The sequence below is a fragment of the Pseudomonas sp. NFACC41-3 genome (genome assembly GCF_900109505.1).
GTDB classification, from domain to species: domain Bacteria; phylum Pseudomonadota; class Gammaproteobacteria; order Pseudomonadales; family Pseudomonadaceae; genus Aquipseudomonas; species Aquipseudomonas chlororaphis.
Window position 1 is genome coordinate 898,953 of record NZ_FOAE01000001.1, and the last position, 114,274, is coordinate 1,013,226.

The window sequence follows — 114,274 nt, forward strand, 5'->3', positions numbered from 1 at the left end:
CGCCTGGGCCTGGGCCGCCTTTTGGGCGAGTCGCCAGCCGCTGGTGAAGCGCAGCCACAGGACTCGACGCCACAGCGGGTGCGCCTGGCCCTGGAAAAGCTCGGGCCGACCTTTATCAAGCTCGGGCAGATCCTCGCCAGCCGCAGCGACATCCTGCCGCCGCACTGGATCAGCGAGCTGGAGGCGTTGCACAGCGGCGCCGCGACCCTGCCCTGGAGCGAGCTGGAAGATCAGGTACGCGACGACCTGGGCTGCGAGCTGGACCAGGTGTTCGCCGAGTTCGACAGCGAGCCCCTGGCCGCGGCCTCCATCGCCCAGGTTTATCGCGCGCGCCTGCTCAGTGGCGAGGCGGTGGTGGTCAAGGTCCAGCGCCCCGGCCTGCGGCGTAAGATGAGCGCCGACCTGCAATTGCTGGAAGGCGTGGCGATGCTGGTGGAAGAGAACGCGGCCCTGGCCCATTACCAGCCGAGGCAGATGGTCCGGCAACTGGCCCGGGCGATGCTCGAAGAACTGGACTTCACCCAGGAGGGGCAGCACTGTGACGCAGTGGCGGCGAATTTCGCCGAGCATCCGCAGATCGCCATTGCGCGTATCCACTGGCTGCACAGCAGCGAGCGCCTGCTGGTCCAGGAGTTTTTGCCCAGTCACACGCCGCTGGAACGCCAGGCCCTGATCGAGCAGGGCCTGGACCCGAGCCTGCTGGCGCAGCGCGGGGCCCAGGCGTTCATCAAGATGCTGCTGGAGGACGGCCTGTTCCACGGCGACCCGCACCCCGGCAACCTGCGGGCCATGGACGACAATCGGGTCGGCTTTATCGACTTCGGCATGGTCGGTCGCCTCGACGAACGCCGGCGCCTGGAGGTCATGAGCTTCATGCGGGCCATGACCGAGGGCAGTACCGAAGCGCTGGTGGCGGTGCTGATCGACTGGAGCGGCGAGCAGGTGCGCGACCTGTCCGCCATCGAACAGGCCGCCCGGGAATTCATGGGCCGGCACGGCGGCAAGGCGCTGAACATGAGTGCGATGATCGAGGACTTCCTCGGCCTGATGCGCGAATACCAACTGTTGTTGCCGGCCGACCTGCTGGTGCTGTTCAAGGCGCTGATCACTGCCGATGGCGTGCTCACCCGGCTCGACCCGCAACTGGACCTGATAGCCACCGCGCGCCCGGCCATCAGCAAGATGCTCAAGCAGCAGTTCAGCTGGAAACTCGCCCGCCGCCTGGGCCTCGACGGCCTGGAACTGGGCCGTGGCGTCGCCGTCGAACTGCCGCAACTGACCCGCCTGCTGATCAACCGCCTGAAACACGGCGTGGTCGACCTGCGCCTCGACATGCCGGGCATCGAGCGCCTGGAAAAATCCCTGCGCCTGGCCTCCACCCGCTTGTCCCTGGCCCTGCTGATCAGCGCGCTGCTGATCGCCTTCGGCCCGCAGATCGCCGCGGCCGGCCCGGCCTGGCAGGGGTTGTCGGTGGTGGGGTGGCTGGCGGGAGTGGCGACTGTGGGTGGGGTGGTGGCGTTTGTCTGGAGTTTGTTCAAGCGGTCTTGAGGGGGGAGTGGGGGATCAGGGCTTTGCCAGATCCCATTGGCACTCTTTCAACCGATTGACATTGGTGTCGCTGTCTTTCATTTGGGCGTGGCCCTTGTTCACATGTTGCGTATTTTTTCATCCGCTTTAAGGATGAACTCTAGCCCGATACCAACGTCTTTCAGCACCTCGGTAACGCGGTCAATGAAGAGTTCGCCTTGTTCTGGTAGTTCGTACAGACCGTTGATACGAATGATGGGGGCTTTGTCTTTGGATGGTGGATAGCTCTCTAGGATTTCACCGCTTTCGATGAATGCGATGTAAGTGTTGATCTTCTCTTGCAGCAATAATAGGTGTTCACCTTGTTGGGTTTTATCACCCCATTCAAGGTGGTCCGTGATAACCAGAATCACGTTATCGGGTTCCCACTCTGGCACTGCAATAATATCTACGACTTTCGTGTCTACGATGGACATGTCTGTTCCCTCAGAGGGCCGGGTCAGGTCGGATGATTTCGACTCTGGTGGGTGGAATAGTGGTGCCTCCGGGGAAGCCGGGTTTACCTTTGCCTACAACGGTCGCACCGGTTTTCTCAATTTCCGGGAAAGCCTTTTTCTGGTTTTTGGTCAATGGTGCGATTTCAGAAGATTTGCATTCAACACATGAGATTTCGCCATCAGCATTCCTGCCCATCATATCAATACGTGTGCGCACTCCACTGTCGGTTTTCACTGTGACTTCACGGGCACTTTCGGGCTTGGTCTTGCTGTACTCGTCATAAGACATGTCCTCAAAAGCCTTACCCTGTTTCCTGTTCTTCTCTAGCTGGACATTGAACACGATGTACAGGGGCTGGATTCCAGACCCTGGCGGGAAGACCAGAATGAAGTCTTTGTAATCAGGCGGGTAGAGCGGGTTGACGATGATGCTATCCGCCTGCTCGGTGGGCGGATAAATCCAGATGTGGGGAGCCTGTGGTGCTGCCTCTAATGGAGGGATCCCCGAAGCACTGGACGGGTCAATGGCTGGTGTCCAGGTCAGGGTGATCCCGTCTCCGAAATCGGCCACCTGCTGAGAGCCCTGAGCCTCGAACCGGGCAACAGGGATCATTTCCCAGTCGCTGCGCTTCTCAGTGTTGTATCCGTAGCCTTTCAGCGTGCCGTCAGCTTGCTGTTCTATGTGCAACCGGACACGTGTGCGGCCTTCCTTGAGCGCTTTGAGCTGTTCGGGTGTGTACAGGCTGCTGTCGCCCAAGCTCGATGGCCAGAGCAATGCGGCTATGCCCGCCAATCCACCTGCAATAACACCCGTGGTAAAAAACGTGGTACCCGCACTCGCGCCTGTTGCCGCAGTACCCGTGCTGACTCCAGCACCGGCCCCAGTGCCAACCCCTGTAGCAGCACCAGCAGTAGCAGCCACTCCACCTAATAGAAGTGTTCCAAGTGCAGCAGGTAACGCGTGACCACTGATTTGCTGGAGAGGGATTTTCCCTGTTGCATCCGCTTCGCGTCCGCCCAGCAAAACGAGCTGCCCGTATTCGCTAATGGCATTGGTGGGGATGACACGAGTTGCGTAGTTGATGACCCCATCAGGGAGCTTGCAGGGTTTGGTAAAGGTGCACCCAGCTGTCTGGGGTTTGGCTTCTGCCTTCGGTGGCAGGTCCGGGTATTGCGCCCAGCGTTGGGCGCCCAGATCGACGGGCTCTACCCCCTTGTTGCGATAGCCCTTCGGGGCGTTCGGTACGTAGCCACTCATCCGTGTTTGCGTCCACATTGTCCATAAAGAAGCCCCCGTCAGAGGGGGAGCAAAGAGCATTTGCAGTTGGCTTAGGGACGCTATTGGATTTGGCTATGGAGGGTCTGTAGGGACAATCTGAAAGATGGTGGCTGGGCCAGGAGGCATCGGTAATGTGCCCTGCCTCAGCCCCCTCCAGGAGCATGCCTTACAGGTCGAGAGGGCGAAAATTTGTTATTTTCCGCACCCTCGGTGGCCACTGCCGGCTGCTGTCAATAGAGAGTGAGTGGATGAGCGATTCGTTGCAGGTGATCGATATCGAAGTGGGCGAGGGCAAGGCGGTGGTCAAGGGCGCCTTGATCACCACCCAGTACCGCGGTTTCCTGGAAGACGGCACGCCCTTCGATTCTTCCTGGGAGCGCGGTAAGCCTTTTCAGTGTGTGATCGGCACCGGGCGGGTAATTAAAGGCTGGGACCAGGGCCTGATGGGCATGCAGGTCGGCGGCAAGCGCAAGCTCTTGGTGCCGGCGCACCTGGGTTATGGCGAGCGGTCGATGGGCAAGATCCCGCCGAACTCCAATCTGGTGTTCGAGATCGAGTTGCTGGAAGTCCTGACCCGCGACGATTGATCCCGCGTACTGGCCAGGTCGGGACGCTGTCTGATCTGGCCGCCTTCACGGTCTTCCTCGGTAAATCCCTCTTTGAAATCGTGTCTCCGTGCTTCGCCAGGCGGGGCTGGGCCGTGGGTGATCGATAGGCAGTGGCGGACGACCGGCGTCATCAAGCCCTTGCGTGGGCCCGTGGCATCGGCCAGGATAAGCGCCATATAGGTATAGGGGGTATGGGTATGTCGCACACGCACGCACAGAAAGACGATCTGCTCAAACGGGTCCGGCGCATCCAGGGCCAGATGCAGGCGGTGGAGCGGGCCCTGGAGTCCGGCGCGGAGTGCGCCAAGACCCTGCACCTGGTGGCGGCCACCCGGGGCGCGATCAACGGCCTGATGGGGGAAATCATCGAGGCCCATGCCCTGGAACATGTGGCCCATCCTGAGCTCAGCGATGCCGAACGGGCCAAGGGCGTGAACGAACTGCTCGAAGCCATTCGCCGTTATTCCTGACTGGAGGCCACACCATGCGCCCGACCTTGCCCTCTGCAGGCTTGACCCACGACCACCACTTCCTCGGTGCCGCCCACGATGAAAACGCCCGTCGCACCCTGTGGGTGGTGGCGCTGACCTTCGTCATGATGATTGGCGAAATCGCCGCCGGTTATCTCACCGGTTCCATGGCCTTGCTCGCCGATGGTTTCCATATGGCGACCCACGCCGGGGCCCTGGGCATCGCGGCGGCGGCCTACGGTTTTGCCCGACGCAATGCCGACAATGCGCGTTTCAGCTTCGGCACCGGCAAGGTCGGCGACCTGGCGGGGTTCGCTTCGGCGCTGATCCTCGGCCTGGTGGCCATCGGCATTGCCGGCGAGTCGTTGCTGCGGCTGTTGCAGCCGACCCAGGTGGCCTTCACCGAGGCGACCGTGATCGCCGTGGCCGGGCTGCTGGTGAACATCGTCAGTGCCTTGCTGCTCTCCGGCGGCCATGTCCATCACGGCCACGTTCATCAGCAGGTTCATGAGCATCCGCACGAGCATTCACACGGGCACGGCCATCACCACGACAACAACCTGCGCTCGGCCTACGTCCATGTGCTGGCCGATGCCCTGACCTCGGTCCTGGCCATCGCCGCGTTGCTGGCGGGGCGTTACCTGGGATGGGTCTGGCTCGACCCGGTGATGGGCATCGTTGGCGCGGTGGTGATCGCCCGTTGGGCCTATAGCCTGATGAAGTCCAGCGCGGCGGTGCTGCTCGACACCACGGACGAACAACTGGCCGGCGAGATTCGCCAGTCGGTGGAAGCCGCCGGCGATGCGCGCATCACTGACCTGCATGTGTGGCAGGTCGGCCCGCAGGCGCGGGCGGCGATTGTCAGCGTGGTGGCGGCCGCCGGTGTCAGCGCCGAGACCATCCGCCAGCGCCTGGCGCCGGTCCACGAACTGTCGCACCTCACCCTCGAATATCGCAGCCTGTAACGCTAGGCCCCTGTCTGCACCACAGGCGGGCAGGGGTAATGCCGGCGCAGAAAATCCAGCAGCCGCAGATTGACCTCCTCGGCCTGTTCGCTCTGGATCCAGTGCCCGCAATCCGCCAGCCGATGCTGTTCCAGGCGCGGTACCTTGCCGGGCATGCGCTCCAGCGTGCGGGCTTCCAGCTGGCCCACCGGGTCGCGGTCGCCGATCATGAACAGGGTGGGCTGGCTCACCTGGCACTCGCCCAGGTGTTCGGTCCGTTGCCAGTTGCGCTCGAAGTTGCGGTACCAGTTCAAGGCGCCGCGAAAACCTCGCCCTGTAAAGGTGCGCCGGTACACCGCAAAATCCTCCGGCGTGCACCAGGCGGGCGGTGTGTGGCGCGCAGGCATGCCCTCGAACAGCAGGGCCGACGGGCTTTTTTCATCCAGCAGGTGTTCGCAGTCGTGCATGAAATGCAGCAGGCTGCGGTCGATGTCGGCGTCCAGTTCCCGCTCGGCGACGCCGGGTTCCTGGAAGTACAGGATGTAGTTGAAACGCTCGGCGAACAGCTCGCGCATGATCTCCACGGCCGGGCGTTTCGGGCGGCCGGCGAACGGCACCGACAGGGTCGCCAGGGCCTTGACCCGCTGCGGCTCCAGCAGCGCCAGGTGCCAGGCCACCACCGCGCCCCAGTCGTGACCGACGATGCAGGCCTGCTCCTGGCCCAGGGCATCCATCGCTTGTTGAATATCGGCGCACAGGGTCAACACGTCATAGGCCGCCACTTCCTCGGGGGCGCTGCTGTCGCCGTAGCCGCGCATCTGCGGGATCAGCACGCGGTAGCCGGCGGCCGTCAGCGGCGCGACCTGCCGGCGCCACGAATACCAGCACTCGGGAAACCCATGCAGCAGCCACACCGGCGGGCCGTCCAGCGGGCCGGCGGCATGCAGGTGCAGTTCGATGCCATTGAGCTTCAGGGCATGTTGGGTGATCTGGCTCATGAGCTTGTCCTCCCGGGTCCAGGCATGACCCTAGCAGAAGCCCGCTGACCCTCTGAGCACCATTCATTGGTCGAATAGGCGCCCAGCAGTGTTACCCGGCATGGGCCCGGCGGCTGTCCGCCGGCGCCTGCTCGCGCCGGCTCAGCCCGTAGTCGCGCGCCACCTCGGCGACCCGCAGCCGGTAGTCGGCGAACACCTGGGTCCGCCCCAGGGCCTGGGCCGTGCGATGGCGTTCCAGGGTGCGCCAGGCTTCGACCGCTTGCTCGTCGCGCCAGAACGACAGGGACAGCAGCTTGTCCGGCTCGCTCAGGCTCTGGAAACGTTCGATGGAAATGAAGCCGTCGATCTCCAGCAGCAGCGGTTTCAACGTGGCGGCGATGTCCAGGTAACGCTGGCGATGTTCCGGGCGGGGCAGGGCTTCGAATATCACGGCGATCATCAGTGCGACTCCGGCAGGCTAGTGAACAAGGGGATACGCCCGTTGAGCGAGGGCTTGTAGGTCCAGGCGATGGGCTGGTCGAGGGTCGATTGCCGCAGCAGCGCACCGACCACCGCGCTGGCGATGGCCAGGGCCAACTCTTGGCCGGGGCATTGGTGGCGTCCGCTGCCAAAGCTGAAACTGCGCCGCGCCTCGCGTTCCAGCAGCAGGCGATCCGGCTGCGGGTTCAACTGCGGGTCGCGATTGGCCGAGGCCAGCAGCACCAGCACCACTGCGCCGGGCTCCAGCGTCACCCCGGCGACGCTGCAAGGCGCGGCGACGAAGCGCCGGGTGTTCTGCACCGGCGGATCGTGGCGCTGCACTTCGGCCAGCAGGTCGGCGACCCGGGTGGGCGTCGCTCGCAGGTCCGCGAGCAACCGGCGATCGCCCAGCAGGGCGCAGAGGGTATTGCCGATCAGCCCGGCGCTGGCTTCGAAGGTCTGGGACAACAGGCCGATCAGGTTGGCGATCAGGCTGTCGCGATCTTGAGCGTCGAAGCCTGCGACGATCCGTTGCAACAGCGGGCTGACGGGCGGCTGATCGAGCAGAACCTCAAAGCGTCGAGTCAGTTGTCCGGCTGCCCGGTGGGCGGCATCCCGTTGTGCCCGGTCGCTGGCCGGCGACAGGCAGGCGACAAAGTCCGCTGTCAGCCCGGCAATCGCCGGCAACGTGTGCGCGGCAAAGCCCAGCAGCCCGGCGACCACCGCCACCGGCAGGTGGAACTGGCAGTCATGCAGCCTGGCCGTGGTATCCCTTGGCAGGCCCAGCAGCAGGGCGGCGACCCGCTGGCTGACTTCCTCGGCATGCACCTGTTGCAGGCCCGGCTCGATGGCGGCCCGGGGGCAACGCTGGCGTTCGCCGTCGTTCATCCGCATCAGCAGGCCGAACACTTGGCCGGCGGCACCGCCGACTATGCCCTGGGGCACCGGCTCGTGCGCAGGACGTACCCGACACTCGGGCTGGGCCAGCACCGCGGCCACCGCTGCGGCGCTGCTGGCCAGCCACATTCCCAGTCCGGGGTCGAAGGCCAGCCCGCCCCGGGCCCGCAGGCTGGCGTAGTAAGGGTAGGGATCGGCGTGGGTGACGGCGGTGATCGGGTCCATGGCGTGCGGCCTTATTCGCGGGGGAGAAGTGTTGCTACTATCGGCAACCTGCGAGGGGCACGATTCGTTCGGGAGCGAAATATGAATGCACAGCAGCACGACAACGCCGTATCCCAGGTCGCCGCGGCCATTGCCGAGCCGGCGCGGACGAAAATGCTCTGCGCGCTGATGGACGGCCACGCGCGCACCAGCACCGAACTGGCGGCGATCGCCGATGTCAGCGCCTCCACCGCCAGCGCGCACCTGGGCAAGCTCAAGGAACTGGCCCTGGTGCGCCTGCATGTGCAGGGCCGCCACCGTTACTACAGCCTCGCCGACAAACGCGTGGCCCAGGCCCTGGAAGCGCTGATGGTGATCGGCCGCAACGCCGCGCCCGCGTTCAGCCCACGCACTCCGGACCGCCTGCAGTTCGCCCGTACCTGCTACGACCATATGGCCGGCACCCTGGCGGTGCAGCTGCATGACCGCCTGCTCGAGGCCGGCTGGTTGCAGGAGCCGCAGGAGGGCGCCCAGGAGTACGTCCTGAGCCCGGCCGGCGAAGAGTTTTTTGTTGGGCTGGGCATCGATGTGCAAGCTCTGGCCAGCCTGCGTCGGCGCTTTGCCTGCCCGTGCCTGGACTGGAGCATGCGCCGCCCGCACCTGGGCGGGGCGCTGGGGGCGGCGTTGTTGCAGGAGGCGATCCGGCGCAAATGGCTGACCCAGGACCTGGACAGCCGGGCGCTGGGCTTGACCGCCCTGGGGCGCAAGGAGCTTGCCAGTCGGTTCGCCGTCCGGATCGAAGAGCCGGGCAGCCCGGCCCTGCGTGTCAGGAACGTTGCCAAACCGGGTCGCCCGGCCGTTACCCAGGCTTCATAGGCCGGTCCACAATCCCATGGCTGGCGTTGCCGTCAGCCTCCGAATGCAGTCCTGGCTTGGAGTCTTCAGCATGCTTATCGTCTTCAGTGGCCTGCCCGGCAGCGGCAAGACCACCATCGCCCGGGCCCTGGCCAGCCATCTGCGGGCTACCTACCTGCGCATCGACAACATCGAGCAGGCACTGCGCAACGGCGGGCTGGCGGAAGTCGGCAAGGCCGGGTACGACATCGCCAATGCCCTGGCCCGCAGCAACCTGGCCCTGGGCAACCGGGTGGTGGCCGATTGCGTCAATCCGGTCGCCGAGAGCCGCCAGGCCTGGCAGGGCATAGCCGAAGCCGAGCAGAGCCCGCTGCTCAACATCGAGGTGGTCTGCACCGACATCGCCGAGCATCGGCGCCGGGTGGAAAACCGTGAGGCGGATGTGCCCGGCCTGCGTCCGCCGAGCTGGCAGTCGGTGCTCGATCACGATTACCAGGCCTGGAGCGGCGAGCGCTTGACGCTGGACAGTTCGCTGTTGTCGCCGGCGGAGGCGGTGCGGATCATCGTCGGGCATCTGGAAACCTTGTAGTACCTGACCCACCGCGGCGCCTGGATCGCCAGCAAGCTGGCTCCTACACATTTTACGCTGTGTGCGAGTAGCTATTTATCCGCGAATCCCTGTAGGAGCGAGCTTGCTCGCGATGGCGGCGTGCCTGATTCACCGTGGTGCCTGCATCGCGAGCAAGCTGCGCTCCTACAGGTTCGGTGGTGGGGGTAGGGCGGCGATAAATCCTGGCTGATTGCACTGAATCAATAAAAAGTGGAATGAAGACTTCGGTGGATAACGTCGGCGAACGTTATTCCTTCGGGCGCGAACCGTGCGCAGTCGGAAATGCCCGGTTCAATTATGTCCGACACTTTTACAAACTAGCGCTGGCGAAAAGCTGAAATTGCGCCAATAGTTGGCGCTATTGGGTGTTTCGTTCGCCGTTGGTGCGTTTTCCGGACCGCTAATGGTGCGCTGTTCTTTCTCTCGGCAGGCCGCGTCAACTCTTGCTTTGTGCAAAGCGATAACAGCTGCTTTGCCAAAAATCCCCGTGTCAGGGCAAAAAAACCTTCCTCGACAGTTTCTGCACTTTTTTCGTTCGCGCCAGTGTTGTGCAAAGCCGTTCAGGCGGCTTTCTGGATAAAACGTTTCAGCGTCAACCGGGGACGGGGCCCCGTGGTTGAGTGAAAAATGCCGTCAAGCGGGCGTTTTTTCCCCCTTGGGGACTTTATTCGCAAGGAGGCGGGGTTTGGGCACAGCGATTGCTACAGCAGATAAACAGCCTTCGAATTCCAGTGAAGTGTGCTGTCGAAGTTTCGGAAAACTTTCAGATTGAAAGTTCACATTAAAACGAAAAAGGAGGTGACGAGTTCCACAACCAATGGACGTCATCGCGGGCGATCCATTGCCGAAAATCCATACGGGAAGTTTCGCCAGGCGACTGGCGTCAATAAGTGGGGGTATTTCCGCCAGCATCGAGCGGAATATTCAAGCCGCACAATGAGGTGCTCAACAGAACAGTTTCTATCGCACAGCGTAAGGCCCGATTTATTGAAACAGAGAGTTTAAATAAAAAAGCCGTTTAAACCACGGCGAGGAGTTGGGGTATGTCCCGTGCTTTTTTTAACGAAATGTATGATGCGAGTGGTGGCTGCCGCCCACATTACCAGGAGTTCGCCCGCTGGCTGGCGGACACTCCCGTGGAGCTGCTGGACCAGCGTCGGCGCGAAGCCGACCTGCTGTTCCACCGCGCTGGCATCACCTTCACGTTGTACGGTGACGAGCAAGGCACTGAACGGCTGATTCCCTTCGACATCATCCCGCGCAGCATCAAGGCCAGCGAATGGCGGAACGTCGAGCGCGGCTGCATCCAGCGGGTCCAGGCATTGAACATGTTCCTGGCCGATATCTACCACGGGCAACGCATTCTCAAGGAGGGCATCATCCCGGCCGAGCAGGTGCTGGCCAACGAGGGTTACCAGGTGGCGATGCGCGGCCTGGATTTGCACCGCAATATCTATTCGCACATCTCCGGCGTCGACCTGGTGCGTGACGGCGACGGCAGCTACTACGTGCTGGAAGACAACCTGCGCACCCCCAGCGGCGTGAGCTACATGCTCGAAGACCGCAAGATGATGATGCGCCTGTTCCCCGAACTCTTCGCCGCGCAACGGGTGGCGCCCATCGACCACTACCCGAACCTGTTGCTCGATACCCTGAAAAGCTCCAGCCCGCTGGACAACCCGACGGTGGTGGTGCTGACCCCGGGGCGCTTCAACAGTGCCTATTTCGAGCATGCGTTCCTGGCTCGGGAGATGGGCGTGGAACTGGTGGAAGGCGCCGACCTGTTCGTGCGCGACGACCGCGTATTCATGCGCACCACCTCCGGTGCCCAGGCGGTGGATGTGATCTACCGCCGCCTCGATGACGCCTTCCTCGACCCCTTGTCGTTCAACCCCGACTCCATGCTCGGCGTGCCCGGGCTGATCGCCGCCTACCGTTCCGGCAACGTGGTGCTGGCCAACGCGGTGGGCACCGGGGTGGCGGACGACAAGTCGATCTACCCCTATGTCGACGAGATGATCCGCTTCTACCTGAGCGAGGAACCGATCCTGAAGAACGTGCCGACCTGGCAATGTCGCAAACCCGAGGAACTGTCCCACGTACTGGCCAACCTGCCGGACCTGGTGGTCAAGGAAACCCAGGGCTCCGGCGGCTACGGCATGCTGGTGGGGCCGGCGGCCACCGCGGCGGAGATCGAAGACTTCCGCGCCCGGCTCAAGGCCCGCCCGGAGGCCTATATCGCCCAACCCACCCTGTGCCTGTCGACGTGCCCGACCTTTGTCGAGAACGGCATCGCCCCGCGGCATATCGACCTGCGTCCGTTCGTCCTGTCGGGCAGCGAAACCCGCCTGGTGCCGGGCGGCCTGACCCGCGTGGCCTTGCGCGAAGGCTCGTTGGTGGTGAACTCGTCGCAGGGCGGCGGCACCAAAGACACCTGGGTCGTGGAGGATTGACCGATGCTTTCAAGAACTGCTGCAGACCTCTACTGGATGTCCCGTTACCTGGAGCGCGCCGAGAACCTGGCGCGCATGCTCGAAGTCAGTTACTCGCTGTCGCTGATGCCCCAGGCGGGGCGTAGCGACGGGCATGCCGAGCTGGCGATGTCGCTGCTGGCCGCCGGCACCCTGGACGACTACAACCAGCGTTACGGCGAACTGAACACCGAACGCATGCTGCACTTCTTCGCCCTCGACGAGACCAACCCCGGCAGCATCTATTGCTGCCTGCGGGCGGCGCGGACCAACGCCCACGCGGTGCGCGGGCGCATCACCGCCGACATGTGGGAAAACATCAATGCCACCTGGCTGGAGATGCGCAACATCGCCAAGAGCGGCCTGGGGCGCTACGGCATCAGCCATTTCTGCGAATGGGTCAAGGAGCGTTCGCACCTGTTCCGTGGCGCGACCTCGGGCACCATCATGCGCAACGACGCCTATTGCTTCATTCGCCTGGGCACCTTTATCGAGCGGGCCGACAACACCCTGCGCCTGCTGGACGCGCGCTACGAAATGTTCGGCGAGGAGTCGGAGGAGGTCAGCGACAACTCGGCCCGCGGCTACTACCAGTGGAGCGCCTTGCTCCGCGCCCTGTCCTCGTTCGAGGCGTTCAACGAGATCTACCGCAACGCGCCGGGGGCCGAGCAGGTGTCCGAGATGCTGCTGTTGCGCGCCGACGTACCACGCTCGCTGCATGCCTGCGTCGAGGAGCTGGACCAGATCCTCGCCAGCCTGCCGGGCAACAACGGCCGTCCGGCCCAGCGCCTGGCCGCCGAGCTGAACGCGCGCCTGCGCTACACCGGGATCGACGAGATCCTCGCGTCGGGCTTGCACCTGTGGCTGAGCGATTTCATCGCCCAGATCCGTCACCTGGGGCAGACCGTCCACGAATCCTATCTGGAGGTTGTATGAAACTTTCCATACGCCACGACACCACCTACAGCTACGCCGACGAAGTCTGCACCAGCATCCAGTTCCTGCGCCTGACCCCGCAGAACAGCGAGCGCCAGCACATCCTCGAATGGCACCTGGAACTGCCGCGCCTGGTGCGCAGCCAGCTCGATCCCTACGGCAATATCCTGCACGTGCTGACCATGGACGAACCCCATGGCGCCCTGGTCCTGAGCGCCTATGGCCAGGTGGAAATCGACCAGGCCCGGGAGGTGGAACACGACAGCCAATCGCCGCTGCCGTTCCTGCGCAGCAGCCCGCTGACCAAGGCCGACGCGGCCCTCGGCGCCTTTGCCGCGCAGCACTGCGGTACCCGGCGCGACCGCGCGGCGCTGATCGAGCTGATGCATGCCCTGGCCACGCACATGGTCTACAGCCCGGGCGCGACCACGGTGGACACCACCGCGGCCGAGGCTTTCGCCGGCCGGGTCGGGGTCTGCCAGGACCACACCCATGCGTTCCTGGCCTGCGCCCGCGGCCTGGGGATTCCCGCGCGTTATGTCTCCGGCTACCTGTGCACCGAAGACGAAAGCCACCTGGCCAGCCACGCCTGGGCGGAGGCCTGGATCGACGGCGGCTGGTACAGCTTCGACGTGACCAACCGCCTGGCGCGGCCCGAGCGGCACCTGAAGCTGGCGGTCGGCCTCGACTACCTCGACGCCTGCCCGGTGCGCGGCATGCGTCGCGGCGGTGGCGCCGAGCACATGCTGGCACAGGTCCAGGTGAACTCGATGTTCCAGGTCCAGCACCAGTAACCGCGACCTTTTCCGCACCATCGGGCATGCCGGCCCCGGCATGCCCACCCCTTGGGGCGTAGTAGCCCTGCGTGGCCCATCATCCGCGCTCTCTGTCGTCGGACTTTCTCAGCGACTTTCGGACTTTTCCTAAAGACAGTCTTTCCTCCCGGTCCCTAGCATGCCCCACTCCGCAGGCCTGCAACGCAGCAAGCCGGGCGGGGAAAGGAAAGTAACGTTCAAGGGCAAGTCATGAAGAAATACACCACGGTCTTAAGCCTCTTGCTGGCGATGACCGGTTGTACCAGCAGCCACCAAGACACCTCCGAGGCAAGGCTTACGGAGAAAGAGGGCTACGTCCTTTCGAAAGGCGAAAGGGCGGTGGCGCAGAACCATCGGATCCGTTTCCTGGTCCTGCACTACACCGCGCTCGATCAGGCGCAGTCCTTCGAAACGCTGACGCGATCGGAACACGTCAGCGCCAACTACCTGATTCCCGACCGGCCGAAGACCTACAAGGGCTTGCCGGTGGCCGACCAGTTGGTCGATGACCACGACCGCTCCTGGCACGCGGGAGTGAGCCAGTGGAAGAACCGCAGCAACCTGAATGACACCTCGCTCGGGATCGAGATCGTCAACGCTGGCTGGGACAAGGACACCGGCCAGTTGCTGGGCGAGCCCTACAACGAGCGCCAGATAGAACTGCTGATCAGCCTGACCCGGGACCTGGTCAGGAAGTACGACATACAGCCGACGGACATCGTCGGGCACTCGGATATCGCCCCCGGGCGCAAGATCGATCCGGGGCCGTTCTTTCCCTGGAAACGGCTTGCCGAAGCCGGCATTGGCGCCTGGCCCGACGAGCGCACCATCGACGACTACCTGGCTCGCTTCAGCGTGTCGCCGCCGAGCATGGTCCAGGTCACGAAGGCGCTGCAAACCTATGGTTATGGCTATCTGGACCAACAACCGGAAAGGGTGGTGGAAGCCTTCCAGATGCGCTTTAACCAGGAGAATGTCAGCGGGATCGTGGATATCCGCACGGCTGCCATCCTGTTTTCCCTGATCGACAAATATCACGGCAAGGACAAGGCAAGCGCCATTCTGCTGCCGCCGGAAGTGGCGGCTCTCGGCTAGGGGCACAGGTTTCGGCGCCCATGAAAAAAGCCCGCCGTTCGCGGTGGCGAAGGGCGGGCTTTTCAGCACCTGGCGGTTGGGGTCAGACCTTGACGATCCAGCCGGCTGGCGCTTCGACGTCGCCGGTCTGTACGCCGGTCAGCTCTTTGTAGAGCTTCTGGGTGATCGGGCCGACTTCTTTTTCGCTGTAGAACACGTGCAGCTTGTCCTGGTACTCGATGCCGCCGATCGGCGTGATCACCGCGGCGGTACCGCAGGCGCCGGCTTCCTTGAAGTCCGACAGCTTGTCGATCAGCACGTCGCCTTCGATCACTTCCAGGCCCAGGCGGGTCTTGGCCAGTTCGATCAGCGACAGGCGGGTGATGCCCGGCAGTACCGACGGCGACTTCGGCGTGACGAATTTGTTATCAAAGGTGATGCCGAAGAAGTTGGCCGAACCGACTTCCTCGATCTTCGAGTGGGTCAGCGGGTCCAGGTAGATGCAGTCGGCGAAGTGCTTCTTCTTGGCTTCCGAACCTGGCATCAGGCTGGCGGCGTAGTTGCCACCGACCTTGGCCGCGCCGGTGCCCTGGGGCGCCGCGCGATCGTAGGTGGAGATCAGGAAGTTGTGCGGGGTCAGGCCGCCCTTGAAGTAGGCGCCGACCGGAATGGCGAAGATCGAGAAGATGAACTCGGGGGCGGTGCGCACGCCGATGTTATCACCCACACCGATCACGAACGGGCGCAGGTACAGCGCGCCGCCGGTGCCGTAAGGCGGGATGAAGCGTTCGTTGGCGCGTACCACTTGCTTGCACGCTTCGACAAACTGCTCGGTGGACACCTGCGGCATCAGCAGGCGCGCGCAGCTGCGCTGCATGCGGGCGGCGTTCTGGTCCGGGCGGAACAGGTTGATCGAACCGTCCTTGCAGCGGTAGGCCTTCAGGCCTTCGAAGCACTGCTGGCCATAGTGAAGGGCGGTGGAGCCTTCGCTGATGTGCAGCACGTTATCTTCGGTCAGGGTGCCTGTGTCCCACTCGCCGTTCCGCCAGTGCGACAGATAGCGCTTGTCTGTCTTGATGTAGTCAAAACCCAGCTTGTCCCAATTGATGCTTTCGTTACCCATGACACCCTCTATCGCTTAACAACCGTCGCAACGGCTCAAGGCTTCTGACGTTTTTTGGATGGGCACAACAATACTGCATTCCGGGGGGGCACCGCATCCCGGACGATGGGAGGGGCAGCAAAAAAACCTGGCCTGCTCATGAACCCTCCTGTCGTCCCGTGGAGCGCCCTGTAGCCGCTGCCGAAGGCTGCGATCGGCCTCGAAGAGGACGTGCTCTTGAGATCCTTGAAGGCCCTGCGGGCCTTATCGCAGCCTGCGGCAGCGGCTACAGGGTGTTGCCTCCCGGTGTGGCGTTTACAGATGCAACGCGTGGCCCAGGGCCCGCAATGCCGCTTCCTGCACCGCCTCGCCCAGGGTTGGGTGGGCGTGGATGGTGCCGGCGATATCTTCCAGGCGCGCGCCCATTTCCAGGGACTGGCCGAAGGCCGTGGACAGCTCGGACACGCCGACGCCCACCGCCTGCCAGCCGACAATCAGGTGATTGTCACGGCGTGCCACCACCCGCACGAAACCGCTTTTCGATTCCAGGGTCATGGCGCGGCCGTTGGCGGCGAACGGGAAGCTCGACACGATGCAGTCCAGGCCGGCGGCCTTGGCCTCGTCCGGGGTCTTGCCGACCACCACCAGTTCCGGGTCGGTGAAGCACACCGCGGCAATGGCCGTCGGGTTGAATTCCCGGTGCTGGCCGGCGATCAGCTCGGCGACCATCTCGCCCTGGGCCATGGCCCGGTGCGCGAGCATCGGTTCGCCGGCGAGGTCGCCGATCGCCCACACATTACGCATGCTGGTCTGGCAGCGCTGGTCGATGCGCAGGGCCGAGCCGTTCATCTCCAGGTTCAGCGCCTCGAGGTTCCAGCCCTGGGTGTTCGGCTTGCGCCCGACCGCCACCAGCACCTGGTCGGTTTCCAGCAGCAGGCTGTCACCGTTCGGGTCACGCACCTGCAAGGTGTTGGTCCCGGCATCGAAGCCTTCGACGCTGTGCTTGAGGTAGAGCTTGATCCCCAGTTGCTTCACCGATTCGAGCACCGGTTGGGTCAGCTCGCTGTCATAGGCCGGCAGGATGCGCTCCTGGGCCTCGACCACGCTGACCTCGGCGCCGAGCTTGCGGTAGGCGATGCCCAGCTCCAGGCCGATATAGCCGCCGCCGACCACGATCAAACGCTTGGGCAGGGCCTTGGGCGCCAGGGCTTCGGTGGAGGAGATGATCGGCCCGCCAAGCGGCAGCATCGGCAGGTTGACGCTTTTCGAACCGGTGGCCAGCAGCAGGTGCTCGCACTGGATGCGGGTGTCGGCGCCTTCGATGTCCACGGTCTTGCCGTCGACGACCTTGGCCCAGCCATGGATCACCTGGACCTTGTGCTTTTTCAGCAGGGCGGCGACACCAGTGGTCAGGCGGTCGACGATGCCGTCTTTCCATTCCACGCTCTTGCCGATGTCCAGGGTCGGTGCGGCAACGTTGATGCCCAGGGCCGAGCCTTGGCTGTGATGGCGGGTCTGCTGGAACTGTTCGGCGACATGGATCAGTGCCTTGGACGGGATGCAGCCGATGTTCAGGCAGGTGCCGCCCAGCGCCTGGCCTTCCACCAGGATGGTCGAAATGCCCAGCTGGCCGGCGCGGATCGCCGCCACATAACCGCCAGGACCGCCGCCGATGATCAGCAAGGTAGTGTTTAGAGTTTGTTGCATGGGTTACTCCAGAAACAGACTGGCGGGTTGTTCGAGCAGGCCGCGAATGGCCTGGATGAAGAGCGCCGCGTCCATGCCGTCGACCACCCGGTGATCGAAGGAACTGGAGAGGTTCATCATCTTGCGGACCACGATCTGGCCTTTGATCACCATCGGCCGTTCGACGATCTTGTTCACCCCGACGATCGCCACTTCCGGCAGGTTCAGCACCGGCGTACTGACAATGCCGCCCAGGGCGCCGAGGCTGGTCAGGGTGATGGTCGAGCCGGACAGTTCGTCGCGGGCCGCCTTGCCGCTGCGCGCGGCTGTAGCCAGGCGCGCGATTTCCGCGGCGCTGTCCCACAGGCTGCGGGCTTCGGCATGGCGCACCACCGGCACCATCAGGCCGACGTCGCTTTGCGTGGCCACCCCGACATGCACCGCGCCGTGGCGGGTGATGACCTGGGCTTCGTCGTCGTAGCGCGCGTTGATCTGCGGGAAGTCGCGCAGGGCCACGACCAGGGCCCGCACCAGGAATGGCAACAGGGTCAGCTTGCCGCGGGTGGCGCCGTGTTTTTCATTGAGGTGCGCGCGCAGTTCTTCCACGGCGGTGACGTCGATTTCCTCGACATAACTGAAGTGGGCGGCGCGCTGGGTGGCTTCCTGCATGCGCTGGGCGATCTTGCGGCGCATGCCGATCACCGGGATCTGCTCCTCGTCATGACGCTGGGTATAACCGGACGGCGCCGAGCCGCTCTGGGCGCGCTGATTGCCCTGGGCCAGGTAGGCGTCCAGGTCTTCATGGAGGATGCGGCCGGCCGGGCCGCTGCCCTGCACCAGGCGCAGCTGGATGCCCAGGTCCAGCGCATGCTTGCGCACGGCCGGGGAGGCCAGCGGGCGCTCGTCGGCATCGCGGGCTACCGGCGCCTGTGGCACGGGGCGGCAAGCGGCGGCGGGTTTGCTTTCGACCACTGGCGCGGCCTCGACCTTGGGCGCTGCTACTGCGGGTGCTGCTTCTTTAATAGCCGCGGGTTCCTTGAGCAGCTGATCGGACGCCTTGAGGTTGCCGGCGCCTTCGACCTCGATGCTGATCAACACACTGCCCACCGCCATCACTTCACCGGGCTGGCCGCCCAGGGATAGAACCTTGCCGTGCACCGGGGAGGGGATATCGACCATGGCCTTGTCGGTCATGACGTCGGCCAGCACCTGGTCCTCGACCACCAGGTCGCCGACCTTGACGTGCCACTGCGCCAGTTCTACTTCTGCGATGCCTTCGCCGATGTCCGGCATCTTGATTACGTGCGTGCCCATTCAGACCTCCATGACCCGTTGCAAAGCCGCGCCCACTCGGGACGGGCCAGGGAAATACGCCCATTCCTGCGCGTGCGGGTAGGGGGTGTCCCAACCGGTCACGCGCTCGATAGGCGCTTCCAGGTGGTGGAAGCAGTGTTCTTGCACCAGCGACACCAGCTCGGCGCCGAACCCGCAGGTGCGGGTGGCTTCGTGGACCACCACGCAGCGGCCGGTCTTTTTCACCGACTTGACGATGGTTTCCAGGTCCAGCGGCCACAGGCTGCGCAGGTCGATGACTTCGGCGTCGATCCCGGTTTCCTCGGCGGCCACTTGCGAGACATACACCGTGGTGCCGTAGGTCAGCACGGTGACGTCCTTGCCCGGCCGGGCGATGGCAGCGACGTCCAGCGGCACCTTGTAGTAGCCGTCCGGCACCTGGGCCGAGGGGTGTTTCGACCAGGGGGTTACCGGGCGGTCGTGGTGGCCATCGAACGGGCCGTTGTACAGGCGCTTGGGCTCGAGGAAGATCACCGGGTCATCGTTTTCGATGGAGGCGATCAGCAGGCCCTTGGCGTCGTAGGGGTTGGATGGCATCACGGTGCGCAGGCCGCAAACCTGGGTGAACATCGCCTCGATGCTCTGGCTATGGGTCTGGCCGCCGTAGATGCCGCCGCCGCAGGGCATGCGCAGGGTCATGGGGGCGGTGAACTGGCCGGCGGAGCGATACCGCAGGCGCGCGGCTTCGGAAATGATCTGGTCCGAGGCCGGGTAGACGTAGTCGGCGAACTGGATTTCCGCCACCGGGCGCAGGCCGTAGGCGCCCATGCCGACGGCGACGCCGACGATGCCGCTTTCCGAGATCGGTGCGTCGAACACCCGCGAGGTGCCGTACTTGGTCTGCAGGCCCTCGGTGCAACGGAACACTCCGCCGAAATAACCGACGTCCTGGCCGAACACCACCACGTTGTCGTCACGCTCTAGCATCACATCCATGGCCGAGCGCAGGGCCTGGATCATGGTCATGGTGGTCGTGGTCATGGCGGTGTCCAACTGGATATTGTTGTTGTGGTCGTTCATGTCAGATTCCCAGTTGCTGGCGTTGGCGCTTGAGGTGCTCGGGCATTTCCTTGTAGACGTCCTCGAACATGGTCGCGGCGCTGGGGATCTGCCCGCCGGCGAGGGTGCCGTACTGCTCGGCCTGTTTCTGCGCGGCGATGACTTCGGCTTCCAGTTCGGTGCTGACCGCGGCGTGTTCCTCTTCGGACCATTGGCCGATCTTGATCAGGTGCTGCTTGAGGCGGGCGATCGGGTCGCCGAGGGGGAAGTGGCTCCAGTCGTCGGCCGGGCGGTACTTGGACGGGTCGTCGGAAGTGGAGTGCGGGCCGGCGCGATAGGTGACCCATTCGATCAGGGTCGGGCCGAGGTTGCGCCGGGCGCGTTCGGCGGCCCAGCGGGACGCGGCATAGACCGCGATGAAATCGTTGCCGTCCACCCGCAGCGAGGCGATGCCGCAACCGACGCCGCGTCCGGCGAAGGTGGTGGCTTCACCGCCGGCGATGGCCTGGAAGGTGGAGATCGCCCACTGGTTGTTGACCACGTTGAGGATCACCGGCGCGCGGTACACGTGGGCGAAGGTCAGGGCGGTGTGGAAGTCCGACTCGGCGGTGGCGCCGTCGCCGATCCAGGCCGAGGCGATCTTGGTATCGCCCTTGATCGCCGAGGCCATGCCCCAGCCCACGCCTTGCACGAACTGGGTGGCCAGGTTGCCGGAGATGGTGAAGAAACCGGCTTCTTTCACCGAGTACATGATCGGCAGCTGGCGGCCCTTGAGCGGATCGCGCTCGTTGGACAACAGCTGGCAGATCATGTCCACCAGCGGCACGTCGCGGGCCATCAGGATGCTTTGCTGGCGGTAGGTGGGGAAGCACATGTCGTCGATGTTCAGTGCCAGGGCCTGGGCGCTGCCAATGGCTTCCTCGCCGAGGCTCTGCATGTAGAACGACATCTTCTTCTGGCGCTGGGCGACCACCATGCGGTTGTCGAAGGTCCGGGTCTTGAGCATGGCGCGCATGCCCTGGCGCAGGACCTCGGCCGGCACGCCTTCGGCCCATTCGCCCAGGGCATTGCCCTGGTCGTCGAGCACGCGAATCAAGCCACGGGCCAGGTCGGCGGTGTCGGCGGGTTCCACATCGATTGGGGGTTTGCGCACCGTGCCAGCGTCGGTCAGACGCAGGTAGGAGAAGTCGGTTTTGCAACCGGGACGGCCTGAGGGTTCGGGCACGTGCAGGCGCAGCGGTTCGTACGCTTGGGTCATGGCTTGTCTACGCTCGATCTTGTGAATTTCTTGTAGTGGGCGCGCTTAGCTGACAGTCATTCTTTGGGTAAAAGAAATCTTGTCCTACAACAATCATAGGCCGGGCCAAGGAGAATATTTATCTCTGTTTCGTTGCGCTCAGGATGATTTGCAGATAAAAAATCTGCATAAACATAAAAATCAGGTTGATTTGTCTCATGCGCAAACTGGACCGTACCGACATCGGCATTCTCAACAGCCTCCAGGAGAACGCCCGCATCACCAACGCCGACCTCGCCCGTTCGGTGAACCTTTCGCCCACCCCGTGCTTCAACCGCGTGCGCGCCATGGAGGAGCTGGGGCTGATCCGCGAGCAGGTGACCCTGCTGGATGCCGACCTGCTGGGGCTGCACGTCAACGTGTTCATTCACGTCAGCCTGGAGAAGCAGGTGGAAGAGGCGCTGCAGCATTTCGAAGAGGCCATTGCCGACCGCCCGGAAGTCATGGAGTGCTACCTGATGGCCGGCGATCCGGACTACCTGATCCGCGTGCTGGTGCCGACCATCCAGGCCCTGGAGCGCTTCATGATGGACTTCCTGACCAAGGTCCCCGGCGTGGCCAATATCCGTTCCAGCTTCGCCCTCAAGCAGGTGCGCTACAAGACCGCGCTGCCGCTGCCGGCCAATGGCTTGACGCTGGGCAGTTGATGGGGGAATGGCAGGCCCGGCCTCTCGCGAGCAAGCTCGCTCCTACAAGGGGTGTGTAGGAGCGAGCTTGCTCGCGATGACAATCGACGGGGCGCCATCGAACCTGGCCTTGCCCCCCCGTCTTTGAGCCCAGCCATAAGGCTTCAGTCGTTGTACGCCGCCTCGCTGTTATCGATCAGCGGGTTCTTCTCCGTCAGCACGATCTGCGCGATCCGGTCCTTGCGCATAAAGCTGACCTTCGGATGGGACTGGGCGTAGCGGATAAAACGCTCCACCGCTTCGACCATCGCCGGCGTGCCGCCGATCCGGTCGTGCAGGCTCACCGACATCATCCGCCGCCGGCTCGCGCCTTCGGCGTACAGGCGATCGAACTCCAGCACCAACTGCTGATAGAACTGTTCGGCGGAGAAGTGCCGGCCCTCGATCAGCACGATGTCGTTGTTGCGCAGGGTGTAAGGCACCACGGCGAATTTCTTGCCACGTACCAGGGTAACGAAAGGTTCGTCACGGCTGACGTCGTCGATGTGGTAGGTGAAATTCAGATCCTGCAACACTTTCAGGGTGTTGGGGCTGCGCCGCAGCCAGTTGGCGTTGTAGCCGACCGAGCGCTGGCCGGTGAGCTTTTGCACCGCGTCCACGCCATCGCCGATGAACTGTTTTTCCTGGGCGTAGCTCATGTTGTAAGAGTCGGCCCAACGCATGCCATGGGCCGCCACCTCGTGGCCACGCTCGGCGATGGCCTTGACCAGCTCCGGGTGTTTCAGCGCGGCTTCGCCGACCACATGGGAGGTGACCTTGATGCCGGTGCGGTCCCACAGGTCGAGCAGGCGCCACAGGCCTTCCTTGTGGCCGTAGTCGAACCAGGTGTTGGCCGGCAGGTCGGGGTAGCCCTTGGGCAGCGGACTCCCGGAAAACGGGCTTTCGGCGCCCTCCGGCTGGCCACCGGTCTCGAACTGCATGGAAAACGACAGCACCAGCTGCGAGCCGTCCGGCCAAGGACGCTCCTGGGCGAATGCCAGGGCCGGCGCCAGCAGGCTGAAGGCGAGCAGGCGCTTGAGCCAGCGCAAGTGTTTGTGGGGGGACATGGTGGCACTCCTTAAGGAAAAAGTGCCGATAGGCTGGCATCAGGCTTTTTCCTGAAACATCCCCTCGAAGCCAGATCACCTTTAAAGAAAATTTACCAATCGAGCCGGGATGGGTCTTGCTGTGCGTGTTCATGCTCAAGCGCGATGAGCTTGCCCGTTGAGTCGCACACCGAGCCATAGCCGAGGTTTGGTTCTCCGTTCACAATGGTCCGCGTATTGGCGGACTGGGCGTTTGAGAACGCTCCGATTCTTCTGCTGCTACCGACCAGGAAAAACAGGTCCCGTAAAATACAGGCGCTTGCCTCTTTCTCGAGCGAATCATTCAAAGCCCAAGGCACTGATAAAAGCCATGCATAGGCTGTTATTGTCTTCTCATTGAAATCTTCTACTTTGCTGGACATCTTCGCTATGAAGAAAAACACGACCCCCGAGCAACAGGCGCTGATCAGTCAGCTGGAGCAAATTGCAGAAGGCTTGAGCCAGACCTTCAGCCCATTTTGCGAAGTGGTACTGCACGACCTGCGAGATCCCGAGCACGCCATATTGGCTATTCACAATAATCTTTCCGGCAGGATGGTTGGACACCCCGCTACCGAGTTGGGACTTGCTCGAATTGCCGACCCCGCTTACCCCCAGGTAATTGCCAATTATCCCAATCATTTCAAAGATGGCCGCCAGGCCAAAAGCACATCGATTGGCATCAAGGATTCCACAGGGCGTTATGTGGCCGCGCTCTGTATGAATATCGACCTGACCCTGTTCAGAAGCCTGCAAGGCATGCTCGATCAGTTCGGGGCCTTCAGCGGCGAACGTCCCCATGAGTCGCTCGAGTCGAGCGGTGCAGAGTCGATTCGAGCGCGCATCGATCAGTTTGCCGCACGCATGGCCACCACTCCCCGTGCCCTGAAGGCAGGCGATCGAAGGGCTCTGCTCCAGGAACTGAAGGAGTGCGGTCTGCTGGACATCAGAAAAGCCATGGAGACGGTGGCTTCACACCTCGGCGTATCGCGCGCAACGGTGTATAGCGATACGAAGTGATTGACACCTTGTACGCTCCTGGCCACACGGGGCAGCGTTGACCCGATCGGTAGATTGAAACGATCGGCGTCAGACGTATCGTCCTCAATTCTTTGGGAAGTCGATGCTTCCCGATCCAGCGATTGGCGCCAGGCATCGAGGTGCCTTCGCACCTCGACCCCGGTGGGTTACATGCGGGCCACAGCCTCAATCTCGACCAGATAGCCATGGTGCAGTTCTGGTACCGGCACTACGGCGCGCGCCGGACGATGGCTGCCCAGCATTTCGCAATAGATCTCGTCGAAGGCTGGCCAATGCTTTATGCCCGCCACATACACAGTGACCTTGACCAAGTCAGAGGCAGTGCGGCCTGCGGCATTGAGAATCGCCAACAGATTGCTGAGGGCTATGTGTGCTTGTTCGGTGAACGAGGCTTCGATGTTGTGAGTGCCATCGGGACTGACGGGAAGCTGACCCGAAATGTACAGCGAGTCTTGGTGAATGACCGCTTGCGAGTAATGGCCGGCGGGAGGGGAAGCGGTATCGGTGCTTACAATTTTCATGAGTAACCTTATATAGAGGGGAGCCGATGCGGTAGGCCATGCAACCCATCCGCTCCCGGTGTTCGATTGAATGGCGGTGCCATGGGTTTTTGTAAGGGGCGGTTAAACGGCTTGCAGGCTTTTCTCGGTATCGTTTGCTGTCTCGATCGGGTCCTCATTACCGTGTCGCCCGATGACAGCGGTAGCGACGCCGCAGCCAAAGACGTTGGTGGCGGTGCGCCCCATGTCCAGGACTGGATCAACGGCGAGGATGAGCAGCAGGCCCGCTTCTGGAAGGCCGATCATCGGCAGGCCCGCAGCCAGGACGACCAGCGAGCCACGCGCGACCCCCGCAGTTCCTTTACTGATAACCAGCAGCGTCAACAGCACCATGATCTGGTGGGAGAACGTCATTTCGATGTTGTACGCCTGGGCGATGAACATCACGATGAAGGATTGGTACATCATCGAGCCGTCCAGGTTGAATGAGTAACCTAGCGGCAGGACGAAGCTGCTCACGCGCTTGTTGGCGCCGAACGTGTCCAGGGCGGCAATGGTTTTCGGGTACGCGGCCTCGCTGCTAGCCGTGGAGAACGCGATCAGCAGCGGTTCACGCAGGTGCTTGAACAGGTCCTTGATACGGGGCCCGAGGGCCAGATAGCCGGCAAGCGTGATCAGCGTCCAGAGTAGCGCCAAGCCGAGGAAATACTGTCCCACCATCTTGCCAAAGGTCACGACCATACCCAGGCCATGCACGGTGATAGTGGCGGCGATGGCTGCAAAAACGGCCAGGGGAGCCACATACATCACGTAGTCAGTGACCCTGAACATGACATTGGCCAGCTCTTCGAGGATATCCACGATGAACTGACCTTTGCCCTTGACGAACGCCAGTGCGGATCCGAAGAACAGGGAAAACACAACGATCTGCAGCACTTCGTTGCTACCCATTGCCTCAATGATGCTTCGAGGGAATACATGGGTGAGAAAGAGCGGCAGGCTAAAGGCGGAAGTGTTCAGGCCGCTATTCACTGCGTCACCGCTAACCGCCAGGTTCAGACCCGTTCCAGGCTGGAAAAAGTTGGCAAGGAGCAAGCCAATGGACAGTGATACCAGGGAAGCGATCATGAACCAGGTAATGGCTTTGAAGCCAACGCGGCCCATCGAACCGTTTCCCGACATGCTGGCCACGCCGGTAACCAGCGTGGCCAGCACCAGGGGTGCGATGACCATTTTGATCAGGCGTAAAAACACATCAGTGACCAGGTTCAGGTATCCGGCAACTTCTTTGGCGGCCGCCGTATCGAGTTGACTATGAAGCATGCCCCCCAGGACCACGCCGGAAATCATTGCAATGACAATTGCTTTAACGAGAAGACGGCTTTTCATGTGCACCTCTTTTTTATTGTGGCTATATCTATAGCCATGTTATCGGGCTGAATATGTTCATCGAATTTCGGCAAGACGATGCCGTCAGGCGCTGTTGAACGCCTGATGTTCTTCAATGGATAAAGCGCGCTGTCTTAAAGCTGGAGAAACTTTCCAAACTTGTCGATATCAATGTTGCCGCCGGTAATGATGATGCCGACGCGTTTGCCTTGAAGTTCATTCCTTAACTTTCTTGCGGCGGCAAGCCCCAGGCATCCGGTGGGTTCAACCACAGTTTTCATGCTCTGGGCAAAGAACTTCATTGCACAAATAAGCTCTTCGTCGGTAACGGTGACAATCCGGTCAACGCCATTCAGGATAATTGGGAAAGTGTAATTTCCAAGGTGCTGGGTTTGCGCCCCATCAGCGATGGTGTCGGGGGTGTCGATGTGAACAATTTCACCTGAATTGAACGATTGTTGGCCGTCATTACCGGCTTCAGGCTCGACCCCGATCAAGGTACAGCCGGGTGACAGTGCGCGTGTTGCAAGGGTTGTTCCAGACAGCATTCCTCCACCCCCCAGGCCCACAAACAACGCATCCAGTTGGCCCACGCTGTCGAACAGTTCCTTGGCGGCGGTTCCCTGGCCGCAAAGCACGTCCGGATGATCGTAGGAGGGGATCAACGTCATACCGTGCCTGGCGGCCAGGGCTTTGCCGATAGCCTCGCGGTCTTCGGTGTAACGGTCATAGAAGACCACCTCGGCGCCATAGCCTTTGGTCGCCGCGACCTTGGCGGCAGGCGCATCAGTGGGCATGACAATAGTGGCCGGAATTTTCAACAGCGATGCTGCTAATGCAATGCCTTGCGCGTGATTTCCAGAGGAGAACGCCACAACACCGCCTCGGCGTTGCGCTTCGCTGAATTTCGCGAGGGAGTTGTATGCCCCCCTGAATTTGAAAGAGCCGGTACGTTGGTAGTTTTCACATTTGAAAAAAACCTTGGCACCGATTTCATCATCGATCGTGCGCGAGGTCAGAACTGGCGTAGCGTTCGCTACTCCCTCAAGTCGCGTCGAGGCATCGACTACATCTTGATAAGTGGGCAGAGTGATTTGCATAACAAAATGTCCTCAAAGAATTACCACGGCCAAGAAATATCCTGGTCAATACCTTCGATATTGGCTTGCTTGAACAGCAGTTGAGCACCTGTCAGGTCTAGTAGCGCTAACCCCGTCATAACGACAAGAGTGATGTCATTCGCCCTGCGGATGAGTTCGACTTGCCCGTCAGCAGGTCACCCATTTCCGCTTGCGTGGCTGGCACTCTAAAGGGTTAAGACAAATTATCCAGTTCTGGACTATTTGTAAAGTTTTGCTGCAAACCGTCTGTCATCGCGACAGGTCCGCCCAGGCACCTTCAGCCGCAGAGCGTCCCGCTGAACACCTGCACCACATTGCCGGCCAGCCGCACCTTGCCCTGGCCATCCCAGCTGACGGTGACGGGGCCGCCGTCGCACAGCACCCGGACCGGGCTGTCCAGCAGGCCGCGGCGGATGCCGTTGACCGCCGCGCCACAGGAGCATGAGCCGGAGCCCAGAGGGATGGCGCCGTTGCGTTCCCAGATGCGCAGGCGAATGGTCTGGCGGTCGATGACCTGGACGAAATGCACATTGGTCTTCTGCGGGAACAGCGGGTGCGCCTCGATCCGCGGGCCGAGTGTGGCCACATCGATGGCTTGCACATCCTCGACGAAAAACGTGCAGTGCGGGTTGCCCATGCTGCACGCCGCCGGCTCGCCGGGCAGGGGCAGGGCCAGGCTGTCGAGGGCCGTCGCCAGCGGAATGTCCTGCCAGGCAAATTGCGCCACGCCCATCTCCACCGCCACCGACTGATCGTCCAGGCGCGTGCAGTGCTGGATGCCGCGCACGGTTTTCACCCATACCGAGTCTGCGCCGCTTTCGCGCATCAGCAGGTCGGCCGCACCGCGGGTGGCGCTGCCGCAGGTGCTCAGGCTGGAACCATCGGCATTCCAGAAAGTCAGTTGCGCCGCCGTCTCGGGGCAATCGCCGAGCACCACCAGTTGATTGAAACCCACGCCGCGATGGCGATCGCCCAGGGCCCTGGCCAGCTCGCTGGTGATCGGGTTGTCGCGCCCGCGGGCATCGACCAGCATGAAGTCGTCGCCATTGGCATGCAGCTTCTGAAAAGGCAGGGGCATGGAGGTCTCCGCGGCTGGAGCGCAAGGGGAGGTTGATTCTAGAGGGGCAGAGGCGGCAATGGTAAGCGCGACGTCGCAAGAAATGATCTGTAGGAGCCAGCTTGCTGGCGATACGGGTACAGCGGCCAGCCAGGCACACCGCTATCGCGAGCACGCTCGCTCCTACAAAGACGCCTCAGGTTCCGGCAAACTGCCGGGCAACCCGGAATAACTCTGGATCGTCCGCCACTCGGGCGGACATGGGACAAGCTCACGCAATGGCAAGGTCACTGAATGGATAGTTACGCCCCGCGCAACTGGCAACCCCACGAAAAGCCCAGCTTGCCCGGCTCCCCCTCGACGCCGCTGCACCCCACCCACAAGCGCCTGGCCTATGCCCTGGTCGGTTTGCTGGTGGCGATCACCGGCGGCCTCGGCAACTCGCTGGTGATCGCCAACCTGCCTTACTTGCAAGGGGCGCTGGGCGCGACCACCGCGGAAATGGCCTGGCTGCCGGCCGCCTACGTGATGACCAACGTGTCGATGAACCTGCTGCTGGTGAAGTTTCGCCAGCAGTTCGGCCTGCGCGCCTTTACCGAGGTGTTCCTGGTGCTCTATGCGCTGGTGACCTTCGGCCACCTGTTCGTCAACGACCTGAGTTCGGCCATCGCCGTGCGCGCGGCCCACGGCATGGTCGGCGCGGCCCTGAGTTCCCTGGGCCTGTACTACATGGTCCAGGCGTTCCCGGCCAAGTGGCGGATGAAAGCCCTGGTGCTCGGGCTGGGCGCCTCGCAACTGGCCTTGCCCCTGGCCCGGCTGTTTTCCGAAGACCTGCTGCAGATCGCCGAATGGCGCGGCCTGTATCTGTTCGAACTGGGCCTGGCGCTGGCGTCCCTGGGCTGCGTGTTCCTGCTCAAGCTGCCGCCCGGCGACCGTTTTCGCACCTTCGAGAAACTCGACTTCCTGACCTTCGCCATCCTCGCCAGCGGCGTCGCGCTGCTCTGCGCGGTGCTGTCCCTGGGGCGCATCGACTGGTGGCTGGAGGCGCCATGGATCGGCTACGCCTCGGCCGGTTCGATCGTGCTGATTCTCGCCGGCCTGGCCATTGAACATAACCGCAGCAACCCGATGCTGATGACCCGCTGGCTGGGCAGCGGGGCGGCGATCCGCCTGGCCCTGGCGGTGATCCTGATCCGCATGGTGCTGTCCGAGCAGTCCACCGGCGCCGTGGGTTTTCTCCAGGCGCTGAACATGAGCAGCCAGCAAATGCGCCTGCTGTACGGGGTGATGCTGCTGGGCAGCATCGCGGGCCTGGCCACCAGTGCCCTGACCATCAACCCGGCGCACCTGCTGATGCCGCTGGTCATCTCCCTGGCGCTGATGGCCGTGGGCTCGGTGATGGACAGCTTCTCCAGTAACCTCACGCGCCCGGCCAACATGTATGTCAGCCAGTTCCTGCTGGCCTTCGGCGGCACCTTCTTTCTTGGTCCGACCATGGTCCTGGGCACGCGCAACGTGCTGACCAACCCGCGCAACCTGGTGAGTTTCTCGGTGCTGTTCGGCATCTGCCAGAACCTCGGCGGGCTGATCGGCTCGGCGCTGCTGGGGACCTTCCAGATCGTCCGCGAGAAATACCATTCCAGCCATATCGTCGAGCAACTGGTGCTGATGGACCCGCGGGTGCTGGGCCGGGTGCAGAGCGGCGGGGCGGCCGTCGGCCGGGTCATCGCCGACCCGCAGGCGCGCGAGCTGCAAGGCATCCGCAGCCTGGCCAGCGCCGCCACCCGCGAAGCCAACGTACTGGCCTACAACGATGTGTTCATGCTGATCGCGGTGATTGCCGTGCTGACCATGATCTGGATCTTCATTCGCAGCCTGTGGCTGATGAGCACGACCAAGGCGGTCGCGCCAGCCACCCCAGCCCCGACTCCCGTCCAACCCAGCGGTGCCATTTCTTCATGACCGAACCGACCATCACCACCACCAACGCCATTGCCTCGACCCCGGAAGGCAGCACGCCGCCCTCGATGCCGATCACCGAGCCGCGTTCGCTGCGGGTGCGGATCATCTCGTCCCTGGGGTTCGCCGCGATCGCCATCACCGGGGTATTGATCGTGCTCTATGCCTGGCAGCTGCCGCCGTTCAGCAGCCCCATCGAAAGCACCGAGAACGCCCTGGTGCGCGGCCAGGTGACGATCATCGGGCCGCAGCTCAGCGGTTATGTGTTCGAGGTGCCGGTGCAGGACTTCCAGTTCGTCAAGGCCGGCGACCTGCTGGTGCGCCTCGACGACCGCATCTACAAGCAGCGCCTGGAGCAGTCCCTGGCCCAGCTGGCGGCGCAGAAGGCGGCGCTGGCCAATGTGGTGCAGCAACGCAACAGCGCCGAAGCCACCATCAAGCTGCGCCAGGCGGCGCTGGCCGACAGCCAGGCCCAGGCGCGCAAGAGCGCCGCCGACCTGCGCCGTAACCAGGAACTGATCGCCGACGGTTCGGTGTCCCAGCGGGACCTCGACGTGACCCGCGCCGCCAACGCCCAGACCCTCGCCGCGGTGGCCCAGGCCCAGGCGCAGCTGGACATCGCCCGCCAGGACCTGCAGACGGTGATCGTCAATCGCGGCTCGCTGGAGGCCGCGGTGGCCAATGCCGAGGCGGCGGTGCAACTGGCGCGGATCGACCTGTCCAACACTCGGGTCACCGCGCCGCGCGATGGCCAGCTGGGGCAGATCGGCGTGCGCCTGGGGGCCTACGTCAATTCCGGTGCGCAGCTGATGGCGCTGGTGCCGAACCAGCTCTGGGTGATCGCCAACATGAAGGAAACCCAGATGGACAACATCCGCGTCGGCCAGCCCGCGAGCTTCACCGTCGACGCGCTCAACCACCGCAAATTCCACGGCCATGTGCAGCGCATCTCGCCGGCCACCGGTTCGGAGTTCGCCTTGTTGCAGGCCGACAACGCCACCGGCAACTTCGTCAAGATCGCCCAGCGGATACCGGTGCGCATCACCGTCGATCCCGACCAGGCAGAAAGCGAACGCCTGCGTCCGGGGATGTCGGTGGTGGTGAGTATCGATACGGCGGCGAAGGGCGACGCCCACATCGAGTGATGTGCATCCCTTGTAGGAGCGAGCTTGCTCGCGAAAAAAACTCTACGGCGACACGTTCACACAGGGCAATCGCCGCTTCGCGGCTATCGCGAGCAAGCTCGCTCCTACAAGGGGGCGGGGTGTCAGGCGGTGAGAGTCGGCAGGGTGCCGAGCAGGGACACGGCGGCCACCGCGGCGATGCCCAGCAGCCATTCCAGCAGCACGCTGCGGCGCAGGGTGCCCAGGTGCTGCTGGCAGTCCTCGATGCGCAGGCGGTTGAACAGGGCCAGGGCGAACATGCCGCACACCAGCAGCACCTTGATCAGCAGGATCAGGGCAAAGCCGGACAGCAGCGGTGTCGGCCACAACTGGCCGGTCAGCACCCGCACATTGATCAGCCCGCTGAGGCTCAACCCGGCCACCAGCCCGTAACCGACCCCACTGAAACGCCGCAGCAGCGGGCCCAGCGGCAGGCCGTCGGGCTGGCGCAAAACCATCAGCAGCACCAGCAAACCGCCCAGCCACAGGCTGACGCAGCCCAGGTGGACGATCTGGTTGAGAATCAGCAACTGGCCGCTGAGGCCGTCGAGCATGGCGCCGTGGCCCACGGGGGCGAGGGTGGCCAGCAGCAGGGCGGCGAGGATCAGCCGTAGCGCCAGCCGCTCACCCAGGCGGGTCAGCAGCAGAACCAGCAGCGCGCCATTGAGCAGCAGATGCCAGCTCCATACCTGGCCGAAAAAAGTCTTGCCCAATACCAGTCGCAAGGTCGCCGGGTCCAGGGCCGCGGCGCCGCTGCCAGCCATGCTGGCGGTGATCAGCAGCAACCAGCAGATGCCGGTGGCCAGGGCGATTCCGGCCAGCCAGCGGCCGAGTCGCGTCAGGCGGCGATCCAAGGCGGCAACGGGCTCGCGCCCCAACAGCAGGGGCCTGAATACCCAGGCCCCGAACAGCAGCAGGACTGCCGCGAAATGCACGAAGCGGCAGAGCACCAACAGGGTCGACATCGGTTACTGGCCGACCTTGAAGCTGTAGCTGCCTTCGCTCTTGTGGGTGTCCACCGACACCGCGTGCCACTCGACCTTGTAGGCGCCCGCCGCCAGCGGCGCCGACGGGGTCACGACCAGGGTCTTCTTGTCCGCGCCTTCGGTGGCCAGGGCCTTGACGGCGACCGCCGCGCCATCCTTGCTCAGGCTGACTTTAGTGAAGGCCGCCTCGACGCCTTCGGAGAACACCAGGCGCAACTCGCTCGGCGCGCTCACCGTGCTGTCGGCGGCCGGGACCTGGCTTTGCAGGTGGGCGTGGGCGAAGGCCGAGGAGGCGGCGACGAGAGAGGCCAGCAGGGCGCTGGTGGTCAGCAGTTTTTTCAGCATGGGAAATACCTGTTCAATGAGTGGCGGGTAGTCGATGCGCCGATGAGTATAAGGACCGCGGCAGGGTCGCTGGATGAAACATCGGCGCGGTTTTCAAGCGCTTTTCAGGCGCATATGGATGATCGGGAACGGCCGGCCCTGGCCGTCGGTTGCCGAACGGCCGATGTCTTCGAAACCGTAGTGCCGATAAAAACCATGGGCCTGGGGGTTCTGTTCGTTGACGTCGACGCTGAGCCGCGGATGCCGGCTGCGTACATGGTCCAGCAGTTGCCGGCCGACGCCCTGGCCACGGCGGGCCGGTTCGATAAACAGCATTTCCACCTTGTCGCCGGCGGTGGCGATAAAGCCGGCCGGGGTGCCGTCGGCATCCTCCAGCAACCAGGCTTCGAGGGCCGGCAGGTAGGTGTCGCGCACCAGGGGGTAGAGCAGCTGGATGTCGTCTTCGGCGATAAAGTCGTGGGTGGCCCGTACCGAGCGTTCCCACAGGGCGGCGAGCCGCGGATCGTCCGTGGCCCGGCGTTTGCGAATGTTCATGGATAAGCTCCATAGCGGCGTTGCAGGATGGCCGAAACGCTTTGGGTTCGGCGGCGAAAGTCCTGCCTGCATGTCCGTGTCGCGAATCAACGCCTGGACGGAACACTTCAGGTGCCCGGAAATAAGGCGGGAGGGATCCTAACCAATCGGTTTTGCCGGGGAAAGCCGGGCGCAGGAAGTTTCGTTTTTGTACGAAGGCCGATGGTAGTCTTGCAGCAGACTGTTTTCAGGGAGCCCTTATGGGCAATCACAAGATCGAGATCCGTCGCAGCAACGTCGAAAAAATCCTCCTGGCGGCGGAAAAGGTGTTCGCCGAAAAAGGCTTCAGCGGCACGGCCATGGCCGATATCGCCGCCGAGGTGCAATTGCCGCGCTCCAACCTGCATTACTACTTCAGCACCAAGAGCGAGCTGTACAGTGCGGTGCTGCTGGAGCTGCTGGAACTGTGGAAGCAGGACGCGCTGTGCTTTGAGATGTTCGACGACCCGCGGGTGGTGCTCAGCAGTTATATCCGCGCCAAGATGAACCATTCGCGCAGCCGGCCTTATGGCTCGAAAGTCTGGGCCAACGAAATCATCCACGGCGCGCCGACCCTGGGCGAGGCGCTGGACGCCAGCCTGTACGACTGGGCGAAGATGAAGGAAGCGAAGATCCGCCAGTGGGTCGAAGACCAGCGCATCCTGCCGGTGGAACCGTCGAGCCTGCTGTACATGATCTGGGCCTCGACCCAGCACTACGCCGACTTCGACCACCAGATCATGATCATCAACGAACACCAGCCGCTGTCGGACATGCAGTTCGAAAAGGCCGTGCAGACGGTGACCAGCGTGATCCTGCGCGGGATCGGGCTGGAGCCCTGAGCGCCGGCGTGTAGCCGCTGCCGAGCGCAGCGAGGCTGCGAACGGCAACGCAGTTGCCGCAAAACCTGAATTCGCGGTTTGTCAGGTCTTGCGCGTTATCCGGGTTGCGGCCGCTTCGCGCCCGATCGCAGCCTCGCGGGCTCGGCAGCGGCTACAGGCAGGCGTCAACGTTTACGTCCATCGCGGGCAAGCCTCGCTGCTACAGGACCAGGCCAACCCTGTAGGAGCGAGCTTGCTCGCGATGGACGTCAGTCCAGGCAATGCTATTTACCCGGCGAACCTCACACCGCCTCGCGATACGGATTGCGCGGATCGTGCTGCCAGTCGAGGAACGGCTTGCCGGTGTCCTGGGGCACCATCTCGATGCAGTCCTGCACCGGGCAGGTGATCTGGCACAGGTTGCAGCCCACGCATTCGGCGTCGATCACTTGGTATTTATGCGTGCCGTCGGCCTGCTTGAGGCTGGCAATGGCCTGGTGCGAGGTGTCTTCGCAGGCGATATGGCAGCGGCCGCAGCCGATGCAGGCGTCCTGGTCGATCTTGGCGATCACCTGGTAGTTGATATCCAGGTACTTCCAGTCGGTGGTGTTGCCCACCGCGCGCCCGGAGAAGTCCTGCAGGCTGTGATAACCCTGGCTGTCCATCCACCGCGACAGGCCGTCCTTCATCTCCTCGACAATGCGGAAACCATGCAGCATCGCCGCCGTGCACACCTGCACCGCGCCGCAGCCCAGGGCAACGAATTCCGCGGCGTCGCGCCAGGTGCCGATGCCACCGATACCGCAGATCGGCAGGCCGTGGGTCTGCGGGTCACGGGCGATCTCGGCGACCATGTTCAGGGCAATCGGCTTGACCGCCGAACCGCAGTAGCCGCCGTGGGTGCTCTGGCTGCCGACCATCGGGTTGGCGACCATGCGCTCAAGGTCCACGCTGGTGATCGAGTTGATGGTGTTGATCAGCGACACTGCGTCGGCGCCGCCGCGATGGGCCGCGCGGGCGGCCATGCGGATGTCGGTGATGTTCGGCGTCAGCTTGACGATCACCGGCAGCGAGCAATAAGTCTTGCACCAGCGGGTGACCTGTTCCACGTACTCCGGCACCTGGCCGACCGCCGCGCCCATGCCGCGTTCCGGCATGCCGTGGGGGCAGCCGAAGTTCAGTTCGATGCCGTCGGCGCCGGTGGCTTCCACCAGCGGCAGGATGTTTTTCCATGACTCCTCGACGCAGGGCACCATCAGCGACACGATCAGCGCACGGTCCGGCCAGTCCTTCTTGACCTGGGTGATTTCCCTGAGGTTGATCTCCAGGGAGCGGTCGGTGATCAGTTCGATATTGTTGATGCCCAGCACTTCGCGGTTGGCGCCGAAGTGCGCCGAGTAGCGTGACGACACGTTGACCGCCGCCGGGTCCTCGCCCAGGGTTTTCCAGACCACGCCACCCCAGCCGGCCTCGAAGGCGCGGACCACGTTGTAGGCCTTGTCGGTCGGCGGCGCGGAGGCCAGCCAGAACGGGTTGGGGGCTTTGATACCGGCGAACACAATCGACAGATCGGCCATTTACGCAGCCTCCACGTTGAGCATGAGTTGGGCATGCATGGCTTCGGCGGCCCGCTTGCCGTGTTGCACCGCCTGGACCGTGAGGTCCTGGCCGAGGCTGACGCAGTCGCCGCCGGCATACACCCCGGGGATGCTGGTGCGCAGCTGTTCGTCGACTTCGATGCGTTCGCCGGCGCGCTTGAGTTCCTGAGCCAGTGGGTCGCTCAGGGCTGCGCTGTCGAACGCCTGGCCGATGGCCTTGAAGATCGCGTCGGCGGCCAGTTCGAAGGTCTCCCCGGTGGTTTGCAGGCGGCCCTCCACCAGCCGGGTGCGGGCGAAGCGCATGCCGCGCACCTGGCCCTGGGCGTCGAGCAGCACCTCTTCGGGCGCGGCCCAGGTCAGCAGGCGCACCTGATTGGCCTTGGCGATGTCCTGTTCATGGCGAGTCGCGCCCATGTCCTCGATGCCGCGGCGGTACACCAGGTTGACATCGTGGGCGCCGAGGCGGGCCATCTGCACCGCCATGTCGATCGCGGTATTGCCGGCGCCGAGGACGATGCAGCGGTCGGCCAGGGGCAGTCGGGTGAGGTCGTCGGCCTGGCGCAGTTCGCGGATGTAGTCGGTGGCGGCCAGCAGGCCGGGGGCGTCCTCATGGGGCAGGCCCAGCTGTTTGCTGGCGGCCAGGCCGAGGCCGAGGAACACCGCATCGAATTGCTGGTGCAGCTCGGTGAGGCTCAGGTTGTCGCCGAGTCTGTGTCCGTGGCGGATTTCGATGCCGCCGATCTGCAGCAGGAAATCCAGCTCCTTCTGGGCGAAGTCGTCCACCAGCTTGTACTTGGCGATCCCGTATTCGTTGAGGCCGCCGGCTTTTTCCCGGGCCTCGAAAATCACCACTTCATGGCCGTGCATGGCGCAGCGGTGGGCGCACGACAGCCCCGCCGGCCCGGCGCCGACCACGGCGATGCGCTTGCCGCTGGCGGCGGCGCGCTGGAACGGGTGCTGGCTGAAGTGTGCATTGTCCACCGCGTAACGCTGCAACAGGCCGATCAGCACCGGCGCGCATTCCTGGGCGTTGTTACGCACGCAGGCCTGCTGGCACAGGATCTCCGTCGGACACACCCGGGCGCAGCTGCCGCCGAGGATATTGGCCGAGAGAATCTTCTGCGCCGCGCCCTGGACGTTGTCGGTGTGGATATGGCGGATGAACGAGGGAATGTCGATCTCGCTGGGGCAGGCGTTGACGCACGGCGCGTCGTAGCAATACAGGCAGCGCGAGGCTTCCAGGTGCGCCTGGCGGGCGTTGAGCGGCGGCGCCAGGTCGCTGAAGTGGCCGGCGAGGGTGGCGCCATCCTCCTGGGGATGGGGCAAATGGTTCAGGGTCTTGATCACGGTTCAGGCCTCACGGTTTTTTGTCGATTGCCTCTGACGGGCATTGTTTTTCTACCGGGCGCGAGCGCCCGGATCGCGAGCAAGCTCGCTCCTACAGGAGATGCGTTTTCATGTAGGAGCGAGCTTGCTCGCGATAGGGGGCAAAGCCCCCGATCTCAGCGTTTGACGGCGGTCGGCTTGTGCGCCTCGGCGCGCTTGCTCAGCAGGTCGAACACCGCCGGGTAGGCCGGGCGCTCGATGTAGCGGCCGGCACCGCGCTCGGCGCGCAGGTCGCCGTCGGCCCAGACCAGCTTGCCCTGGCTGATGGTGTGGCTGGGCACGCCGCGCACGGTCTTGCCTTCGAAGATGTTGAAGTCCACCTGCTGGTGGTGGGTCGCAGCGGAGATGGTGCGGCTGCCTTGCGGATCCCAGAGCACCAGGTCGGCATCGGCGCCGACGCGGATCGCGCCCTTGCGCGGGTAGAGGTTGAAGATCTTCGCCGCGTTGGTGGAGGTCAGGGCGACGAAGTCCTGCATCGACAGGCGCCCGCTGTTCACCCCTTCGTCCCAGAGCACGGCCATGCGGTCTTCGATGCCGGCGGTGCCGTTGGGGATCTTGCTGAAATCGTCGCGGCCGGCGGCTTTTTGTTCGGCGCAGAAACAGCAGTGGTCGGTGGCGGTGGTGTGCAGGTTGCCCGATTGCAGGCCGTGCCACAGCGCGTCCTGATGGCCGCGAGGGCGGAAGGGCGGGCTCATCACATAGCCGGCGGCGGTCTGCCAGTCCGGGTGGCGGTACACGCTGTCGTCCAGCAGCAGGTGACCGGCCAGCACTTCGCCGTACACCGGCTGGCCCTTGCCGCGGGCGTAGGTGATTTCGTCCAGCGCCTCCTGGGTCGAGACATGCACCAAGTACAGCGGCGTGCCCAGGGTTTCGGCGATGCGGATCGCCCGGCTGGCGGCTTCGCCTTCGACCTGGGAAGGGCGCGACAGCGGGTGGGCTTCCGGCCCGGTGATGCCCTGGGCCAGCAGCTTGCGTTGCAGGTGATAGACCAGCTCGCCGTTCTCCGCGTGCACCGTTGGCACCGCGCCGAGTTCCAGGCAGCGCTCGAAGCTCGCCACCAGGGTGTCGTCGGCGGCCATGATCGCGTTCTTGTAGGCCATGAAATGCTTGAAGCTGTTGACCCCGTGCTGGTTCACCAGCTCGGCCATTTCCTCGCGCACCTGCTCGCTCCACCAGGTGATGGCGACGTGGAAGCCATAGTCCGAAGCCGACTTCTCGGCCCAGCCGCGCCACTGATGAAAGGCTTCCAGCAGGGACTGCTGCGGGTTGGGAATCACGAAATCGATGATCGAGGTGGTGCCGCCGGCCAGGCCCGCCGCGGTGCCGCTGAAGAAGTCTTCGCTGGCCACGGTGCCCATGAAGGGCAGTTGCATATGGGTGTGGGGATCGATGCCGCCGGGCATCAGGTATTGGCCACTGCCATCGAGTACTTCGCAGCCGGTATCCAGATGGTTATCCAGATTCTGGCCGATGGCCTTGATCACGCCGTCGGCGCACAACACATCGGCTTTATAACTTTCATCATGGGTAATAACGGTGGCGCCACGGATCAACAGAGACATTCCGAGTTCCTCGCAGGCATGACCGGCTTATGCCGGTTCTAGTGTTTTTGTAATACGCAGGCTGCGGAATGTTTATTCCTGTCAGCGGTGTCAGGAATAAAAACTAGCTGGTGTTCAATCAATCGGCAAGATTATTTTTTATAAGCATATATCTAAGTTAAGTAATTGAAATATAACGATTTAAATCGTAAATCCGCAAAATGGTGCAGCCTTTCACCATTTTGACGCACTTGACAGGATCGAAATATGAGCAAGATTTCCTATGTGAAATCAGCCGCTTGAAGGAGGCCTGTGGCCCATACAAAAGTTTGAAAAAAGTTTGCGTGCACCAGATTGAGTCCTGACCCGATGGGCAACTTGCCCGGCATTCGGCCTGAGTGAACCGGCAAGTTATCTCGGGCAGGAAGTTGTTCAGAATAAAACTGAAGAAACATCAGTTGTTTACATGGATTTTACCGACTGTGGAGCACCGTCGACGGGCAAGCCGGCACGCTTATTGAGTGCCGCCGTCGACAGGATGGCCGGTCGGTAAAAGTCGTCAGTTCTCCGGCCATCGCCGGGCTGGCAGCACGTCTGCCAACCCGTTTGATGAGCAAAAATAATCAGAAAAAAGTGGAGCGGCCATGCAACAGAACAGATCCCAAGTGACCGAGCGTGCCGGCCTGTACGAGCTGGACGCCGGCAGCGACGTGCTCGACAGCCCCCGTTACAACCACGATATCGCGCCGACCAAGGTCCATGAGCGCACCTGGAACAAATGGCACATCACCGCGCTGTGGGTCGGCATGTCGATCTGCGTGCCGACCTACACCCTGGGCGGTGTGCTCACCGCCTATTTCGGGCTGACGGTGGGCGAGGCGCTGCTGGCGATCCTGCTGGCCAATATCGTGGTGCTGGTCCCCCTGACCCTCAACGCCTTTGCCGGCACCAAGTACGGCATTCCGTTCCCGGTACTGCTGCGTTCGTCCTTCGGCGTCATCGGCTCCAACGTGCCGTGCCTGATCCGCGCCCTGGTGGCCTGCGGCTGGTTCGGCATCCAGACGATGTTCGGCGGCCTGGCGATCCACCTGTTCCTCGGCTCGATCTTCGAGGGCTGGAAGGCCCTGGGCGGCACCGGCGAGGTAATCGGCTTCATGCTCTTCTGGACCCTCAACCTGTGGGTGGTGCTGCGCGGCGCCGAGTCGATCAAGTGGCTGGAAACCCTGTCGGCGCCGCTGCTGGTGGCGGTGGGTGTCGGGCTGCTGGTGTGGGCCTTGCCCAATGTGTCCCTGAGTGAGTTGTTGGCGCAGCCGCCCAAGCGTCCGGAAGGCGCCAGCGTCTACAGCTACTTCTTCGCCGGGCTCACGGCGATGGTCGGGTTCTGGGCCACCCTGTCGCTGAATATCCCGGACTTCAGCCGCTACGCGAAAAGCCAGAAGGACCAGATCCTCGGGCAGATCTTCGGCCTGCCGCTGACCATGTTCCTGTTCGCAGCCCTGGGGGTGGTGATGACCGCCGCCTCGGTGAAACTGGTGGGCGTCACCGTCTCCGACCCGGTGAGCCTGATCGGCCATATCCAGAGCCCCGGCTGGGTGGCCCTGGCCATGGCGCTGATCATCATCGCCACGCTCTCGACCAACACCGCGGCGAACATCGTCTCGCCGACCAACGACTTCCAGAACATCGCACCGAAGCTGATCGGCCGCACCAAGGCGGTGATCCTCACCGGGCTCGTCGGCCTGGCGCTGATGGCTCATGAGCTGCTGAAAAAACTCGGCCTGCTGGTCTCGGACGTCAGCCTGGAGACCGTGTATTCCAACTGGCTGCTGGGTTACTCCAGCCTGCTGGGGCCCATCGCCGGGATCATGGTGGTGGATTATTTCATCATCAAGAAACAGCGCCTGGACCTGGCCGGGCTGTACCGCGATGACGTGTACCCGGCGTGGAACGGCTACGGCTTTATCGCCTTTGGCGTGCCGGTGGCGCTGACTCTGCTGTCCCTGGGCAGCGATGCGTTCAGCTGGTTCTACAGCTACGGCTGGTTCACCGGCTCGGCCCTGGGCGGCTTGCTCTACTACGGGCTGTGCAGCATGGGCCGTCCGCAGAGCGTGACCGTCAAGACGCCGGTATGACCTTTGAATGGCGTTATGGCGGCCGGCCTGTTCCCCTGTAGGAGCGAGCTTGCTCGCGAAAAACGTGCAAACAACGCGGTCTATCTGGCGAATCGCGTTATGGCTACTGGCCAATCGCGAGCAAGCTCGCTCCTACAGGGGGGGCGATCCATCGAACACCGTAAGACTCCAGACGAGCGCGCAACCTCGTCAACGACAACCAGAAAAGCCTGAGGAGATCACCATGAACGCTGCCGTCGACGTTCTGCAATCCAGCCACCGGCACATCAACCGCGACCGCCTGTGGCAGTCGCTCATGGAGCTGGCGCGGCTCGGGGCCACGGTCAAGGGCGGGGTCTGTCGCCTGGCCCTGACCGACCTCGACCGCCAGGCCCGCGATCTGTTCGTGCAGTGGTGCGAGGCGGCCGGCTGCACGGTCACGGTGGATGGCATCGGCAATATCTTCGCCCGCCGTCCCGGGCGTAACCCGCAGCTGCCGCCGGTGATGACCGGCAGCCATATCGACACCCAGCCCACCGGCGGCAAGTTCGACGGCTGCTTCGGCGTGCTGGCCGGGCTCGAAGTGCTGCGTACCCTCAACGACCTCGGGGTGGAAACCGAGGCGCCCCTGGAAGTGGTGGTGTGGACCAACGAAGAAGGCTCGCGCTTCCCGCCGTGCATGATGGGCTCCGGGGTGTTCGCCGAGAAATTCACCCTCGAGGAAACCCTGGCCAAGACCGATGCCGAAGGCGTGAGCGTCGGCGATGCGCTGAACGCCATCGGCTATGCCGGCAGCCGCCAGGTCAGCGGGCACGCGGTGGGGGCCTACTTCGAAGCCCATATCGAGCAGGGGCCGATCCTCGAGGACGAAAAGAAAACCATAGGCGTGGTACTTGGCGCCCTCGGCCAGAAATGGTTCGACCTGAAATTGCGCGGCGTCGAAGCCCACGCCGGCCCGACTCCGATGCACCTGCGCAAGGACGCCCTGGTCGGCGCGGCGGCGGTGGTGGCCGCGGTCAACCGTGCCGCCCTCGGCCATCAACCCCATGCCTGCGGCACCGTGGGTTGCCTGCAGGCCTATCCCGGTTCGCGCAACGTGATCCCCGGTGAGGTGCGCATGACCCTGGACTTCCGGCACCTGGAACCGGCGCGCCTGGACTCGATGATCGCCGAGGTGCGCCAGGTGATCGACAGTACCTGCCAAGAACATGGCCTGAGCTTCGAAATGCTGCCGACCGCGGACTTTCCGCCGCTGTATTTCGACAAGATTTGCGTCGACGCGGTGCGCGAGGCGGCGCAGGGGCTGGGCCTGTCCCATATGGACATCGTCAGCGGCGCCGGGCACGACGCGATCTTCGTCGCCGAGCTGGGCCCGGCGGGGATGATCTTCGTGCCTTGCGAGGGCGGCATCAGCCACAACGAAATCGAAAACGCCGACCCCGACGACCTCGCCGCCGGCTGCGCGGTGTTGCTGCGGGCGATGCTGGCGGCATCCCAGGCCGTCGCCAAAGGACAGCGGGTGGCCTGAGGACATGCGCCTGTAGCCGCTGCCGAGCCTGCGAGGCTGCGATCGACCCCGCAGGGGGCGCGGGGGATCTCAAGACCGCTGAAGGCCTTCGGCCTTATCGCAGCCTCGCGGGCTCGGCAGCGGCTACAGGGCGATGGTGTGATCGGCCATTGCATGCAGCTTAGGATCGTCCAGCTGAACCTAAGCTAATGCTTAAAAAGTATTTATATTTGAATTCTTAGATCGATTAGCTTTTAGCGACTTTCCTGGCTCCCAGAAGGTCCGCCCCCATGCGCCTGCCCTTTGCTTTGCGTCGTAGCTTGTCGATCACCGCCCTGGCCGGTCTGGCGCTGGGCATGGCCTTCGGTGCCCAGGCCGCTAGCGACCTGCGCATCGGCTACCAGAAATCCTCGACCCTGCTGGCGGTGCTCAAGGCCCAGGGCACCCTGGAAAAACAGCTGGCGGGGCAGGGCGTGAAGATCTCCTGGCATGAATTCACCAGCGGCCTGCCCCTGGCGGAATCGCTGAACGTGGGCAACGTCGATATCAGCGCCGACGTCGCCGACACCGTGCCGGTGTTCGCCCAGGCCGCCGGCGCCAAACTGACCTACTTCGCCACGGAAACCCCGTCGCCCGCCGCCCAGTCCATCGTCATTCCCAAGGACTCCACGCTCAAATCCCTGGCCGACCTCAAGGGCAAGCGTATCGCCGTGACCAAGGCCGCCGGCAGCCATTACCTGCTGATCGCCGCACTGCGCGAAGCCGGCCTGAGTTTCGCCGATATCCAGCCGGTGTACCTGACCCCGGCCGACGGCCGCGCCGCCCTGGAAACCGCCAAGGTCGATGCCTGGGTCACCTGGGAACCCTTCGTCGCCAGCGCGCAGCGCCAGCAGGGCGCGCGGGTGCTGCACGACGGCCAGGGCCTGGCCAGCTACCGGCGTTATTACCTGGCCTCCAACGATTACGCCAAGGCCCACCCCGAGGTGCTGAACCAAGTGTTCGCCGAGCTGCAGAAGACCGGCACCTGGGTCAAGGCACACCCGACGGAGGCGGCAAAACTGCTCGGCCCGCTGTGGGGCAACCTGGACGTGAGCACAGTGGAGCTGGCCAACAGTCGTCGTACCTACAAGGTGGAAGCGGTGCAGCCGGACGCCCTGGGCGAGCAACAGAAAATCGCCGATGCCTTCTACCAGGAAAAACTCCTGCCCAAGCCGGTGGATGCCCGCGCGGTGCAGCTGTGGAGCCCCAAGCATTTGTAACTGAGCCTTGGCTCGCCTGTGTCGGCGAGCCCATTTCCCTGGGGTAGCCGGCTGGCCGGCCCCAGCCATTTTTCTTCTTTATCACTGCCGGTGACGCGGTTGCGCGTCCGGCATCAGGAGTGCCCGTGTCTGCCGTTTATCCCCAAGAGGCGTTTGCCGTCCCAGCCGCGTCCGCCCCGCAACCGGCCAGCGCCGAGGTGGTGCTCCAGCTGCGCAACCTGACCAAGCGCTACGGCCGCGGCTCGTCCGCGCCGGCGGTGGAGCAGGTCAGCCTCAGCGTGCGCCGTGGCGAAGTGCTGTGCCTGATGGGCACCTCCGGCAGCGGCAAGTCCACCTTGCTGCGGCACATCAACCGGCTGATCGAGCCCAGCGGCGGCGAGGTGCTGATCGATGGCGCGGCCATCAGCCAGCTTTCGGCCAAGGACCTGCGCACCCTGCGTTCGCGGCGCATCGGCATGGTCTTCCAGCACTTCGGCCTGTTGCCCCATCGCAGCGTGCGCGACAACGTCGCCTTGCCCCTGGAACTGCGCGGCGAACCCGAGGCCCAGCGCCAGGCCGCGGCCGATGTGCAGCTGCGGGCCATGGGCCTGGAGGGCTGGGGCGAGCATTATCCCCATGAGCTGTCCGGCGGCATGCAGCAGCGGGTCGGCCTGGCCCGGGCGCTGGTCAGCGAGCCGGACATCCTGCTGATGGACGAACCCTTCAGCGCCCTGGACCCGACCATCCGCCGCGACCTGCAACGCCACTTCCTGCGCCTGGTGCGCGAGCGCGGCATCACCACCTTGCTGGTGACCCACGACCCGGCGGAAGCCCTGCGCCTGGCCGACCGCATCGCGGTGCTGCGCCAGGGCCAGCTGATCCAGCTCGGCAGCCCCGGCGAGTTGCTGGAGCAGCCGGCGGACGCCGAGGTGGCGGACTTCTTTCAGGAGCACGGCGCGCGCAGCGACACGCTGGCCGCGGCGCCCGTCGCTTCGGCTAAAACAACAACCGCTCCGGCGCCCGTGGCCCCGGGGTTTTCCTTCTGGCAGGCGCTGTTGCTGGGGCCGACGGCCTTGGCCGCCAGCGGCCGTGGCGCGCTGTATTGGCTGGGGTTCGCACTGGAGTTGGCGGCGGCCAGTGCCCTGGGCCAATGGTTGGCCAGCGCCAGCCTCGGTTGGGCTGGGTTGGCGGTGCTCGGCTTGTTGCTCAGCCGCCTGCTCAGCGTGACCCTGGCCCGCCGTCCGAGCCGCCAGGGCCGTTCCGACTGGCGCCTGCCGTGGCTGGTGTTGCTGCTGTGCCAGGGCCTGGTGTTGTGGCGGGTGCTGGCGGTGGATGCCAGCGGCCCCTGGCTGCAGTTTCCCGCCGACCGCCAGGCGCTGCTGAGCACCGCGGCGGCCATCGACCAGTTGATCGGTTGGTCCCAGGTCACCTTCGAAAGCACCTTCGTCGGGGTGATAGTCGCCGTGCGCACGGTGATCGAGAGCATCGAAAGCCTGCTGGGCTGGCTGCCCTGGCCAGTCCCGGCGCTGGCCCTGGTGCTGCTGGCCTGGCGCAGTGCCGGAGCGGCCCTGGCCCTGACCAGCGCGGCGGCCTTGCTCTATATCGGCCTGTTCGGTTTCTGGGAGCGGACCATCGCCACCCTGGCGCTGGTGGGTTCCTCGGTGCTGCTGTCGCTGCTGATCGGCGTGCCCGCCGGCATCCTCCTGGCCAAGCGTGCCCTGGCGCGGCGCCTGATCACGCCCTTGCTGGACGTGATGCAGACCCTGCCGACCTTCGTGTACCTGATCCCGGCGGTGGCGTTCTTCTCGGTGGGCAAGACCCCGGCGGTGATCGCCACGGTGATCTTCGCCCTGGCACCGATGATCCGCCTCACCGCCCTGGGGATTCGGGAAGTGCCCAAAACCGCCGTCGAAGCGGCCCTGGCCCACGGCGCCACGCCGTGGCAGATCCTGACCAAGGTCGAGCTGCCCCTGGCCGCCGGCTCGCTGCTGCTGGGGATCAACCAGACCCTGGTGATGAGCCTGTCGATGGTGGTGGTTGCGGCGCTGATCGGCGCCGGCGGCCTGGGCTACGACGTGATGACCGCGCTGCGCAATATCAAGGGCGGCGAGGGCATGTTGGCCGGCGCGGCGATCGTGTTCTGCGCGTTGATTCCCGATCGCATCATTCAAGCGACCCTGCGCCAGCGGGATCGCGCTTTTCATCAGCAATGAGGTGTCTCTTGAACAAGTCGTTTTCCCGCACCCTGGGCGCTGCCGCGCTGCTCCTGGGGCTGGCTCTGCCAGCCCTGGCCAAGGACAAGATTGTCATCGGCGAACAGAACTGGACCGGCGCCATCGCCATCCAGAACATCCTCGGCGAGGTGATCAAAAGCCGCCTCGACGGCGACGTGTCTTACCTGGCCGGTGACATACCGGTGCTGTTCGCCGCCGCGGCCAAGGGCGACGGCTCGGTGGATGTGCTGACCGATATCTGGTTGCCTAATCAATCCGCCGCCTGGGCCAAATACGTCACCGGCGGCACCCGCTCCCTGGTGCCGAACAAGCAACCCTACCTGGGGGTGCAGGGCTTCTACATCCCCGGTTACCTGCAAGACCAATACGGCGTGAAGTCGGTCTACGACCTGCAAAAGCCTGAAGTGGCCAAGCTCTTCGAACCCCTGGGCGGCGGCAAGGCGCAACTGCTGGTGGGCCCGGCGGGTTGGGAGTCGACCTATATCGGCCAGATCAAGGCCAAGGACTTCGGCTTTGCCGACAAATTCGAATCGGTGTCCACCGAAGCCTCGGTGACCTACGCCAAGCTGGCCGCGGCCTACAAGGCACAGCGCGGCGTGGTGTTCTACGCCTACACCCCGGACTGGATCTTCTCCGCCTTCGACCTGCGCCGCCTGGACGAGCCGGCGTTCGACGGCTACGCCCAGGACAACAAGAAGGGCGACCCGCTGTACAAGGCCGACGGCTGCTGGAAATTCATCAGCCCGACGGTAGACGCCGACTGGCTGAACAAGAGCAAGATCACCTGCGCCTATCCGGACGCCCGGGTCTATGTCCTGGCCTCCAGCGCCTTGCAGAAACGCGCGCCACGGATCGCCGCCTTCCTGGAAAACTTCAGCATCGACCCGCAGGTGCTGAACGACCTGATCCTCAGGATCGAGAAGGAACAACAACCGGCGGCGGAAGCGGCCAAAGCCTGGGTCCAGGCCAACCCGGCGATCGTCGATCAATGGCTGGGCGCCAGCGGCGAGAAAGTCGGAGCGGTGCAGTGAGCGAGGCGCGTGGGAACATGAGCGGGATCAAACAGGCCACCTTCGGCGCGGGTTGTTTCTGGGGCGCGGAAGCCGCGTTCCGGGCGTTGCCGGGGGTGGTGGAGACACGGGTGGGTTACGCCGTGGAGGCGGGCGATGAGTCGTTGCGGATCGAGGTGGTGCAGGTGGATTTCGATCCGCAGGTAGTGGCTTATCCGAGCCTGATCGAGCACTTCTGGGGGTTGCATGATCCGACTTCGGTGGATCGGCAGGGGGAGCATGGTGGGGGGAAATATCGTTCGGCGATTTTTCACCATGACGATGGGCAGGCGCAGGAGGCGCGGTTGGCCAAGGTGGCGTTGCAGGAGTCGGGACATCTGGGTAGACCCGTGGCGACGGTGGTTGTGCCGTTGGGGCGGTTTGAACTGGCGGATGAAGCGCACCAGCGCTATCTGGAAAAGAATGGCTTGAGCAGTTGCCATATCTGAGGGGTTGGCCGCTGGTGGTTTGCTCTCGCTGCAGGTCGGCTTCTGTAGGAGCAGCCGGTCGACGTTCGATTGCTTGCGATGGCGTTGGCTTTGGCACTGCACTTTTTGGATGGGGTACATATCCGTTCCTGCGGTCACGGCGGCTTATGGTTTCGCCCTTACGGCGAGTCCCTTTTTTTCAAACGCCAAAAAAAGGAACCAAAAAACGCTTGCCCCACCACTCGGTGCCTCGCCTAGGCTCGGCATACCCTCACTCCGGCATTGATCCGTGGGCCGCCGCAATGGGCCATCCATGGCCCAGTGCGGCTAACCCGGCGTCCTGCCGGGTTACCCACGGCTCAATGCCTGCGTTCGGCCAGCGTGGTTAACGGGGCCAATAGATCAAAAGCCAAACCAAACCAAAGCTTGCTGCCTTCGCCACGCTGCAACTCTTCTGTCTGACACGCTTTGTGTAGCCGCTGCCGAGCGTAGCGAGGCTGCGATCGAGGCCGAAGGACTCGCCAAGCGGGCACCGCGTTTCCCCAGATCCTGCGAGGCGTCAGGTTTAGCGGCCCTGCGGGCCGATCGCAGCCTCGCTACGCTCGGCAGCGGCTACAGAGACCGCATTCCCAGCCAGGCCGGCCGGTAGGCCGCCTCGCGTTGCTTTTGATGGTTTGCCCCATCGGGAGGCCGAGTGGAGGTTCTGCGCAGTGGGCAACTCGGCAGGGATGCCGAGTTAGCCGCCCCAGGCCATGGATGGCCTGTGGCGGCGGCCCACGGAGCAGGACCGGAGCGAGGGAATCCGAGCCTTAGCGAGGACCGGACGCCAGGGGCAGGGCCCTTTGGTTACTTTGGGGCCCTTCCAAAGTGACCCGCCGTAAGGGCGGAACCCTAAGTAGCCGTTACCGTAGGAACGGATATGTACCCAATATCCAATCCCCCCAACGCTTCAGATGTACAGAGAAATCAGGTTTGCGACTGCTGCACGACCGAGCGGAAACCAGCTTCCTCGCCACAGTTGAACGGATTCCATACCCGCTCAAATCAAACCCCACTTTTCCACCCCCCACCCAACGCCACCACCAACCCCACACTCGCCTGCAACCGCCGCGTCTGCAGCGCCTGCAACCCCCGCTGCGCCTGCAACGCCGCGGTCTGCGCCGTCACCACCTCCAGATAACTCACCGCCCCCGCCTGATAACTGTTCATCGCCAGGGCCTGCGTATGCTCGGCGGCATTCACCGCCGCTTGCTGGTCCAGCGCCTCCTGCTGCAAATCCCGCAGTTGCCCCAGGTTGTCCTCCACCTCACGCACCGCCCGCAGCACCTGGCCGCGGTAATGGGCGGCGGCTTCCTCGAATTCGGCGTGGGCCTGGCGTTCGTTGGCGCTCAGGCGGCCGCCGTCGAAGATCGGCAGGTTGACCAGAGGCCCCAGCGCCCAGTAGCGATTGCCCGCCGCCAGCAGGTTGCCGCTGCCCTGGGTCTGCCCGCCGAGCAGGCCGGTGAGGCTGAAGTCCGGGTACCAGGCGGCCCGGGCCACGCCGATGTTGGCGTTGGCGGCGAACACCCGGCGTTCGGCGGCGGCGATGTCCGGGCGGCGTTGCAGCAGGGCGCTGGGCAGTTGTTGCGGCACGCTGGGCACGGCCAGGGTCTGCTGGGTGGCGGGCAGCTGGAACTGGCTGGCCGGTTCGCCCACTAGTTCGCCGATCGCGTGTTCGGTGAGGTTGCGTTGCCCGCGCACTTCGTCCAGTTCGGCCTCGGCGCTGGCCAGCTGGTTTTGCGCGCGGGTCAGGTCCAACTCCGAGGCGATCTGCCCCTGGTAGCGGCTGCGGGTCAGTTGCAGGGCCTGGGCGTAATCGTCCAGGGACTGGCTGAGGATCGCGCGCTGCGCATCCAGGCCATTGAGCTGCACATAGAGCGTCGCCAACTGCTGTTGCAGGCTCAGGCGCGCCACCGCCAGGTCGTCGGCCGAGGCCTCGGCCTGGGCATCGCCGGCGGCCACCTGGTTACGAATCCGCCCCCACAGGTCCGGGTCGAAGCTCAGCGAGAAACCGGCGCTGTTGCTGTTGTACAGCGAAGGCTGGCTGCCGCCGCGCAAGGGCCGGTGGTCCGACTGGCGCTGGCGTAGGGACTGGCCGCTGGCGCTGATCTGCGGGAACAGCCCGGCATGCAGCTGGCTGGCATAGGCCTGGGCCGCGTCGAAGTGCGCCAGCGCCGCCGCCAGGTCCGGGTTGGCCTTGAGCAGGCGCTGTTGCAGGTCATCCAGGCGCGGGTCCTGGTACAGCCGCCACCACTGGCTGGCCAGCTGATCCGCCGGTCGGGCCGGATGCCAGGGGCCGTCGCTGGTCTGTTCGCGGTAGTGGGCCGGCAGTTCCACGGTTGGCACTTGGTAGCCGGGCGCCAGGGAGCAGCCTTGCAGGGCCAGCACCAGCAACACCGCAAGCGGTTCAAGCCTTGGGCGCATGTTCACCTCCGGCGTCGGCCAGTTGCACCAGGTCGCCTTCGCGCAGGGCATCGGGCGGGTTGTCGATCACCCGGTCGGCGGCTTGCAGGCCCTGGTCGATCACCAGCCGCGCGCCGAGGTCGAGGCCGATATGGATGTCCCGCAGGTGCACGTGGTTGTGCTCGTCCAGCAGCGCCACCTGGGTGCCCTGGGCGCGGAAGATCAAGGCGCTGGCCGGGATGCTCACGCCCCGGGTGTCGGCGGGCAGGGCCAGGGCGGCCTCGGCATAGTCGCCGGGCAGCAGCGCGCCGTCGGGGTTGTCGGCGACGAACTGGGCGAGTAGGGTGCCGGAGCGCTGATCGATGGCGGTGGAGTCGCCGATCAGCCGCGCGCTGAAGTGCTGGCCGGGGTGCTCCGGCACCGTCAGCTCGGCGCTGAGGCCGGGGCGGATCACGCTGGCGTAGTTCTGCGGCACCGGCACGTAGAGCCGCAGCTTGCGGGTGTCGGCCAGATCAAAGAGCTGCGGATCGCTGTCGTTGTCGGCCTTGATCAGCTGGCCGATATCGGTGTGGCGCGCGGTGATGGTGCCGGCGAAGGGCGCGCGGATGGTCTTGTAGTCCTCCAGGGCCGAGAGTCGCGCGTAATCGGCGGCGGCTGCTTCGGCATTGGCCTTGGCGGCCGCGGCGTTGGAGGTTTTTTCATCGGCCTCCTGGCGCGACACCGAGTGGCTGGCCAGCAGGTTCTGCCAGCGCACGGCGGTGGTTTGCGCCAGCCGCGCATTGGCCTGTTCCTGCACCAACCGGGCATGGGCCTGGGCTAGTTGCTGGTCGAGGTCGGGGCTGTCGATTTCGGCGAGGACTTGCCCGGCCTCGACCTTGGCACCGATGTCGCTGTTCCAGCTTTTCAGGTAGCCGCTGACCCGGGCATGGATCGGCGCCTTGCTCCAGGCTTCCAGGTGCGCCGGCAGGCGCAGGGTGTCGCCCTGGCGGTTCTGCTGCGGCTGGAACACCAGCACCTGGGGCACGGCGGCGGTTTCGGTCCAGGCGGCCACCGCGCGTTCATGGCGGGTACGCGCGGCCAGGCCGTTGGCCACCAGCAGGGCGGCCAGGGTCAGGCCGCCGATGCCGAGCCACTGCAGGCGTTTGCGCGAAGGGGTGTGTTCAGGCGACATGGGTACTTTCTCCAGCGACAGCGCGAGTGGGGTGACGCCCGTGGACCAGGCTGAACACCACGGGAACGAACAACAGGGTGGCGGTGGTGGCGAGGATCAGGCCGCCGATCACGGCGCGGCCCAGGGGCGCGTTCTGCTCCTCGGACAGGGCCAGGGGCAGCATGCCGATGATCATCGCCAGGGCGGTCATGCACACCGGGCGAAAACGCGTGTAGCCGGCCTCCAGCGCGGCCTTCAGGGCATCGCCGTGTTCCGCCAGGCGTTCGCGGCAGAAGCTCACCACCAGGATCGAGTTGGCCGTGGCCACGCCCATGCAGAGGATGGCCCCGGTCAGCGCCGGCACCGACAGCGAGGTGCCACTCAAGAACAGCATCCAGACGATGCCGGCCAGGGCCGCCGGTAGCGCGGTGATGATCACGAACGGGTCGAGCCAGGACTGGAAGTTGACCACGATCAGCAGGTAGATCAGCACCACCGCGCCCAGCAGGCCCAGGCTCAGGCCGCTGAAGGCTTCGTGCAGGGCATCGATCTGCCCGTGCAGGCTGATGGTCGCGCCCTTGGGCCGCAGCGCTTGGCTGTCGTCGAGGACTTTTTGGATATCCCGGGCCACGCCGCCCAGGTCGCGGCCCTGGACGTTGGCGTAGAGGTCCAGGGTCGGCTGGATGTTGTAGTGGGTGACCACCGCCGGGCTGTCGACCCGCGAGATGCTGGCCAGGCCGCCGAGGATCTGTGACTGGCCGTTGCTGCCGGTCACCGGCAGGGCCTCCAGGGACGGCAGGCTGTCCAGGCGGTACTGCGGGGTGGCGGCGACGATGGAATAGGACACGCCGTTCTGCGGGTTGAGCCAGAAGGTCGGCGCCACCTGGGAGCTACCGGCCAAGGAGGCCACCATGCTGTTGGTCACGTCACGCTCGGTGATCCCCAGGCCATTGGCCCGCAGGCGGTCGACCTTGACCGCCAGCGACGGGTAGCCGGTGGACTGCTGGATGCGCAGGTCGGCGATGCCCGGCACATGTTGCAGGCGCCGTTGCAGTTCCAGGGCATAGGCGCGGTTGGCGGCGCTGTCGGGCCCGGAGATTTTCACGTCCAGCGGCGCCGGCGCGCCGAAGTTGAGGATCTGGCTGCTGATGTCCGCCGGCAGGAAGGCGAACTGGCTGCCGGGGAAACTCTCCGGCAGGGCTTCGCGCAATCGCTTCACGTAGTCGGCGGTCGGCGCGTGGCCGGGCTTGAGGGTGACCTGGATGTCGCCATCCTGCGGGCCGATGGTGCCGCTGCTGCTGTAGGCCATGTCGATGCCGCTCAGCGGAATGCCGATATTGTCGATCACGCTGTCCAGCTGCTCCGGCGGAATCACCTCGCGAATCCGCGCCTCGATGCGGTCGAAGGCCGCCGCGCTTTCCTCGATCCGCGTGCCCAGGGGCAGGCGCACATGCAGGGCCAGGGCGCCGGCATCGGTGGCCGGGAAGAAGTCCTGGCCGAGGCTCGGCAGCAGGGCGAAGGAGGCCAGCACGCAGGCGAGAAACCCCAGCAGGAAGCGCTTGCGGTTGGCCAGGGCCAGGGTCAGCAGGCCGTGGTAGGTGTCGCGCACGTTGGAGAAGCGGCGCTCGAATGCCTGCTGGAAGCCCAGCAGCCCGCGCACCAGGGCATGCCGTGGCCGGGCGTGCTGTTCGCCCTCGTGGTGGTTGATGAATGCGTCTTCCGGGTGATGCCCCGGACCCGGCTCCGGCACATGGGGCTTGAGCAGGTACATGGCCAGGGTTGGCACCAGGGTGCGCGAGAGGATGAACGAGCTGGCCATGGCGAAGATCACCGCCAGGGCCATGGGGCGGAACAGGTAGCCGGCGATGCCCTGCAACAGGAACATCGGCACGAAGACAATGCAGATGCACAGCAGCGAGACGAAGGCCGGGCCAACGATTTGTTTGGCGCCATCGAGGATCGCGTCCTTCACCGCCTTGCCTTGTTCCAGGTGCCAGTTGATGTTCTCGATGGTCACCGTGGCGTCGTCCACCAAAATCCCCACCGCCAGCGCCAGCCCGCCGAGGGTCATGACATTCAGGGTCTGGCCGCTGGCGGCGAGCAGGGCGATGGCCGCAAGCACCGCCAGGGGGATCGAGGCGGCGATGATCAGGGTCGAGCGCCAGCTGCCGAGAAACAGCAGGATCATCGCGCTGGTCAGTAGCGCGGCGATGATGCCTTCCCGGGCCACGCTGCCCACCGACTGCTTGACGAACACCGAGGCGTCGCCCAGCAGCGAAGTCTTCAGCGCCGGCGGCAGGGTTTCGTCGATGCGCGGCAGCATCTGGCGGATGCCGTCGACGATCGACAGGGTGGAGATATTGCCGTTCTTCAGCGCCGGCATCAGTACCGCGCGGTGGCCGTCGACCCGCACGATATTGCTCTGCGGCGGCGAGCCGTCGCGCACATGGGCCACCTGGCCGATGGTGATCAGCGCGCCGTCGACGGTCTTGATCGGCAGGTCGTTGAGCTCGTCGATGGCCGTCGGGCTGTTGTTCAGCAGCACCGTGTACTCACTGGCGCCGAGCTTGGCGGTGCCCACCGGGATGATCTGGTTCTGCGCCGCCAGGGCGTTGCCCACGTCCTGCGCTGACAGGCCCTTGGCGGCCAGCGCCTGCGGGTCCAGATCCAGGGTGATCTGCCGCTGCTTGCCGCCCATGGGCGTCGGCATCGCCAGCCCCGGCACCGAGCTCAGGGGCAGGCGGATATTGTTCTGCACCAGGTCGCGGATCCTGGCTTCCGACAGGGTCGGGCTGGAAAAGGCCATCTGCAGGATCGGCACCGTCGAGGCGCTGTAGTTGAGGATCAGCGGCGGGGTGATGCCCGGCGGCATCTGCTTGAGCACGGTTTGCGACACCGCCGTGACCTGGGCGTTGGCGGTGCGGATATCCACCCCCGGCTGGAAGAAGATCTTGACGATGCCCATGCCCGGCAAGGATTGCGACTCGATGTGCTCGATGTCGTTGACCGTGGTGCTCAGGGAGCGCTCGTAGGTGTAGATCACCCGACCGGCCATGGCGTCCGGCGACAGGCCGGTGTACTGCCAGACCACCGCCACCACCGGAATGCCGATATCGGGGAATACATCGGTGGGGGTACGCAGGGCCGCCAGCGGCCCGATGATGCAGATAAAAATCGCCAGCACGATAAACGTGTAGGGCTTGAGCAGAGCGGTCTTGACCAGCCCGAGCATGCGGTGGACCTCCGAGGGAAAACGAACCTCGGCAGCCTGCCGCGACCCACCTAACACGCGGCTTTCAGCCAGGTGAAGGAAGTTTTAGGTTGGGCCTGAATTTCCTTTCACGGGGATTCATTTGTCCTGTGGCGGGGGCCTCGACAAGCTGGATGGCAATCGGCGCGAGCGCTTTTTTCGCTTCGCCCTGTGTCGTTTTTTTACTGCCGAGGTACCTGCCATGAATGCCAAACCCCTGTTGCTGATTCCCGCCCTGAGCCTGGTGCTGCTGCTCTCCGCCTGCGCCGGCCCGATGCCCAAGGCCGATCCCAACGAAGCCTGGATCAGCCTGGAGGAAGAGGGCTCCAGCGACCTGCTGGCCGAACGCGTCGACGGCAAGAACGTCGACGACGGACGCTACTTCGAAGTCCAGCCCGGCGCCCACCGCCTGGACGTGACCCTGTTCGAAGAAGTCGGCGGCGACTCCAACCAGGTCGACTGCCGCGGGCAGGTGAGTTACCCGAGCTTCAAGGCGGGGGAGCATTACAAGCTGGTGGAGTCGACGTTGGGGACTGAGGTGCGGGCGCGGTTGTATGACGGGGAGGGGAAGCAGGTGGCGAGCGTGCGGGATTTTGAGTGTATGCCGGGGTGACAGCGCTTCTCGCGCTGCCCAAACCAAGATATTTCGCTCAATGGAAAGAGAACCGCCTGACAGCAAATTTATGGTGGGGCGCTCGATGATAAGGATTTGAATCTTCAAGCGGAGCCTTCTTTATGAGCCAACCTGCCGGAGCACTACCGACGTCCACCGATGCGGCCTTCAACGAAGTGGCGCAAATGATCGCCGCCGCGCGCCAACGGGCGATGCGGGCGGTGAACACCGAACTGGTGGAGTTGTATTGGCAGATCGGCGCCTATATCAGCCGCAAGATCGAGGCGGCGGAGTGGGGCGATGGAGTGGTTCAGCAACTGGCGGATTATCTTGCGCGGCAGCAGCCGGGGTTGCGGGGTTTTACCCGGCGTAACCTGTTCCGCATGCGGCAGTTCTATGAGGTTTATCGAGGCGAGGAGAAAGTGTCAGCACTGCTGACACAATTACCCTGGACCCAGAACCTGATCATTCTTGCGCAAGGCAAGCGGCCAGAAGAGCGCGAGTTCTACCTACGCATGACGATCCAGGAACAATGGTCAACCCGAGAACTGGAGCGCCAGATCAAATCGGCCCTCTTCGAGCGCTCACTGACCCAACCGGCAAAAGTCTCGACAGTGTTGAGACAAATTCATCCCGAGGCGTTGGAGGTGTTCAAGGATGCCTATGTGGTGGAGTTTCTCGACCTGGCCCCGGGGCATAACGAAGCGGATTTGCATCAGGGGCTGGTGCGGCAACTCAAAGACTTTCTGATCGAAATGGGCCGCGACTTCTGCTTTGTCGCTTCGCGCTATCCCTTGCAGGTTGGCGGGCGTGATTTCGTGCTGGATCTACTGCTGTTCCATCGCGGCTTGAATTGTCTGGTGGCCATCGAGCTCAAGGTCGGGCGCTTCGAGCCGGAATACCTGGGCAAGCTGGATTTCTACCTGGAAGCGCTGGACCGCCAGGTGCGCAAACCCCATGAGAACCCGGCCCTGGGCGTGCTGCTCTGTGCCAGCAAGGACGACGAGGTGGTCGAGTACGCCCTTAGCCGCTCACTGTCGCCCGCCTTGATCGCCGAGTATCAGACCCAACTGCCGGACAAGAAGCTGCTGCAGGCCAAGCTGCATGAGTTTTATGCGCTGAATCCTCAGGCGGTTTGAGCCGCCTTATCGGAGCCCGAATTATTTTTCCGCCACCCCGTCACAAACCGCCAGGCTGGCCCGTCATGTCGGTGTATCCCTCAATTAACGGAGCCACCCCATGTCATCCAGCCACCCGACCCAAGCCGTCAACCTGCTGCAAACCATCCCCGAAATCTTTGAAAGCCTGGGCCAGGTCCACGGCCTGATCGACGCCCATGGCCTTGCGCGCAAGCTGCATCACCTGGTGGTGTTGCGCGCCTCGCAGATCAACCAGTGCGGCTTCTGCGTGAAGATGCACACCCGCGAAGCCCGTGAAGACGGCGAAAGCAACGAGCGCCTGGACCGTCTGGTGGTCTGGCGCCATGTCAGCGATTTCAACGCCGCCGAACGCGCCGCGCTGGCCTGGACCGAAGCCCTCACCGTGCTGCGCGAAGACACCGACTTCGGCCCGTTGCGCGCCGCCCTGCGCGAACATTTCAGCGAAGCGCAGATCGCCGCCTTGACGGCCGATATCGGCATGATCAACCTGTGGAATCGCTTGCAGGTGTCGAGGCACTGAGGATGGATCGAATCGATGACACGACGGTGTTCGAAAGCCGTCGCAGCTTCCTGCTGGGCCTGGCCTACCGCCTCCTTGGCTCGCGCGCCGAAGCCGAGGACGTGGTGCAGGACCTGTTCATCAAATGGCTGGAGGCCGACAAGGCCTCCATCGCCACCCCGGCCGCCTGGCTGACCACCGCCTGCACCCGGCACTGCATCGATCTGCTGCGCTCGGCCCAGCGCTCGCGCCTGCAATACATCGGCACCTGGCTGCCAGAGCCGATCCACAGCCTGCACCACGACTCCCCCGAACAGAGCCATGAACTGGCCTCGTCGCTGTCCACCGCCTTCCTGCTCCTGCTCGAACGCCTGACCCCCAAGGAACGCGCCGCCTACCTGCTGTACGATATCTTCGACCTGGACTACCCCCAAGTCGCACAAACCCTCGGCGTCCAGGAAGCCACCTGCCGCAAACTGGTCTCCCGCGCCAAAGCCAGCCTGGGCAACACCCAGGCGCGCTACCAGCCGGAACCTTCACGCCAGCAACAACTGCTGAGCGCCTTCCACAGCGCCATCACCAGCGGCTCGACCCAAGGCTTGGCCGCCATGCTCTCCGAAGACGTCGAGCTGTGCGCCGACGGCGGCGGCAAAGCCAGCGCCATTCGCGAGACCTTGTATGGGGTGGAGGCGGTGCTGGGGTTTGTGGGGGAGTCGTTGAGCCGGTACTGGCGGGAGTATCAGTGGCAGGAGGTGGAGATCAATGGTGGGCGTGGGGTGGTGTTAAGAGGAGAGGGGGAGGTGGTGGCGGTGGTGAGTTTTGGGTATGACGAAGGGGGGCGGGTGAACCGCGTCTTTATCATGCGTAATCCGGATAAGTTGGTGGGGTTGGGGGAGGGGAGTGAGGGATTGGTTTGAGGGGCGGAGACTCGGAAGGGGCCGACGCTGTAGCGCATCCTAGCCGACGCTAACGATCTCTCAAATGCTCTGAGCTCCCTCTTTCGTTCCTTAATGAAGGGACACGGAATTGGGGGGGTAGAAGTTGAAAATGAGAATCAGCCTGCGCTGCTCATTAAATATGTCACGAGATTTGCTGACCAGTCGTCGAGGAAACGAGGAATTCTGCGGTGTAGAGGCACTTTGCCTTTACCTAGCTTCGTGTGCTGGATATTGTGACGGCCATCAAATTCCAAGCAGACCGTTGTTTTCCAAGGATGGCATCCCGAACGCTCTGAGATATCGGTAGCGTCCTCCCAAAGCCTCTCTTGTTATCGCGGCCAGCTGAAGCTGAGCATCGGTTTACCGTGCCCAGAAAAACCTCATAAGGCAGTTGCCCCAACACATTAGCGGTGATCGACGTGAACTCAGGCCCTGAATCTTTGGCTATCCAACGCCATGAACTTGTTCGTCAATGGATATTGGAGCTAGTCCCGGCGGACGGCACGGCTGTTGGCAATAAGTCACTGAGAGACCGGATTGATCGACGGGCAGAACTGCAGAATTTCTCCGTCTCCGAGGAGGAGTACTGGAGCCTCCGTGATGAGCTCATTGCAAAGGGGGTGCTCAATAAGGGGGCCGGTCGCGGGGGCTCGGTTTATCGGTTCGATGCTGAGGCCAAAGAGCATGCCAAGCCCGTTGAATCTGAGCCACTTGCCGACTGGGATGACCTTGGTACTCCTCCAAGCGAGATACCCGATAGTTTGGAGAAACTACGTAGCAGGCTTCTTGATCTCAGCGCCCGTAATCGACTGCTGAACTTCTCACATGCCCGCTCCAAGCGCTTCGTAAGGATTATTGATGAGCTGCCGGATCATCTGTTTGAGTCCTTGGCAGACGAAAAATCTATGCGCTTTGCTGCAGTCCCCGAGCCCACAGAGAGACAGCTCCTCACCCATGGTTTTTTAAAGTTAGACGAGAAGACAGGGGCTGTTGTTGAGCTGAAGAAACAGCCAACAGCGGAAGCTTGGGCACAGATCCTGGGGATGGCCACAAGTTATGAGCTTCCGCAGCCTTCAGAGGGCAGCGGCTCAGGAAAGCATTCTGATGATGCAATTCAGACGCTTTATTACCCAGTAGAGATGGAGTCACGATTACAGATTTTGCACGCCCAATCACGATCGGCTCTGGAGGAAACGGGGGCGAACATCCTTTATCTGGCACTCGGTTTTCTGGAGTGGGATGAGTCGATAGCAGGTAAAGACAGCAGCCGTTTGGCACCATTGATGCTGGTGCCAGTGAATTTGGAGAAGGGCAAACTCAACCCCCAAACTGCAACATTCGAGTACCGCGTTCAGCCAACGGGTGAGGACATTCTGACCAACCTGTCATTGCGTGAAAAACTTCGCGTCGACTTTGGTATCGCGTTGCCACGAATCACCGATGACAGCACGCCTGAGGAGTACTTCGAGCGTATCGTTGAAACCGTATTGAAGGTTAAGCCTGATTGGAAGGTGCATCGTTATGCATCTCTTGGCTTGTTCGAGTTTGGCAAGTTGATGATGTATCTCGATCTTGATCCTGGTCGTTGGAAAGACCAGTCATTGTTGGATCATGGTTTGGTTCAGCGGCTAACAGGAATGGATGGCTTACCGGCCGACTCGTCAGGAAAGCAAGGGGCGTTTTGCGTTGAGCACTCAATTGACGAGATTGAGCAGGTCCACCAACAGTTCCCTCTAATTGATGATGCTGACAGCTCTCAGCATAGCGCCTTGATAGATGTGATTCGCGGCGATGACTTAGTGATTGAGGGGCCGCCGGGCACGGGTAAATCCCAAACCATCACCAACATGATTGCGGCGGCGCTGGCTCAAGGCAAAAAGGTGTTATTTGTTGCCGAGAAGCGTGCAGCACTCGAAGTAGTAAAGAGCCGCCTGACCAGGGCTGGTCTGGGCGATTTTTGTTTAGAACTGCACAGTCATAAGAGTCAAAAGAGCTCCGTCATCGATAGCATCCGGCAGCGAATCCAGAACAGTAATGGCTTTCGCTCACCCAAGCAGCTGGCGGATCTGATTGCCAACTATGAGCGATTGAAGCAGCAGCTGAATAAACACGTACATCACTTGCATGCCTCTTTTGAAGAGTCAGGTATGACGGTTCATGAAGTGCTGATGCAGGCGACTCGTTTGCGTGAAGCGCTATCGATCAAACCTTCTGATCTACATCCGCAGTCGGAGGCGAAAATCGACAAAGCGCACTTGCGAGAGCAAGCCGGCTTTTATGCGCATATTTATCGCAAGACAGCTGAAGAGGCTGGTCAAGCAGGCAGGCTGGAAACCCATCCGTGGTTTGGCAGTACAAAGACTCGATTGGCAGGTGCTGAGCGTTCTGCACTTCTAGAGCACCTGTCTCATGCCCAGCAGGCACTCAGCCGTTTGGCTGCTCTTCGTTCTCAATTGTCACAGCAGCTACAGGTAGCTGTTCTGGAAACCTACAGCCCAGATCAGTTAGACGCTTTGGCCGCTTCAATTCCGGTACTTGCATTGCCTAAAGGTGATGAGGATTGGGATCTGTTAGGGCGGTTGGATATAGAGTCATGCGAGGCGTTGAAGCTTTGGCTTCAGGGAATGGATTCGTTGTTGGATCAGCAGACTACGTTGGCTCGCTCTCTGCGAGCTGACGTCATCAGTTCTGGGGCAGCGATAGCGGCTGTAAAACAGGCCAGTGCAGCCATACGTTTGCACAATGCTGATGAAGCACTATCCCTCAACGCCTTGCTGGATGTAATCGAAGAAGCAGAGGACCTACTGGAGTTAGCGCCGCGGGTTCAGCGGCTGATTCAGTTGTTGGAAGAGGGGGCTACGGTTGAGGGTTTACGAAGCGACTTCACTGGTATCGAACAGTTGGTCCTGTTTCTGCAAATGCTCTCGGCAATGCCGGCGGATCTGGTTTCTCTTCGGCATAAGCGCTTTGAAGATGAAGCTTTGGATGAGGTCATTGCAGAGCTGGATATCGAAGTTCCAGCTATCAAGCAATTGCAGGAGCAAACTGCGGATCACTTCACTCTAGATCGCTTGCCTGGCCATACGCGGCTTGAGGACTTGAGTCGGATTTTAGCTGATAAATCACTTTTTCGTTGGTTCAAAGGGCAATGGCGCTCAGCAAAAAGTGAAGTTATGGCCATGGCACGGCCAGGCCTCAAATTAAAGCAACTACAGCGGGTTTTACCTGATGCAATTGCCTACCTGAAAAAACACACTCAACTGAATGACAACAAAGTTCTCAGTGACAAGTTGGGCGAGCATTTTCAAGGGTTGGATACGCCGGTCGATTCACTCAAGCGCTTGCGAGGCTGGTACAAAACGCTGCGGGCTGAGTGCGGGCGTGGGTTCGGTGCAAAGGTCTGGATTGCAGAGTATCTGCTTAAAACTGATGAGGAATTACTGGCTGGGGTTTCCGGCGATAGTGCTGAGCTTGAGTCCTATTTGCTCGATGTACTGGAGCATCGCCTGGATCTGGAAGAGCTGTTGCCTTTCGACAGTCATGACTTACGTTCAGAGGACCTACTTGCGCCGCAGGGCCTGTATGTTCGCCTTATCAAGGACGTTGGAACCCCACTGCGTTCGCTGTTACCTGTGATTAGCGAAGAGGCACCCACTATGGGGCAGTTGCTTCAGTTGATTCAGGCCGTGGAAAGTTGGCAGTCCCGTTCGACAGCACTGCAAAGTGATGCTGTTTTGCAAACCTGCCTGCTAGGTGAGGAACTCCCCCGGATAGACAATCTTTCGGCCGCGCGACCTCGCTTGACCACCTGGCGGCACACTGTTGCCTTCGTCCAGCCGATTTTGGCTTTACCGATTCGAGACATCCTCATTCCGCAGCTAACCGCCTGCACCCCCAAGGAAGCTGAGGAGCTAATACTTCATTGGCATCAACAAGGCGCAGTGCTCTCCAAGGCAGTGGAGTCTTGGCAGCTAGCACAGGAAGCGTTTTTCCAAAGTGCTGCCGTTGTGGGAAGTCAGTGGTGGCAGTCCATTGAAACAGCCGACTTTGAGCCTATGGCTGATCGTTTAGCCTGGGCCGCGCAAAACCCTGACTTGCTCGACCATTGGTTCGAATACCGCCGTTTGCGTTCGCATTTGGTTGAGCTGGGTTTTGAGACTGTAGTCGAAGCAATCGAAACGCAACGATTGGAGTCTGAACGCTGTATCGATGCCTGTTTGCTTGGTCTTCTTGATAGCTGGGCGTTGAAAATCCTTGAGCTTGATCCTGCATTAGGACAGTTTTCGGGCAAGGAGCAGGAGGCCATTCGTACGCGCTTTGCTGAGATTGATGAGCAACTCAAGCGTCTGCAGCGTGAGCAGGTTTCGTCACGTATCAGTCAGAACAACGTTCCTGTTGGCAATAGCCATGGCGCAGTTAGGGATTTTACGCAATTGGCGTTGCTACAGCGTGAGGCCGAGAAAAAGACTCGGCACGTACCAATTCGTAGCCTGATGAACCGTGCAGCAGAAGCGCTGCAGGGCCTCAAACCCTGCTTCATGATGTCGCCAATGGCTGTCGCTCAATACTTGCCGGCTGGGCATATCGAGTTTGATTTGGTCGTAATGGACGAAGCCTCTCAAATGCGTCCAGAGGAGGCGTTGGGCAGTATTGCGCGTGGCAAACAGTTGGTGGTTGTGGGAGATCCGAAACAGCTGCCACCGACTAACTTTTTCTCCCGTAATGCGGGGGACTCGGATGCCGACGAAACGGATGTTTCATTGGCCGAAGACTCGGAAAGTATTTTGGAAGCGGCGATGCCGTTGTTCAAACTACGTCGTCTACGTTGGCACTATCGCTCACGTCACGAGAGCCTGATTGCCTTCTCCAACAAAGCTTTCTATGAAAGTAACTTGGTGGTCTACCCATCGCCCCATCGTGAGTCAGCAGAGTTCGGAGTTAAGTTTGTCAGGGTTCCCCGTGGGCGCTTTGTTGAACAGCGCAACATCGAAGAGGCGGAAGTGGTCGCCAAGGCTATCGAGCACCATGTGATTCATCGCCCTGATGAATCTCTGGGTGTGGTGGCAATGAACGTCAAGCAGGCTGAGCAGATCGAGCGAATGCTTGAGCTATTTGCCAAGCAAAGTCCACAGCTACAAGTTGCGCTGGATCGCAATCAAAGCCTGGGTGAGCCGCTGTTCATCAAGAACTTGGAAAACGTTCAAGGTGACGAGCGTGATGTGATTTACATCTCTGGCACTTATGGCCCTATGGAAGTAGGCGGTACCGTTCCACAGCGTTTCGGTCCGATTAACGGTGCCAGCGGATGGCGGCGTTTGAACGTGCTGTATACCCGCTCCAAGAAGCGTATGCAGGTGTTTTCCTCGTTTGGGTCGAGCGATGTACTGGTGACCGGTACCTCCAGTCGCGGCGTGCAGGCACTGCGAGATTTTCTGCACTTTGCCGAATCTGGCCGTATGCCGCATATCAAGGAAACTGAGCGAGCTCCGGATAGTGATTTTGAGGTCGCTGTTATTGAGATGCTGGCGCACCACGGCTACCAATGTGAGCCCCAGGTGGGGGTAGCCGGCTTCTTCATCGATCTGGCGGTACGTGATCCTGGGCAACCAGGCCGCTATTTGATGGGGATTGAGTGCGATGGTGCGGCCTATCATTCGGCGAAGTCGGCGCGAGACCGTGATCGCTTGCGCCAAAGTGTATTGGAGCAGTTGGGCTGGAACATTCGTCGTATTTGGTCAGTGGATTGGTTCCGCAATGCCCGGGTGCAGATTGAACCCATTCTTCAGGAACTGGCGCGGTTACGAACCGAGCCGGTGGAAAAAGTAGAAGAGGCCAGGGAAGAGTCTGAAGAGCTTTCGAGCCAACAAGTGGCCGATGAGCAACGAGAACACGCCGAGAGTATTACCCTTGAAGGTAACTACAGCTTGCGAGAGAAGCTGGTATGGCTGGAAGAAAATGTTATTCGGCCGAACTTGCCAGATGTGCCGGCCAATCAACGATTGCTGAGACCTGCGATGTTGGAAGCTTTGCTTGAGTTCCTTCCGGCCGACCGTATTGAGTTTCAGCAGATGATTCCTGGGTATTTGCGTAATGGCACCCATGGTGCTGAAGGGCAGTATATCGACGATGTGTTGCTTGTGATCGGCGAGCAGTAATTGGGCGGGTAGAGCTGTGATGGAAAACGGGGTAAATCACGCCTTACCCCGTTTTTCTTCTCTTAGATCTGCGGGGCGTTTAACCCGTTACCGAGGCTTTGGTCGGTTTGTTTGCATCCAGCAACGAATCCACCACTGTTCTAGCCATCTCCACCGAATGGATCATTGACCAAATCAACCCACGCTCCACACTGCTGGCGCGCTCGGTGATTTCATCGCTGATCTGTACCGCACGGTCCAGCAGTAACGACACATGAACCAACGCTTCTTCGGCATTGATGCCGGGGTGGACACTAAACATGGATTGATGACCAATGGACGTAGGCACGGTGTCTTTCAGGTTCTTGAGGATCGAGGTTTCAGCGCTATGCGCGGCCAGCGCCAGGCTAATGCGCTGAGTGTCGATATCGTGTTCGGGATTTCTGAACTGCCCGGGCAAAGGCATGAGGGGATCGGGAGCGGTTTTTTTATGGTGCATCTCCAATATTAGTGGGTGCCCCAATGTGCTATTTCGAGCGGCTAAACCCGATCACTGATATGCGGTGATGTACCGAGCCTGGGCGGCACTTTCTGTATGTGCAAGGCGTTTGAACTCTCTAGGACGGGGCGCTCAAGAGAAAGGGACAAGCCCTACATTGGGTGCCGAAGTGCAGTGGTTTTTGCGACGCCTGGTAATTTTTCGCCGACCTAACCTAGGGGTCTGACGAAAAGCCGTCAGCCCGGTATCATGCAGCCCATCTTTGACCGGCCCTAGGGGTTGGTTTTTCATTTTTTATTGCGCAATTCATCTGCGTTGAAGGTAGGAATTTGTCCATGACGGATCAAAAGGCTGGCAAACAAGCCGCTAGCAGTCTCGCCGAGCAAGTATTGAACGAAGCCCGAGCACGTTATACGCCAAACGAATCTCCCGAAGGCCTGGAGGCTGAACCGGCCAAAAAAAAGCCAGGACGTAAAGCTAAAGCTGCGGTCAAGACCACCAACAACACGCTGCAAGACCTACAAAAAACTCTGTGGGCTACCGCCGACAAAATGCGCGCCAATATGGACGCCGCCGAGTACAAGCACATCGTTCTCGGTTTGATCTTTCTCAAGTACATCTCCGACAGCTTCGCTGGCCGTAGTGCCGAGCTGAAGCGTCGTTTTACCGATGCCAACGATGATTACTACCTGGGCAGTGACAGCCCCGAGCTGCTGGCCCAAGAGCTGGAAGAGCGTGACTACTACACCGAAGTCAACGTGTTTTGGGTGCCGGAAGTGGCGCGTTGGGAGTCACTGCGTGCCGCTGCTAAACAGGTAGATATTGGCAAACGCATCGACGAAGCTTTGGCCGCCATCGAAGCTGAAAACGCCAGCCTGAAAAACATTCTCGACAAGCGTTATGCCCGTGCCCAATTGCCGGACGGCAAGCTTGGTGAGTTAGTCGATTTGATCTCGACCATCGGCTTCGGTGGTGATGCCAACCAGGCCCGGGATCTGCTGGGCCAGGTATATGAGTACTTTCTTGGTCAATTCGCCAGTGCCGAAGGTAAGAAGGGCGGGCAGTTCTACACGCCGGCCAGCATCGTTAAAACCCTGGTTGCTGTACTGAACCCACACCATGGCAAGGTTTACGATCCTTGCTGCGGCTCGGGCGGGATGTTCGTGCAGTCAGAAAAATTCATTGAAGCCCATGGCGGCAAGCTGGGTGACGTATCCATTTATGGCCAGGAGTCCAACCCGACTACTTGGCGTCTGGCGGCAATGAACCTGGCTATTCGTGGTATTGACTTCAACCTTGGTAAAGAGCCAGCCGATACCTTTATCCGTAACCAACACAGCGATCTGCGCGCTGACTTTGTGCTGGCCAACCCGCCATTCAATATCAGCGACTGGTGGCATGGCAGCCTCGAAGGCGACCCGCGTTGGGTGTATGGCACACCGCCGCAAGGCAACGCTAACTACGCTTGGCTGCAACATATGCTGTTTCACCTCAAGTCCAATGGGCGCGCTGGTATTGTTTTGGCCAATGGCTCGATGAGCTCTACTCAAAACGGTGAAGGTGATATTCGCAAGGCTATGGTCGAGGCGGATGTGGTAGAAGTGATGATCGCGCTGCCTGGTCAATTGTTCTTCAACACGCAAATCCCGGCTTGCTTGTGGTTCCTCACTAAACGGAAAGTCGCTCGTCCCGGTGAGGTGCTGTTTATCGATGCGCGTAAGTTGGGGAGCAATGTCAGTCGGGTGCAGATCGAGCTGCTGGATAGCGATGTGGAGCGCGTTGCTCAGACGGTGGCGAATTGGCGCGGTGAACCGTTGGATGTCGGTGGAGAAATCGCAGAGTACGTTGATGTGGTCGGTTTTTGCCGCAGCGTGTCCCTTGCCGAAATCGCCGAGCATGGCCATATATTGACGCCTGGTCGTTATGTTGGGGCTGCGGTGATAGAGGAGGATGACGAAGCCTTTGCTGACAAGATGCAGATCCTCACCGCATTGTTGAATGAGCAGATAACTAAGGGGGCAAAGCTCGATCAGTTAATTCTCCAGAAGTTGGGGGGGATAGGGTATGAGTTCTGATCGTTATTTTACGCTAGGGGACTTCGTCAGTTTGCAGCGGGGCACAACGTATAAAGGCAATCTTCTCGGTTTACCTGGCCCTGTTCTTCTGGGGCTTGCATCTATTCAGCCCAACGGGGGGTTTAGGCAGGGCGCATTTAAAACATATGGAGGAGAGTCACCTGAAAAAATTACCCTAGGTGTTGGTGATCTTTATGTATCTCTAAAAGATGTCACTCAGTCTGGTGACTTGCTTGGTTCAGTAGCGCGAGTACCAAAAAATGTAGAGAAAGGGCGTTTAACTCAAGATACCGTGAAGTTGGTTTTTGATAAGAAGGCCATTTCAGCAGAATATATATATTGGCTCTTAAGAACTCCTATATATCGTGAGTACTGTCGTGCTCGTGGGACCGGTACTACCACTTTAGGATTGGCTCGTGAGGATTTTCTTGGCTTTAGAGTTCCTGTGCCGACAGAAGCAGAAAATTCGTTAGTGGAACTGCTCGAGATAATTGAGGCAAGAGTTGAGCTTCTGAAGGAAACTAATGCGTCTCTTGAGACTATCGCTAAAGTGCTGTTCAAGTCTTGGTTCGTTGATTTCGATCCAGTGCGCTCTAAAAGTGAAGGGCTTGAGCCGGAAGGTATGGATGGTTCTATCTTATCTCTTTTTCCCGATGGCTTGGAGGAGTCAGCTCAGGGCGTGGCTCCGAGTGGATGGAGTACTGCAAAACTTGGGGATGTTTGTGACTATTTGAGCCGAGGAATTTCACCAAAGTATACCGAAGACGATGGTGTATTGGTGATCAACCAGAAGTGTATCCGCGACTTCTCGGTGGATTACACCAAAGCCCGCAGACACGATCCTCTGAAGCGCAAGATTGATGGACGTATGCTTAAGGTTGGAGATGTTTTGATAAATTCAACGGGTGTTGGCACTCTCGGGCGGGTCGCCCAGGTACTTGCACTTCCAGAGTTAGCAATTGCAGACTCCCATGTCACCGTAGTGCGTGCTGGGCCTTTATTGAATTCGACTTTTTTGGGGCAGTGGATAGCCCGCAAACAGCCGGAAATTGAAGCTATGGGAGAGGGTTCTACTGGGCAAACAGAGTTAGCTAAGTCGAAGCTAAGCGACCTTCCCATCCTGATTCCGTCTGCGCCGATTCTGTCTGCCTTTGACGAGCTGGTTTCGCCATTGAAAAGCAGTATTGCATTGAACGAAAGCCGCGTAAGTAGCCTCACCCAACTCCGCGACACCCTTCTACCCCGCCTTATCTCCGGCCAACTACGCTTATCAGAAGCGATAGCCGCCACGGAAAAGATCTTGTCGGAGGCTATTTAAATATGGCTTCTCTCAACCTGCGCCAACGCGTTATCGAACGCCTACAAAACCAGCCCGATACCCAGCACACCGCCCGTGAACTGGCGCAATGGATATTCGAGCAGTTCCCCGCCGAATGCGCGGTCAAAAAAGCCGGTAGCGGCAGCCATATTCAGACTGACACCGATCTCGTGCAGCAACTGGCGGCCGAAATTGCCGGCTCGCGTCCTCGCTGGCAGAAGCAGCAACCTCAGCTGAAAACCACTGAAGGCCGGCCACGTCACTATTACTGGTCGGAGTTGGACGCTAACGCCGAGGTCGCAGCGGCGGAAGGCCTGTCACCTGAAGTCGCAGAGCTGCCCGAGTCCTCGCGGTTACGTGAGCACGCGCTCTATCCCTTGCTGGCGCAGTACCTGCTGTCAGAAGAGCAGTGCGTGAACGCCATGCGTATCAACGAAAAACGCTCCTCCAACCGCGCTGGCAGCGGCGGTAATGAATGGCTGCACCCGGATCTGGTCGGGCTGGAAAACCTGACCGCTGACTGGACGGCGGATGTGCGTGAGTGCGTTCGTGTATTGGGTGAGCGACGCGCTCGGTTGTGGTCGTTCGAGGTCAAGCTGCTGCTCAACCGCTCCAATGCCCGCAAGTGTTTCTTCCAGACGGTGTCCAATTCCTCCTGGGCGCATTTTGGCTACTTGGCGGCCGCTACGGTGGAAGGCGATGGCACGCTCAAAGAGCTGCGTATGCTCGCCGCTGCCCATGGCATTGGGGTGATTCAACTGGATGTGGAGAACCCCACGGAAAGCCAGATCCTGATTCCTGCGCGGGAACGCAGCGATATCGACTGGGACATGTGCAACCGTCTAAGCGAAGAAAATAGCGATTTTGCCGAGTTCCTCGGACGTGTCCGGCGCTTCCACCAAACCGGCGAGTTAACCGCCAAGGAATGGGAGGCCTCTGCGTGAGCAATCCCGAGCTTCTCGCCGAGCGGTGGCCTAGCCCATGAGCCGCTACCAGCCGCCGTTGACCCTGACCCCAACCATGCTCGCGCTTGTTGCGCAGATCAGCGAGCAGGTGGGGCGGTTGTCGGCGCGGCATGAGGCGACCCTGACGCCACAGCTGCGGCGGGGTAATCGCATTCGCACTATCCAAGCTTCGCTGGCCATCGAAAACAACACGTTGAGCCTGGAGCAGGTGACGGCCGTTCTGGAGGGTAGGCGGGTATTAGGCATGCCCCGGGAGATCCAGGAAGTGCGCAATGCTTTTGCCGCTTATGAGGCCATGCCTGGCTGGCGCCCGGCGTTGCGTGAGCATTTGCTGGAGGCTCATGCCCTGTTGATGCACGGGCTTATTGACGATGCCGGACAGTTCCGCCGTGCTGGGGTCGGTATCTATCGCGAGCAAAAGCTGGTGCATATGGCTCCGCCGGCTAGCCGTGTACCCACCTTGGTGGACGACCTGCTTAGTTGGTTGTCCAGCACGGATCTGCACCCACTGTTGGCCAGCTGTGTATTTCACTACGAATTCGAGTTCATCCACCCGTTCGCCGATGGCAACGGGCGGATGGGGCGCTTGTGGCAAACGCTGATTCTCAGTCTATGGCGTCCCGTTTTGGCCTGGCTGCCCGTGGAAACGGTGATTCGCGAGCAGCAAGAGGCTTATTACGCTGCGCTGAGTGCTGCGGATCAACGCAGCGAGGCCACGCCTTTCGTGGAGTTCATGTTGCAAGCCTTGCAACAGGCGTTGTTTGATGGTGGCCAAAGCGACCAAGTAACCGATCAAGTAAGCGACCAAGTAGCTCGGCTGCTCCAAGTGCTGGGTGGCGGCGTTGCCCTGAAAGCGGGAGAGCTGATGCAGTACCTGCAATTGGCGCATCGCCCGACCTTCCGTAACAACTATTTGAACCCGGCATTAGTGGCCGGGTTGATCGAAATGACTCACCCCGATTCGCCACGCAGCCCGGCACAGAAGTACCGATTGACTGCACAAGGGGCGACGTGGGTGGCCAATAACTAGATGACCCCACCTGTGAGGCTGGGGGAGCGACTTTATTGGGCAGCCTGCTGCTGGCCAATGTCGAGGATTGATAAGGGACTAATGCCGTAATGACCGAAGACCAACTGGAACAGGAAACCCTCGGCTGGCTGGAGGAGGTGGGTTACACACGATTGTATGGGCCAGACATCGCCCACGACGGAGAACACCCCGAGCGCGATAACTACCGGCAAGTGGTGTTGGTCGAGCGCTTACGCAGTGCGATGGCCAAGCTCAATCCCAAGGTGCCGTTGGCAGCCCGCGAAGATGCCCTTAAGCAGGTGCTGGAGTTGGGTTTGCCGGTGCAGCTTTCGGCCAACCGCTTGTTCCATCGCCTACTGGTCAGTGGCGTACCTGTGCAGTACCAGAAGGACGGCGAAAGCCGCGGCGATTTTGTGCGCTTGATCGATTGGGCCGAAGTCAAAGCCAATGATTGGTTGGCCATCAATCAATTCCGTATCCAAGGGCCGAAGAAGCTTCGTCGGCCGGACATCATCCTGTTCATTAACGGGTTGCCGCTGGTCTTGTTGGAGTTGAAAAACCCGGCTGACGTAAAGGCGGATCTCGGTAAAGCGTTTGAGCAGCTTCAGACCTACAAAGAGCAGATTCCGGATTTGTTCCAGTACAACGAAATCCTGGTGATTTCCGATGGTACTGAAGCTCGAATGGGGTCGCTGTCGGCGGATATCGAGCGCTTTATGAATTGGCGCACCATCGACGGTGAAACACTCGACCCGCTGGGGCAATTCAACGAACTTGAAACTTTGGTACGTGGTGCGCTGGCCCCGGAAATGCTGCTCGATTACCTGCGCTATTTCGTGTTGTTCGAAGATGACGGCCGTCTGGTGAAGAAGATTGCCGGTTATCACCAGTTCCATGCCGTGCGCGCTGCTATTCAACAGGTGGTCGTGGCTTCGCGTCCTGGCGGTAGCCATAAGGGCGGCGTGGTTTGGCACACCCAAGGCTCGGGCAAGAGCATCACCATGACCTGTTTCGCCGCTCGGGTGATGCAGGAAACAGCGATGGAGAACCCGACCATTGTGGTCATCACCGACCGCAACGATCTGGACGGCCAGCTGTTTGGGGTGTTTTCCCTGTCTCAGGATTTACTCCGGGAACAGCCGGTCCAGGTGGAGTCCCGTGGTGATCTACGGGCCAAACTGGCCAATCGACCCAGTGGTGGCATTGTGTTCGCCACCATTCAAAAATTTATGCCCGGCGTGGATGAAGACAGCTTTCCGGTACTGTCCCTGCGACCCAATATCGTAGTTATCGCTGACGAAGCTCATCGCACTCAATATGGATTCAATGCCGAGCTGAAAGCGCCAACTGGACTTCAGGCAGCGGAAAGCCGGGCGCGTTATGAGGTGGGTTATGCCCAGCATCTGCGCGACGCGCTGCCGAACGCTACGTTCGTGGCCTTTACCGGCACTCCGGTGTCCAGCGAAGACCGCGATACTCGCTCGGTGTTCGGTGAGTACATCCATGTCTACGACATGCAGCAGGCCACAGAAGACGGTGCCACTGTTGCTATTTACTATGAGTCACGCTTGGCCAAGCTGTCCTTGAAGGACAGCGAGCTACCGAAAATCGACGATCAGGTGGATGAGCTGGCCGAAGATGAAGAGGACGAGCAACAGTCTCGCTTGAAAAGCCGCTGGGCTGCATTGGAAAAGGTAGTGGGTGCTTCGCCGCGGATTCACAGTGTAGCGGCGGATATGGTCACGCATTTCGAGGAGCGTAATCTGGGGCTGGTTGGTATGGGACAGATGCCCGGTAAAGCCATGGTGGTCGCCATGAGCCGAGAAATCTGTGTGCACTTGTACAACGAAATCGTTGCCCTGCGTCCTGACTGGCACGACGAAGACCCGGAGAAAGGCGCGATCAAGATCGTGATGACCGGTAGCGCTTCGGACAAGGCTTTGTTGCAGCCGCATATCTACTCAGGGCAGGTTAAGAAACGTTTGGAAAAACGCTTCAAGGACCCCCTCGACCCGCTCAAGTTGGTGATCGTTCGCGATATGTGGTTGACCGGTTTCGATGCGCCTTGTGTTCATACGTTGTATGTAGACAAGCCGATGAAGGGCCACAACCTGATGCAGGCTATTGCCCGGGTTAACCGCGTATTCAAGGATAAGCAGGGCGGTTTGGTGGTGGACTACATCGGCATCGCCAATGAGCTGAAAGCTGCGCTGAGGGAATACACCGGCAGCAAAGGTAAAGGGCGCCCGACGGTGGATGCTCATGAAGCCTACTCGGTGTTGGAGGAGCGGCTTGATGTCCTGCGTAGCCTGTTACACGGCTTCGATTACAGCGATTTTCTGACCGGAGGCCACAAGCTGCTGGCAGGGGCCGCCAACCATGTTTTGGGCCTGGAGGACGGTAAAAAGCGTTTTGCTGACAACGCGTTGGCCATGAGTAAGGCTTTCACTCTGTGCTGCACCTTGGATGAAGCCAAGGCTGTACGTGAGGAAGTGGCCTTTTTCCAAGCGATCAAGGTGATTTTGATCAAGCGCGATGTCAGTCAGCAAAAGAAGACTGATGAAGAGCGTGAGTTGGCGATTCGTCAGATCATCGGTAATGCCGTGGTTTCTGGGGATGTGGTGGACATCTTCGAGGCGGTGGGTCTGGACAAGCCCAATATCGGTCTGCTCGACGATGCTTTTCTTGCCGACGTACGTAACCTGCCGGAGAAGAACCTTGCGGTAGAGCTGTTGGAACGCTTGCTGGAAGGTGAAATCAAGAGCCGTTACAGCTCCAACTTGGTCCAGGAAAAGAAGTTCTCCGAGCTGCTGGCCAATGTGATTAAGCGCTACCAAAACCGTTCGATTGAAACGGCTCAGGTGATCGAAGAGTTGATCGAGATGGCCAAGAAATTCGCTGCTGCGAGCAAGCGCGGTGATGAGCTTGGACTTAATGATGATGAGTTGGCGTTTTACGATGCCCTGGCCACCAACGAGGCCTCGGTGCGCGAATTGGGTGATGAGACACTCGCAAAGATTGCTCATGAGTTGACTGCGAGTCTGCGAGCAAATGTCAGTGTTGATTGGAGCAGTCGAGAAAGTGTGAGGGCTAAGCTGCGTATTCTGGTGCGGCGGATTTTGCGTAAGTACGACTACCCGCCGGATAAAGCTGAAGATGCTGCGCAGATGATCCTCGATCAAACAGAGATGCTTTGTGAGGGGTGGTTGTAGAACGTCAAGACTAGTCATTCTCTAATGGTCTTCTCGGGTGCATAAAGAGCCGGTGAGTAGCCGGCTCTTGTTGTTTTTAGTCAGGCACTAAAGGCGCGTGTCTCAATCACCGCCAACACATCCCGCACATCCTGCAGTAACAGCCTGGCGGTATTAGCCACAGTATCGATGTCCTTGTCGCTGGAGTCGCGCAAGCTAGTGCAAGCCATCAGATTCAGATAGTCGAGAGTGGTGAGTAAACGCTCGCTAGCACAGGCATGCAGGTCTACCAGAGGTGCGTGGCTGTCAATAAAAAGCACTGGGGTATCGCTGGCAATTGGGGTCAGGGGAATAAAGCGTTCGGATGGGGTTTGGGTGTTCATCGCTGTTCCTTGTCGAAAAATATGCCGATTGGATGTCCTCTCGTTAAGGCTGCGAACCCCTGTGCTGATCGAAATCAGCAGACGTGAAAACTATAGGTGGGGGGCGGATTCGGAACAACGGCAGGGCTGTAGGAAAGGTCTCGATTGTGGGTAGGGCGAGGCTGAGTCGTTGGTCCTTGTCGCAAGCGGGATGGTTGTAAAACTCCGTAGCGGCTACCGCAGGTCCAGGCCGTGGCGCCATTCAGTCGTTGAGGTGTAGCTGGACAATTGGGGTGTGCCGGTTTGGGGGCGCTGCGCGCCCCATCGCAGCCTCGCGGGCTCGGCAGCGGCTACAGGGCGTAAGACTTTGCTATCCTGCGCGCCTTTTACCCATTGCAAGGAGCGCAGGCATGACCCAGTCCGTTGGTGGCGGGAGGCGAGTAGAGGCTGGGGAGCGGGGTGGTGTGTCTCGCTTGCGGCATTTTCTATCCCGGTTGGCGCCGGCGCTGTTGGTGGGTATGGCGCTGGGTGTGCCCACGGCCAGCGCCAACCCGGTCACCACTTATCGCGGCACGCTCGGCGATACGCCGGTGGAGCTGGCGCTGGTGTATGACTCGCAATATGGCGGCGGGATGTCTGGCTATTGGTTTAGCGGGGCCGAGCGCTTGCCGATGCCTTTGGAGCTCACGCCGTTTCGCCCGGACAGGGGGCTGTTGATCAATATCATGGATAACCCGACGTTGCCGGCGGCGGCTGTGTCGTTGCAGCCCTTTGCCGAGGGGGCCGAGGCGTTGCAGGGGGCCTTGGTCGATTTGCGCACAGGCGTGCAGCAGCCGTTGCGGTTGCAGCGGGTGATGCGCTTTGGCGGGAGTCAGCGCGAGGCCTTTGACGGTGAGTTGTTGCAGCCGGCGGCCGACCAGCAGTTCTATTTCAGTGTGCATGCCGTGCGCAATGCCGGGGAGGACAGGGGGCGGGTGGACACTATCCGGGTGCTGAGCCGGGCCACCGGCGAGGTGGTGCAGGAGGTGGGCGGGCAGTGGTGCCTGGCTCCGACCGGGACCCGCACCCTGACCTTCGAGCATTTCGATGCCGATTCCACCCTGGATTTCCAGGTGCAGGGCTACAGCTTGAACGGCCCGTACGGCAGTGTGCTGTGCGCGCCGACCCAGTATTACCTGTACCACCCACAGACCCAGGCGTATCTGCGCCATCCGCAGCTGGAGCAGTTGGCCGCCGAGGGCACGGTGCGCTTTGCCGCGGGCGGGCAGATGGAGTTCAGCAAGCAGGACTTTATCAACTTCAGTGCGGGCACCCAGCGTAGGGACTATTACCGCGTGATCAGCCCTGACCGGCTGGAATTCATTCAGTCTCTCGAGGGGCGTTTCTGATGCGGCGGGTTAATGTTTTTCGTGGGTTGGCGGCGTTGTTGCTGGTGTCGTGGCTAGTGCCGGCGCAAGCGGCCCATGGGGTGTACCAGGGCACCTTGGGCAAGCAGGCCATTGTGCTGACGCTGGGCAGCCAGAATGCGCTGTACCAGGGGACCTATGCCTACCAGCGCTATCGCACGCCGATCCGCCTCAAGCCGACCTTCAGCTTCAGCAACAAGGTGCTGGCCATGGACGAGCTGGACGAGCAGGGGTTGCCGGTGGCGCGCTTGCAGTTCAACGACCTGATGGTCAGCCGCCAGAGCGAGCAGGTGCGCGGCAGTTGGACCAGCTATCGCACTGGCAAGACCTTGCCCATCAGCCTGAAGCTGGTGGCGCTGGTGGACTCGGACCGTTCGTGGCCGCAGCCGAACACCACGCTGTTGCAGAGCGCATCCACCAAACGCTGGTATTTCCAGGTGCCGATGCAGGGCAATGACCAGCGGATAACGGCGATCGAGGTGGTGGACAAGGCCAGCGGCAAACCGCTGCAGACCCTGACGCTGGCGGCGCCGGGTTGTCTGTATCAAGGGGTGGATATGTTGCAGGTGCAGGCCGAGGGGGAGAGCCTGCGGTTCAGTTTGAGCGACTGCAGGTTGCCGGGGTTTCAGTGGAATGAGGGGAGTGGGCGGTTTGAGGCTTTGCCCTGAGCCGGGCTCGGTTTTGTAGGTTGGTCTTGGTGTTTAGTCAGACAGGCTGTGCTTGCAGGTTTTGCGACTGCTTTGCCCGAGCGCGGACCGGTCGTCGCAGCCTCGCGGGCTCGGCAGCGGCTACGGGGTTGGTGTCAGCTCGCGTTGCATGATCAGGGTGCGTTCTTCGCCGTGGTGTTGCTCGCGCAGGGTGCGAAAGCCCAGGTTGGCGTAGAAGCCTTCGGCGGTGATCGAGGAGGGCACGGTCAGCTGGGTGAGGCCGGCGCCCAGGGCCTGGCGCTCGAGTTCGGCCATCAGTTGGCGGCCGACGCCCTGGCCTTGCCTATCCGGGGCGACGAAGACCGAGCGCACTACATGGCCGTCGAGGCTGGCGGTGCCGACGATTTCGCCGGCCGCCTGTGCCACCCAGACCTGGCGTTTGCTCAATAGCTGGCGCACGGCATGCGGGCTGAAGTTTTCCTGCACCTGGGCGATTACCGCGGCGGGATAATCCCGGGCGTTGCTGGTCTGCAGGGTGGCGATGATCAGGCGGCTGATGGCGTCGACGTCCTGCGCGTGGGCGGGGCGGATTTCACAGTCCATGTGGGGCGTCCTTTGAGGGGTAGGTCTGGACACTAGCCTTGGTGGGGATTGTTCGCTAGGGGGTGTTTACCAACTGCCATAGGGAATTCCGTATTTCTCTATGTAGCGCTTGGAGTTCTCGGGTAGCGGATAATAGTGCCCGTTTGATTTACCGAGGTGCGGTCCCAGCGGTTCAATCTCCGCCTGGACACGAGCGACCTTGACCGGACGATAGCATTCATCTCTGGCCCACACTTGAACTATGCCGCCAGAGGCCAGCCCCAAATAGAGGGATGCCAGATAAGAAGAGCTACGTTCAGGGTACAGAGAGCAGCGTTGGGCAGTTGCCTTGCGCATGATCTGTAGGGCTTCTTCCGGGATATCCACCCACGCCCGATACGTCTGTGGCTCTACCACGGATTGCCAACGGACAAAAATACGTTTCGGGAGATCAGCCCCCACCACTGGTTTGCCAGTATCCCCAACGGCATCCCAGCCTCTGGCCCATTCCTTGTTGTAGCCTGGGTTGCCGCCAGCAGCAGAACCACTGCCAGTCCGGCGGAACAGTATGCCGTTGATATCCTCTACCGCTGTGTCTTCAACCCATACCTTCATGTAATACGGCTCGGTGAAGTTCAGGCTCCACCAAGGCAAGTGTGGGTCATTCTTTCCGGATAATGGGTGACTTGACAGCCAGTCAACAGCAGTGCACCCAGCAGAGCGATGAATGCTCTCATTACCAAAGCGTCCAGTCAGTTGCATGAGTGGATAGGGTTTATTAGCAACCTGCTCTTCATATACAGAAGGAAGTTGATTACCAACTGCCATAGGGAATGCCGTACTTCTCTATGTAGCGTTTGGACTCTTCACTGATCTGGTAGGCGTAACGGCCATTGGTTTTGCCTTGGCTCGGCCCTAAAGGCTCAACGTCGGCTTGGACGCGGGTGACTTTGATCGGGTGATGACATTCATCTCTTACCCAGACCTGAACAATGCCCCCTGGCGCCAATCCCAGATTGACTGAGGCCATATAGCTGGCGGTTTGCTGTGGCGTTTCTGGGCACCGACGGGCGGTGGTCTTGCGCATGATCTGTCGGGCCTCTTCCGGGATGTCGATCCATACCCGATAGGTTTGCGGTTCAACCACCGATTGCCAGCGCACGAAAATGCGTTTGGGCAGGTCGGCACCGACCACGGACTTGCCATCAATACCAACTCCGTCCCAACCTCTGGCCCATTCCTTTTTGTAACCAGGGCGGCCACCCGCAGCAGTCCCACCCGTGCGGTGAAACTGTTTTCCGTTGATGTCCTCTACCGCGCTGTCCTCGACCCAGACTTTCATGTAATAGGGTTCGGTAAATCCAAGTTCCCACCAAGGGTTTTTTGGGTCGTTTTTACCTGAAAGTGGATCGCTGGCCAGGCAGCCAGTCAACAGCAGTGCGCCCAGGAGGGCGATGAATACTCTCATTACCAAAGCGTCCAGTCAGGTACGTGAGGGTGTTGCACACGCACGGCATCCGCCGTGGGGGCATTGATATAGACGACTTTAAGGCTGCCGCCATCCTGCTTGCCAAGCGGGTGGTTCCAGTGGGCCGAGAGATGGATGTAACGCAGCTTGAGCATCGCCTCCTCGGCTGGAGTTGTACTGTAGTCACCGGCGATAAATCTGTCACAAAGCGCTTGAAGCTCCAATGGAATCGCATATTCGGTTGTTTCTGGGATGTCCTCGAACTGCACACCGTTCTCCTTGGCCAGTTCATACATGACGCGCAGATACACCTTCGCCAGCTTGTTGCTCATGGGCCTCTTGAGCTGTACACCGACATACACCCGCTTTTGTCGTAAGCCGAGGCGGTCTTGTGAGTCCTGCGGCAGAACCATCGGCTCCGGTGTGATGATTTCCAGCCATTGTGCGGGCCAGCCTTTGGCCAACCAGCGTTTTCTGATCTGGGTTGCGTCCCGGTAAATCGAGGTCTGGGTCACGTCAGTATTGAGTGGTACCTCCAGCGCCTGCATCGGACTGACCAGTACACATTCCTGCACCTCATCCAGATAACCGCCGCCGATATCCGAATGCGCACCGGGCAGGGTGATCTCCATATGGTCGGGTTTGACTCGGCTCAGGGCGAAGTTGGATCGATGCTCATCCCGGGCGACCAACTGGACGACTGAGCGAAAGTAGCGGCGGTCGAGGTGCAGCTTGATACCCGGAGCAATGGCGCTGCGCACGTTGCCCAGATTACTCACGCCGGCAACCGACGGCACCGTATCGAACAGGCCGATAAAACCCATATCAACATCGTGGCCGTACTGCCGGTTGAAACGGGGGCTGAAGGCATTGGAGTGGTCGTGCAGAATCAGTTCAAGCGGCCCCAGCCAGCGCACGACTTCATTGGCAAAGTGCCGAGCCGCTGCGGCGCCTCGGCTAAAGCCGAAAGTGTCAAAGGTCAGGGATAAGATTTCGCTGTCCGGGTTCTGCTCGAAGAAAAGACCAATACGTTGCTTGATCGCAATAAATGCCTTCTGCACACATCCTGATATTCCCGTATCGCCGCGCCCTGTTCCCGAGGTAATCAGACTGTCCTTTTCGCCAGTCCGCGTTCCGATACCTTCGATATAAATGGAGTGAAAGGCACGTTTTTGCAGACCTTCACCCTCAGGCGTCTGAGTGGAATAGTACAAATCACTCAACCGCTTAACATTGCTCACATCATTCCCATAACTACTCTCCGGATCCCTCATATACGGCTTGCAGTTGCCATCGATATCCCTGGCTTCAATGGCATGTTGCGCGCCGCAAATCTGGCCCATGGCCGAGTTGCTGGCGTTGTTACCGGTGCCGTCGAAGAACACGCCGATGCGCAGCGCCACCTGGACCTTTTCAGGCGGTGGCGCAGGCTCTTTGGCGTATTTCTCATACTGCGCCCAGAGCTGTTCGCCGTAGCTGGGCTCTTCGGTTTCAGCGGCGCGTTCGGCGGGGCTCTGGTTGGGATTGGCGGGCCGTAGAAGATTGGGCATCGGCCCGGGTCCGTTGCTGGCCATGGGTGGTCCTGGTTCAGGCGAAAGGGGCGCTGGAAACCGTACCGGGAATGGCGGGGCAGGGATTTAGGAGGATTCTGCAAGCGGCGACGCAGTGGCTGATTTGGTTGTAGGAACGGTTTATTGCCGGGGTGTTTTTGTCGTTTGAGTGGACGCTATCGCGAGCAAGCTCGCTCCCACAGTGGGAGCGAGTTCATGAGCTCAGTGCCAGGCGCCGAGTGCGCCGAGGCTGAGCATCACCGCCGCCAGCATCCCCACCAAGGCAAACAGCTGCTGCAACCTCGGCCCCGCCAGGTAGCGGGCGACCTGACGGCCAGCGATCAACCCCAGCACCGCGCCAATGGCGAAGGGCGCGCCCACCGCCCAGTGCATCACGCCGCTGAGGCTGGCGGTGATCACGCTGCCGGCGGACACCAGGGCGATCACCGCCAGGGAGGTGGCGACGATGCTTTTGCTGTCCAGGTTGGTGTAGCGGGTCAGCGCCGGGATGATCACGAAGCCGCCGCCGACCCCGAGCAGCCCGGAGAGCAGCCCCGAGAGCAGGCCGGTGACGGTCAGCGCGCGGGCGCAGGGCAGGGTCCAGCGCAGCCGGCCCTGCAAGGGGTTGAGTACGCAGGGCTGGAAGGCCGCGCGGGGTGCCGGCTGGCCGTGGCGCAGTTCGCGGGTGGCCTTGCGCAGGATGCGCCCGCAGGCGTACAGCAGCACCGCGGAAAACAGCAGGGCCAGCGGCAGGTTCGGCAGGCGGTGGGCCAGCCACAGGCCCACGGGCGCCATGAGGATGCCGATGGCGGCGACGAAGCCGGCGGCGCGGTAACGCACGATGCCTTCGCGCAGCCCCAGTACCGCGCCCACGGCGGCCGCCAGGCCCACCGCGAGCAGGCCGATGGGCGCCGCCTCGACCATGCTCAGGCCCAGGCCGAACACCAGCAGCGGCACCGCGAGAATCCCGCCGCCGGCCCCGGTCAATGCCAGGATCGCTCCGATCAGTGCGCCGAGGCCGGCGCCCAGCAAGCTGTACTCACTCATGATTCCGGCAGGTCCGTCACCAGGCTCGGCCGCGCCAGCCACTCATGGCCCTTGAGCATGCCGCGCCAGTACAGCGGCGGCAGGATGCGTTCCTTCAGCCACCAGGCGCGGCGGGTCGGCTGGCGACCGTCCAGCAGCCAGGCCGGAAAGCTCGGCGCGACTTTGCCGCCGTAGGTGAATTCGGCGAGGACGATCTTGCCGCGCTCCACGGTCAGCGGGCAGGAGCCGTAGCCGTCGTACTGGGCCCGGGTCGGCAGGCGCTTGAGGTTCACCAGCACGTTGGTGGCCACCACCGGCGCCTGCTTGCGCGCCGCCGCGGCGGTTTTTGCGTTGCTGGTATTGGTCCCGTCGCCCAGGCCGTGGATGTTGCTGTAGCGCTTGTGCCGCAGGCTGTGCGGGTCGACGTCGATCCAGCCGGCGGCGTCGGCCAGCGGGCTGTTGCGGATAAAGTCCGGGGCGGTCTGCGGCGGCACCACGTGCAGCATGTCGAAGGGCAGTTCGATGCGTTCCTGCTGGCCATCGGCACCGTTGCGGACGAAGGTCGCCCGTTTACCGGGGCCGTCCACCGCCACCAGGTTGTGGCCGAAATCCAGGGCGATGTCGTATTTCTTCACGTATTCCATCAGCGCCGGCACATAGTCCGGCACGCCGAACAGCACGCCACCGGCATTCAAGAAACGGGTGTTGATCTGCCCCAGCCGGCCGTTGCGCAGCCAGTGATCGCAGGACAGGTACATGGCCTTCTGCGGCGCGCCGGCGCATTTGATCGGCATCGGCGGCTGGCTGAACAGCGCCTGGCCCTGCTTGAGGTTCTGCGCCAGTTGCCAGGTGTAGGGCGCCAGATCGTAGCGGTAGTTGGAGGTCACGCCGTGCTTGCCCAGGGTTTCGTTCAGGCCGTCGATGGCGTTCCAGTCGAGCTTGAGGCCCGGGCAGACGATCAGCTGGTCATAACCCAGCACATGACCGTCGTTGAGCAGCAGGGCGTTGTGCTCCGGCTCGAAGCTGCTCACCGCCGCCTGAATCCACTTCACCCCCTTGGGGATCAGCGAGGCCATGCTGCGCGCGGTGTCTTCGGCGCGGAACACCCCGGCGCCGACCAGGGTCCAGCCGGGCTGGTAATAGTGGGTGTCGGCCGGGTCGATGATGGCGACGTCCAGGTGCGGTTCGCGGCTGATCAGGCTGGACGCGGTGGCAATGCCGGCCGCGCCGCCGCCGACGATCAGCACCTGGTGGCTGCCGTTGACGGCTCGTGGGATGGGGGAAATGGGGCGCATGGCAGCGTCTCCTGGTGGAGTGGCGTTATAGGTTTTAAAGGGCGTTCAGCGGGATCTTCAGGTAGCTCACGCCGTTGTCGTCGGGCTCGGGGAACTGGCCGCTGCGCATGTTGACCTGCACCGACGGCAGGATCAGCACCGGCATTTCCAGGGTGGCGTCGCGGGCTTCGCGCATGCGCACAAAGGCGTCTTCGTCGATCCCTTCATGGATATGGATATTGTGGGCGCGCTGTTCGGCGACCGTGGTCATGTATTGCAGCTCGCGGCCGTTGGGCAGGTAGTCGTGGCACATGAACAGCCGGGTCTGCGCTGGCAGGGCGAGGATCTTGCCGATGGAGCGGTACAGGGTGCGCGCGTCGGCGCCGGGGAAGTCGCAGCGGGCGGTGCCGTAGTCGGGCATGAACAGGGTGTCGCCGACAAAGGCCACGGTCTCTTCAGCGACCTGTACCAGGTAGGTCATGCACGCCGGGGTATGGCCGGGGGTGTGCAGGGCGCGGGCCTGGAGGTTGCCGATGGCGAAGCGGCTGTCGTCTTCGAGCAGCACGTCGAACTGGCTGCCGTCGCGGGCAAAGCCCTGGCCTTCATTGAACAGCTGGCCGAACACCTGCTGCACCACGGTGATCTGGTTGCCGATCGCCACCCTGGCGCCGAGCTGGGCCTTGAGGTAGGCCGCGGCGGACAGGTGATCGGCGTGCACGTGGGTCTCGAGGATCCAGTCGACCTGGGCGTCCAGTTCCCGTACCCGGGCAATCAGTTTGTCGGCGGACTCGGTGCGGGTGCGGCCGGACTTGGGGTCGTAGTCCAGCACGCTGTCGATCAGCGCGCAGCGCCGGGTGTCGAGGTCCATCACCAGATAGCTGATGGTCCACGTCTGGCTGTCAAAAAAGGCTTCTACGCACAGCGATGCGCCGATGATCATGGGGTTCTCCGAGCAATAGGGTGACGGCGGTCGGGGCGGGCAATCGTCCCTAGGCTCTGTACGAAAAGTGGCTGCGCTCGGCCATGCTGCGTTAAAAACAGGCTCGGAATGCTCATGTAGGTCCCTACAGTCGAACGCGACCCCGGCCGTTCCTCGCCTGTTTTTGCCTTGCCTGACCTTCGCTCGCCGACTTTTCGTACAGACCCTTGGACTGTCAATAAGCGTGCCAACCGGCGCGCGCTGCTTTTACCGCCCATTCATTGAATTCAAAGGCTTGGAACGGGCGTTCTGGCTGTCACTGTCAATTGTAGGTGGCAGTCGATTGGCAGTTTCTGGCAGAAAATGGCAGAAGCCGGGCCCATGGTTTAAGCTGCCGCGCAACGCCCAGGAGTTGCCATGCCCCAGTCCCCGAATGCCCTCGCCAATCCTGAAATGTTAGCCCTGATGTCCTATCTGGAGCATGACGCGCAGCCGACGATCCTGCTGGACACCGACTACAACATCCTCGCCGCCAACACCGCCTACCAGCGCCAGTTCGGTGTCGAGGGCAAGCCCCATGTCGGCGCCAAGTGCTACCGGGTGTCCCACCAGTTCGCGGTGCCTTGCGACCAGGCCGGCGAGCATTGCCCGATGCGCAAGGCCTTCGAGACCCGCCTGCCGGAACGCCTGCTGCATATCCATCACACCCCGCGCGGGCCGGAGCATGTGGACGTCGAGTTGCGGCCGATCCTCGGCGACACGGGGCAGGTGGTGGCTTACGTCGAGCGTCTGAGTTCGGTGGCGGTGGCCTCGGTGCAGCCGCAGCAGAAGGGGTTGGTGGGGCGTTCGCCAGCCTTCAATGCGGCCTTGAGTGCCCTGCAGCGGGCGGCGCCGTCGCAGATCCCGGTGCTGCTCCAGGGCGAGTCCGGCACCGGCAAGGAGCTGTTCGCCCGCGCCCTGCATGACGGCAGCCCACGTGCCGGCGGGCCGTTGGTGGTGGTCGATTGCACCGGCCTGACTGAGTCGCTGCTGGAGAGCGAACTGTTCGGTTATGAGAAGGGCGCTTTTACCGGCGCCCTGCAACGCAAGATCGGCCTGGCCGAGGCGGCCCATGGCGGCACCCTGTTTCTCGACGAGATCGGTGAAGTGCCGCTGGCGATGCAGGTCAAGCTGCTGCGGCTGATCGAGTCCGGCAGCTTTCGCCCGGTGGGCAGCCTGCGCACCGTGCATTCGGACTTCCGCCTGGTCTCGGCGACCCACAAGCCGCTCAAGGAAATGGTCGCCGCCGGCACTTTCCGCCAGGACCTGTACTACCGCATCAGCGCCTTCCCGATCCGCCTACCGGCCCTGCGCGAGCGCGGCGACGACCTGCCGCTGCTGATTGACAGCCTGCTGCAACGCCTGGCGCCGGGCGCGGTGCCGCGGGTCGCGCCGCAGGCCCTGGAGCGCCTGGGCCTGTATGCCTACCCGGGCAATATCCGCGAGCTGCGCAATATCCTCGAACGGGCGCGGCTGTTCAGCGACGACGGGGTGATCCGCGTCGAGGACCTGCCCGAGGAATTGCGCGCCGGCAGCGCCGCCGCCACAACGCCGCCGAGCCGGCGCCGCGCGGGCAAGGACCTGGAACAACTGGCCCACGCCCTGGAAGTGTTCGAAGGCTCGCGCAGCGAACTGGCCAAGGCCCTGGGCCTGAGCGAGCGCACCCTGTATCGACGCTTGAAAGCCCTGGGTATTTCCTGAGCCACGGCATATCGCCCCCCTCGATATTCCGCTCCCGCGCAATGCCTGTGTAGCCGCTGCCGAAGGCTGCGATCGAGCGGCACGCTCGCGGCGATCCTGCTGGCGCCGGAGACCCTGCGGGTCTATCGCAGGCTGCGCCAGCGGCTACAGGGAGGCTGCGAACCCCTCGACATTCCGCCCCCGCTCAATGCCTGTGTAGCCGCTGCCGAAGGCTGCGATCGAGCGGCACGCTCGCGGCGATCTTGCCGGCGCCGGAGACCCTGCGGGTCTATCGCAGGCTGCGCCAGCGGCTACAGAGAGGCTGCGATCCTCTCGATATTCCGCTCTCGCTCAATGCCTGTGTAGCCGCTGCCGCAGGCTGCGATCGAGCGGCACGCTCGTGGCGATCCTGCTGGCGCCGGAGACCCTTCGGCTCTATCGCAGACTGCGCCAGCGGCTACAGGGGCGAGCGGGGTGACAAGCGGTTGCTGCGGCCGGGCAGGTCGCAAGCCATCACCCACATCCCTATCTGCTCCAGGTCGGTGTTGAAGGGCACCTCGCCTACCTGACGCAGGCCGGCGCTGGCATAAAAACGCTGGGCGCCAATGTTGCTCTTGAGCACGTCCAGCCACAGGCAGGGTTCACCGGCATCGGTGGCGCGCTGCAGCACATGCTCAAGCAAGCGGCGACCGTGCCCCTTGCCGGCCTGGGATTTGAGCAGATAGATCTTCTGCAACTCGGCACCGGGAATGCCGCTGCCCGGAGTGGGCCGCGCCCAGTTGAGTTTGGCGAAACCTATGGGGTGCTGTTGCTCGTCCAGGGCCAGCAGCCACAGATGCTCGCTCTTGGCGGCAAGAGAGTCTCGCAGGGTATGGAGGGAGAAGTCCTGGTCGAGAAACTGCTGTATGCCTTCAGCGGTCCAGATCGAGGAGAAATGCTCGCGGTAGGTGGCGCATCCGATGGCTTGGAGGGCATCGATATCGCGGCTGTCAGCTTCACGGATGGTGATCATGCTTCACTCCTTGATGGCATTGGCGGATTGGGCCGGGTGCGGCAGCTTAGCCTTTGCGCAGGCGAGGCTCCAGTACTCCGCCGTCATTGGCGCATCGGCTCCAGGGCACGATGGCGAAGCGCCGTGGTCGTAGTTTCTGCCCGCCTTTTTTCGACGTCACGCCAGTGGCGCCGGGCCTTTGAGGAATTGCCATGAGCCAGGATCTACTCGCCACCGAAACCAATCGCCGACAGTTGCAGCAGATCATTTCCGGACTGTCCGACGGGGTCATCCTGCTCGAGGCGGACCGGCGCATCGTCTGGGCCAACGAGGCGGCGCTGGCCATGCACGGGGTTGGGGAGATCGCCGAGTTGGGCGCCGACGACCAGCAATACGCCGAGCGTTTCGCCCTGCGTTATCGCAACAACCACCCGCTGGCGCTGGACAGCTACCCCATCAATAGGGTCGCCGCCGGGGAGACTTTCAGCGATGTGGTGGTGGAGGTGCGCAGCGGCGAGGGCGAGGAAGAACGCACCTGGGTGCATCGGGTGCGCAGCATGATCCTCACCGACCGCGCCGGCGAGGTGGAATCCCTGGTGCTGATCCTCAGCGATGCCACCGAGTGGGCCAGCGCCGAACAGCGCTTCGAGAAGACCTTCAATTCCAACCCGGCGCCGGCGGTGATCTGCCGCCTCAGCGACCTGCGCTACATCAAGGTCAACCAGGGCTTCCTGGAAATGACTGGATATGCCCGCGACCAGGTGATCGGCCGCTCGGTATACGAAGTGGATGTGCTGGAGGGCGCCGAGCGCAAGGACCTGGCCATCGAACGCCTGAACCAGGGCGCGACCATTCCGCAGATGCAGGCCGAGCTGCGCCTGCCCGAAGGCGGCAGCAAGCTGGTGATAGTCGCTGGCCAGCCGCTGGACCTCAATGAAGAAGACTGCATGCTGTTTTCCTTCATGGACCTGGAGCCGCGGCGCAAGGCCGAGACCGCCCTGCGCCAGAGCGAGGAGCGCTTTGCCAAGGCGTTTCGCCTGACGCCGGTGCCGACCCTGGTCTGCGGCGCCGACAGCCAGCAGATCGTCGATGTCAACGAGGCCTTTCTCGACAGCACCGGTTATGCCGCCGAAGAGCTGCTGGGCAAGACAGTGGAGGAGGTCGGTTTCATCGCCAGCCCGCAGGCCTGTGCCAGCCTGTTCGGCGCCCTGGAGAAAAGCGCCGATGTGCGCAACGTCGACCTTCGGGTGGCGAAGAAGGGCGGCGAACTGCTCGACTGCGTGGTCTCGGCCGACACCGTGGATATCCAGGGCAAGCCCAGCTACCTGCTGGTGCTGATGGACATCACCGAGCGCAAGCGCTCCGAGCTGGAGCTGGTGTCGGCGATCGAGGAGGTGATGCGCGATGCCTCGTGGTTCAGCCAGACCCTGATCGAAAAGCTGGCCAATGTACGCAGCGCCAACCAGGCCGAGCAGCCCAGTGCGTCCTTTACCGACCTGACCGCCCGCGAGCGTGATGTGCTGGGGCTGATCTGCGAGGGCCTGGCCGACAAGGAGATCGCCGCGCGCCTGCAGCTGGCGCCCAGCACGGTGCGCAATCACGTGGCCACGGTGTATTCCAAGCTGGCGGTGCACAGCCGCGCCGAGGCCATTGTCTGGGCTCGCGAGCGCGGGCTGTTCAGCGGCGATCGCCGTGGCAAGGCTCAGCGCTGACCGGTGCAAATGCACCAGTGCCATCAGTACAAATGGCGCTTTTGCGGCGTGACGGGGTTTTTTAGGCTGGGTGATGTGCGGTGCCGTGGCGGACACGGGCCGTGCACCGAAAATCATCAGCTGAAGGAATGCACGATGCGTAGCGAACAGATCAAAGGTGCGGTGGGCACCGCGGCCGGTAAGGCCCAGGGTGCAGTAGGCGAGCTGCTGGACGATCAGCAGATGCGCCTGGAAGGCGCCGCTCGCCAGGCTGCCGGGCAATTGCAGGAAACCTATGGCGATGCGCTGGACAGCGTCTCCCGCTTTGTCCGTGACAAACCCATGGCCAGCGTCGCCATCCTCGCCGGGATCGGCCTGCTGGCCGGCCTGTTGTGGCGTCGCCGCTGAGGAAGGCCTGGGTGATTTCCCGGGCGCAGTTGCGCCGCTACATCGAACAGGGCTTCGCGCCCCTGGCCTGTGCCTTCAGCACCGGCGCCGACTCCACCGTCACCCTGCGGATCTACGAACCGCAAAGCGGCCGGGTCGACCTGGTGGTCACCGGCATCGACCCGCGGCTGCTTGAGACTGAAGCGGACGTGCTGGCGATGATCGAGGAGCTGCGGTACGAGTTGCGCAGCAACTCCATCAGCCTGGTGCATCTGTCCTGATCGCACCCGGCATTCTTCTGTAGCAGCCGTTCAGTCTTTGCCGATCAGGCTCGGCCGGCAATCGAGGCTCAGGCGCGCGCCGCCGCGGTCGCTGCTGCCGACGTCGAGCTTGAAGCCGTGCAGGCTGACGATGGCCGCGACGATGGACAGGCCCAGGCCAAAGCCGCCGTGGGAGTTGCTGTCGTCGACCCGGTAGAAGCGCTGGAACACCGCCTTGCGCTCGGCCTCGGGAATGCCGGGGCCGGAGTCGAGGACTTCCAGGCGCGTACAGCCGCCATCCTCGACACCGCGCAGAATCACTTCGCCGCCCGGCGGGGTGAACTTGATCGAGTTGCTCAACAGGTTGGCCAGGGCCTCGAACAGCAGGGCGCGGTCGCCGGTCAGGCTCGGCAGCGTGGCGGGCACATCCAGGGTCAGGGTCAGCTGGCCTTCCTCGGCCAGCGGCAAATAAAAGTCATATAGCTCGCGCAGCAACGGCAGCGGGTCGAGCTCGACAAACCCCGAGCGACGCTGGTGATCCTCGATCTCGGAAATCCGCAGCAAGCCGCGAAAACGCGCCATCAATCGATCGGCCTCGGCCAGCACCTGGTCCAGCTGCAAGGCTTCCGGCGTGCCCTCGACCGCCTGTTGCTGCATGCGGTACAGCTGGGCGCGCAGGCGGGTCAGCGGGGTGCGCAGGTCGTGGGCGATGTTGTCGCACACGCCCTTGACCTCGTTCATCAGCCGTTCGATGCGGTCGAGCATGGCGTTGACGATGGCCGCCAGCATGTCCAGCTCGTCGCGGCGGTTGGACAGCGGCAGGCGGTGGGTCATGTCGCCGGCGACTATCGCCTCGGCGCTGGCCTGCAGGGCGCGGATCCGCCGCAGCGGCCGGCGCCGGAGCAGATGCCAGCCGGCGGCCCCGGGAATGATGGTCAGCGATACACCCCACAGCAGCGCATGGAGGATGATCCGCGTCACCGCGAACAGCGAGCCGTTGTCGCGCACCAGGATCAGCCAGCGGCCATCGCGGGTGTAGGTGGCCACCGCGTCGCAACTGTCGCGGGGCAGGTTGGGGTCGTCGGAGTCGATGCAGCTCTTGAGCTCGTGGATCTGCCCGTCCAGCGGCAGGTCGTCGGGGATCTCGCGGATCGGCCCGCTGAGGTAACGGCGGCGCTCGTCGAACAGGCCGTAGGCGTCGATGGCGCGCATGTCGAAGGTCATGCTGGTGGTCAGGGCCTCTTCCAGCTGTTCGCCCTGGAAGCGCGCGAACAGGTGCTGGCGCTGCATCAGCGAGTGCTTGGCGAGGCTTTCCAGGTAGCCGGACACCTCGTAGTACATGACGCCCATGAGGATGCAGCTCCAGGCCACGAACAGCGAACTGTAGAGCGCCAGCAGGCGGCTGCTGGAGGAGCGCCAGCCCTTAGAGGGGTTCAGCAATGACATAACCCGAGCCTCGCACGGTGCGGATCAGCGGGGTCATGCCGGGCGGATCGATCTTCTTGCGCAGGCGGCCGATATGCACGTCGATCAGGTTGGTGCCCGGGTCGAAGTGATAGCCCCAGACCTCCTCGAAAATCATCATCCGCGAGAGGATCTGGCCGGTGTTGCGCATGAGGAATTCCAGCAGCTTGTATTCGGTGGGCAACAGGCTCAGCAACTGGTCGGCGCGGGTCGCTTCGCGGCTGATCAGGTTCAGCTCCAGGTCGGCGACCCGCAGGCAGGTCTCGAATTCCTGCACCGTACTCTTGCGCCGCAGCAGCACCTCGACCCGGGCCGCCATTTCGTCGGAGGCGAAGGGTTTGGTCAGGTAGTCGTCGCCGCCGGCGCGCAGGCCGCGCACGCGTTCGTCGACGTCGGACAGGGCGCTGATCATCAGGATCGGCGTCGACACGCCGATGGTGCGCAGGGTGGTGACGATCGCCAGGCCATCCAGCTCGGGCAGCATGCGGTCGAGGGTGATCAGGTCGTAGTCGCCGCTGACGGCACGTACCAGGCCTTCGCGACCGTTATCGACCCAATCCACGTCCAGCCCGTGGCTGCTCAGTTCGGCCACGATTTCGCGGGCTGTTACGGCATCGTCTTCGATGGTCAGAATGCGGGTCATAGGGGCTTACCTGATTGGGATTTCATGACACAGGCCGGCATTTTGCCAAGAAATGGCCGCGGGCTTTCTAAAAAATCTTTCATCTTTGCGCCAGTGCCCTGGCCAACGCAGGGTAGCAGGCGCGCTGGGCGGAGCGATCGTTGATATCATCCAGCTATTACTGGCTGGCAGGGACGCTACGCAATGCACCGACCTCATGACCTCGACTGGAAAGCCCTGGGCATTTGCCTGTTGCTGCTGGCGGCGGCCCCGGCGTTCGCCGCCAATCAACCCTGCTCCGGCAAGAAGGGCGGGATCGCCGGTTGCGACGGCGAGCTGTTTTTGTGCAACGACGGCTCCATCAGCGGCTCCAAGCAAAACTGCGCCGCGCGCTACGGCAACTCGGGCCAGGCGGCGCGTCCACAAAGCCTGTTGCGCAGCAGCGACGGCTGCTCCTGTGGCAGTGGCAGTTTCTGCACCGGGCCACGGGGCGGGGTCTATTGCCTGACCCCGAGCGGCAGCAAAAGCTACAAGCGTAAATAACCCACGCAGACACCGATTGGACAGGCCCGGGTGCCTCTACTAGCGTTGCCGGCACGGCGCCGCCGGGGGCCACTATCGGGGACAACACGGATGGACAAACAGCAAGCCAAGCGCCAAGTCATCGCCAGCCTCGAGGCCGGGCGCTCCAAGGGCGAAACCTTTGCCGCGTTCGCCGGCAGCGGGATCAAGGAGCGGCTGCTGGCGTTCTGGATCGCGGCCTATTCTGATCCCGCGCTCTATGCCCGGCACCGGCGCAAAATCCAGATCCTGCTGGCGGTGATGTTGCTGCAGGCGGTGGTCGGCGCGGTGGCAGGGTTCTTCCTCGGCTCGGTCATCGGCCCCAAGGCTGCCTGGGTATTCGCGCTCTTGGGTGGCGTGGTGCCGCTGCTGTTTGCCTGGGGCTTCCATAAACCTTCGGCGAACGCCTACACCTTCTATGCCCTTCTGACCCTGTCGCAATTTCCGCGGTTGTTCGAAGGTTATGCCGAGGACCCGTTGGGGACCCTGATCGGCGCGGCCATTACCTTGGGGGTGGTGTTTTTCGCGATGTACGTGCGCAGCCTGATCTTTCCGGATTTCGCTTTCATCGGGCCGCGCAAGGTCAAGGGCCGCTACGTGTTCTCCAGTTAGGGCAGGGCGGCGCAAGGCGCATTCCAGAGCCTTGCGCTTTGCTTGGCCCAGATCAATGTTGTTGTTCGACAAACCTACTAGATTGGCCCGGTGTTCAGCTCCGAGGAGCTGGCGTCGCGCAACCGTGATCCGGGTCGAAGTCCAGGTTCACGGCGATGCACAGCAGGACGCTGGCATTCCTCTTCACTCCGTTCAAGGACGAATTTACTGATGCGCCATACCGAACGAACCTTCGATATCCAGCCGTTGCAACAGGCGGATATGACCATCAGCCTCAATGGCCAGCCGGTGACGGCGGCGATTGGTGAAACCGTACTCAGCGTCATCCAGTCCCTCGGGCTGCGTCAGGTGGCGCGCAACGACCACGGCCAGCTGGCCGGCGCCTATTGCGGCATGGGCGTGTGCCATTGCTGCCTGGTGCAGATTGACGGCCGACACAAGCGCCGGGCCTGCCAGACCCAGGTGCGGCCGGGCATGCAGGTACAGACCGAGGTCAACCGCATCATTGCCGCGGAGGAGGTGCTATGAGCCTCAATCCACTGATCGTCGGCGGCGGCCCCGCGGGCATGGCCGCGGCCATCGAACTGGCCGAGCACGGGGTGCGCAGTACCCTGATCGACGAGGCCTCGCGCCTGGGCGGCGTGGTCTATCGCGGACCGCTGCGCGACGGCGTGCAGCTGGACTATCTGGGGCCGCGTTATTGCGAGGCCCTGGCGAAACTGCACGGCGCCTTTTCCGACTGCGAACAGATGATCGATGTGCGCCTCAACCACCGGGTGGTGGGGGCCGAAGGCAAGGGCAGCCTGGTCCTGCTGGATGCCGACGAGCACTTGCAGGAAGTGGCCTATCCGCAGTTGCTGCTGGCCGCCGGTTGCCATGAACGCAGCGTGCCGTTTCCCGGCTGGACCTTGCCTGGGGTGATGCTGCTGGGCGGCTTGCAGTTGCAGATCAAGAGCGGCGTGGTCAAGCCGCGCGGGCCGGTGGTGATCGCCGGCAGCGGGCCGTTGCTGCCGCTGGTGGCCTGCCAGCTGCACGCCAGTGGCGCGAACGTGGCGGCGGTCTACGAGGCCTGCACCTTTGGCCGGATCGCCAAGGAAAGCCTGGCGCTGCTGAACAAGCCGCAGCTGTTCCTCGACGGCCTGAGCATGCTCGCCTACCTCAAGTTGCACCGCATCCCGATGCATTACGGCTGGGGCGTGGTCGAGGCCCAGGGCAGCGACGGTTTGGAAAGCGTCAGCGTGGCACCGTATTCGGCGCGTTGGGAGCCGGACCTGAGCCGCCTGCAACCGGTCGCCGCGCAGACCCTGGCGGTGGGCTACGGCTTTATCCCGCGCACCCAGCTCAGCCAGCAGATGGGCCTCAACCACGGCTTCAGCCATGACGGCTACCTGCGGGCCACGGCCAACGTCTGGCAGCAAAGCAGCGAGCCGCACATTCACCTGGCCGGCGACATGGGCGGGATTCGCGGCGGCGAGGCAGCGATGCTCACCGGGCGCATCGCCGCGCTGTCGATCCTGATGCAGCGCGATGTGCTGAGCAACGAGGAGGCCCTGGCGCGGCGCCAGAAGTACCAGAACAAACTGGCCTCCATCACCCGTTTCCGCGCGGCGGTGGATCGCTACACCGAACGCGGCACCGGGCAGATCGAACTGCCGGCCGCCGACACCCTGATCTGCCGTTGCGAACACGCCACCCGTGGCGATATCGACCGCGCCCTGGAGCAGGGCGTGCAGGACATGGCCAGCCTGAAGATGCGCACCCGGGTGAGCATGGGCGACTGCCAGGGCCGCATGTGCGTGGGCTATTGCAGCGACCGCCTGCGCCAGGCCACCGGGCGCCAGGACGTGGGCTGGTTGCGCCCGCGTTTCCCCCTGGACCCGATTCCTTTTTCCGCTTTCCCTCAACCGAGCAAGGATGCTGTGAATCATGAGTAAGTTCTACGACGTGGTCATCGCCGGCGGCGGTGTGATCGGCGCTTCCTGCGCGTACCAGTTGTCCAAGCGCAAGAACCTGCGGGTGGCGTTGATCGACGCCAAGCGTCCGGGCAATGCCACCCGTGCCTCGGCAGGCGGCCTGTGGGCCATCGGCGAGTCGGTGGGGCTGGGCTGCGGGGTGATCTTCTTTCGCATGATGTCGGCGCGCAACAAGCGCCAGGCCCGGGGTTCGGCGGTGCTGGTGGACTCCAGCACGCCGCATATCCTGCCGCAGTCGTTCTTCGACTTTGCCCTGCAATCCAACGGCCTGTACCCGCAGTTGCATGAAGAACTGCGCGAACGCCACGGCATGGACTTCAAGTTCGAGCGCACCGGGCTGAAGTTCGTGATCTACGACGACGAGGACCGGCTCTACGCCGAGCACATCGTGGCCTGCATCCCGCACCTGGCCCATCAGGTGCGCTGGCTCGACCAGGCGGCGCTGCGCCAGGCGGAACCGAACGTCAGCCATGCCGCCCAGGGCGCTTTGGAATTTCTCTGCGACCACCAGGTCAACCCGTTCCGCCTGGCCGACGCCTACACCGAAGGCGCGCGGCAGAACGGCGTGGACATGTACTTCAACACCAACGTCACCGGGGTGCTGCACCAGGGCAGCCGGATCAGCGGCGTGCAGACGGCGGAGGCGGGGCTGTTCCATTGCGACACCCTGATCAACGCCGCCGGCGCCTGGGCCGCGGAGCTGAGCCTGCAAGCCACCGGCGCGAGCATTCCGGTGAAGCCGGTCAAGGGCCAGATCCTGCTCACCGAGCGCATGCCGCAACTGCTCAACGGTTGCCTGACCACCAGCGACTGCTACATGGCGCAGAAGGACAACGGCGAGATCCTGATCGGCAGCACCACCGAGGACAAGGGCTTCGACATCAGCACCACCTACCGGGAAATCCAGGGCCTGGTGCAGGGCGCGGTGCGCTGCGTGCCGCAGCTCGAACAGGTCAACCTCAAGCGTTGCTGGGCCGGCCTGCGCCCGGGCTCGCCGGATGAACTGCCGATCCTCGGGCCGATGTGCGGGGTAGAGGGTTACCTCAATGCCTGCGGGCATTTCCGCACCGGCATCCTGACCTCGGCGATCACCGGGGTGCTGCTGGATCGGTTGGTGAATGAGGAGGCGTTGCCGCTGGATATCACGCCGTTCCTCGCCGAGCGTTTCGGCTTGCAGGCGGTGGCGCCGTTGCAGGTGGCGCTGGCCTGAGGCATCGCGTCTCCCTGAAGTTTTTACGATGAATGTGAACGGTGACGCGGTGCTGCAGTAACACCGCGTCGCCTGGTGGCCTCAAACCATCGGCGTACTGACAAACAACGCCAACCCTTCGGCATACTCCGCAAACGCTTTGACCCTTGGAAACCGCGCGGCATCCAGATGCTCGGCCACCAGCAGTTGGGTAAAGCTCCAGGCCACGGCCAGGCTGATACCGGCCTGATCGATATCGCCATCGGTGGCCAGCGGGCGTTTCTCCAGTTCTTTTTCCAGCTCGCCATAGGCCGCCGCCAGCTGCCCGCGAACCCGCTCCAGCCACGGTTCGTGCCGCTTCTCGGCGGGGCGCAGTTGGTACTCGTAGTAGATCTGCACCGACTTCTCGCACGCCGCCAGCGCCAGGCCGATCAGCCGCAGGTCATGGGCCCGCGCCTGGGGCGCCGCCGGCAACAGGCTACGGCCGGCCAGGGCTTCCAGGTAGTCGATGATCAGGCACGAATCCATCAGCACCGTGCCGTCGTCGCAGATCAGGGTCGGCGCCTTGACCACCGGGTTGATGCGCTGGAACTGCTCGAAGGTGCGAAACACCGACAACGCCTCATGCTCGAACGGGATATCCAGGCACTTGAGGGTAATGGCGACACGGCGAACATAGGGTGAATCGAGCATACCGATGAGTTTCATTGAGCATTTCCTTGTGCGGAACAACGAGACAGGGGGAGGGCAGCGGCTAATTTAGCGACAAATGTCCGGGGTTGGCTATCGGGGGCCTGGTTATTGCTGTCCATCATCGATGACCTGTGTTCCAGGTGTCATTAGGCGAGGGTGAACGTTCTCGGGCAGCCTGTCGCAGGGGCTGAAACAGGCGAGCGGTTATATGAGTGCGAAGTTGTAAAAGGCCCGCCAGGCACTGCTACCTGTGTATCGTCAATGACGATTGGAAACCCGCAGCCAAGTGTTGCACTGCGGGTTTAAGCGTGCGGAGCGATATCGGCTGAGTTCTACCGTTGCGGTATGACAGGCTCGATAAAACGCCGTGCATCTCACTGCGCGTGTTTATTTCTCACTCCAGGCGATGGCCTTATTGAACGCCTCATAGGTTTCCGACTCGGTAAACTCCACGGTCGGAACGATCTTGAGGGATTTGAGCAGGTCTTCGACATCGTCCTGCTGCCCGACTTGAACGAAGAACTGCTGGATACTGCTCATCTCGCTGTTGGTCAGGCTGCCCAGGAAGTTCTTTCCCTGGTAGTTCTCGGCTATATAAAAGCTGTAGTTATTGTTGCCGACCCTGGACTTGTATATCGACGTCAAGCCACCGGCGCCCAAGGTGATTTTACCGTCGCTTTCCTCTTTCATCTCCCGGGCGATAGTGTCGTGATCACTTTCTCCTGCATTCTTGGTGCCGCCGAAAAACTGCGGCATGCCGCCATAAACGAGATTGTTTCGTTTAATGGGGAAGTAGAGGTAGCCATTATCCTCATCTTCGGAATGGAGAAGAATTGCGTATGCTTTGTCGGTCATGATGCGCTCCTTGCGTGAGTTTGAACTTCAAACTTCCCTGGTACTGCGAGGGACTTGTCGTGATGTCCATGACCAGCACTTGATTGAACGGCGCAAGCACGATTGTGCTGTGGAGCATCCGTTACCCAGCGTAGGTGAGCGACGTACCCGCTGCCGGTCTTTCGGATGAAAAGCATGTCATGGCGCGGGAGCCGCCAAACGGACTCGTAGCGGGGTGCGGCAGGGCTATTGTTTAGGGAGCAATGGCTGAACATCGGCAGGAGAAGCGCTATGCATCCCACCCGAACTGCCCTTGTCCTTGCCGGTGGCGGCAGCCTCGGGGCTGTCCAGGTGGGGATGCTGCGGGCGCTGCTCGAAAAGCACGTGGTGTTCGACCTGGTGGTCGGCGCGTCGGTCGGCGCCCTCAATGGTGCCTACTTTGCCGCCAGGCCCAATGCCCGTGGCGTCGCCGAACTGGCCGATTTCTGGCGTGGCTTGCGCAAGGCCGATGTGTTTCCGTTTTCCTTGATTGACGCGCTGTCGTCCGTGCTCAAGCGTCGCGGCTGCCTGTTGCCCTCGTCGGCGCTGGCGAGCCTGGTGCGCCGGGTGCTGCCGGTGACCCGCATCGAAGACACCGAACTACCTCTGTATATCGTCACCACCAACCTGCTCACCGGGGCCGAGGAGCTGTTATCCAGCGGCAGCGTCGAGCAGGCCCTGCTGGCGAGTGCCGCGATTCCGCTGGTGTTTCCCTGGGTGCAGATCGGCGACAAGCTGCTGGTCGACGGTGGCGTCGCCAGTAACACCCCGATCGCCGCGGCGGTGTCGCTGGGCGCGACCCGGGTCATCGTGGTGCCGACGGGATTCGGCTGCGCCTGCCCGCGACCGCCGAGCGGCTTGATCGCCCTGGCCTTGCACACTCTGAACCTGATGAGCATGCGCCAGCTGGTGCGGGATATTGAGCTCCATTCGCCACAGGCGGCGATCCATGTGGTCGCGCCCTTGTGTCCGCTGGGTATTTCGGTGTTCGACTTCAGCCAGACCGAGCAACTGCTGCAACGGGCCCACCAGCAGACCCTGGCCTGGGTCGAGGAGGGCGGCCTGATCCGTACCGGTGTGCCGGGGGCGTTGCGGGCGCATACGCACGCGGCGGGGTGAGGCTCAGTCCTCGAACCCCGCCTGTTCGTGAATCTCGTCGACCTTCAGTTCCAGGCGGTAGGCCACGGCGATGAACAGCGCCTGGCACAGGCACAGGGTGGCGCTCAGGGAGCGGAAGGCGAAGGAGCTGCCTTCGTTGACCAGCAGTACGGTATTGGCGCGCTTGGCCAGGGGCGACAGGTTGCTGTCGGTGATGATCAGGGTCTTGGCCTGATTGTGCTGGGCGATGCGCAGGCAGTGCTGGGTTTCCTTGGCATACGGGGTGAAGCTGATGGCGATCACCAGATCGTTGGGGCGGATGCTGCGCATCTGCTCGCGGTAGCTGCCGCCCAGGCCCGACACCAGGTGAATGCGCTTGTTGGTGTGCTGCAGGTTGTACACCAGGTAGTCGGCCACGGCGAAGGAGCGGCGCACCCCGACCACGTAGATGTTGTCGGCGTTGACCACCAGGTCCACGGCCTTGTCGAAGGCCGCGTCGTCCAGTTCCAGGCCCAGGCGCTCGATGCCCGACAGGGTGGCGTTGATGCACTCGCGCGCCAGGTCGCCGCCGCTGGCCTTCTGCGACTTGTTGGCGATCATGCTGCGGATGCGCTGCTGGTAGTTCTGTACGGGGGTGGTCTTGTGGGTATAAGCCTCGCGAAACAGCGCCTGCATTTCGCTGAAGCCGCTGAAGCCGAAGCGCTGGGAGAAGCGCACGATGGCCGAGGGGTGCACCTCGCATTCGCCGGCGATGTCGCTGATGCGGTCGACCATGATCCGGTCGCTCTGCTGGCTCATGTAGCTGGCGATGCGTTTGAGCTGGCGCGGCAGGCTTTCGTATTCCTGGGTGATCAGCTGCAGCAGGCGCTCGGCATTGATCGGGGGGCTGGCGAGGTCGCTGTCTTGCGGGCTCTCGGTCGTGGCCGGCTGATCGGTGCGGGACATAGGCAATCCTTCTGTGCTTACTGGCTTGTACTTAATGGGAGCGGGCGGGTTGATCCACTCCCTGACAATAGGTGGGCTGAGCGCAGTCTACAGGGTCGGCGCGGGGAAAATCTTGAGCCGCGCGGCCACGGGGCGCTTGCTGAAACGATGCAGGCTGCCTGGAGCGGCCTTGAGAAAGTTTATTGGAAAAAATATTCCACGTAAAAAATTTATAGAAAAAATATTGATTGGCGCCGGTGAACGTTTTAGTCTGCATCCACCAAGAGCGTTCGGCGCCTTCCTCGGTGCCACGCGCAGGCTGATAAAAATAACAGGAGCCAGCATGGGCCAGACTCGTTTTGCCAGTGGGCGTCAATTGGATCTGATTTGCCTCGGACGCCTGGGCGTCGACCTTTACGCACAGCAGGTCGGGGCCCGGCTGGAGGATGTCGTAAGCTTCGCCAAATACCTCGGCGGCTCCTCCGCCAACATCGCCTTCGGCACCGCGCGCCTGGGCTTGCGCTCGGCGATGCTGAGCCGGGTCGGCGACGATCACATGGGGCGTTTTTTGGTGGAGTCCCTGGCCCGCGAAGGCTGCGACGTCAGCGCGATCAAGGTCGACCCGCAGCGCCTGACCGCCCTGGTCCTGCTCGGGCTCAAGGACCGCGAGACCTTCCCCCTGGTGTTCTACCGCGAGAACTGCGCCGACATGGCCCTGCGCGCCGAGGACATCAATGAAGCCTTTATCGCCTCCAGCAAGGCCTTGCTGATCACCGGCACCCATTTCTCCACCGACGGCGTGTACCAGGCCAGCCTGCAGGCTCTGGAGTACGCCGAGCGGCACGACGTCAAGCGCGTGCTCGACATCGACTACCGCCCGGTGCTCTGGGGCCTGGCGGGCAAGGCCGACGGCGAGACCCGGTTTGTCGCCGACCAGAATGTCAGCGCCCATGTGCAGAAGATCCTGCCGCGCTTCGACCTGATCGTCGGCACCGAAGAAGAGTTCCTCATCGCTGGCGGCAGCGACGATCTACTCAGCGCCTTGCGCACCGTGCGTTCGCTGACCGCCGCGACCCTGGTGGTCAAGCTCGGCCCCCAGGGCTGCACGGTGATCCACGGGGCGATCCCGGCGCGCCTGGAAGACGGCGCGATTTACCCCGGGGTGCGGGTCGAAGTGCTCAATGTGCTGGGGGCGGGCGATGCCTTTATGTCCGGCTTCCTCAGTGGCTGGCTGGAGGACGCCAGCGACGAGCGCTGCTGCCAGCTGGCTAATGCCTGCGGCGGCCTGGTGGTGTCGCGCCATGCCTGCGCGCCGGCGATGCCGACCCGCGCCGAGCTGGATTACCTGTTCAACAGCCCGGTGCCCATCACCCGGCCGGACCAGGACAGCACCCTGCAGCGCCTGCATCAGGTCAGCGTGCCGCGCAAGGCCTGGAAGCAGCTGTTCATCTTCGCCTTCGACCATCGCGGGCAGTTGGTGGAACTGGCGCAGAAGGGCGGGCGCGAGCTCAGGGCCATCGGCCAGCTCAAGCAGCTGTTTATCCAGGCCGTGGAGCGGGTCGAGGCCGATTTGCGCAAGCAGGGCGTCGAAGCCGATGTCGGCCTGCTGGCCGACCAGCGTTTCGGCCAGGACTCGTTGAACGCCGCCACCGGTCGCGGCTGGTGGGTGGCGCGGCCGGTGGAAGTCCAGGGCTCGCGGCCGCTGGCCTTCGAACACGGGCGTTCGATTGGCAGCAACCTGATCGCCTGGCCCCAGGAGCAGATCATCAAGTGCCTGGTGCAATACCACCCGGACGACGAACCGCTGCTGCGCCTGGAGCAGGAAGCGCAGATCAAGGGCCTGTACCAGGCGTCCCAGGCCAGCGGCCATGAGCTGCTGCTGGAAATCATTCCGCCCAAGGACCATCCCTCGACTCACCCGGACGTGCTCTACCGCGCCCTCAAGCGCCTGTACAACCTGGGCATCTTCCCGGCCTGGTGGAAGATCGAGGCGCAAAGCGCCGAAGACTGGACCCGGCTCGACGAGCTGATCGAGGAGCGCGACCCCTATTGCCGTGGCGTGGTGCTGCTGGGCCTCAACGCCCCGGCGGCGACCCTGGCCGAGGGGTTCCGCCAGGCCGGCAGCAGCCGCACCTGCCGCGGCTTCGCCGTGGGCCGCACGATCTTCCACGAACCGAGCCGGGCCTGGCTGGCCAGCGAGATCGACGGCGAAACCCTGATCCGCCGGGTACAAGCGACCTTCGTCGAGCTGATCGACGCCTGGCGCGCCGCCCGCGGCTGATCCTGTGTAGGAGCGAGCTTGCTCGCGATGGGCCTGAGGGCGCCGCGTTTAGCCAGGCAGTACGCGTCATCGTCAACCTCCATCGCGAGCAAGCTCGCTCCTACAAGGGGACGTAGGCGCAGCCGCTCCAGGCTCTTACACAGAAACAGCGGCTTTTTTAGAAAACAATAAAAGGTGCAGCCATGCCCGCAATCCGAATTGGCATCAACCCGATTTCCTGGAGCAACGACGACCTGCCGTCCCTCGGCGGCGAAACGCCTTTGAGCACCGCGCTGAGCGAGGGCAAGGAAATCGGCTACGAAGGTTTCGAGCTCAACGGCAAGTTCCCCAAGGATGCCAAGGGCGTCGGCGATGTGCTGCGCCCGTACGACCTGGCGCTGGTCTCGGGCTGGTATTCCAGCCGCCTGGCCCGGCGCTCGGTGGCCGAGGAGATCGACGCCATCGCCAGCCATGTGCAGTTGCTGGCGCAGAACGGCGCCAGCGTGCTGGTCTACGGCGAGGTCGCCGACTCGATCCAGGGCCAGCACATTGCCCTGGTGGAGCGCCCGCGTTTTCACAGCCAGCAGGCCTGGCAGGAATACGCCGACAAGCTCACTGAGCTGGCGCGTTTCACCCTGTCCCACGGCGTGCGCCTGGCGTACCACCACCATATGGGCGCCTACGTCGAATCGCCGGCGGACATCGACCAGCTGATGAGCCTGACCGGCAGCGAAGTCGGCCTGCTGTTCGATTCGGGCCACTGCTACATGGGCGGCGGCGAACCCCTGCAAGTGCTGCGCAAGCACATCGGGCGCATCTGCCACGTGCACTTCAAGGATGTACGCAAGCCGGTGGTGCAGCTGGCGCGCAACCACCTGTGGAGTTTCCCCGACTGCATCATCAACGGCACCTTCACCGTGCCGGGGGATGGCGACATCGATTTCGCCGCGCTGCTGGACGAGCTGCTGGCCGCCGATTACCAGGGCTGGCTGGTGGTGGAGGCCGAGCAGGACCCGGCGGTGGCACCGAGTTATATCTACGCGAAGAAGGGTTATGACACCTTGCGCGCGCTGCTTGATGAGAGGACTGGACAATGAGCCTGCTGGTAAAAAGCGCGGCCAAGGGCCGGACCATGGTCCAGTTGGCTGAGGGCCGATTGCAGTACGTTGGGTTCGCCGCCTACCGCCTGAGCCTCGGCGAAAGCCTGCCGATCAGCGCCGGCGACCGGGAGTTGTGCCTGGTGCTGCTCAGCGGGCGCATCGGCATCCAGGGCGAGGCGCCGGGGCAGGGCGCGTTCGGTTGGGACAACCTCGGCGACCGGCAATCGGTGTTCGAGGACAAGTCGCCCTTCGCCGTCTACCTGCCACCCGGCAGCCAGGCCCAGGTCACCGCCCTGAGCGATGTGCAGATCGCCGTCTGCGCCGCGCCCGGCGCTGCTGCAAAAAGCTCCGCCACCAACGGCCTCGGCCCCCGGCTGATCCTTCCCGAGAGCATGAAGCGCAGCGTGCGCGGCAAGGGCGCCAACACCCGCTATGTCTGCGACATCCTGCCGGACAGCGAGCCGGCCCATTCGCTGCTGGTGGTGGAGGTGCGCACGCCGTCCGGGCATTCCTCCAGCTACCCGCCGCACAAGCACGACACCGACGACCTGCCGCACCAGAGCTTTCTCGAAGAGACCTATTACCACCAGGTCAACCCGCCCCAGGGCTTCGTGTTCCAGCGGGTCTACACCGACGACCGCAGCCTCGACGAGGCCATGGCCGTGGAGCACGGTGACCTGGTGGTGGTGCCCAAGGGTTACCACCCGGTCAGCGTGCCCTATGGCTACGAGTCCTATTACCTGAACGTCATGGCCGGGCCCAGGCGGGTCTGGCAGTTCCATAACGATCCGCGGCACAGCTGGCTGCTGGATCTGTGATTTCCAGCCTCTGAATTCCAACATTCGAACGGAGAAGAACAATGAGTGACGCCCCGGTAATCGGCCATTACATCGACGGTCAGGTGCAAGACAGCGGCGAGCGCTTCGCCAACGTGTTCAACCCGGCCACCGGCCGCGTGCAGGCCCGGGTCGCCCTGGCCAGCCAGAAGACCGTGGACGAGGCCGTCGCTTCGGCGATGAAGGCCTTTCCGGCCTGGGCCGAGCAGTCGGCGCTGCGCCGTTCGCGGGTGATGTTCAAGTTCAAGGAACTGCTGGACCAGCACCACGACGAGCTGGCCGAGATCATCACCCGCGAGCACGGCAAGGTGTTGTCCGACGCCCATGGCGAAGTGACCCGCGGCATCGAGATCGTCGAGTTCGCCTGTGGCGCGCCGAGCCTGCTGAAAACCGACTTCAGCGACAACATCGGCGGCGGCATCGACAACTGGAACCTGCGCCAGCCCCTGGGCGTGTGCGCCGGGGTCACCCCGTTCAATTTCCCGGTGATGGTGCCGCTGTGGATGATCCCGCTGGCCCTGGTCAGCGGTAACTGCTTCATCCTCAAGCCGTCGGAGCGCGACCCGTCCGCCAGCCTGCTGATGGCGCGCCTGCTGACGCAAGCCGGGCTACCCGATGGCGTGTTCAACGTGGTCCAGGGCGACAAGGCGGCGGTGGACGGGCTGTTGCAGCACCCGGACATCGAAGCGATTTCCTTTGTCGGCTCGACGCCGATCGCCGAGTACATCCACCGCCAGGCCACGTCCCGCGGCAAGCGCGTGCAGGCCCTGGGCGGGGCGAAGAACCATATGATCGTGATGCCCGATGCCGATCTGGACCAGGCCGCCGATGCGCTGATCGGCGCGGCCTACGGCTCGGCCGGCGAGCGCTGCATGGCGATCTCCATCGCCGTGGCGGTGGGCGAGGTGGGCGACCGGCTGATCGAGAAACTGCGGCCGCGCATCGACCAGCTGAAAATCGGCAACGGCATGCAGGGCGACAGCGACATGGGGCCGCTGGTGACCGCCGAGCACAAGGCCAAGGTCGAAGGTTTTATCGAGCAGGGCGTGGCCCAGGGCGCGCAACTGCTGGTGGACGGGCGGGGTTTCAAGGTGCCGGGGGCGGAGCAGGGCTTTTTTGTCGGCGCCACGCTGTTCGATGGCGTGACCACAGAGATGAGTATCTACCAGGAAGAAATCTTCGGCCCGGTGCTGGGCATCGTCCGGGTACCGGATTTCGCCAGCGCGGTGGCGCTGATCAACGCCCATGAATTCGGCAACGGCGTGTCCTGCTTCACCCGCGACGGCGGCGTGGCCCGGGCCTTCGCCCGCGGCATTAAGGTCGGCATGGTCGGCATCAACGTGCCGATCCCGGTGCCCATGGCCTGGCACTCCTTCGGCGGCTGGAAGCGTTCGCTGTTCGGCGACCACCATGCCTACGGCGAGGAAGGCCTGCGCTTCTACAGCCGCTACAAGAGCGTGATGCAACGCTGGCCGGACAGCATCGCCAAGGGTCCCGAGTTCAGCATGCCGACCGCCAAGTAAATCCCTTCAATCCGTTGCTCTGGAGAACAAGAATAATGAGCCAGCCCCTGCGTTTCGCCCTGAATCGTATGGTTGCCCCGCGTTTGAGCCTGCCGGCGTTCATCGAGCTGGCGGTGACCCTGAAAGCCGATGCCATCGAGATCCGCAATGACCTTGCGGGCGTGGAAATCGAAGACGGCATGCCGCCGCAGCAGGTGCGTCAGTTGTGCGCGGCCCACGGCATCCAGGTGTTGTCGATCAATGCGCTGTACCCCTTCGATGTCTGGAACGCCGAGCGTCGCGCCCAGGCCCTGAAGCTTGCCGCCTATGCCCGCGATTGCGGCGCCCGCGGCCTGGTGATGTGCCCGCTGAACGACCGCGCCGATACCCGCAACGAAGCCGAGCGCAGCGCCGGTTTGCGCACCGCCTTGACTGAGTTGGCGCCGATCCTGCGCGAGCACGGGATTCTCGGTTTTATCGAGCCCCTGGGTTTCGAGGAATGTTCCCTGCGGCGCAAGCGCACGGCGGTGGAGGCGATCCGCGCCATCGGCGGGCTGGATGTGTTCCGCCTGGTGCACGACACCTTTCACCACCACCTGGCCGGCGAGCAGGAGTTCTTCCCCGAGCTGACCGGGCTGGTGCATATCTCCGGGGTCGAGGACCGCGAGGCGCCGCTGGCGAGCATCCGCGACGGCCACCGGGTGCTGGTGGGCGAGGGCGACATCCTCGGCAACGCGGCGCAGATCGAGGCCCTGCTCGAGCGCGGCTACAGCGGCCACCTGTCGTTCGAGCCGTTCGCCGACAGCGTACATGGGCTGGCGGATATCCAGCGGGCGATCGGCGCGAGCATCGACCACCTCAAGCAGGCCCTGGCATAACACCGTTCCCTGTAGCCGCTGCCGCAGGCTGCGATCGACCGCGTAGCGGGCGCGCTCTTCAAGATCGCCGAAGGTCCTGCGGACCTTATCGCAGCCTGCGGCAGCGGCTACACAAGCAGGAGGCAAGAGCAGTAAGAACAGCAAGGGCGGTCGCCTCAAGCAGGCCCTGGCCCGACACCGCTTCCTGTAGCCGCTGCCGAAGGCTGCGATCGCGACCGAAGGGCGCGCAAGGCCTCGGGTTCGCTGAAGGCCTCCGGCCTTATCGCAGCCTGCGGCAGCGGCTACAAAAGCAGGAAGGGCGCAAAGCAGTAAAAGCGGCAAGGGCAATAGCAGCAAGGGCGGTAAGCGCATCAACCTTCACCGTATTGATCAAGGTGCAAGCATGACTACGACACGACTGACCATGGCCCAGGCCCTGGTGAAATTCCTCGACAACCAGTACGTCGAGATCGATGGGGTGCAGAGCAAGTTCGTCGCCGGGATCTTCACCATTTTCGGCCACGGCAACGTGCTCGGCCTGGGCCAGGCCCTGGAGCAGGACAGCGGCGAGCTGCTGGTGCATCAGGGCCGCAACGAGCAGGGCATGGCCCACGCCGCCATCGGTTTCGCCAAGCAGCACCTGCGGCGCAAGATCTACGCCTGCACTTCGTCGGTGGGCCCGGGGGCGGCGAACATGCTGACCGCCGCGGCGACCGCCACCGCCAACCGCATTCCCTTGTTGCTGCTGCCCGGCGATGTCTACGCCAGCCGCCAGCCCGACCCGGTGCTGCAACAGATCGAGCAGTTCCACGACCTGAGCATCAGCACCAACGATGCCTTCAAGGCGGTGAGCAAATACTGGGACCGCATCAACCGCCCCGAGCAACTGATGACCGCGGCGATCCACGCCATGCGCGTGCTCACCGACCCGGCGGAAACCGGCGCGGTGACCCTGGCCTTGCCCCAGGATGTGCAGGCCGAGGCCTACGATTACCCGGATTACTTCCTGCAAAAACGCGTGCACCGCATCGAGCGCCGGCCGGCCACCGCGGCCATGCTCGAGGATGCCGTGGCGGCCTTTGCCGGCAAGCGCAAGCCGCTGATCGTCTGTGGCGGCGGGGTCAAGTATTCCGGGGCCAACGAGGCGCTGCTGGCCTTCGCCGAAAGCTTTGGCATTCCCTTCGCCGAGACCCAGGCCGGCAAGAGCGCGGTGGTCTCCAGCCACCCGCTGAATGTCGGCGGTATCGGCGAGACCGGTTGCCTGGCGGCCAACCTGCTGGCGAAAGAGGCGGACCTGATCATCGGCATCGGCACCCGCTACAGCGATTTCACCACTGCCTCGAAGTCGCTGTTCCGCGCCGATGCGCAGTTTCTCAACCTCAATATCAGCCCCTGCGATGCGCTGAAGCTCGACGGCGTGCAGTTGCTGGCGGATGCCCGGGAAGGCCTGAACGGGTTGGCCGAAGCCCTGGCGCGCAGCGATTACCAGGCCGCCTGGGGCGAACAGATCGTCCAGGCGCGGGCGCAGCTGGACGCGGAGGTGGACCGGGTCTATCAGGTCGAATACCACGCCGACGGTTTTGTCCCGGAGATTAACGACCATATGGACCCGGCGGTGCTGCGCGAATTCATCGAGCTGACCGGTTCCTGCCTGACCCAGAGCCAGGTGCTGGGGGTGCTCAACCAGACCCTGGCCGACGACGCGGTGATAGTCGCCGCCGCCGGCAGCCTGCCCGGCGACCTGCAACGCAGCTGGCGCAGCAAGGGGGTCAACACCTACCACGTCGAGTACGGCTATTCCTGCATGGGCTACGAGGTCAACGCGGCCCTGGGGGTCAAGCTCGCCGAGCCCCAGCGCGAGGTCTACGCCCTGGTGGGCGACGGCTCCTACCTGATGCTGCATTCGGAGCTGGCCACCTCGATCCAGGAGCGACGCAAGATCAACGTGGTGCTGCTGGACAACATGACCTTCGGCTGCATCAACAACCTGCAGATGGAACACGGCATGGACAGCTTCGGCACCGAGTTTCGTTTCCGCAATCCCGAAACCGGCAAGCTCGACGGCGGCTTGGTGCCGGTGGACTTCGCCATGAGCGCGGCGGCCTATGGCTGCAAGACCTACAAGGTCAAGACCGTGGCAGAGCTGCAGGCGGCCTTGGCCGATGCGCGGACCCAGAGCGTGTCGACCCTGATCGATATCAAGGTCCTGCCCAAGACCATGATCCACAAGTACCTGTCCTGGTGGCGGGTCGGGGTGGCGCAGGTGTCCACCAGTGCCCGCACCGACGCGGTGGCCAGGCAACTCAACGAACGCCTGGCCAAGGCCCGGCAGTACTGATTGCTCTCAAACGAACAACAACAGGAGTAGCACCATGTCTTTGAAACTGGGCGTCATCGGTACCGGGGCCATCGGCCAGGACCATATCCGTCGTTGCAGCCAGACCCTGCTGGGCAGCCAGGTGGTGGCGGTCACCGACATCAATCTTGCGCAGGCGGCGAAGGTGGTGGCCGAGCTGAAGATCGCCGCCGAGGTGTATGCCGACGGGCAGGCGCTGATCAAGGCGCCGGAAGTCGAGGCGCTGCTGGTCACCTCCTGGGGGCCGAGCCATGAAGAGTTCGTCCTGGCCGCCATCGCCGCCGGCAAGCCGGTGTTCTGCGAGAAGCCGCTGGCGGTGACCGCCGCCGGCTGCCGCAAGATCGTCGAGGCCGAGATGGCCCATGGCAAGCGCCTGGTCCAGGTCGGCTTTATGCGTCCCTACGATGCCGGCTACCGCGCGCTGAAGGCGGTGATCGACAGCGGCCGGATCGGCGAGCCGCTGATGCTGCACTGCGCCCACCGCAACCCGCGGGTCGGCGAGAACTACAAGACCGACATGGCGATCACCGACACCCTGATCCATGAGCTGGACGTGCTGCGCTGGTTGCTGGCCGACGACTATGTGTCGGTGCAGGTGGTGTTCCCGCGCAAGTCGAGCAAGGCGTTGGCGCACCTGCGCGACCCGCAGGTGGTGCTGCTGGAAACCGCCAAGGGCACGCGCATCGACGTCGAGGTGTTCGTCAACTGCCAGTACGGCTACGACATCCAGTGCGAAGTGGTGGGCGAGACCGGCATCGCCCGGTTGCCGGAGCCGTCCCAGGTGCAGCTGCGCAGCGAGGCCAAGCTGTCCAACACGATCCTGATGGACTGGAAGGACCGCTTTATCGCCGCCTATGACGTTGAGCTGCAGGCCTTTATCGACGGTGTGCGGGCCGGGCAGGTCGGTGGCCCTTCGGCCTGGGACGGTTATGCCGCGGCGGTGGCCGCCGATGCCTGCATCGAGGCGCAGAACAGCGGGCAGATCGTCAAGGTCGAGCAACCGCCGCGCCCGGCGTTCTATGGCTGATTCTGTAGGAGCGGCCGGTTGCCCGCGATGGACGTTAACGATGACGCGGTCTGTCTGGAACAACGCGGCGCATCCGACTCCATCGCGAGCAAGCTTCGCTCCTACAGGGGACACAGCAACTTTGTAGCCGCTGCCGAAGGCTGCGATCGCGACCGAAGGGCGCGCAAGGCCTCAAGATCGCTGAAGGCCTTCGGCCTTATCGCAGCCTTCGGCAGCGGCTACAGGTCACCACTTCAGATTCGGGGAGAACATAAAAATGCGTATCGCACTGGACCCCTACATGTACCGCCACCTGCCGCTGGGCCAGATGACCGACAAGGCTGCCGAACTGGGCTATGAGTACATCGAGCTGTCGCCGCGCGAGGATTTCCTGCCGTTCTACAAGGCGCCCCGGGTCGACCGGGCGCGGATCAAGGAATTTCGCAAGGCCCTCGGCGACAGCGGCGTGCAGCTCTCTTCGCTGTTGCCGATGTACCACTGGGCCGCCGCCGACGAAGGCTTGCGCGTGGCGGCGGTGCGCAACTGGAAGCGGGCGATCCAGATCGCCGTGGAAATGGACTGCGAGCTGGTCAACAGCGAATTCACCGGCCAGTCGGACAACCCGCTGGTGTGCGAGAACCAGTTCATGCGCTCCATGGACGAGTTGATCCCGGAGTTCGAGCGCGAGGGCATCAAGCTCGATATCCAGGCCCACCCCTATGATTTCTGCGAGCGCAACAACGAGTCGGTGGACATCATCCGCGGCTTCGACCGAGACTGGATCAACTACCTGTACGCGGCGCCGCACACCTTCTTCTACGACGACGGCAAGGGCGACATCGCCTCGATGCTCAAGTACGCGGGCAGCAAGCTCAGCCACCTGATCATCGCCGACACCTACAACCACAAGGCGTCTTCGAGCCTGCGCTATATCGTCAACCCGCCGGGCGTCACCGCCACCGTGCACCAACACCTGGACATCGGCCAGGGCGAGGTGGACTGGACGGCGTTCTTCGATACCCTGCGCGAGATCCGGTTCGATGGCATCGCCACGGTCTCGGTGTTCGCCTGGGAAGACCGCCCGGACGAGTCCAACCGGATGATGCTGGAGCGGGTCAGCAGCGAGCTGTGCCGCTGACACAAACGCAGCCGCCTGTAGCCGCTGGCGCAGCCTGCGATCGAGGACAACGTCCTCGCAAAACCTGGCGACGTGCAGGGAACTGAAAGACCGCATGCGCCGTGGTTGCGACCACTGCGTGGTCGATCGCAGGCTGCGCCAGCGGCTACAGCAGTACAACGGGTTCTATATAAGGAGGGCTTTGCGATGCGCATTGGTTTGGTGGGTTACGGCCATGGTGGCCGACATTTTCACGCGCCGCTGATTGCCAGCCTGCCCGGCGCGACCTTCGTCGGCGTGGTCACCCTGTCGGCCGAGCGCCGGCAGCTGCTGGCGGCGGAGCACCCCGGGGTGCGGGCCTTCGACAGCATCGAGCAACTGGTCGCGGCCGGGATCGACGGGCTGGTGATTTCCACCCCGCTGGAGGGCCGTGCGGCGCTGGTGCTGGAAGCCATCGAGCGCGGTGTCCCGGTGGTCAGCGACAAACCCTTCGCCAGCGACCTCGAACAGGCCAAGGCGCTGATCGACGCCGCGCAAACCCGTCGGGTGCCGCTGAGCGTGTACATGAACCGGCGCTGGGACTCGGACTTCCTCACCCTGCGCAAGCTGATCGCCAGCGGCGCCCTGGGCAGCGTCAGCCGCTTCGAGTCGCGGGTCGAGCGCTATGTGCCGCAGGCCGTGGGCAATACCAGCGGCGGCGGGTTCCTGCGCGACCTCGGCAGCCATCTGGTGGACCAGGCCTTGCAGCTGTTCGGCCCGGTGACCCGGGTCTACGCCGAGTTGCAGTACGCCGCCCAGGCGCCGACCTGCGACTACGGTTTTTTTCTCGCCCTGAGCCATGCCAACGGCGTGGTTTCACATTTATCCGGTAGTTGTCTGCAGAACTGCCAGGGGCCACGGTTCCGGGTCAGCGGTTCGGCCGGCAGTTATACGGTCGAGGGCCTGGACGGCCAGGAGCAGGCGCTGGTCGCCGGCCTGTCGCCGCAGACCGAGGGCGAGCGCTGGGGCGTCGAGGAACACCGGCGCTGGGGCTGGTTCGAGCAGGGCGAGATCCGTGAGCGGGTGGCTTCCGAGCGGGGCGACTGGTTGCAGTTCTATAAACAGTGGCAGGCGGCGCTGCAAGGGCAGGGGCCGCTGCCGGTGACCGCGGCCGAGGCCCTGGCCACCACCCGCGTGCTGGACGCCGCGCGCCTGAGCTGGCGCCAGCGCCAGGTGGTGGAAATGGCGGATTTCCGGCTGCAGAATGAATTTGGAATAAAATTCTAAAATGAGTTGATATAGAAATTATTTTCCAATAAAGTCATTTCCAGGTTGCCGACTAGCAGGGTTTCGCCAGCGTCACAGGCCGATTTCAGATCCGCCTTGAACCGAGTGAAACCCGCCAACAAAAACAAAACAGGTACCGTCGATGAAAACCTTCAGTTCCGTTGTGCACCTGCTTCGCCGCGCATTGCCGCGCCGCCATCCATTGTCCAGTCGGACACCCCGCCAAACACCCCGGCATGCCTTTGTCGTCCAGTCCCTGGTCCGCCTGCTTTGCGTCGAACGCAAGGGCGCGCTGGTGTGCTGCATGCCCGGCGCGCCGATCGTGCGTCTGCCTCACTGAGTGGTTTCTGCGCCTTATCCATAAAACCTACAAGAATGTGGAGAAAGACCTTTCATGAAGACCAAGACCCGTTTCGCCACGCTTGCCCTGTCCCTGCTGCTGGGCAGCGGCACGGCGTTCGCCGACCTGAAGATCGGCGTGAGCATGTCGCAGTTCGACGACACCTGGCTGACTTACCTGCGTGAATCCATGGACCAGAAAGCCAAGTCGCTGCCGGACGGCGTCACGCTGCAGTTCGAGGACGCCCGGGCCGATGTGGTCAAGCAACTGAGCCAGGTGGAAAGCTTTATCAGCCAGAAGGTCGACGCCATCGTGGTCAACCCGGTGGACACCGCGGCAACCCGCAAGATCACCGAAGCGGCGGTCAAGGCCGGGATTCCGCTGGTCTACGTCAACCGTCGGCCGGACGACCTGAACCTGCCCAAGGGCGTGGTCACCGTGGCCTCCAACGACCTGGAAGCCGGGCAGATGCAGATGCAGTACCTGGCCGACAAGATGGGCGGCAAGGGCGAGGTGGTGATCCTGCTGGGCGACCTGGCCAACAACTCCACCACCAACCGCACCAAGGGCGTCAAGGAAGTGCTGGCCAAGTACCCGGGGATCAAGGTCGAGCAGGAACAGACCGGGATCTGGCTGCGGGACAAGGCCATGACCCTGGTCAACGACTGGCTGACCCAGGGCCGCCAGTTCGATGCGGTGGTGGCCAACAACGATGAAATGGCCATCGGCGCCGCCATGGCGCTGAAACAGGCCGGGGTGGAGAAGGGCAGCGTGCTGATCGCCGGGGTCGACGGCACGCCCGATGGCCTGCGCGCGGTGCAGAAGGGCGACCTGGCGGTCTCGGTGTTCCAGGATGCCAAGGGCCAGGCCGACGGCTCGATCGACACCGCGGTGAAAATGGCCAGGCACGAGCCGGTGGAGCAGGCGGTGTGGGTGCCGTATCGCCTGATCACCCCGGAAAACGTCGCCCAGTTCAAATAAGCCCGGTTCAAACAGCCCGTCCGTTCCATCAACAACCATAAGCCGGCGGGGTGGCCCAGCTGCCCCGCGGATGGAGTACCTGATCATGTTCGCTTCAGCGACTGCTTCGAGCATCCCGACGGCGGCTATGCAGCCCGCCGCTCAGTCTGCCCAGTCTGTGTCCGAGCAGCAGCCTTACCTGCTGGAAGTCATCAACGTCAGCAAGGGTTTCCCCGGGGTTGTCGCCCTGTCCGATGTGCAGCTGCGGGTGCGTCCCGGCACGGTGCTGGCGCTGATGGGGGAGAACGGCGCGGGCAAGTCGACCCTGATGAAAATCATTGCCGGGATCTACCAGCCGGACGCCGGCGAGCTGCGCCTCAAGGGCCAGCGGGTGAATTTCGAGACGCCGCTGGCGGCCTTGCAGGCGGGGATCGCGATGATCCACCAGGAACTCAACCTGATGCCGCACATGAGCATCGCCGAGAACATCTGGATCGGCCGCGAGCAGCTCAACGGCCTGCACATGGTCGATCACCGCGAGATGCACCGCTGCACCGCGCTGCTGCTGGAGCGCCTGCGGATCAACCTCGACCCCGAGGAGCAGGTGGGCAACCTGAGCATCGCCGAGCGGCAGATGGTGGAGATCGCCAAGGCGGTGTCCTACGACTCCGACATCCTGATCATGGACGAACCGACCTCGGCCATTACCGAGAAAGAGGTGGCGCACCTGTTCTCGATCATCGCCGACCTCAAGGCCCAGGGTAAGGGCATCATCTATATCACCCACAAGATGAACGAAGTGTTCGCCATCGCCGATGAAGTGGCGGTGTTCCGCGACGGCGCCTACATCGGCCTGCAACGGGCCGACAGCATGGACGGCGACAGCCTGATCTCGATGATGGTCGGCCGCGAACTGAGCCAATTGTTCCCGGTGCGCGAGAAACCCATAGGCGAGCTGCTGATGTCGGTGCGCGACCTGCGCCTGGACGGGGTGTTCGAGGGCGTGTCCTTCGACCTGCACGCCGGGGAGATCCTTGGCATCGCCGGGCTGATGGGCTCGGGCCGCACCAACGTGGCCGAGACGATTTTCGGCATTACCCCCAGCGACGGCGGCGAGATCCGCCTCGACGGCCAGCCGGTGCGCATCAGCGATCCGCACATGGCCATCGACAAGGGGTTTGCCTTGTTGACCGAGGACCGCAAGCTCAGCGGCCTGTTTCCCTGCCTGTCGGTCCTGGAAAACATGGAGATGGCGGTGCTGCCGCACTATGCCGGCAACGGTTTCATCCAGCAGAAGGCCCTGCGCGCCCTGTGCGAGGACATGTGCAAGAAGCTGCGGGTCAAGACCCCGTCCCTGGAGCAGTGCATCGACACCCTGTCCGGCGGCAACCAGCAGAAGGCCTTGCTCGCGCGCTGGCTGATGACCAATCCGCGGGTGCTGATCCTCGACGAGCCGACCCGCGGCATCGACGTCGGCGCCAAGGCCGAGATCTACCGGCTGATCGCCTACCTCGCCGGCGAAGGCATGGCGGTGATCATGATTTCTTCGGAGCTGCCGGAAGTGCTGGGCATGAGCGACCGGGTGATGGTCATGCACGAGGGCGAGCTGATGGGCACCCTCGACCGCGGCGAAGCGACCCAGGAGAAGGTCATGCAACTGGCTTCCGGGATGTCCCTGGTCCACTAGCCGGCAAACGTATCAAGGCCATCGGCGAGGTGTGTTCGCCGCCGGCCATACAAGAAGAAGGTGAAGGCTTATGAACGCGATACTGGAAAACAAACCCGCGGCGGCGCCAGCCAGAACGCGCCGGCGCCTGCCCACCGAGCTGAGCATCTTCCTGGTGCTGATCGGCATCGGCCTGGTGTTCGAGCTGTTCGGCTGGATCGTGCGCGACCAGAGCTTCCTGATGAACTCCCAGCGCCTGGTGCTGATGATCCTGCAGGTGTCGATCATCGGCCTGCTGGCCATCGGCGTGACCCAGGTGATCATCACCACCGGCATCGACCTGTCGTCCGGCTCGGTGCTGGCGCTGTCGGCGATGATCGCCGCCAGCCTGGCGCAGACCTCGGACTTCACCCGTGCGGTGTTTCCGTCGCTGACCGACCTGCCGGTGTGGATCCCGGTGGTGGCCGGGCTGGGGGTAGGGCTGCTGGCGGGGGCGATCAACGGCAGCATTGTCGCCATCACCGGCATCCCGCCCTTTATCGCCACCCTCGGCATGATGGTCTCGGCGCGTGGCCTGGCGCGCTATTACACCGAAGGCCAGCCGATCAGCATGCTCTCGGATTCCTACACGGCCATCGGCCACGGCGCGATGCCGGTGATCATCTTCCTGGTGGTGGCGGTGATCTTTCATATCGCCCTGCGCTACACCAAGTACGGCAAGTACACCTATGCCATCGGCGGCAACATGCAGGCGGCGCGGACCTCGGGGATCAACGTCAAGCGCCACCTGGTGATCGTCTACAGCATCGCCGGGCTGCTGGCGGGGCTCGCCGGAGTAGTGGCCTCGGCGCGGGCGGCGACCGGGCAGGCGGGCATGGGCATGTCCTATGAACTGGATGCCATCGCCGCGGCGGTGATCGGCGGCACCAGCCTGGCCGGCGGCGTGGGGCGCATCACCGGCACCGTGATCGGCGCGCTGATCCTCGGGGTGATGGCCAGCGGTTTCACCTTCGTCGGCGTCGATGCCTACATCCAGGACATCATCAAGGGCCTGATCATCGTGGTGGCGGTGGTCATCGACCAGTACCGCAACAAGCGCAAGCTCAAGCGCTGATCCCTCTGTTTTACTGTAGGAGCGAGCTTGCTCGCGATGGCGGTCAACGATAACGCGTAGGGTCTGATGGAAACGCGGTACATTGACGCCCATCGCGAGCAAGCTCGCTCCTACAGGGAAGCGTGCAGAATCCCGGCAGCGGCAGGCCTTTTTTCGGGCCTGCCGCTGCCGTTTGTCTTCTAAAAGACCCCGGCCGATGGAATTTCTTGTTATAAACGCACTCCGATAACCGCCGCCAAAGCCAGCCCTGGCGGGCTTTCAGGGCTTATCAGACAAATCTGATGTCATTTCAGTTGCTGACGCCTCGAACCGGCCTTAGACTGCCGCCCCTCGTAAATTGAGTGCCGGGTGGCGCTTGGAATGTATGGCGCCTTTCCGATGCCCCGAAAGGGGGCACGGAAAACAGCTTTAATTCGCCTTAATGCACGTATTTTTTATAGAGAAATCAATGACAAAGGAAAAGTTGCTGGCCATGCCGGCGGATGACTACATGAACGCCGAGCAGCTGGCTTTTTTCACTGAGCTGTTGCAGGCCATGAAGGTCGAAACCCACGAGCGCATCGAACAGAACCGAATCGCCATTGAGAGCCTGGACACCCCGGCCGACCCTGCCGACGCGGCTTCCGTAGAGGAAGAGCGGACCTGGTTGGTCAACGCTATCGACCGCGACCAGCGCATGCTGCCGCAGCTGGAGCAGGCCCTGGGCCGTATCGGCGACGACAGCTTCGGCTGGTGCGACGACAGCGGCGAGCCGATCGGCCTGAAACGCCTGCTGATCAGCCCGACCACCAAGTACTGCATCGAAGCTCAGGAACGTCACGAGCAGATCGATAAGCACCAGCGTCAGGCCTGATCGCCAAGACTTCTTTCCCTCGCGGGCAAGCCCCATCCCAAGGTCGTCGAGACGCCTGGGATCGGCGGCTTGCCCGCGAGTCGTTTGTGGGCGTCTTTAAAGCCCGCGCCTTTCTATTGATCTGCTGCAAAGCTGCGACTAATGGACCATGGATAATGGCTTTTTAGTGGCGTTCAATGCAGGTCAAATAATTAGAAAAGCGTGGGGTAATCCAGATGACGCAAGACGGATCTTCGCCGGCTGCCATGGCGCAACCGCTGCCGACAGGCCAAAACACCCGGCGCTGGCAGGTTCCAGCCCTGCAAAGCGGCGCCTTGCTGCTAGTGCTGTACGTCCTGTCCCAGGGGCGGCTTTCTTTCTATCTCGCCGTGCCGCTGATGCTGCTGATCGTCTGGCTGCCGCTCTTGCGCAGGGCCAAGGCCGCAGCGCCGGCGAGCAGCGTCGATAACCGCGAGATCGCCGCGCTGACGCGCGACCTGTCCTGCAGCACCAGCCATAACGCACTGTCGGCCGCCGGCGTGGCCTATTCGGTCCGGCAACTGGCCGGGCGGGTGCAATCGCAACTGGACTCGGCGGCGCGCATCGTCAGCAGCGCCGAGGCGATGATCCACACCGAGCAACTGGCCGCG

97 protein-coding genes and 1 pseudogene (2 of these 98 only partly in view) are annotated in these 114,274 nt (G+C 62.7%); 57 read left to right on the top strand and 41 right to left on the bottom strand.

Features of this window, described 5'->3' with window-relative positions; translation table 11 throughout:
* Positions 1–1,548, top strand: partial view of an ABC1 kinase family protein gene (locus BMY68_RS04120; protein ID WP_085531498.1) — the 3' portion only. It extends 96 nt beyond the left edge of the window; only the last 1,548 of its 1,644 coding nucleotides appear in the window; its start codon lies off the left edge, out of view; its stop codon occupies positions 1,546–1,548.
* A 98-nt stretch (positions 1,549–1,646) separates the two neighbouring features.
* Here BMY68_RS04120 and BMY68_RS04125 read toward each other — a convergent pair whose 3' ends face one another.
* Together BMY68_RS04125 and BMY68_RS04130 are read right to left on the bottom strand one after the other, a co-directional pair.
* Entirely contained in the window at positions 1,647–2,003 is a 357-nt protein-coding gene (locus tag BMY68_RS04125; protein WP_009043303.1) for a DUF6572 domain-containing protein, read from the bottom strand.
* A 10-nt stretch (positions 2,004–2,013) separates the two neighbouring features.
* Positions 2,014–3,282 (bottom strand): S-type pyocin domain-containing protein, encoded by a 1,269-nt coding sequence (locus tag BMY68_RS04130; protein ID WP_175534806.1) that lies wholly within the window; start codon positions 3,280–3,282, stop codon positions 2,014–2,016.
* A gap of 269 nt (positions 3,283–3,551) precedes the next feature.
* On the opposite strand from BMY68_RS04130, the gene BMY68_RS04135 reads away from it, so the two are divergent.
* From BMY68_RS04135 to dmeF, 3 genes are all read left to right on the top strand, one after another.
* The gene (locus BMY68_RS04135; protein ID WP_037034481.1) at positions 3,552–3,890 is read left to right on the top strand and encodes an FKBP-type peptidyl-prolyl cis-trans isomerase; all 339 of its coding nucleotides are present in this window, start codon (positions 3,552–3,554) and stop codon (positions 3,888–3,890) included.
* Positions 3,891–4,108: 218 nt separating this feature from the next.
* Positions 4,109–4,381, top strand: coding sequence for a metal/formaldehyde-sensitive transcriptional repressor (locus tag BMY68_RS04140; protein ID WP_053260665.1), 273 nt, complete (start codon positions 4,109–4,111; stop codon positions 4,379–4,381).
* 14 nt (positions 4,382–4,395) lie between these two features.
* Positions 4,396–5,346, top strand: coding sequence for a CDF family Co(II)/Ni(II) efflux transporter DmeF (gene dmeF, locus BMY68_RS04145; RefSeq protein WP_085531494.1), 951 nt, complete (start codon positions 4,396–4,398; stop codon positions 5,344–5,346).
* 2 nt (positions 5,347–5,348) lie between these two features.
* On the opposite strand, the gene BMY68_RS04150 is transcribed toward dmeF, so the two are convergent.
* The 3 genes from BMY68_RS04150 to BMY68_RS04160 all read right to left on the bottom strand — a co-directional run bounded on the left by BMY68_RS04150 (position 5,349) and on the right by BMY68_RS04160 (position 7,904).
* Positions 5,349–6,323: an alpha/beta fold hydrolase gene (locus tag BMY68_RS04150; RefSeq protein ID WP_085531492.1), complete on the bottom strand. Its 975-nt coding sequence runs from the start codon at positions 6,321–6,323 to the stop codon at positions 5,349–5,351.
* 91 nt (positions 6,324–6,414) lie between these two features.
* Entirely contained in the window at positions 6,415–6,762 is a 348-nt protein-coding gene (locus BMY68_RS04155; protein WP_085531490.1) for an antibiotic biosynthesis monooxygenase family protein, read from the bottom strand.
* Positions 6,762–7,904, bottom strand: coding sequence for a cytochrome P450 (locus BMY68_RS04160; RefSeq protein WP_085531488.1), 1,143 nt, complete (start codon positions 7,902–7,904; stop codon positions 6,762–6,764). The genes BMY68_RS04155 and BMY68_RS04160 overlap by 1 nt, the downstream gene beginning before the upstream one ends.
* Before the next feature lie 81 nt (positions 7,905–7,985).
* On the opposite strand from BMY68_RS04160, the gene BMY68_RS04165 reads away from it, so the two are divergent.
* The 6 genes from BMY68_RS04165 to BMY68_RS04190 all read left to right on the top strand — a co-directional run bounded on the left by BMY68_RS04165 (position 7,986) and on the right by BMY68_RS04190 (position 14,665).
* Positions 7,986–8,759: an ArsR/SmtB family transcription factor gene (locus BMY68_RS04165; protein ID WP_085531486.1), complete on the top strand. Its 774-nt coding sequence runs from the start codon at positions 7,986–7,988 to the stop codon at positions 8,757–8,759.
* A gap of 70 nt (positions 8,760–8,829) precedes the next feature.
* On the top strand, positions 8,830–9,327 hold the full coding sequence (locus tag BMY68_RS04170; RefSeq protein WP_085531485.1) for a P-loop nucleotide/nucleoside kinase family protein: 498 nt from the start codon (positions 8,830–8,832) through the stop codon (positions 9,325–9,327).
* Between the two features lie 1,064 nt (positions 9,328–10,391).
* Positions 10,392–11,801 carry a circularly permuted type 2 ATP-grasp protein gene (locus BMY68_RS04175; protein WP_009043313.1) on the top strand — a complete coding sequence of 470 codons (1,410 nt, stop codon included), beginning with the start codon at positions 10,392–10,394 and terminating at the stop codon, positions 11,799–11,801.
* A 3-nt stretch (positions 11,802–11,804) separates the two neighbouring features.
* Complete coding sequence (locus BMY68_RS04180) at positions 11,805–12,755, top strand: alpha-E domain-containing protein (protein WP_007925069.1); 951 nt, start codon at positions 11,805–11,807, stop codon at positions 12,753–12,755.
* Positions 12,752–13,549 (top strand): transglutaminase family protein, encoded by a 798-nt coding sequence (locus BMY68_RS04185; protein WP_085531483.1) that lies wholly within the window; start codon positions 12,752–12,754, stop codon positions 13,547–13,549. The genes BMY68_RS04180 and BMY68_RS04185 overlap by 4 nt, the downstream gene beginning before the upstream one ends.
* Positions 13,550–13,780: 231 nt before the next feature.
* A complete protein-coding gene (locus BMY68_RS04190) occupies positions 13,781–14,665 on the top strand; it encodes an N-acetylmuramoyl-L-alanine amidase (protein ID WP_085531481.1) in 885 nt (294 codons plus the stop codon).
* Positions 14,666–14,747: 82 nt separating this feature from the next.
* Here the strand turns inward: BMY68_RS04190 and BMY68_RS04195 are convergent, their stop codons facing one another.
* The 5 genes from BMY68_RS04195 to BMY68_RS04215 form a co-directional block, all read right to left on the bottom strand.
* The gene (locus BMY68_RS04195; RefSeq protein ID WP_062825447.1) at positions 14,748–15,767 is read right to left on the bottom strand and encodes a branched-chain amino acid aminotransferase; all 1,020 of its coding nucleotides are present in this window, start codon (positions 15,765–15,767) and stop codon (positions 14,748–14,750) included.
* A gap of 294 nt (positions 15,768–16,061) precedes the next feature.
* Positions 16,062–17,453 carry a dihydrolipoyl dehydrogenase gene (gene lpdA / locus BMY68_RS04200; protein WP_085531479.1) on the bottom strand — a complete coding sequence of 464 codons (1,392 nt, stop codon included), beginning with the start codon at positions 17,451–17,453 and terminating at the stop codon, positions 16,062–16,064.
* A 3-nt stretch (positions 17,454–17,456) separates the two neighbouring features.
* Complete coding sequence (locus tag BMY68_RS04205; protein ID WP_085531477.1) at positions 17,457–18,746, bottom strand: dihydrolipoamide acetyltransferase family protein; 1,290 nt, start codon at positions 18,744–18,746, stop codon at positions 17,457–17,459.
* Positions 18,747–19,805, bottom strand: coding sequence for an alpha-ketoacid dehydrogenase subunit beta (locus BMY68_RS04210; protein WP_009043319.1), 1,059 nt, complete (start codon positions 19,803–19,805; stop codon positions 18,747–18,749).
* 1 nt (position 19,806) lies between these two features.
* Positions 19,807–21,042 (bottom strand): 3-methyl-2-oxobutanoate dehydrogenase (2-methylpropanoyl-transferring) subunit alpha, encoded by a 1,236-nt coding sequence (locus tag BMY68_RS04215; protein ID WP_085531475.1) that lies wholly within the window; start codon positions 21,040–21,042, stop codon positions 19,807–19,809.
* Between the two features lie 197 nt (positions 21,043–21,239).
* On the opposite strand from BMY68_RS04215, the gene bkdR reads away from it, so the two are divergent.
* Entirely contained in the window at positions 21,240–21,728 is a 489-nt protein-coding gene (gene bkdR / locus BMY68_RS04220) for a Bkd operon transcriptional regulator BkdR (protein WP_007923098.1), read from the top strand.
* Positions 21,729–21,871: 143 nt separating this feature from the next.
* On the opposite strand, the gene BMY68_RS04225 is transcribed toward bkdR, so the two are convergent.
* Positions 21,872–22,813, bottom strand: a complete 942-nt coding sequence (locus BMY68_RS04225) for a polysaccharide deacetylase family protein (RefSeq protein WP_085531473.1) — start codon at positions 22,811–22,813, stop codon at positions 21,872–21,874.
* 92 nt (positions 22,814–22,905) lie between these two features.
* Complete coding sequence (locus tag BMY68_RS29520; RefSeq protein WP_139214875.1) at positions 22,906–23,214, bottom strand: hypothetical protein; 309 nt, start codon at positions 23,212–23,214, stop codon at positions 22,906–22,908.
* 7 nt (positions 23,215–23,221) lie between these two features.
* Here BMY68_RS29520 and BMY68_RS04230 point away from each other — a divergent pair, with 7 nt between their 5' ends.
* Positions 23,222–23,851 carry a helix-turn-helix transcriptional regulator gene (locus tag BMY68_RS04230; RefSeq protein ID WP_053260966.1) on the top strand — a complete coding sequence of 210 codons (630 nt, stop codon included), beginning with the start codon at positions 23,222–23,224 and terminating at the stop codon, positions 23,849–23,851.
* A gap of 167 nt (positions 23,852–24,018) precedes the next feature.
* On the opposite strand, the gene BMY68_RS04235 is transcribed toward BMY68_RS04230, so the two are convergent.
* The 4 genes from BMY68_RS04235 to dapF all read right to left on the bottom strand — a co-directional run bounded on the left by BMY68_RS04235 (position 24,019) and on the right by dapF (position 27,960).
* A complete protein-coding gene (locus BMY68_RS04235) occupies positions 24,019–24,393 on the bottom strand; it encodes a RidA family protein (protein ID WP_085531471.1) in 375 nt (124 codons plus the stop codon).
* A 102-nt stretch (positions 24,394–24,495) separates the two neighbouring features.
* Positions 24,496–25,761, bottom strand: a complete 1,266-nt coding sequence (locus BMY68_RS04240; RefSeq protein WP_085531469.1) for a dicarboxylate/amino acid:cation symporter — start codon at positions 25,759–25,761, stop codon at positions 24,496–24,498.
* Positions 25,762–25,895: 134 nt separating this feature from the next.
* A complete protein-coding gene (locus BMY68_RS04245) occupies positions 25,896–26,861 on the bottom strand; it encodes a threo-3-hydroxy-L-aspartate ammonia-lyase (RefSeq protein ID WP_085531467.1) in 966 nt (321 codons plus the stop codon).
* A gap of 298 nt (positions 26,862–27,159) precedes the next feature.
* Positions 27,160–27,960 (bottom strand): diaminopimelate epimerase, encoded by an 801-nt coding sequence (gene dapF / locus BMY68_RS04250; protein WP_085531465.1) that lies wholly within the window; start codon positions 27,958–27,960, stop codon positions 27,160–27,162.
* Positions 27,961–28,233: 273 nt separating this feature from the next.
* On the opposite strand from dapF, the gene BMY68_RS04260 reads away from it, so the two are divergent.
* Both BMY68_RS04260 and BMY68_RS04265 read left to right on the top strand, forming a co-directional pair.
* Positions 28,234–29,901, top strand: a complete 1,668-nt coding sequence (locus tag BMY68_RS04260; protein ID WP_085531462.1) for an MFS transporter — start codon at positions 28,234–28,236, stop codon at positions 29,899–29,901.
* Positions 29,898–31,043 carry an HlyD family secretion protein gene (locus BMY68_RS04265; RefSeq protein WP_085531460.1) on the top strand — a complete coding sequence of 382 codons (1,146 nt, stop codon included), beginning with the start codon at positions 29,898–29,900 and terminating at the stop codon, positions 31,041–31,043. Before BMY68_RS04260 ends, BMY68_RS04265 begins: the two co-directional genes overlap by 4 nt.
* Before the next feature lie 122 nt (positions 31,044–31,165).
* On the opposite strand, the gene copD is transcribed toward BMY68_RS04265, so the two are convergent.
* The 3 genes from copD to BMY68_RS04280 form a co-directional block, all read right to left on the bottom strand.
* Entirely contained in the window at positions 31,166–32,026 is an 861-nt protein-coding gene (gene copD, locus BMY68_RS04270) for a copper homeostasis membrane protein CopD (RefSeq protein WP_085531457.1), read from the bottom strand.
* 3 nt (positions 32,027–32,029) lie between these two features.
* Positions 32,030–32,392, bottom strand: coding sequence for a copper homeostasis periplasmic binding protein CopC (gene copC, locus BMY68_RS04275; protein ID WP_085531455.1), 363 nt, complete (start codon positions 32,390–32,392; stop codon positions 32,030–32,032).
* Between the two features lie 93 nt (positions 32,393–32,485).
* Positions 32,486–32,926 (bottom strand): acetyltransferase, encoded by a 441-nt coding sequence (locus BMY68_RS04280; RefSeq protein ID WP_085531453.1) that lies wholly within the window; start codon positions 32,924–32,926, stop codon positions 32,486–32,488.
* A gap of 239 nt (positions 32,927–33,165) precedes the next feature.
* Here BMY68_RS04280 and BMY68_RS04285 point away from each other — a divergent pair, with 239 nt between their 5' ends.
* Entirely contained in the window at positions 33,166–33,786 is a 621-nt protein-coding gene (locus BMY68_RS04285; RefSeq protein WP_007922198.1) for a TetR/AcrR family transcriptional regulator, read from the top strand.
* A gap of 281 nt (positions 33,787–34,067) precedes the next feature.
* Here BMY68_RS04285 and preA read toward each other — a convergent pair whose 3' ends face one another.
* The 3 genes from preA to hydA all read right to left on the bottom strand — a co-directional run bounded on the left by preA (position 34,068) and on the right by hydA (position 38,311).
* Positions 34,068–35,342 carry an NAD-dependent dihydropyrimidine dehydrogenase subunit PreA gene (preA, locus tag BMY68_RS04290; RefSeq protein WP_085531451.1) on the bottom strand — a complete coding sequence of 425 codons (1,275 nt, stop codon included), beginning with the start codon at positions 35,340–35,342 and terminating at the stop codon, positions 34,068–34,070.
* Positions 35,343–36,710: an NAD(P)-dependent oxidoreductase gene (locus BMY68_RS04295; RefSeq protein WP_085531449.1), complete on the bottom strand. Its 1,368-nt coding sequence runs from the start codon at positions 36,708–36,710 to the stop codon at positions 35,343–35,345.
* Between the two features lie 155 nt (positions 36,711–36,865).
* On the bottom strand, positions 36,866–38,311 hold the full coding sequence (gene hydA, locus BMY68_RS04300; protein WP_085531447.1) for a dihydropyrimidinase: 1,446 nt from the start codon (positions 38,309–38,311) through the stop codon (positions 36,866–36,868).
* Between the two features lie 623 nt (positions 38,312–38,934).
* On the opposite strand from hydA, the gene BMY68_RS04305 reads away from it, so the two are divergent.
* From BMY68_RS04305 to msrA, 6 genes are all read left to right on the top strand, one after another.
* Positions 38,935–40,422: an NCS1 family nucleobase:cation symporter-1 gene (locus BMY68_RS04305; protein ID WP_085531445.1), complete on the top strand. Its 1,488-nt coding sequence runs from the start codon at positions 38,935–38,937 to the stop codon at positions 40,420–40,422.
* Positions 40,423–40,645: 223 nt separating this feature from the next.
* Entirely contained in the window at positions 40,646–41,929 is a 1,284-nt protein-coding gene (locus BMY68_RS04310; protein WP_085531443.1) for a Zn-dependent hydrolase, read from the top strand.
* A 269-nt stretch (positions 41,930–42,198) separates the two neighbouring features.
* A complete protein-coding gene (locus BMY68_RS04315; protein WP_085531441.1) occupies positions 42,199–43,167 on the top strand; it encodes an aliphatic sulfonate ABC transporter substrate-binding protein in 969 nt (322 codons plus the stop codon).
* A 125-nt stretch (positions 43,168–43,292) separates the two neighbouring features.
* Positions 43,293–45,359: an ATP-binding cassette domain-containing protein gene (locus tag BMY68_RS04320; RefSeq protein WP_085531439.1), complete on the top strand. Its 2,067-nt coding sequence runs from the start codon at positions 43,293–43,295 to the stop codon at positions 45,357–45,359.
* Positions 45,356–46,411, top strand: a complete 1,056-nt coding sequence (locus BMY68_RS04325; protein WP_062825465.1) for an ABC transporter substrate-binding protein — start codon at positions 45,356–45,358, stop codon at positions 46,409–46,411. The genes BMY68_RS04320 and BMY68_RS04325 overlap by 4 nt, the downstream gene beginning before the upstream one ends.
* 17 nt (positions 46,412–46,428) lie before the next feature.
* On the top strand, positions 46,429–46,878 hold the full coding sequence (gene msrA, locus BMY68_RS04330) for a peptide-methionine (S)-S-oxide reductase MsrA (protein WP_085531605.1): 450 nt from the start codon (positions 46,429–46,431) through the stop codon (positions 46,876–46,878).
* A 1,023-nt stretch (positions 46,879–47,901) separates the two neighbouring features.
* Here the strand turns inward: msrA and BMY68_RS04340 are convergent.
* The 3 genes from BMY68_RS04340 to BMY68_RS04350 are packed head-to-tail and all read right to left on the bottom strand — an operon-like array spanning position 47,902 to position 53,681.
* Positions 47,902–49,320 (bottom strand): efflux transporter outer membrane subunit, encoded by a 1,419-nt coding sequence (locus BMY68_RS04340; protein WP_085531437.1) that lies wholly within the window; start codon positions 49,318–49,320, stop codon positions 47,902–47,904.
* A complete protein-coding gene (locus BMY68_RS04345) occupies positions 49,304–50,470 on the bottom strand; it encodes an efflux RND transporter periplasmic adaptor subunit (RefSeq protein ID WP_085531436.1) in 1,167 nt (388 codons plus the stop codon). The genes BMY68_RS04340 and BMY68_RS04345 overlap by 17 nt, the downstream gene beginning before the upstream one ends.
* The gene (locus tag BMY68_RS04350; protein WP_085531435.1) at positions 50,460–53,681 is read right to left on the bottom strand and encodes an efflux RND transporter permease subunit; all 3,222 of its coding nucleotides are present in this window, start codon (positions 53,679–53,681) and stop codon (positions 50,460–50,462) included. Before BMY68_RS04350 ends, BMY68_RS04345 begins: the two co-directional genes overlap by 11 nt.
* Positions 53,682–53,901: 220 nt before the next feature.
* Here BMY68_RS04350 and BMY68_RS04355 point away from each other — a divergent pair, with 220 nt between their 5' ends.
* The 5 genes from BMY68_RS04355 (at position 53,902) to hhe (ending at position 63,064) form a co-directional block, all read left to right on the top strand.
* Entirely contained in the window at positions 53,902–54,312 is a 411-nt protein-coding gene (locus BMY68_RS04355) for a PA0061/PA0062 family lipoprotein (RefSeq protein WP_085531603.1), read from the top strand.
* A 122-nt stretch (positions 54,313–54,434) separates the two neighbouring features.
* Positions 54,435–55,451: a PDDEXK nuclease domain-containing protein gene (locus tag BMY68_RS04360; RefSeq protein ID WP_085531433.1), complete on the top strand. Its 1,017-nt coding sequence runs from the start codon at positions 54,435–54,437 to the stop codon at positions 55,449–55,451.
* Positions 55,452–55,551: 100 nt separating this feature from the next.
* Entirely contained in the window at positions 55,552–55,992 is a 441-nt protein-coding gene (locus tag BMY68_RS04365) for a carboxymuconolactone decarboxylase family protein (RefSeq protein WP_053268766.1), read from the top strand.
* 2 nt (positions 55,993–55,994) lie between these two features.
* Positions 55,995–56,888, top strand: coding sequence for an RNA polymerase sigma factor SigJ (gene sigJ, locus BMY68_RS04370; protein WP_085531432.1), 894 nt, complete (start codon positions 55,995–55,997; stop codon positions 56,886–56,888).
* A 431-nt stretch (positions 56,889–57,319) separates the two neighbouring features.
* Positions 57,320–63,064, top strand: coding sequence for a DUF4011 domain-containing anti-phage protein Hhe (gene hhe / locus BMY68_RS04375; protein WP_239694064.1), 5,745 nt, complete (start codon positions 57,320–57,322; stop codon positions 63,062–63,064).
* A 79-nt stretch (positions 63,065–63,143) separates the two neighbouring features.
* Here the strand turns inward: hhe and BMY68_RS04380 are convergent, their stop codons facing one another.
* The gene (locus BMY68_RS04380) at positions 63,144–63,542 is read right to left on the bottom strand and encodes a hypothetical protein (protein WP_085531430.1); all 399 of its coding nucleotides are present in this window, start codon (positions 63,540–63,542) and stop codon (positions 63,144–63,146) included.
* 335 nt (positions 63,543–63,877) lie between these two features.
* On the opposite strand from BMY68_RS04380, the gene BMY68_RS04385 reads away from it, so the two are divergent.
* From BMY68_RS04385 to BMY68_RS04405, 5 genes are all read left to right on the top strand, one after another.
* Positions 63,878–65,617, top strand: a complete 1,740-nt coding sequence (locus BMY68_RS04385; protein WP_085531428.1) for a class I SAM-dependent DNA methyltransferase — start codon at positions 63,878–63,880, stop codon at positions 65,615–65,617.
* Entirely contained in the window at positions 65,607–66,935 is a 1,329-nt protein-coding gene (locus tag BMY68_RS04390) for a restriction endonuclease subunit S domain-containing protein (protein WP_085531427.1), read from the top strand. The genes BMY68_RS04385 and BMY68_RS04390 overlap by 11 nt, the downstream gene beginning before the upstream one ends.
* A 2-nt stretch (positions 66,936–66,937) precedes the next feature.
* Positions 66,938–67,879 carry a COG2958 family protein gene (locus BMY68_RS04395; RefSeq protein ID WP_085531425.1) on the top strand — a complete coding sequence of 314 codons (942 nt, stop codon included), beginning with the start codon at positions 66,938–66,940 and terminating at the stop codon, positions 67,877–67,879.
* Between the two features lie 37 nt (positions 67,880–67,916).
* Positions 67,917–68,930: a Fic family protein gene (locus BMY68_RS04400; protein ID WP_085531423.1), complete on the top strand. Its 1,014-nt coding sequence runs from the start codon at positions 67,917–67,919 to the stop codon at positions 68,928–68,930.
* An 89-nt stretch (positions 68,931–69,019) separates the two neighbouring features.
* Positions 69,020–72,142 (top strand): type I restriction endonuclease subunit R, encoded by a 3,123-nt coding sequence (locus tag BMY68_RS04405; protein WP_085531421.1) that lies wholly within the window; start codon positions 69,020–69,022, stop codon positions 72,140–72,142.
* Positions 72,143–72,222: 80 nt separating this feature from the next.
* Here BMY68_RS04405 and BMY68_RS04410 read toward each other — a convergent pair whose 3' ends face one another.
* Positions 72,223–72,504 (bottom strand): fructose-bisphosphate aldolase, encoded by a 282-nt coding sequence (locus tag BMY68_RS04410; protein ID WP_085531419.1) that lies wholly within the window; start codon positions 72,502–72,504, stop codon positions 72,223–72,225.
* Positions 72,505–72,893: 389 nt separating this feature from the next.
* On the opposite strand from BMY68_RS04410, the gene BMY68_RS04415 reads away from it, so the two are divergent.
* Both BMY68_RS04415 and BMY68_RS04420 read left to right on the top strand, forming a co-directional pair.
* Complete coding sequence (locus BMY68_RS04415; protein ID WP_085531417.1) at positions 72,894–73,871, top strand: hypothetical protein; 978 nt, start codon at positions 72,894–72,896, stop codon at positions 73,869–73,871.
* Positions 73,871–74,557, top strand: coding sequence for a hypothetical protein (locus BMY68_RS04420; protein ID WP_085531416.1), 687 nt, complete (start codon positions 73,871–73,873; stop codon positions 74,555–74,557). Before BMY68_RS04415 ends, BMY68_RS04420 begins: the two co-directional genes overlap by 1 nt.
* 120 nt (positions 74,558–74,677) lie before the next feature.
* Here the strand turns inward: BMY68_RS04420 and BMY68_RS04425 are convergent, their stop codons facing one another.
* The 7 genes and pseudogenes from BMY68_RS04425 to BMY68_RS04455 all read right to left on the bottom strand — a co-directional run bounded on the left by BMY68_RS04425 (position 74,678) and on the right by BMY68_RS04455 (position 81,376).
* Positions 74,678–75,139, bottom strand: a complete 462-nt coding sequence (locus BMY68_RS04425) for a GNAT family N-acetyltransferase (protein WP_085531414.1) — start codon at positions 75,137–75,139, stop codon at positions 74,678–74,680.
* Positions 75,140–75,205: 66 nt separating this feature from the next.
* Positions 75,206–75,855: pseudogene (locus BMY68_RS04430) on the bottom strand (DUF2931 family protein).
* A 77-nt stretch (positions 75,856–75,932) separates the two neighbouring features.
* On the bottom strand, positions 75,933–76,586 hold the full coding sequence (locus tag BMY68_RS04435) for a DUF2931 family protein (protein ID WP_085531413.1): 654 nt from the start codon (positions 76,584–76,586) through the stop codon (positions 75,933–75,935).
* Positions 76,586–78,160 (bottom strand): phospholipase effector Tle1 domain-containing protein, encoded by a 1,575-nt coding sequence (locus BMY68_RS04440; RefSeq protein WP_085531411.1) that lies wholly within the window; start codon positions 78,158–78,160, stop codon positions 76,586–76,588. The genes BMY68_RS04435 and BMY68_RS04440 overlap by 1 nt, the downstream gene beginning before the upstream one ends.
* Positions 78,161–78,358: 198 nt before the next feature.
* Positions 78,359–79,183, bottom strand: coding sequence for a sulfite exporter TauE/SafE family protein (locus tag BMY68_RS04445; protein WP_085531409.1), 825 nt, complete (start codon positions 79,181–79,183; stop codon positions 78,359–78,361).
* Positions 79,180–80,457, bottom strand: coding sequence for an NAD(P)/FAD-dependent oxidoreductase (locus BMY68_RS04450; protein WP_085531407.1), 1,278 nt, complete (start codon positions 80,455–80,457; stop codon positions 79,180–79,182). Before BMY68_RS04450 ends, BMY68_RS04445 begins: the two co-directional genes overlap by 4 nt.
* 34 nt (positions 80,458–80,491) lie before the next feature.
* Positions 80,492–81,376: an MBL fold metallo-hydrolase gene (locus BMY68_RS04455; RefSeq protein ID WP_085531406.1), complete on the bottom strand. Its 885-nt coding sequence runs from the start codon at positions 81,374–81,376 to the stop codon at positions 80,492–80,494.
* Between the two features lie 396 nt (positions 81,377–81,772).
* Here BMY68_RS04455 and BMY68_RS04460 point away from each other — a divergent pair, with 396 nt between their 5' ends.
* Positions 81,773–83,095: a sigma-54 interaction domain-containing protein gene (locus BMY68_RS04460; RefSeq protein WP_085531404.1), complete on the top strand. Its 1,323-nt coding sequence runs from the start codon at positions 81,773–81,775 to the stop codon at positions 83,093–83,095.
* A 436-nt stretch (positions 83,096–83,531) separates the two neighbouring features.
* Here BMY68_RS04460 and BMY68_RS04465 read toward each other — a convergent pair whose 3' ends face one another.
* On the bottom strand, positions 83,532–84,086 hold the full coding sequence (locus BMY68_RS04465) for a GNAT family N-acetyltransferase (protein WP_009043361.1): 555 nt from the start codon (positions 84,084–84,086) through the stop codon (positions 83,532–83,534).
* 191 nt (positions 84,087–84,277) lie between these two features.
* Between BMY68_RS04465 and BMY68_RS04470 the strand changes: the two genes are divergently transcribed.
* The 3 genes from BMY68_RS04470 to BMY68_RS04480 all read left to right on the top strand — a co-directional run bounded on the left by BMY68_RS04470 (position 84,278) and on the right by BMY68_RS04480 (position 86,424).
* On the top strand, positions 84,278–85,777 hold the full coding sequence (locus BMY68_RS04470) for a helix-turn-helix transcriptional regulator (RefSeq protein WP_085531403.1): 1,500 nt from the start codon (positions 84,278–84,280) through the stop codon (positions 85,775–85,777).
* Positions 85,778–85,912: 135 nt separating this feature from the next.
* Positions 85,913–86,164 carry a CsbD family protein gene (locus BMY68_RS04475; RefSeq protein ID WP_085531401.1) on the top strand — a complete coding sequence of 84 codons (252 nt, stop codon included), beginning with the start codon at positions 85,913–85,915 and terminating at the stop codon, positions 86,162–86,164.
* 11 nt (positions 86,165–86,175) lie between these two features.
* Complete coding sequence (locus tag BMY68_RS04480; protein ID WP_085531399.1) at positions 86,176–86,424, top strand: DUF1652 domain-containing protein; 249 nt, start codon at positions 86,176–86,178, stop codon at positions 86,422–86,424.
* A gap of 30 nt (positions 86,425–86,454) precedes the next feature.
* Here BMY68_RS04480 and BMY68_RS04485 read toward each other — a convergent pair whose 3' ends face one another.
* Together BMY68_RS04485 and BMY68_RS04490 are read right to left on the bottom strand one after the other, a co-directional pair.
* Entirely contained in the window at positions 86,455–87,849 is a 1,395-nt protein-coding gene (locus tag BMY68_RS04485; RefSeq protein ID WP_085531397.1) for a sensor histidine kinase, read from the bottom strand.
* Positions 87,827–88,510, bottom strand: a complete 684-nt coding sequence (locus tag BMY68_RS04490; RefSeq protein ID WP_009043366.1) for a response regulator transcription factor — start codon at positions 88,508–88,510, stop codon at positions 87,827–87,829. Before BMY68_RS04490 ends, BMY68_RS04485 begins: the two co-directional genes overlap by 23 nt.
* A gap of 183 nt (positions 88,511–88,693) precedes the next feature.
* Here BMY68_RS04490 and BMY68_RS04495 point away from each other — a divergent pair, with 183 nt between their 5' ends.
* From BMY68_RS04495 to hcnC, 5 genes are all read left to right on the top strand, one after another.
* Positions 88,694–89,032, top strand: coding sequence for a YdcA family protein (locus BMY68_RS04495; protein ID WP_085531395.1), 339 nt, complete (start codon positions 88,694–88,696; stop codon positions 89,030–89,032).
* A gap of 90 nt (positions 89,033–89,122) precedes the next feature.
* The gene (locus BMY68_RS04500) at positions 89,123–89,662 is read left to right on the top strand and encodes a hypothetical protein (protein WP_085531393.1); all 540 of its coding nucleotides are present in this window, start codon (positions 89,123–89,125) and stop codon (positions 89,660–89,662) included.
* A gap of 210 nt (positions 89,663–89,872) precedes the next feature.
* Positions 89,873–90,190: a cyanide-forming glycine dehydrogenase subunit HcnA gene (hcnA, locus tag BMY68_RS04505; RefSeq protein ID WP_041986661.1), complete on the top strand. Its 318-nt coding sequence runs from the start codon at positions 89,873–89,875 to the stop codon at positions 90,188–90,190.
* Positions 90,187–91,596, top strand: coding sequence for a cyanide-forming glycine dehydrogenase subunit HcnB (gene hcnB, locus BMY68_RS04510; RefSeq protein WP_085531392.1), 1,410 nt, complete (start codon positions 90,187–90,189; stop codon positions 91,594–91,596). Before hcnA ends, hcnB begins: the two co-directional genes overlap by 4 nt.
* Entirely contained in the window at positions 91,589–92,845 is a 1,257-nt protein-coding gene (gene hcnC, locus BMY68_RS04515; RefSeq protein ID WP_085531390.1) for a cyanide-forming glycine dehydrogenase subunit HcnC, read from the top strand. Before hcnB ends, hcnC begins: the two co-directional genes overlap by 8 nt.
* A gap of 81 nt (positions 92,846–92,926) precedes the next feature.
* On the opposite strand, the gene BMY68_RS04520 is transcribed toward hcnC, so the two are convergent.
* Together BMY68_RS04520 and BMY68_RS04525 are read right to left on the bottom strand one after the other, a co-directional pair.
* The gene (locus tag BMY68_RS04520; protein ID WP_085531389.1) at positions 92,927–93,532 is read right to left on the bottom strand and encodes a glutathione S-transferase; all 606 of its coding nucleotides are present in this window, start codon (positions 93,530–93,532) and stop codon (positions 92,927–92,929) included.
* Positions 93,533–93,904: 372 nt separating this feature from the next.
* Positions 93,905–94,372 carry an NUDIX hydrolase gene (locus BMY68_RS04525; RefSeq protein WP_085531387.1) on the bottom strand — a complete coding sequence of 156 codons (468 nt, stop codon included), beginning with the start codon at positions 94,370–94,372 and terminating at the stop codon, positions 93,905–93,907.
* A 270-nt stretch (positions 94,373–94,642) separates the two neighbouring features.
* Here BMY68_RS04525 and BMY68_RS04530 point away from each other — a divergent pair, with 270 nt between their 5' ends.
* Positions 94,643–95,509, top strand: a complete 867-nt coding sequence (locus BMY68_RS04530; RefSeq protein ID WP_085531385.1) for a patatin-like phospholipase family protein — start codon at positions 94,643–94,645, stop codon at positions 95,507–95,509.
* A gap of 3 nt (positions 95,510–95,512) precedes the next feature.
* Here the strand turns inward: BMY68_RS04530 and BMY68_RS04535 are convergent, their stop codons facing one another.
* Both BMY68_RS04535 and BMY68_RS29525 read right to left on the bottom strand, forming a co-directional pair.
* On the bottom strand, positions 95,513–96,433 hold the full coding sequence (locus BMY68_RS04535) for a MurR/RpiR family transcriptional regulator (protein ID WP_009043375.1): 921 nt from the start codon (positions 96,431–96,433) through the stop codon (positions 95,513–95,515).
* Between the two features lie 87 nt (positions 96,434–96,520).
* Positions 96,521–96,757, bottom strand: a complete 237-nt coding sequence (locus BMY68_RS29525) for a hypothetical protein (RefSeq protein ID WP_139214876.1) — start codon at positions 96,755–96,757, stop codon at positions 96,521–96,523.
* Here BMY68_RS29525 and iolC point away from each other — a divergent pair.
* From iolC to BMY68_RS04610, 14 genes are all read left to right on the top strand, one after another.
* Positions 96,756–98,693 carry a bifunctional 5-dehydro-2-deoxygluconokinase/5-dehydro-2-deoxyphosphogluconate aldolase gene (gene iolC, locus BMY68_RS04540; RefSeq protein ID WP_085531383.1) on the top strand — a complete coding sequence of 646 codons (1,938 nt, stop codon included), beginning with the start codon at positions 96,756–96,758 and terminating at the stop codon, positions 98,691–98,693. The genes BMY68_RS29525 and iolC overlap by 2 nt on opposite strands.
* Positions 98,694–98,875: 182 nt before the next feature.
* Positions 98,876–99,769 (top strand): myo-inosose-2 dehydratase, encoded by an 894-nt coding sequence (gene iolE, locus BMY68_RS04545; RefSeq protein ID WP_085531382.1) that lies wholly within the window; start codon positions 98,876–98,878, stop codon positions 99,767–99,769.
* Complete coding sequence (gene iolB / locus BMY68_RS04550; protein WP_085531380.1) at positions 99,766–100,590, top strand: 5-deoxy-glucuronate isomerase; 825 nt, start codon at positions 99,766–99,768, stop codon at positions 100,588–100,590. The genes iolE and iolB overlap by 4 nt, the downstream gene beginning before the upstream one ends.
* Positions 100,591–100,631: 41 nt before the next feature.
* Positions 100,632–102,131 (top strand): CoA-acylating methylmalonate-semialdehyde dehydrogenase, encoded by a 1,500-nt coding sequence (locus BMY68_RS04555; RefSeq protein ID WP_085531378.1) that lies wholly within the window; start codon positions 100,632–100,634, stop codon positions 102,129–102,131.
* A gap of 35 nt (positions 102,132–102,166) precedes the next feature.
* The gene (locus BMY68_RS04560) at positions 102,167–102,988 is read left to right on the top strand and encodes a TIM barrel protein (RefSeq protein WP_085531376.1); all 822 of its coding nucleotides are present in this window, start codon (positions 102,167–102,169) and stop codon (positions 102,986–102,988) included.
* Positions 102,989–103,370: 382 nt separating this feature from the next.
* Positions 103,371–105,305: a 3D-(3,5/4)-trihydroxycyclohexane-1,2-dione acylhydrolase (decyclizing) gene (gene iolD, locus BMY68_RS04565; RefSeq protein ID WP_085531374.1), complete on the top strand. Its 1,935-nt coding sequence runs from the start codon at positions 103,371–103,373 to the stop codon at positions 105,303–105,305.
* Between the two features lie 34 nt (positions 105,306–105,339).
* Complete coding sequence (locus BMY68_RS04570; RefSeq protein ID WP_085531372.1) at positions 105,340–106,350, top strand: bifunctional inositol 2-dehydrogenase/D-chiro-inositol 1-dehydrogenase; 1,011 nt, start codon at positions 105,340–105,342, stop codon at positions 106,348–106,350.
* Positions 106,351–106,606: 256 nt separating this feature from the next.
* On the top strand, positions 106,607–107,467 hold the full coding sequence (locus BMY68_RS04575) for a sugar phosphate isomerase/epimerase family protein (RefSeq protein ID WP_085531370.1): 861 nt from the start codon (positions 106,607–106,609) through the stop codon (positions 107,465–107,467).
* 186 nt (positions 107,468–107,653) lie between these two features.
* The gene (locus BMY68_RS04580; protein WP_085531368.1) at positions 107,654–108,712 is read left to right on the top strand and encodes a Gfo/Idh/MocA family oxidoreductase; all 1,059 of its coding nucleotides are present in this window, start codon (positions 107,654–107,656) and stop codon (positions 108,710–108,712) included.
* Between the two features lie 394 nt (positions 108,713–109,106).
* Positions 109,107–110,033 (top strand): sugar ABC transporter substrate-binding protein, encoded by a 927-nt coding sequence (locus BMY68_RS04590; RefSeq protein WP_009043386.1) that lies wholly within the window; start codon positions 109,107–109,109, stop codon positions 110,031–110,033.
* Positions 110,034–110,118: 85 nt separating this feature from the next.
* Positions 110,119–111,699 (top strand): sugar ABC transporter ATP-binding protein, encoded by a 1,581-nt coding sequence (locus BMY68_RS04595; RefSeq protein ID WP_085531599.1) that lies wholly within the window; start codon positions 110,119–110,121, stop codon positions 111,697–111,699.
* A 70-nt stretch (positions 111,700–111,769) separates the two neighbouring features.
* The gene (locus tag BMY68_RS04600) at positions 111,770–112,792 is read left to right on the top strand and encodes an ABC transporter permease (protein ID WP_085531366.1); all 1,023 of its coding nucleotides are present in this window, start codon (positions 111,770–111,772) and stop codon (positions 112,790–112,792) included.
* Between the two features lie 448 nt (positions 112,793–113,240).
* Positions 113,241–113,645: a TraR/DksA family transcriptional regulator gene (locus BMY68_RS04605; RefSeq protein WP_007923643.1), complete on the top strand. Its 405-nt coding sequence runs from the start codon at positions 113,241–113,243 to the stop codon at positions 113,643–113,645.
* A 215-nt stretch (positions 113,646–113,860) separates the two neighbouring features.
* Positions 113,861–114,274: the 5' end (the start) of a methyl-accepting chemotaxis protein gene (locus BMY68_RS04610; protein ID WP_085531364.1), read on the top strand. Its footprint extends 1,212 nt past the window's final position; 414 of the gene's 1,626 nt are visible here — the first part of the coding sequence; it begins with the start codon at positions 113,861–113,863; its stop codon lies beyond the right edge, outside the window.

Coding starts and splice junctions, on each gene's coding strand:
- BMY68_RS04500 (WP_085531393.1), top strand. CDS start 89,123: ATGGACAAACAGCAAGCCAAGCGCCAAGTCATCGCCAGCCTCGAGGCC.
- copD (WP_085531457.1), bottom strand. CDS start 32,026: ATGTCGACCCTGTTGGTGCTCTGCCGCTTCGTGCATTTCGCGGCAGTC.
- BMY68_RS04475 (WP_085531401.1), top strand. CDS start 85,913: ATGCGTAGCGAACAGATCAAAGGTGCGGTGGGCACCGCGGCCGGTAAG.
- BMY68_RS04600 (WP_085531366.1), top strand. CDS start 111,770: ATGAACGCGATACTGGAAAACAAACCCGCGGCGGCGCCAGCCAGAACG.
- sigJ (WP_085531432.1), top strand. CDS start 55,995: ATGGATCGAATCGATGACACGACGGTGTTCGAAAGCCGTCGCAGCTTC.
- BMY68_RS04160 (WP_085531488.1), bottom strand. CDS start 7,904: ATGGACCCGATCACCGCCGTCACCCACGCCGATCCCTACCCTTACTAC.
- BMY68_RS04535 (WP_009043375.1), bottom strand. CDS start 96,433: ATGTCCCGCACCGATCAGCCGGCCACGACCGAGAGCCCGCAAGACAGC.
- bkdR (WP_007923098.1), top strand. CDS start 21,240: ATGCGCAAACTGGACCGTACCGACATCGGCATTCTCAACAGCCTCCAG.
- BMY68_RS04425 (WP_085531414.1), bottom strand. CDS start 75,139: ATGGACTGTGAAATCCGCCCCGCCCACGCGCAGGACGTCGACGCCATC.
- BMY68_RS04235 (WP_085531471.1), bottom strand. CDS start 24,393: ATGAAAATTGTAAGCACCGATACCGCTTCCCCTCCCGCCGGCCATTAC.
- BMY68_RS04190 (WP_085531481.1), top strand. CDS start 13,781: ATGAAGAAATACACCACGGTCTTAAGCCTCTTGCTGGCGATGACCGGT.
- hydA (WP_085531447.1), bottom strand. CDS start 38,311: ATGTCTCTGTTGATCCGTGGCGCCACCGTTATTACCCATGATGAAAGT.
- copC (WP_085531455.1), bottom strand. CDS start 32,392: ATGCTGAAAAAACTGCTGACCACCAGCGCCCTGCTGGCCTCTCTCGTC.
- BMY68_RS04285 (WP_007922198.1), top strand. CDS start 33,166: ATGGGCAATCACAAGATCGAGATCCGTCGCAGCAACGTCGAAAAAATC.
- BMY68_RS04530 (WP_085531385.1), top strand. CDS start 94,643: ATGCATCCCACCCGAACTGCCCTTGTCCTTGCCGGTGGCGGCAGCCTC.
- BMY68_RS04225 (WP_085531473.1), bottom strand. CDS start 22,813: ATGTCCCCCCACAAACACTTGCGCTGGCTCAAGCGCCTGCTCGCCTTC.
- BMY68_RS04595 (WP_085531599.1), top strand. CDS start 110,119: ATGTTCGCTTCAGCGACTGCTTCGAGCATCCCGACGGCGGCTATGCAG.
- BMY68_RS04310 (WP_085531443.1), top strand. CDS start 40,646: ATGAACGCTGCCGTCGACGTTCTGCAATCCAGCCACCGGCACATCAAC.
- BMY68_RS04325 (WP_062825465.1), top strand. CDS start 45,356: ATGAGGTGTCTCTTGAACAAGTCGTTTTCCCGCACCCTGGGCGCTGCC.
- BMY68_RS04495 (WP_085531395.1), top strand. CDS start 88,694: ATGCACCGACCTCATGACCTCGACTGGAAAGCCCTGGGCATTTGCCTG.
- BMY68_RS04395 (WP_085531425.1), top strand. CDS start 66,938: ATGGCTTCTCTCAACCTGCGCCAACGCGTTATCGAACGCCTACAAAAC.
- BMY68_RS04125 (WP_009043303.1), bottom strand. CDS start 2,003: ATGTCCATCGTAGACACGAAAGTCGTAGATATTATTGCAGTGCCAGAG.
- BMY68_RS04590 (WP_009043386.1), top strand. CDS start 109,107: ATGAAGACCAAGACCCGTTTCGCCACGCTTGCCCTGTCCCTGCTGCTG.
- iolB (WP_085531380.1), top strand. CDS start 99,766: ATGAGCCTGCTGGTAAAAAGCGCGGCCAAGGGCCGGACCATGGTCCAG.
- lpdA (WP_085531479.1), bottom strand. CDS start 17,453: ATGCAACAAACTCTAAACACTACCTTGCTGATCATCGGCGGCGGTCCT.
- BMY68_RS04155 (WP_085531490.1), bottom strand. CDS start 6,762: ATGATCGCCGTGATATTCGAAGCCCTGCCCCGCCCGGAACATCGCCAG.
- BMY68_RS04485 (WP_085531397.1), bottom strand. CDS start 87,849: ATGTCATTGCTGAACCCCTCTAAGGGCTGGCGCTCCTCCAGCAGCCGC.
- BMY68_RS04355 (WP_085531603.1), top strand. CDS start 53,902: ATGAATGCCAAACCCCTGTTGCTGATTCCCGCCCTGAGCCTGGTGCTG.
- BMY68_RS04520 (WP_085531389.1), bottom strand. CDS start 93,532: ATGAAACTCATCGGTATGCTCGATTCACCCTATGTTCGCCGTGTCGCC.
- BMY68_RS04570 (WP_085531372.1), top strand. CDS start 105,340: ATGTCTTTGAAACTGGGCGTCATCGGTACCGGGGCCATCGGCCAGGAC.
- BMY68_RS04245 (WP_085531467.1), bottom strand. CDS start 26,861: ATGCAAATCACTCTGCCCACTTATCAAGATGTAGTCGATGCCTCGACG.
- BMY68_RS04490 (WP_009043366.1), bottom strand. CDS start 88,510: ATGACCCGCATTCTGACCATCGAAGACGATGCCGTAACAGCCCGCGAA.
- BMY68_RS04185 (WP_085531483.1), top strand. CDS start 12,752: ATGAAACTTTCCATACGCCACGACACCACCTACAGCTACGCCGACGAA.
- BMY68_RS04455 (WP_085531406.1), bottom strand. CDS start 81,376: ATGATCATCGGCGCATCGCTGTGCGTAGAAGCCTTTTTTGACAGCCAG.
- BMY68_RS04305 (WP_085531445.1), top strand. CDS start 38,935: ATGCAACAGAACAGATCCCAAGTGACCGAGCGTGCCGGCCTGTACGAG.
- BMY68_RS04230 (WP_053260966.1), top strand. CDS start 23,222: ATGAAGAAAAACACGACCCCCGAGCAACAGGCGCTGATCAGTCAGCTG.
- BMY68_RS04560 (WP_085531376.1), top strand. CDS start 102,167: ATGAGCCAGCCCCTGCGTTTCGCCCTGAATCGTATGGTTGCCCCGCGT.
- BMY68_RS04410 (WP_085531419.1), bottom strand. CDS start 72,504: ATGAACACCCAAACCCCATCCGAACGCTTTATTCCCCTGACCCCAATT.
- BMY68_RS04440 (WP_085531411.1), bottom strand. CDS start 78,160: ATGGCCAGCAACGGACCCGGGCCGATGCCCAATCTTCTACGGCCCGCC.
- BMY68_RS04385 (WP_085531428.1), top strand. CDS start 63,878: ATGACGGATCAAAAGGCTGGCAAACAAGCCGCTAGCAGTCTCGCCGAG.
- BMY68_RS04260 (WP_085531462.1), top strand. CDS start 28,234: ATGGATAGTTACGCCCCGCGCAACTGGCAACCCCACGAAAAGCCCAGC.
- BMY68_RS04365 (WP_053268766.1), top strand. CDS start 55,552: ATGTCATCCAGCCACCCGACCCAAGCCGTCAACCTGCTGCAAACCATC.
- BMY68_RS04280 (WP_085531453.1), bottom strand. CDS start 32,926: ATGAACATTCGCAAACGCCGGGCCACGGACGATCCGCGGCTCGCCGCC.
- iolD (WP_085531374.1), top strand. CDS start 103,371: ATGACTACGACACGACTGACCATGGCCCAGGCCCTGGTGAAATTCCTC.
- BMY68_RS04470 (WP_085531403.1), top strand. CDS start 84,278: ATGAGCCAGGATCTACTCGCCACCGAAACCAATCGCCGACAGTTGCAG.
- BMY68_RS29525 (WP_139214876.1), bottom strand. CDS start 96,757: ATGCTGGCTCCTGTTATTTTTATCAGCCTGCGCGTGGCACCGAGGAAG.
- BMY68_RS04390 (WP_085531427.1), top strand. CDS start 65,607: ATGAGTTCTGATCGTTATTTTACGCTAGGGGACTTCGTCAGTTTGCAG.
- BMY68_RS04525 (WP_085531387.1), bottom strand. CDS start 94,372: ATGACCGACAAAGCATACGCAATTCTTCTCCATTCCGAAGATGAGGAT.
- hcnC (WP_085531390.1), top strand. CDS start 91,589: ATGAGTAAGTTCTACGACGTGGTCATCGCCGGCGGCGGTGTGATCGGC.
- BMY68_RS04265 (WP_085531460.1), top strand. CDS start 29,898: ATGACCGAACCGACCATCACCACCACCAACGCCATTGCCTCGACCCCG.
- BMY68_RS04460 (WP_085531404.1), top strand. CDS start 81,773: ATGCCCCAGTCCCCGAATGCCCTCGCCAATCCTGAAATGTTAGCCCTG.
- BMY68_RS04435 (WP_085531413.1), bottom strand. CDS start 76,586: ATGAGAGTATTCATCGCCCTCCTGGGCGCACTGCTGTTGACTGGCTGC.
- BMY68_RS04150 (WP_085531492.1), bottom strand. CDS start 6,323: ATGAGCCAGATCACCCAACATGCCCTGAAGCTCAATGGCATCGAACTG.
- BMY68_RS04605 (WP_007923643.1), top strand. CDS start 113,241: ATGACAAAGGAAAAGTTGCTGGCCATGCCGGCGGATGACTACATGAAC.
- BMY68_RS04135 (WP_037034481.1), top strand. CDS start 3,552: ATGAGCGATTCGTTGCAGGTGATCGATATCGAAGTGGGCGAGGGCAAG.
- BMY68_RS04210 (WP_009043319.1), bottom strand. CDS start 19,805: ATGAACGACCACAACAACAATATCCAGTTGGACACCGCCATGACCACG.
- BMY68_RS04400 (WP_085531423.1), top strand. CDS start 67,917: ATGAGCCGCTACCAGCCGCCGTTGACCCTGACCCCAACCATGCTCGCG.
- preA (WP_085531451.1), bottom strand. CDS start 35,342: ATGGCCGATCTGTCGATTGTGTTCGCCGGTATCAAAGCCCCCAACCCG.
- iolC (WP_085531383.1), top strand. CDS start 96,756: ATGGGCCAGACTCGTTTTGCCAGTGGGCGTCAATTGGATCTGATTTGC.
- BMY68_RS04405 (WP_085531421.1), top strand. CDS start 69,020: ATGACCGAAGACCAACTGGAACAGGAAACCCTCGGCTGGCTGGAGGAG.
- BMY68_RS04420 (WP_085531416.1), top strand. CDS start 73,871: ATGCGGCGGGTTAATGTTTTTCGTGGGTTGGCGGCGTTGTTGCTGGTG.
- BMY68_RS04345 (WP_085531436.1), bottom strand. CDS start 50,470: ATGTCGCCTGAACACACCCCTTCGCGCAAACGCCTGCAGTGGCTCGGC.
- BMY68_RS04140 (WP_053260665.1), top strand. CDS start 4,109: ATGTCGCACACGCACGCACAGAAAGACGATCTGCTCAAACGGGTCCGG.
- hcnB (WP_085531392.1), top strand. CDS start 90,187: ATGAGCCTCAATCCACTGATCGTCGGCGGCGGCCCCGCGGGCATGGCC.
- BMY68_RS04205 (WP_085531477.1), bottom strand. CDS start 18,746: ATGGGCACGCACGTAATCAAGATGCCGGACATCGGCGAAGGCATCGCA.
- msrA (WP_085531605.1), top strand. CDS start 46,429: ATGAGCGGGATCAAACAGGCCACCTTCGGCGCGGGTTGTTTCTGGGGC.
- BMY68_RS04450 (WP_085531407.1), bottom strand. CDS start 80,457: ATGCGCCCCATTTCCCCCATCCCACGAGCCGTCAACGGCAGCCACCAG.
- BMY68_RS04165 (WP_085531486.1), top strand. CDS start 7,986: ATGAATGCACAGCAGCACGACAACGCCGTATCCCAGGTCGCCGCGGCC.
- iolE (WP_085531382.1), top strand. CDS start 98,876: ATGCCCGCAATCCGAATTGGCATCAACCCGATTTCCTGGAGCAACGAC.
- BMY68_RS04215 (WP_085531475.1), bottom strand. CDS start 21,042: ATGACCCAAGCGTACGAACCGCTGCGCCTGCACGTGCCCGAACCCTCA.
- hcnA (WP_041986661.1), top strand. CDS start 89,873: ATGCGCCATACCGAACGAACCTTCGATATCCAGCCGTTGCAACAGGCG.
- BMY68_RS29520 (WP_139214875.1), bottom strand. CDS start 23,214: ATGTCCAGCAAAGTAGAAGATTTCAATGAGAAGACAATAACAGCCTAT.
- BMY68_RS04240 (WP_085531469.1), bottom strand. CDS start 25,761: ATGAAAAGCCGTCTTCTCGTTAAAGCAATTGTCATTGCAATGATTTCC.
- BMY68_RS04380 (WP_085531430.1), bottom strand. CDS start 63,542: ATGCACCATAAAAAAACCGCTCCCGATCCCCTCATGCCTTTGCCCGGG.
- BMY68_RS04195 (WP_062825447.1), bottom strand. CDS start 15,767: ATGGGTAACGAAAGCATCAATTGGGACAAGCTGGGTTTTGACTACATC.
- BMY68_RS04445 (WP_085531409.1), bottom strand. CDS start 79,183: ATGAGTGAGTACAGCTTGCTGGGCGCCGGCCTCGGCGCACTGATCGGA.
- BMY68_RS04465 (WP_009043361.1), bottom strand. CDS start 84,086: ATGATCACCATCCGTGAAGCTGACAGCCGCGATATCGATGCCCTCCAA.
- BMY68_RS04175 (WP_009043313.1), top strand. CDS start 10,392: ATGTCCCGTGCTTTTTTTAACGAAATGTATGATGCGAGTGGTGGCTGC.
- BMY68_RS04180 (WP_007925069.1), top strand. CDS start 11,805: ATGCTTTCAAGAACTGCTGCAGACCTCTACTGGATGTCCCGTTACCTG.
- BMY68_RS04555 (WP_085531378.1), top strand. CDS start 100,632: ATGAGTGACGCCCCGGTAATCGGCCATTACATCGACGGTCAGGTGCAA.
- BMY68_RS04340 (WP_085531437.1), bottom strand. CDS start 49,320: ATGCGCCCAAGGCTTGAACCGCTTGCGGTGTTGCTGGTGCTGGCCCTG.
- dapF (WP_085531465.1), bottom strand. CDS start 27,960: ATGCCCCTGCCTTTTCAGAAGCTGCATGCCAATGGCGACGACTTCATG.
- BMY68_RS04170 (WP_085531485.1), top strand. CDS start 8,830: ATGCTTATCGTCTTCAGTGGCCTGCCCGGCAGCGGCAAGACCACCATC.
- BMY68_RS04350 (WP_085531435.1), bottom strand. CDS start 53,681: ATGCTCGGGCTGGTCAAGACCGCTCTGCTCAAGCCCTACACGTTTATC.
- BMY68_RS04580 (WP_085531368.1), top strand. CDS start 107,654: ATGCGCATTGGTTTGGTGGGTTACGGCCATGGTGGCCGACATTTTCAC.
- BMY68_RS04360 (WP_085531433.1), top strand. CDS start 54,435: ATGAGCCAACCTGCCGGAGCACTACCGACGTCCACCGATGCGGCCTTC.
- BMY68_RS04415 (WP_085531417.1), top strand. CDS start 72,894: ATGACCCAGTCCGTTGGTGGCGGGAGGCGAGTAGAGGCTGGGGAGCGG.
- dmeF (WP_085531494.1), top strand. CDS start 4,396: ATGCGCCCGACCTTGCCCTCTGCAGGCTTGACCCACGACCACCACTTC.
- BMY68_RS04575 (WP_085531370.1), top strand. CDS start 106,607: ATGCGTATCGCACTGGACCCCTACATGTACCGCCACCTGCCGCTGGGC.
- BMY68_RS04130 (WP_175534806.1), bottom strand. CDS start 3,282: ATGAGTGGCTACGTACCGAACGCCCCGAAGGGCTATCGCAACAAGGGG.
- BMY68_RS04315 (WP_085531441.1), top strand. CDS start 42,199: ATGCGCCTGCCCTTTGCTTTGCGTCGTAGCTTGTCGATCACCGCCCTG.